This window comes from Phyllobacterium ifriqiyense (genome assembly GCF_030817885.1).
Lineage (GTDB): Bacteria > Pseudomonadota > Alphaproteobacteria > Rhizobiales > Rhizobiaceae > Phyllobacterium > Phyllobacterium ifriqiyense.
This window is the reverse complement of record NZ_JAUSZT010000003.1, coordinates 460,001-566,431: the sequence shown is the minus strand read 5'-3', so window position 1 is coordinate 566,431 and position 106,431 is coordinate 460,001. Positions and strand designations below refer to the sequence as shown.

Annotated in this window: 135 protein-coding genes, 1 tRNA gene and 2 pseudogenes (2 of these 138 only partly in view); 78 read left to right on the top strand and 60 right to left on the bottom strand. The window is 53.1% G+C overall.

The window, feature by feature from the left end:
- The 3 genes from QFZ34_RS10220 to ftsE all read right to left on the bottom strand — a co-directional run.
- Positions 1-625, bottom strand: the 5' portion of a protein-coding gene (locus QFZ34_RS10220) for a YdcF family protein (protein WP_115055581.1). 11 nt of this gene lie to the left of the window's left edge; 625 of the gene's 636 nt are visible here — the first part of the coding sequence; its start codon is at positions 623-625; its stop codon lies beyond the left edge, outside the window.
- Positions 626-778: 153 nt separating this feature from the next.
- A complete protein-coding gene (locus tag QFZ34_RS10215; protein WP_115055503.1) occupies positions 779-1,777 on the bottom strand; it encodes a cell division protein FtsX in 999 nt (332 codons plus the stop codon).
- Positions 1,770-2,429, bottom strand: coding sequence for a cell division ATP-binding protein FtsE (gene ftsE / locus QFZ34_RS10210; RefSeq protein ID WP_115055501.1), 660 nt, complete (start codon positions 2,427-2,429; stop codon positions 1,770-1,772). The genes QFZ34_RS10215 and ftsE overlap by 8 nt, the downstream gene beginning before the upstream one ends.
- A gap of 200 nt (positions 2,430-2,629) precedes the next feature.
- Here ftsE and hpt point away from each other — a divergent pair, with 200 nt between their 5' ends.
- On the top strand, positions 2,630-3,166 hold the full coding sequence (hpt, locus tag QFZ34_RS10205; protein ID WP_115055499.1) for a hypoxanthine phosphoribosyltransferase: 537 nt from the start codon (positions 2,630-2,632) through the stop codon (positions 3,164-3,166).
- An 18-nt stretch (positions 3,167-3,184) separates the two neighbouring features.
- On the opposite strand, the gene QFZ34_RS10200 is transcribed toward hpt, so the two are convergent.
- From QFZ34_RS10200 to argH, 4 genes are all read right to left on the bottom strand, one after another.
- Positions 3,185-5,731 carry a TIGR02302 family protein gene (locus QFZ34_RS10200; protein ID WP_307280354.1) on the bottom strand — a complete coding sequence of 849 codons (2,547 nt, stop codon included), beginning with the start codon at positions 5,729-5,731 and terminating at the stop codon, positions 3,185-3,187.
- Between the two features lie 118 nt (positions 5,732-5,849).
- Complete coding sequence (lysA, locus tag QFZ34_RS10195) at positions 5,850-7,115, bottom strand: diaminopimelate decarboxylase (protein WP_307280352.1); 1,266 nt, start codon at positions 7,113-7,115, stop codon at positions 5,850-5,852.
- Between the two features lie 17 nt (positions 7,116-7,132).
- Positions 7,133-7,318: an LPS translocon maturation chaperone LptM gene (lptM, locus tag QFZ34_RS10190; RefSeq protein WP_115055579.1), complete on the bottom strand. Its 186-nt coding sequence runs from the start codon at positions 7,316-7,318 to the stop codon at positions 7,133-7,135.
- Between the two features lie 356 nt (positions 7,319-7,674).
- Positions 7,675-9,075, bottom strand: coding sequence for an argininosuccinate lyase (gene argH / locus QFZ34_RS10185; RefSeq protein WP_307280348.1), 1,401 nt, complete (start codon positions 9,073-9,075; stop codon positions 7,675-7,677).
- A 36-nt stretch (positions 9,076-9,111) separates the two neighbouring features.
- Between argH and tlpA the strand changes: the two genes are divergently transcribed.
- The gene (gene tlpA, locus QFZ34_RS10180) at positions 9,112-9,783 is read left to right on the top strand and encodes a thiol:disulfide interchange protein TlpA (protein WP_307280345.1); all 672 of its coding nucleotides are present in this window, start codon (positions 9,112-9,114) and stop codon (positions 9,781-9,783) included.
- Positions 9,784-10,025: 242 nt separating this feature from the next.
- Here tlpA and QFZ34_RS10175 read toward each other — a convergent pair whose 3' ends face one another.
- The 11 genes from QFZ34_RS10175 to QFZ34_RS10125 all read right to left on the bottom strand — a co-directional run bounded on the left by QFZ34_RS10175 (position 10,026) and on the right by QFZ34_RS10125 (position 19,448).
- Entirely contained in the window at positions 10,026-11,930 is a 1,905-nt protein-coding gene (locus QFZ34_RS10175) for a DEAD/DEAH box helicase (RefSeq protein ID WP_307280343.1), read from the bottom strand.
- A 150-nt stretch (positions 11,931-12,080) separates the two neighbouring features.
- A complete protein-coding gene (locus tag QFZ34_RS10170) occupies positions 12,081-12,557 on the bottom strand; it encodes a YaiI/YqxD family protein (protein WP_307280341.1) in 477 nt (158 codons plus the stop codon).
- Positions 12,558-12,559: 2 nt separating this feature from the next.
- Complete coding sequence (locus QFZ34_RS10165) at positions 12,560-13,183, bottom strand: exopolysaccharide biosynthesis protein (RefSeq protein WP_307280339.1); 624 nt, start codon at positions 13,181-13,183, stop codon at positions 12,560-12,562.
- A 23-nt stretch (positions 13,184-13,206) separates the two neighbouring features.
- The gene (locus QFZ34_RS10160; protein WP_115055577.1) at positions 13,207-14,088 is read right to left on the bottom strand and encodes a 3-hydroxybutyryl-CoA dehydrogenase; all 882 of its coding nucleotides are present in this window, start codon (positions 14,086-14,088) and stop codon (positions 13,207-13,209) included.
- 115 nt (positions 14,089-14,203) lie between these two features.
- A complete protein-coding gene (locus QFZ34_RS10155) occupies positions 14,204-15,133 on the bottom strand; it encodes an electron transfer flavoprotein subunit alpha/FixB family protein (RefSeq protein WP_307280335.1) in 930 nt (309 codons plus the stop codon).
- Positions 15,134-15,155: 22 nt separating this feature from the next.
- Entirely contained in the window at positions 15,156-15,905 is a 750-nt protein-coding gene (locus tag QFZ34_RS10150) for an electron transfer flavoprotein subunit beta/FixA family protein (RefSeq protein ID WP_307280332.1), read from the bottom strand.
- A 194-nt stretch (positions 15,906-16,099) separates the two neighbouring features.
- Positions 16,100-16,861 carry a rhomboid family intramembrane serine protease gene (locus tag QFZ34_RS10145; protein WP_307280330.1) on the bottom strand — a complete coding sequence of 254 codons (762 nt, stop codon included), beginning with the start codon at positions 16,859-16,861 and terminating at the stop codon, positions 16,100-16,102.
- A 167-nt stretch (positions 16,862-17,028) separates the two neighbouring features.
- Positions 17,029-17,760: a rhomboid family intramembrane serine protease gene (locus QFZ34_RS10140; protein WP_307280327.1), complete on the bottom strand. Its 732-nt coding sequence runs from the start codon at positions 17,758-17,760 to the stop codon at positions 17,029-17,031.
- A 27-nt stretch (positions 17,761-17,787) separates the two neighbouring features.
- Complete coding sequence (locus QFZ34_RS10135) at positions 17,788-18,369, bottom strand: cob(I)yrinic acid a,c-diamide adenosyltransferase (protein WP_307280325.1); 582 nt, start codon at positions 18,367-18,369, stop codon at positions 17,788-17,790.
- Positions 18,370-18,379: 10 nt separating this feature from the next.
- Positions 18,380-18,577 (bottom strand): twin transmembrane helix small protein, encoded by a 198-nt coding sequence (locus QFZ34_RS10130; RefSeq protein WP_307280322.1) that lies wholly within the window; start codon positions 18,575-18,577, stop codon positions 18,380-18,382.
- Between the two features lie 40 nt (positions 18,578-18,617).
- Positions 18,618-19,448: an SDR family oxidoreductase gene (locus QFZ34_RS10125; RefSeq protein WP_307280320.1), complete on the bottom strand. Its 831-nt coding sequence runs from the start codon at positions 19,446-19,448 to the stop codon at positions 18,618-18,620.
- Positions 19,449-19,543: 95 nt separating this feature from the next.
- On the opposite strand from QFZ34_RS10125, the gene QFZ34_RS10120 reads away from it, so the two are divergent.
- Positions 19,544-20,398 (top strand): YihY/virulence factor BrkB family protein, encoded by an 855-nt coding sequence (locus tag QFZ34_RS10120; protein ID WP_115055466.1) that lies wholly within the window; start codon positions 19,544-19,546, stop codon positions 20,396-20,398.
- Here QFZ34_RS10120 and QFZ34_RS10115 read toward each other — a convergent pair.
- The gene (locus QFZ34_RS10115; RefSeq protein ID WP_115055575.1) at positions 20,365-21,252 is read right to left on the bottom strand and encodes a DMT family transporter; all 888 of its coding nucleotides are present in this window, start codon (positions 21,250-21,252) and stop codon (positions 20,365-20,367) included. The genes QFZ34_RS10120 and QFZ34_RS10115 overlap by 34 nt on opposite strands.
- Before the next feature lie 65 nt (positions 21,253-21,317).
- Positions 21,318-22,175 (bottom strand): tRNA glutamyl-Q(34) synthetase GluQRS, encoded by an 858-nt coding sequence (gene gluQRS / locus QFZ34_RS10110; protein WP_307280318.1) that lies wholly within the window; start codon positions 22,173-22,175, stop codon positions 21,318-21,320.
- Between the two features lie 74 nt (positions 22,176-22,249).
- Between gluQRS and QFZ34_RS10105 the strand changes: the two are divergent.
- Positions 22,250-22,895 (top strand): annotated as a pseudogene (locus QFZ34_RS10105) (DNA-3-methyladenine glycosylase family protein).
- Between the two features lie 108 nt (positions 22,896-23,003).
- Complete coding sequence (locus QFZ34_RS10100) at positions 23,004-23,561, top strand: HNH endonuclease (protein WP_008127884.1); 558 nt, start codon at positions 23,004-23,006, stop codon at positions 23,559-23,561.
- Between the two features lie 158 nt (positions 23,562-23,719).
- Here the strand turns inward: QFZ34_RS10100 and QFZ34_RS10095 are convergent, their stop codons facing one another.
- Complete coding sequence (locus QFZ34_RS10095) at positions 23,720-24,217, bottom strand: disulfide bond formation protein B (protein WP_115055461.1); 498 nt, start codon at positions 24,215-24,217, stop codon at positions 23,720-23,722.
- 30 nt (positions 24,218-24,247) lie between these two features.
- On the bottom strand, positions 24,248-24,838 hold the full coding sequence (locus QFZ34_RS10090) for a YqaA family protein (RefSeq protein ID WP_115055459.1): 591 nt from the start codon (positions 24,836-24,838) through the stop codon (positions 24,248-24,250).
- Between the two features lie 254 nt (positions 24,839-25,092).
- Between QFZ34_RS10090 and QFZ34_RS10085 the strand changes: the two genes are divergently transcribed.
- Positions 25,093-25,177, top strand: a tRNA-Leu gene (locus QFZ34_RS10085).
- Between the two features lie 33 nt (positions 25,178-25,210).
- Here QFZ34_RS10085 and QFZ34_RS10080 read toward each other — a convergent pair.
- The 21 genes from QFZ34_RS10080 to QFZ34_RS09980 all read right to left on the bottom strand — a co-directional run bounded on the left by QFZ34_RS10080 (position 25,211) and on the right by QFZ34_RS09980 (position 35,100).
- On the bottom strand, positions 25,211-26,347 hold the full coding sequence (locus tag QFZ34_RS10080) for a tyrosine-type recombinase/integrase (protein ID WP_307280311.1): 1,137 nt from the start codon (positions 26,345-26,347) through the stop codon (positions 25,211-25,213).
- Positions 26,344-26,601 (bottom strand): hypothetical protein, encoded by a 258-nt coding sequence (locus QFZ34_RS10075; protein ID WP_307280308.1) that lies wholly within the window; start codon positions 26,599-26,601, stop codon positions 26,344-26,346. The genes QFZ34_RS10080 and QFZ34_RS10075 overlap by 4 nt, the downstream gene beginning before the upstream one ends.
- On the bottom strand, positions 26,598-27,014 hold the full coding sequence (locus QFZ34_RS10070; RefSeq protein ID WP_307280306.1) for a hypothetical protein: 417 nt from the start codon (positions 27,012-27,014) through the stop codon (positions 26,598-26,600). The genes QFZ34_RS10075 and QFZ34_RS10070 overlap by 4 nt, the downstream gene beginning before the upstream one ends.
- The gene (locus QFZ34_RS23370; RefSeq protein ID WP_370878734.1) at positions 27,004-27,285 is read right to left on the bottom strand and encodes a DUF3850 domain-containing protein; all 282 of its coding nucleotides are present in this window, start codon (positions 27,283-27,285) and stop codon (positions 27,004-27,006) included. Before QFZ34_RS23370 ends, QFZ34_RS10070 begins: the two co-directional genes overlap by 11 nt.
- A complete protein-coding gene (locus tag QFZ34_RS10060) occupies positions 27,286-27,873 on the bottom strand; it encodes a hypothetical protein (RefSeq protein ID WP_307280300.1) in 588 nt (195 codons plus the stop codon).
- Positions 27,870-28,280, bottom strand: coding sequence for a hypothetical protein (locus QFZ34_RS10055; RefSeq protein WP_307280298.1), 411 nt, complete (start codon positions 28,278-28,280; stop codon positions 27,870-27,872). Before QFZ34_RS10055 ends, QFZ34_RS10060 begins: the two co-directional genes overlap by 4 nt.
- Before the next feature lie 396 nt (positions 28,281-28,676).
- Entirely contained in the window at positions 28,677-29,000 is a 324-nt protein-coding gene (locus QFZ34_RS10050) for a hypothetical protein (RefSeq protein ID WP_307280295.1), read from the bottom strand.
- 93 nt (positions 29,001-29,093) lie between these two features.
- The gene (locus tag QFZ34_RS10045; protein ID WP_307280294.1) at positions 29,094-29,753 is read right to left on the bottom strand and encodes a hypothetical protein; all 660 of its coding nucleotides are present in this window, start codon (positions 29,751-29,753) and stop codon (positions 29,094-29,096) included.
- The gene (locus QFZ34_RS10040) at positions 29,750-30,025 is read right to left on the bottom strand and encodes a hypothetical protein (RefSeq protein WP_307280291.1); all 276 of its coding nucleotides are present in this window, start codon (positions 30,023-30,025) and stop codon (positions 29,750-29,752) included. The genes QFZ34_RS10045 and QFZ34_RS10040 overlap by 4 nt, the downstream gene beginning before the upstream one ends.
- On the bottom strand, positions 30,022-30,330 hold the full coding sequence (locus QFZ34_RS10035) for a hypothetical protein (RefSeq protein ID WP_307280289.1): 309 nt from the start codon (positions 30,328-30,330) through the stop codon (positions 30,022-30,024). The genes QFZ34_RS10040 and QFZ34_RS10035 overlap by 4 nt, the downstream gene beginning before the upstream one ends.
- On the bottom strand, positions 30,327-30,722 hold the full coding sequence (locus QFZ34_RS10030; protein WP_307280288.1) for a DUF968 domain-containing protein: 396 nt from the start codon (positions 30,720-30,722) through the stop codon (positions 30,327-30,329). Before QFZ34_RS10030 ends, QFZ34_RS10035 begins: the two co-directional genes overlap by 4 nt.
- Positions 30,722-31,069 (bottom strand): hypothetical protein, encoded by a 348-nt coding sequence (locus QFZ34_RS10025; RefSeq protein ID WP_307280285.1) that lies wholly within the window; start codon positions 31,067-31,069, stop codon positions 30,722-30,724. The genes QFZ34_RS10030 and QFZ34_RS10025 overlap by 1 nt, the downstream gene beginning before the upstream one ends.
- Entirely contained in the window at positions 31,069-31,926 is an 858-nt protein-coding gene (locus tag QFZ34_RS10020) for a hypothetical protein (protein ID WP_307280282.1), read from the bottom strand. Before QFZ34_RS10020 ends, QFZ34_RS10025 begins: the two co-directional genes overlap by 1 nt.
- A gap of 1 nt (position 31,927) precedes the next feature.
- Positions 31,928-32,911 carry a phage recombination protein Bet gene (gene bet / locus QFZ34_RS10015; protein ID WP_307280278.1) on the bottom strand — a complete coding sequence of 328 codons (984 nt, stop codon included), beginning with the start codon at positions 32,909-32,911 and terminating at the stop codon, positions 31,928-31,930.
- A complete protein-coding gene (locus QFZ34_RS10010) occupies positions 32,911-33,939 on the bottom strand; it encodes a hypothetical protein (protein WP_307280274.1) in 1,029 nt (342 codons plus the stop codon). Before QFZ34_RS10010 ends, bet begins: the two co-directional genes overlap by 1 nt.
- Positions 33,936-34,082 (bottom strand): hypothetical protein, encoded by a 147-nt coding sequence (locus tag QFZ34_RS10005; protein WP_307280273.1) that lies wholly within the window; start codon positions 34,080-34,082, stop codon positions 33,936-33,938. The genes QFZ34_RS10010 and QFZ34_RS10005 overlap by 4 nt, the downstream gene beginning before the upstream one ends.
- On the bottom strand, positions 34,082-34,264 hold the full coding sequence (locus QFZ34_RS10000; RefSeq protein WP_307280271.1) for a hypothetical protein: 183 nt from the start codon (positions 34,262-34,264) through the stop codon (positions 34,082-34,084). The genes QFZ34_RS10005 and QFZ34_RS10000 overlap by 1 nt, the downstream gene beginning before the upstream one ends.
- Positions 34,261-34,464, bottom strand: a complete 204-nt coding sequence (locus QFZ34_RS09995; RefSeq protein WP_307280268.1) for a hypothetical protein — start codon at positions 34,462-34,464, stop codon at positions 34,261-34,263. Before QFZ34_RS09995 ends, QFZ34_RS10000 begins: the two co-directional genes overlap by 4 nt.
- The gene (locus QFZ34_RS09990; protein WP_307280265.1) at positions 34,461-34,697 is read right to left on the bottom strand and encodes a hypothetical protein; all 237 of its coding nucleotides are present in this window, start codon (positions 34,695-34,697) and stop codon (positions 34,461-34,463) included. Before QFZ34_RS09990 ends, QFZ34_RS09995 begins: the two co-directional genes overlap by 4 nt.
- The gene (locus tag QFZ34_RS09985) at positions 34,694-34,900 is read right to left on the bottom strand and encodes a hypothetical protein (RefSeq protein ID WP_307280262.1); all 207 of its coding nucleotides are present in this window, start codon (positions 34,898-34,900) and stop codon (positions 34,694-34,696) included. Before QFZ34_RS09985 ends, QFZ34_RS09990 begins: the two co-directional genes overlap by 4 nt.
- Positions 34,897-35,100 carry a hypothetical protein gene (locus QFZ34_RS09980; RefSeq protein WP_307280259.1) on the bottom strand — a complete coding sequence of 68 codons (204 nt, stop codon included), beginning with the start codon at positions 35,098-35,100 and terminating at the stop codon, positions 34,897-34,899. Before QFZ34_RS09980 ends, QFZ34_RS09985 begins: the two co-directional genes overlap by 4 nt.
- A gap of 266 nt (positions 35,101-35,366) precedes the next feature.
- On the opposite strand from QFZ34_RS09980, the gene QFZ34_RS09975 reads away from it, so the two are divergent.
- Positions 35,367-35,624: a helix-turn-helix domain-containing protein gene (locus QFZ34_RS09975; protein ID WP_307280257.1), complete on the top strand. Its 258-nt coding sequence runs from the start codon at positions 35,367-35,369 to the stop codon at positions 35,622-35,624.
- Between the two features lie 129 nt (positions 35,625-35,753).
- On the opposite strand, the gene QFZ34_RS09970 is transcribed toward QFZ34_RS09975, so the two are convergent.
- Positions 35,754-36,428, bottom strand: a complete 675-nt coding sequence (locus tag QFZ34_RS09970; RefSeq protein ID WP_307280254.1) for an XRE family transcriptional regulator — start codon at positions 36,426-36,428, stop codon at positions 35,754-35,756.
- A 341-nt stretch (positions 36,429-36,769) separates the two neighbouring features.
- On the opposite strand from QFZ34_RS09970, the gene QFZ34_RS09965 reads away from it, so the two are divergent.
- Positions 36,770-36,958: a hypothetical protein gene (locus QFZ34_RS09965; RefSeq protein ID WP_307280252.1), complete on the top strand. Its 189-nt coding sequence runs from the start codon at positions 36,770-36,772 to the stop codon at positions 36,956-36,958.
- A complete protein-coding gene (locus tag QFZ34_RS09960; protein WP_307280249.1) occupies positions 36,955-37,254 on the top strand; it encodes a hypothetical protein in 300 nt (99 codons plus the stop codon). The genes QFZ34_RS09965 and QFZ34_RS09960 overlap by 4 nt, the downstream gene beginning before the upstream one ends.
- A 27-nt stretch (positions 37,255-37,281) precedes the next feature.
- Here the strand turns inward: QFZ34_RS09960 and QFZ34_RS09955 are convergent, their stop codons facing one another.
- Complete coding sequence (locus QFZ34_RS09955; RefSeq protein WP_307280246.1) at positions 37,282-37,497, bottom strand: hypothetical protein; 216 nt, start codon at positions 37,495-37,497, stop codon at positions 37,282-37,284.
- 73 nt (positions 37,498-37,570) lie between these two features.
- Here QFZ34_RS09955 and QFZ34_RS09950 point away from each other — a divergent pair, with 73 nt between their 5' ends.
- From QFZ34_RS09950 to QFZ34_RS09795, 32 genes are all read left to right on the top strand, one after another.
- Positions 37,571-37,954, top strand: a complete 384-nt coding sequence (locus QFZ34_RS09950) for a hypothetical protein (protein ID WP_307280240.1) — start codon at positions 37,571-37,573, stop codon at positions 37,952-37,954.
- A 63-nt stretch (positions 37,955-38,017) separates the two neighbouring features.
- The gene (locus QFZ34_RS09945; RefSeq protein WP_307280238.1) at positions 38,018-38,503 is read left to right on the top strand and encodes a ribosome modulation factor; all 486 of its coding nucleotides are present in this window, start codon (positions 38,018-38,020) and stop codon (positions 38,501-38,503) included.
- Positions 38,504-38,508: 5 nt separating this feature from the next.
- Positions 38,509-38,940 (top strand): LexA family protein, encoded by a 432-nt coding sequence (locus tag QFZ34_RS09940; RefSeq protein ID WP_307280235.1) that lies wholly within the window; start codon positions 38,509-38,511, stop codon positions 38,938-38,940.
- On the top strand, positions 38,937-39,059 hold the full coding sequence (locus tag QFZ34_RS09935) for a hypothetical protein (RefSeq protein ID WP_307280231.1): 123 nt from the start codon (positions 38,937-38,939) through the stop codon (positions 39,057-39,059). The genes QFZ34_RS09940 and QFZ34_RS09935 overlap by 4 nt, the downstream gene beginning before the upstream one ends.
- Complete coding sequence (locus tag QFZ34_RS09930; protein ID WP_307280228.1) at positions 39,056-40,171, top strand: DNA-methyltransferase; 1,116 nt, start codon at positions 39,056-39,058, stop codon at positions 40,169-40,171. Before QFZ34_RS09935 ends, QFZ34_RS09930 begins: the two co-directional genes overlap by 4 nt.
- Complete coding sequence (locus tag QFZ34_RS09925; RefSeq protein ID WP_307280227.1) at positions 40,168-40,368, top strand: hypothetical protein; 201 nt, start codon at positions 40,168-40,170, stop codon at positions 40,366-40,368. The genes QFZ34_RS09930 and QFZ34_RS09925 overlap by 4 nt, the downstream gene beginning before the upstream one ends.
- Entirely contained in the window at positions 40,365-40,937 is a 573-nt protein-coding gene (locus QFZ34_RS09920) for a RuvC family protein (RefSeq protein WP_307280223.1), read from the top strand. Before QFZ34_RS09925 ends, QFZ34_RS09920 begins: the two co-directional genes overlap by 4 nt.
- 524 nt (positions 40,938-41,461) lie before the next feature.
- A complete protein-coding gene (locus QFZ34_RS09915; protein WP_307280220.1) occupies positions 41,462-41,674 on the top strand; it encodes a hypothetical protein in 213 nt (70 codons plus the stop codon).
- Positions 41,671-43,101 (top strand): replicative DNA helicase, encoded by a 1,431-nt coding sequence (locus tag QFZ34_RS09910; RefSeq protein WP_307280217.1) that lies wholly within the window; start codon positions 41,671-41,673, stop codon positions 43,099-43,101. Before QFZ34_RS09915 ends, QFZ34_RS09910 begins: the two co-directional genes overlap by 4 nt.
- On the top strand, positions 43,101-43,406 hold the full coding sequence (locus tag QFZ34_RS09905; RefSeq protein ID WP_307280214.1) for a hypothetical protein: 306 nt from the start codon (positions 43,101-43,103) through the stop codon (positions 43,404-43,406). Before QFZ34_RS09910 ends, QFZ34_RS09905 begins: the two co-directional genes overlap by 1 nt.
- A complete protein-coding gene (locus tag QFZ34_RS09900) occupies positions 43,403-44,308 on the top strand; it encodes an adenine nucleotide alpha hydrolase family protein (RefSeq protein ID WP_307280212.1) in 906 nt (301 codons plus the stop codon). Before QFZ34_RS09905 ends, QFZ34_RS09900 begins: the two co-directional genes overlap by 4 nt.
- Positions 44,305-44,475, top strand: coding sequence for a hypothetical protein (locus tag QFZ34_RS09895; RefSeq protein WP_307280210.1), 171 nt, complete (start codon positions 44,305-44,307; stop codon positions 44,473-44,475). The genes QFZ34_RS09900 and QFZ34_RS09895 overlap by 4 nt, the downstream gene beginning before the upstream one ends.
- Positions 44,475-44,933: a hypothetical protein gene (locus tag QFZ34_RS09890; protein ID WP_307280207.1), complete on the top strand. Its 459-nt coding sequence runs from the start codon at positions 44,475-44,477 to the stop codon at positions 44,931-44,933. Before QFZ34_RS09895 ends, QFZ34_RS09890 begins: the two co-directional genes overlap by 1 nt.
- The gene (locus tag QFZ34_RS09885) at positions 44,930-45,661 is read left to right on the top strand and encodes a hypothetical protein (RefSeq protein WP_307280204.1); all 732 of its coding nucleotides are present in this window, start codon (positions 44,930-44,932) and stop codon (positions 45,659-45,661) included. The genes QFZ34_RS09890 and QFZ34_RS09885 overlap by 4 nt, the downstream gene beginning before the upstream one ends.
- A 154-nt stretch (positions 45,662-45,815) precedes the next feature.
- Positions 45,816-45,992: a hypothetical protein gene (locus tag QFZ34_RS09880; protein WP_307280202.1), complete on the top strand. Its 177-nt coding sequence runs from the start codon at positions 45,816-45,818 to the stop codon at positions 45,990-45,992.
- Positions 45,993-46,229: 237 nt separating this feature from the next.
- The gene (locus tag QFZ34_RS09875; protein WP_307280200.1) at positions 46,230-46,574 is read left to right on the top strand and encodes an HNH endonuclease; all 345 of its coding nucleotides are present in this window, start codon (positions 46,230-46,232) and stop codon (positions 46,572-46,574) included.
- A complete protein-coding gene (locus tag QFZ34_RS09870) occupies positions 46,571-47,032 on the top strand; it encodes a hypothetical protein (RefSeq protein WP_307280196.1) in 462 nt (153 codons plus the stop codon). The genes QFZ34_RS09875 and QFZ34_RS09870 overlap by 4 nt, the downstream gene beginning before the upstream one ends.
- Positions 47,033-47,176: 144 nt before the next feature.
- Positions 47,177-47,611 (top strand): hypothetical protein, encoded by a 435-nt coding sequence (locus tag QFZ34_RS09865; protein ID WP_307280193.1) that lies wholly within the window; start codon positions 47,177-47,179, stop codon positions 47,609-47,611.
- Complete coding sequence (locus QFZ34_RS09860; protein ID WP_307280189.1) at positions 47,608-49,293, top strand: terminase large subunit; 1,686 nt, start codon at positions 47,608-47,610, stop codon at positions 49,291-49,293. The genes QFZ34_RS09865 and QFZ34_RS09860 overlap by 4 nt, the downstream gene beginning before the upstream one ends.
- Positions 49,294-49,309: 16 nt before the next feature.
- Entirely contained in the window at positions 49,310-51,226 is a 1,917-nt protein-coding gene (locus QFZ34_RS09855) for a phage major capsid protein (RefSeq protein WP_307280187.1), read from the top strand.
- Positions 51,227-51,326: 100 nt separating this feature from the next.
- Entirely contained in the window at positions 51,327-51,557 is a 231-nt protein-coding gene (locus tag QFZ34_RS09850) for a hypothetical protein (protein ID WP_307280184.1), read from the top strand.
- Positions 51,558-51,590: 33 nt separating this feature from the next.
- On the top strand, positions 51,591-51,809 hold the full coding sequence (locus tag QFZ34_RS09845) for a hypothetical protein (RefSeq protein ID WP_307280181.1): 219 nt from the start codon (positions 51,591-51,593) through the stop codon (positions 51,807-51,809).
- A gap of 2 nt (positions 51,810-51,811) precedes the next feature.
- Positions 51,812-53,185, top strand: a complete 1,374-nt coding sequence (locus QFZ34_RS09840; RefSeq protein WP_307280178.1) for a phage portal protein — start codon at positions 51,812-51,814, stop codon at positions 53,183-53,185.
- A complete protein-coding gene (locus QFZ34_RS09835; protein ID WP_307280175.1) occupies positions 53,157-54,113 on the top strand; it encodes a collagen-like domain-containing protein in 957 nt (318 codons plus the stop codon). The genes QFZ34_RS09840 and QFZ34_RS09835 overlap by 29 nt, the downstream gene beginning before the upstream one ends.
- On the top strand, positions 54,110-54,655 hold the full coding sequence (locus QFZ34_RS09830) for a head-tail connector protein (protein ID WP_307280171.1): 546 nt from the start codon (positions 54,110-54,112) through the stop codon (positions 54,653-54,655). Before QFZ34_RS09835 ends, QFZ34_RS09830 begins: the two co-directional genes overlap by 4 nt.
- Before the next feature lie 37 nt (positions 54,656-54,692).
- Positions 54,693-54,875, top strand: a complete 183-nt coding sequence (locus QFZ34_RS09825; protein ID WP_307280168.1) for a hypothetical protein — start codon at positions 54,693-54,695, stop codon at positions 54,873-54,875.
- Positions 54,859-55,206, top strand: coding sequence for a phage head completion protein (locus tag QFZ34_RS09820; RefSeq protein ID WP_307280166.1), 348 nt, complete (start codon positions 54,859-54,861; stop codon positions 55,204-55,206). Before QFZ34_RS09825 ends, QFZ34_RS09820 begins: the two co-directional genes overlap by 17 nt.
- Positions 55,206-55,613 carry an HK97-gp10 family putative phage morphogenesis protein gene (locus tag QFZ34_RS09815; RefSeq protein ID WP_307280163.1) on the top strand — a complete coding sequence of 136 codons (408 nt, stop codon included), beginning with the start codon at positions 55,206-55,208 and terminating at the stop codon, positions 55,611-55,613. The genes QFZ34_RS09820 and QFZ34_RS09815 overlap by 1 nt, the downstream gene beginning before the upstream one ends.
- Entirely contained in the window at positions 55,610-56,014 is a 405-nt protein-coding gene (locus QFZ34_RS09810) for a DUF3168 domain-containing protein (protein WP_307280158.1), read from the top strand. Before QFZ34_RS09815 ends, QFZ34_RS09810 begins: the two co-directional genes overlap by 4 nt.
- 948 nt (positions 56,015-56,962) lie before the next feature.
- Positions 56,963-57,415 (top strand): phage tail tube protein, encoded by a 453-nt coding sequence (locus QFZ34_RS09805; protein WP_307280155.1) that lies wholly within the window; start codon positions 56,963-56,965, stop codon positions 57,413-57,415.
- Positions 57,415-57,774: a gene transfer agent family protein gene (locus QFZ34_RS09800; protein ID WP_307280152.1), complete on the top strand. Its 360-nt coding sequence runs from the start codon at positions 57,415-57,417 to the stop codon at positions 57,772-57,774. Before QFZ34_RS09805 ends, QFZ34_RS09800 begins: the two co-directional genes overlap by 1 nt.
- A gap of 56 nt (positions 57,775-57,830) precedes the next feature.
- Complete coding sequence (locus tag QFZ34_RS09795) at positions 57,831-57,980, top strand: hypothetical protein (protein WP_307280149.1); 150 nt, start codon at positions 57,831-57,833, stop codon at positions 57,978-57,980.
- On the opposite strand, the gene QFZ34_RS09790 is transcribed toward QFZ34_RS09795, so the two are convergent.
- Positions 57,977-58,126, bottom strand: coding sequence for a hypothetical protein (locus QFZ34_RS09790; protein WP_307280147.1), 150 nt, complete (start codon positions 58,124-58,126; stop codon positions 57,977-57,979). The two genes, QFZ34_RS09795 and QFZ34_RS09790, sit on opposite strands and share 4 nt — an antisense overlap.
- On the opposite strand from QFZ34_RS09790, the gene QFZ34_RS09785 reads away from it, so the two are divergent.
- The 15 genes from QFZ34_RS09785 (at position 58,120) to QFZ34_RS09715 (ending at position 68,958) form a co-directional block, all read left to right on the top strand.
- Complete coding sequence (locus QFZ34_RS09785; RefSeq protein WP_307280144.1) at positions 58,120-58,938, top strand: tape measure protein; 819 nt, start codon at positions 58,120-58,122, stop codon at positions 58,936-58,938. The two genes, QFZ34_RS09790 and QFZ34_RS09785, sit on opposite strands and share 7 nt — an antisense overlap.
- A complete protein-coding gene (locus QFZ34_RS09780) occupies positions 58,898-60,361 on the top strand; it encodes a hypothetical protein (RefSeq protein ID WP_307280141.1) in 1,464 nt (487 codons plus the stop codon). Before QFZ34_RS09785 ends, QFZ34_RS09780 begins: the two co-directional genes overlap by 41 nt.
- A 7-nt stretch (positions 60,362-60,368) precedes the next feature.
- Positions 60,369-61,016 (top strand): hypothetical protein, encoded by a 648-nt coding sequence (locus QFZ34_RS09775; RefSeq protein WP_307280138.1) that lies wholly within the window; start codon positions 60,369-60,371, stop codon positions 61,014-61,016.
- Positions 61,017-61,697, top strand: a complete 681-nt coding sequence (locus tag QFZ34_RS09770) for a hypothetical protein (RefSeq protein ID WP_307280137.1) — start codon at positions 61,017-61,019, stop codon at positions 61,695-61,697.
- Positions 61,698-61,807: 110 nt separating this feature from the next.
- Entirely contained in the window at positions 61,808-62,131 is a 324-nt protein-coding gene (locus QFZ34_RS09765) for a GNAT family N-acetyltransferase (protein ID WP_370878732.1), read from the top strand.
- A 33-nt stretch (positions 62,132-62,164) separates the two neighbouring features.
- Positions 62,165-64,783, top strand: a complete 2,619-nt coding sequence (locus QFZ34_RS09760) for a phage tail protein (RefSeq protein ID WP_307280133.1) — start codon at positions 62,165-62,167, stop codon at positions 64,781-64,783.
- Between the two features lie 27 nt (positions 64,784-64,810).
- Positions 64,811-65,242: a hypothetical protein gene (locus QFZ34_RS09755; RefSeq protein WP_307280131.1), complete on the top strand. Its 432-nt coding sequence runs from the start codon at positions 64,811-64,813 to the stop codon at positions 65,240-65,242.
- Positions 65,235-65,609: a hypothetical protein gene (locus QFZ34_RS09750; RefSeq protein WP_307280129.1), complete on the top strand. Its 375-nt coding sequence runs from the start codon at positions 65,235-65,237 to the stop codon at positions 65,607-65,609. The genes QFZ34_RS09755 and QFZ34_RS09750 overlap by 8 nt, the downstream gene beginning before the upstream one ends.
- On the top strand, positions 65,609-66,049 hold the full coding sequence (locus QFZ34_RS09745; RefSeq protein WP_307280126.1) for a hypothetical protein: 441 nt from the start codon (positions 65,609-65,611) through the stop codon (positions 66,047-66,049). Before QFZ34_RS09750 ends, QFZ34_RS09745 begins: the two co-directional genes overlap by 1 nt.
- A gap of 1 nt (position 66,050) precedes the next feature.
- A complete protein-coding gene (locus QFZ34_RS09740; RefSeq protein ID WP_307280122.1) occupies positions 66,051-66,545 on the top strand; it encodes a hypothetical protein in 495 nt (164 codons plus the stop codon).
- Positions 66,542-66,844, top strand: coding sequence for a hypothetical protein (locus QFZ34_RS09735; RefSeq protein ID WP_307280120.1), 303 nt, complete (start codon positions 66,542-66,544; stop codon positions 66,842-66,844). Before QFZ34_RS09740 ends, QFZ34_RS09735 begins: the two co-directional genes overlap by 4 nt.
- A 52-nt stretch (positions 66,845-66,896) precedes the next feature.
- Positions 66,897-67,124 (top strand): hypothetical protein, encoded by a 228-nt coding sequence (locus QFZ34_RS09730; RefSeq protein ID WP_307280117.1) that lies wholly within the window; start codon positions 66,897-66,899, stop codon positions 67,122-67,124.
- A complete protein-coding gene (locus QFZ34_RS09725) occupies positions 67,124-68,164 on the top strand; it encodes a gp53-like domain-containing protein (RefSeq protein ID WP_307280115.1) in 1,041 nt (346 codons plus the stop codon). The genes QFZ34_RS09730 and QFZ34_RS09725 overlap by 1 nt, the downstream gene beginning before the upstream one ends.
- 2 nt (positions 68,165-68,166) lie before the next feature.
- Entirely contained in the window at positions 68,167-68,688 is a 522-nt protein-coding gene (locus QFZ34_RS09720; RefSeq protein WP_307280113.1) for a hypothetical protein, read from the top strand.
- A 12-nt stretch (positions 68,689-68,700) separates the two neighbouring features.
- On the top strand, positions 68,701-68,958 hold the full coding sequence (locus tag QFZ34_RS09715) for a hypothetical protein (protein ID WP_307280110.1): 258 nt from the start codon (positions 68,701-68,703) through the stop codon (positions 68,956-68,958).
- Positions 68,959-69,044: 86 nt separating this feature from the next.
- Here QFZ34_RS09715 and QFZ34_RS09710 read toward each other — a convergent pair whose 3' ends face one another.
- Positions 69,045-70,145, bottom strand: a complete 1,101-nt coding sequence (locus QFZ34_RS09710; RefSeq protein WP_307280107.1) for a glycosyltransferase family 2 protein — start codon at positions 70,143-70,145, stop codon at positions 69,045-69,047.
- The gene (locus QFZ34_RS09705; RefSeq protein WP_307280104.1) at positions 70,097-71,140 is read right to left on the bottom strand and encodes a class I SAM-dependent methyltransferase; all 1,044 of its coding nucleotides are present in this window, start codon (positions 71,138-71,140) and stop codon (positions 70,097-70,099) included. The genes QFZ34_RS09710 and QFZ34_RS09705 overlap by 49 nt, the downstream gene beginning before the upstream one ends.
- A 132-nt stretch (positions 71,141-71,272) precedes the next feature.
- On the opposite strand from QFZ34_RS09705, the gene QFZ34_RS09700 reads away from it, so the two are divergent.
- The 4 genes from QFZ34_RS09700 to QFZ34_RS09685 all read left to right on the top strand — a co-directional run bounded on the left by QFZ34_RS09700 (position 71,273) and on the right by QFZ34_RS09685 (position 73,618).
- Positions 71,273-72,127 (top strand): glycoside hydrolase family 108 protein, encoded by an 855-nt coding sequence (locus QFZ34_RS09700; RefSeq protein WP_307280100.1) that lies wholly within the window; start codon positions 71,273-71,275, stop codon positions 72,125-72,127.
- Complete coding sequence (locus QFZ34_RS09695) at positions 72,124-72,417, top strand: hypothetical protein (protein ID WP_307280097.1); 294 nt, start codon at positions 72,124-72,126, stop codon at positions 72,415-72,417. Before QFZ34_RS09700 ends, QFZ34_RS09695 begins: the two co-directional genes overlap by 4 nt.
- 146 nt (positions 72,418-72,563) lie before the next feature.
- Positions 72,564-73,259 carry a hypothetical protein gene (locus QFZ34_RS09690; RefSeq protein WP_307280093.1) on the top strand — a complete coding sequence of 232 codons (696 nt, stop codon included), beginning with the start codon at positions 72,564-72,566 and terminating at the stop codon, positions 73,257-73,259.
- Between the two features lie 65 nt (positions 73,260-73,324).
- The gene (locus QFZ34_RS09685) at positions 73,325-73,618 is read left to right on the top strand and encodes a DUF982 domain-containing protein (RefSeq protein WP_307280090.1); all 294 of its coding nucleotides are present in this window, start codon (positions 73,325-73,327) and stop codon (positions 73,616-73,618) included.
- Here the strand turns inward: QFZ34_RS09685 and QFZ34_RS09680 are convergent.
- The 5 genes and pseudogenes from QFZ34_RS09680 to pepT all read right to left on the bottom strand — a co-directional run bounded on the left by QFZ34_RS09680 (position 73,615) and on the right by pepT (position 77,083).
- Positions 73,615-73,962 (bottom strand): hypothetical protein, encoded by a 348-nt coding sequence (locus QFZ34_RS09680; RefSeq protein ID WP_307280088.1) that lies wholly within the window; start codon positions 73,960-73,962, stop codon positions 73,615-73,617. The genes QFZ34_RS09685 and QFZ34_RS09680 overlap by 4 nt on opposite strands.
- A gap of 276 nt (positions 73,963-74,238) precedes the next feature.
- Positions 74,239-75,147: a serine/threonine protein kinase gene (locus tag QFZ34_RS09675; protein WP_307280085.1), complete on the bottom strand. Its 909-nt coding sequence runs from the start codon at positions 75,145-75,147 to the stop codon at positions 74,239-74,241.
- Positions 75,036-75,311: a hypothetical protein gene (locus tag QFZ34_RS09670; protein ID WP_307286632.1), complete on the bottom strand. Its 276-nt coding sequence runs from the start codon at positions 75,309-75,311 to the stop codon at positions 75,036-75,038. The genes QFZ34_RS09675 and QFZ34_RS09670 overlap by 112 nt, the downstream gene beginning before the upstream one ends.
- Entirely contained in the window at positions 75,311-75,733 is a 423-nt protein-coding gene (locus tag QFZ34_RS09665; protein ID WP_115055455.1) for a DUF3010 family protein, read from the bottom strand. The genes QFZ34_RS09670 and QFZ34_RS09665 overlap by 1 nt, the downstream gene beginning before the upstream one ends.
- A gap of 115 nt (positions 75,734-75,848) precedes the next feature.
- Positions 75,849-77,083 (bottom strand): annotated as a pseudogene (pepT, locus tag QFZ34_RS09660) (peptidase T).
- 242 nt (positions 77,084-77,325) lie between these two features.
- On the opposite strand from pepT, the gene QFZ34_RS09655 reads away from it, so the two are divergent.
- Positions 77,326-78,114 carry a sulfotransferase family protein gene (locus QFZ34_RS09655; protein WP_307280081.1) on the top strand — a complete coding sequence of 263 codons (789 nt, stop codon included), beginning with the start codon at positions 77,326-77,328 and terminating at the stop codon, positions 78,112-78,114.
- Here QFZ34_RS09655 and bspF read toward each other — a convergent pair.
- The 3 genes from bspF to secA all read right to left on the bottom strand — a co-directional run bounded on the left by bspF (position 78,111) and on the right by secA (position 83,666).
- Positions 78,111-79,397 (bottom strand): type IV secretion system effector crotonyl transferase BspF, encoded by a 1,287-nt coding sequence (gene bspF, locus QFZ34_RS09650; protein WP_115055448.1) that lies wholly within the window; start codon positions 79,395-79,397, stop codon positions 78,111-78,113. The two genes, QFZ34_RS09655 and bspF, sit on opposite strands and share 4 nt — an antisense overlap.
- The gene (locus QFZ34_RS09645; protein ID WP_115055446.1) at positions 79,397-80,818 is read right to left on the bottom strand and encodes a lipopolysaccharide biosynthesis protein; all 1,422 of its coding nucleotides are present in this window, start codon (positions 80,816-80,818) and stop codon (positions 79,397-79,399) included. The genes bspF and QFZ34_RS09645 overlap by 1 nt, the downstream gene beginning before the upstream one ends.
- A 121-nt stretch (positions 80,819-80,939) precedes the next feature.
- Positions 80,940-83,666, bottom strand: coding sequence for a preprotein translocase subunit SecA (secA, locus tag QFZ34_RS09640; protein WP_307280073.1), 2,727 nt, complete (start codon positions 83,664-83,666; stop codon positions 80,940-80,942).
- 259 nt (positions 83,667-83,925) lie between these two features.
- Between secA and QFZ34_RS09635 the strand changes: the two genes are divergently transcribed.
- The 5 genes from QFZ34_RS09635 to QFZ34_RS09615 all read left to right on the top strand — a co-directional run bounded on the left by QFZ34_RS09635 (position 83,926) and on the right by QFZ34_RS09615 (position 87,754).
- Complete coding sequence (locus tag QFZ34_RS09635) at positions 83,926-84,840, top strand: peptidylprolyl isomerase (RefSeq protein WP_307280070.1); 915 nt, start codon at positions 83,926-83,928, stop codon at positions 84,838-84,840.
- Between the two features lie 73 nt (positions 84,841-84,913).
- Positions 84,914-86,155, top strand: coding sequence for a bifunctional glutamate N-acetyltransferase/amino-acid acetyltransferase ArgJ (gene argJ / locus QFZ34_RS09630; RefSeq protein ID WP_115055440.1), 1,242 nt, complete (start codon positions 84,914-84,916; stop codon positions 86,153-86,155).
- On the top strand, positions 86,155-86,913 hold the full coding sequence (locus QFZ34_RS09625) for a GNAT family N-acetyltransferase (RefSeq protein ID WP_307280068.1): 759 nt from the start codon (positions 86,155-86,157) through the stop codon (positions 86,911-86,913). Before argJ ends, QFZ34_RS09625 begins: the two co-directional genes overlap by 1 nt.
- Positions 86,906-87,319 (top strand): (deoxy)nucleoside triphosphate pyrophosphohydrolase, encoded by a 414-nt coding sequence (locus QFZ34_RS09620; RefSeq protein WP_307280065.1) that lies wholly within the window; start codon positions 86,906-86,908, stop codon positions 87,317-87,319. Before QFZ34_RS09625 ends, QFZ34_RS09620 begins: the two co-directional genes overlap by 8 nt.
- Before the next feature lie 111 nt (positions 87,320-87,430).
- The gene (locus tag QFZ34_RS09615; protein ID WP_307280062.1) at positions 87,431-87,754 is read left to right on the top strand and encodes a hypothetical protein; all 324 of its coding nucleotides are present in this window, start codon (positions 87,431-87,433) and stop codon (positions 87,752-87,754) included.
- Between the two features lie 5 nt (positions 87,755-87,759).
- Here QFZ34_RS09615 and QFZ34_RS09610 read toward each other — a convergent pair whose 3' ends face one another.
- A complete protein-coding gene (locus QFZ34_RS09610) occupies positions 87,760-88,641 on the bottom strand; it encodes a methyltransferase domain-containing protein (RefSeq protein ID WP_307280057.1) in 882 nt (293 codons plus the stop codon).
- Positions 88,642-88,703: 62 nt separating this feature from the next.
- On the opposite strand from QFZ34_RS09610, the gene QFZ34_RS09605 reads away from it, so the two are divergent.
- From QFZ34_RS09605 to QFZ34_RS09585, 5 genes are all read left to right on the top strand, one after another.
- On the top strand, positions 88,704-89,483 hold the full coding sequence (locus QFZ34_RS09605) for a ComF family protein (protein ID WP_307280055.1): 780 nt from the start codon (positions 88,704-88,706) through the stop codon (positions 89,481-89,483).
- 77 nt (positions 89,484-89,560) lie between these two features.
- On the top strand, positions 89,561-89,830 hold the full coding sequence (gene grxC, locus QFZ34_RS09600; protein WP_115055572.1) for a glutaredoxin 3: 270 nt from the start codon (positions 89,561-89,563) through the stop codon (positions 89,828-89,830).
- Positions 89,831-89,840: 10 nt separating this feature from the next.
- Positions 89,841-90,707, top strand: a complete 867-nt coding sequence (locus QFZ34_RS09595; RefSeq protein ID WP_307280052.1) for a carbon-nitrogen hydrolase family protein — start codon at positions 89,841-89,843, stop codon at positions 90,705-90,707.
- Positions 90,704-91,117, top strand: coding sequence for a DUF1178 family protein (locus tag QFZ34_RS09590; protein ID WP_115055428.1), 414 nt, complete (start codon positions 90,704-90,706; stop codon positions 91,115-91,117). The genes QFZ34_RS09595 and QFZ34_RS09590 overlap by 4 nt, the downstream gene beginning before the upstream one ends.
- A 59-nt stretch (positions 91,118-91,176) precedes the next feature.
- Positions 91,177-92,073, top strand: coding sequence for a DMT family transporter (locus QFZ34_RS09585; protein ID WP_115055426.1), 897 nt, complete (start codon positions 91,177-91,179; stop codon positions 92,071-92,073).
- A gap of 24 nt (positions 92,074-92,097) precedes the next feature.
- Here QFZ34_RS09585 and ubiG read toward each other — a convergent pair whose 3' ends face one another.
- Positions 92,098-92,841, bottom strand: coding sequence for a bifunctional 2-polyprenyl-6-hydroxyphenol methylase/3-demethylubiquinol 3-O-methyltransferase UbiG (gene ubiG / locus QFZ34_RS09580; RefSeq protein WP_115055425.1), 744 nt, complete (start codon positions 92,839-92,841; stop codon positions 92,098-92,100).
- A 190-nt stretch (positions 92,842-93,031) separates the two neighbouring features.
- Here ubiG and QFZ34_RS09575 point away from each other — a divergent pair, with 190 nt between their 5' ends.
- The 5 genes from QFZ34_RS09575 (at position 93,032) to QFZ34_RS09555 (ending at position 99,755) form a co-directional block, all read left to right on the top strand.
- A complete protein-coding gene (locus QFZ34_RS09575) occupies positions 93,032-94,285 on the top strand; it encodes an aspartate kinase (RefSeq protein ID WP_115055423.1) in 1,254 nt (417 codons plus the stop codon).
- 100 nt (positions 94,286-94,385) lie between these two features.
- Positions 94,386-96,665: a phosphoenolpyruvate--protein phosphotransferase gene (gene ptsP, locus QFZ34_RS09570; protein WP_115055421.1), complete on the top strand. Its 2,280-nt coding sequence runs from the start codon at positions 94,386-94,388 to the stop codon at positions 96,663-96,665.
- Between the two features lie 7 nt (positions 96,666-96,672).
- Positions 96,673-97,752, top strand: a complete 1,080-nt coding sequence (gene prfA, locus QFZ34_RS09565; RefSeq protein WP_115055570.1) for a peptide chain release factor 1 — start codon at positions 96,673-96,675, stop codon at positions 97,750-97,752.
- Complete coding sequence (gene prmC, locus QFZ34_RS09560) at positions 97,739-98,620, top strand: peptide chain release factor N(5)-glutamine methyltransferase (RefSeq protein ID WP_307280037.1); 882 nt, start codon at positions 97,739-97,741, stop codon at positions 98,618-98,620. The genes prfA and prmC overlap by 14 nt, the downstream gene beginning before the upstream one ends.
- A gap of 289 nt (positions 98,621-98,909) precedes the next feature.
- Positions 98,910-99,755: a DUF4167 domain-containing protein gene (locus QFZ34_RS09555; protein WP_307280034.1), complete on the top strand. Its 846-nt coding sequence runs from the start codon at positions 98,910-98,912 to the stop codon at positions 99,753-99,755.
- Here QFZ34_RS09555 and QFZ34_RS09550 read toward each other — a convergent pair.
- Entirely contained in the window at positions 99,718-100,011 is a 294-nt protein-coding gene (locus tag QFZ34_RS09550; RefSeq protein ID WP_307280031.1) for a hypothetical protein, read from the bottom strand. The genes QFZ34_RS09555 and QFZ34_RS09550 overlap by 38 nt on opposite strands.
- A gap of 559 nt (positions 100,012-100,570) precedes the next feature.
- Here QFZ34_RS09550 and clpB point away from each other — a divergent pair.
- Both clpB and QFZ34_RS09540 read left to right on the top strand, forming a co-directional pair.
- Positions 100,571-103,183 (top strand): ATP-dependent chaperone ClpB, encoded by a 2,613-nt coding sequence (clpB, locus tag QFZ34_RS09545; RefSeq protein ID WP_307280028.1) that lies wholly within the window; start codon positions 100,571-100,573, stop codon positions 103,181-103,183.
- Positions 103,184-103,344: 161 nt separating this feature from the next.
- Complete coding sequence (locus QFZ34_RS09540) at positions 103,345-104,736, top strand: L,D-transpeptidase (RefSeq protein WP_370878731.1); 1,392 nt, start codon at positions 103,345-103,347, stop codon at positions 104,734-104,736.
- Between the two features lie 2 nt (positions 104,737-104,738).
- Here QFZ34_RS09540 and QFZ34_RS09535 read toward each other — a convergent pair whose 3' ends face one another.
- A protein-coding gene (locus QFZ34_RS09535) for a M23 family metallopeptidase (RefSeq protein WP_115055795.1) crosses the window boundary here: on the bottom strand, positions 104,739-106,431 show its 3' portion. 257 nt of this gene lie beyond the right edge of the window; the window shows 1,693 of its 1,950 coding nt (coding positions 258-1,950); its start codon lies off the right edge, out of view — the gene reads right to left on this strand; it ends in the stop codon at positions 104,739-104,741.

Sequence of the window (106,431 nt, the reverse complement as noted above, 5' to 3'; positions counted from 1 at the left end):
TCTGATGCAGCAATTTGTCAGTGACACTCGAAAAACTGTCAGGCAATTGGGCGCGGGCAACGGCCCCCAGATATTTGATATATTCCATCAGCAGAACCCGTACTACCTGTCCTCGCGTTATCCAGTCACCCTCCTTGAGATTGGTGTTCGTGATTGGATAGGCAATGAATTCGATTTCCTGCGAGGCGCGGCTGAGTTCGAGCATGGTGCGGGGAATGTGGTAGTTGTTGGTGACAACAATCACGCGCTTATAATGGTTGGCGCTCGCCCATTTGATGCTTTCAACCGCATTGCCCACCGTATCAAGGGCAGACCGGTCGATATCGACACAGCATTCGAACAATGTTGCATCGCCACCAGTGACGCGTTGCAACTCGCTACGCTTGGTCGAGGGATGCACGCCGCTGATGAACAAACGTTCGCCGCGCTTGTTCTTGAGCAATTCCAAAGCGCCCTCAATGCGTGAATAGCCACCTGTCAGGACGACGATACCGTCAGCGGGCTCGGTAATATCGGGTATATCGAGCGTGGTGACGCGATCGCTGAAGACAATAAACCCACCGATGAACAAACCTATCGCAAGAATGGCAAGCAGAAACAGAAAACGCACGAAATATCTGCCCATGGTCGCAGACAATCCACGGGTCCGTGCTACGTCCGCATCGGGGGACTTGTTGCTGTCGTTAAGGCCGTCCATCTTGTGCCGTAAATGCCTTGCTCGAGTGCTTCTGCCGCTCATAAACTGGAAGCGATACGTCTATAAAATAAAATGAATATTTCAGGTGTCGTGATTTTCGCCCGTGCGTCCATCAACTTGTCTTAAATGCGCTATGACTGTCATTCGTGTTGTAATCATGGTCAGAACGCTGACCGCCAATATGATCAAAACTACACCCGTATATCCACCGGATCCAATGGAGAAATTGCCGAAGAGCGCTGTCGCCTGATCGGCTTCGGGTGTTGCCAGATTACGCGAGGACCACCATCCGATCATCAAAAAAATGAACATGGCAAGCGCACCGCCAAAAGCTGCACCTTTAAGTGCTGTCCAGAAAAAATGGCGCTCGAACTGGCGGGCGACGAATTTTTGTTCCGCGCCGATAAAATGCAGCACTTCAATAATATGGCCGTTGCCAGCCATTGCTCCGCGCGTGGCGAAAATCACGGTGAGAACAGTTGCTGCAACGACAAGGGAAAGCACGCCGGTGCCGATGAGAACAGTCGAGCGAGCCATGGAAACCAACCGGTCGACCCATGTGCGATGATCGTCAAAACTGGCTGCCGGTATCTGCCCGACGAGCATGCTGCGAAGCGCTGCGAAATCTGGCGGCGAGGCTTCGTCCAGCGTAACGACCACCAGCCGGGGAACAGGCAGTTCATCAATATCGAGTCCGGTTCCAAGCCATGGTTCGAGAAGGCGGGCTGTCGCATCCCGGTCGATGATCCGCGTGGATTTCACGCCAGCAAATCCTTGCGCAATTTTACTCGCTTCAGCGAGCATTGCTTCCATGTCCTGACCTTCCACCGGTCTGATCTGAATAGTCGCTTCGGTGGAAATCTGACTTTGCCAGGTGGCGGCTGTCGATTGAACAAGGCTGACTGAGCCGACGGTGAGGCAGGCGAGGAAGGTCATGATGGCGATTACGATCATCAAGGCATGGCCAACCACATTGCCTGCGGGTACGATCGGTGCCTGTCCGCTGTTTTTGCGGATACGGGCCCAAAGCCTGTCTGCCAATTCTACGGCTCGATCCTTGAGGGCAGCGGCATCAATCATAAACGTCGAGCCTTCCCTGATCGAGGATCATACGCCGCGCATTGATCTGGTCCATCAGGGTCAAATCGTGGGTGGCAATGACAACGGCTGTTCCGGAGCGGTTCAACTCGCCGAAAAGGCGCAGGAGACGCCGCGCCAGGGGCGGATCGACATTGCCCGTCGGCTCGTCGGCAAGCAGAATTTCCGGTTGATCTATCAAAGCGCGGGCGATAGCGGCACGCTGTTTTTCACCGCCGGATAGCACAGGTGGCAGCACATGCATGCGCTCGCCAAGTCCCACCCAATGCAAAAGCTCTTCGACCTCTGCGCGATAGGTCGCTTCTTCCTTGCCGCGTACCCGCAAGGGCAAGGCGACGTTTTGATAGGTGGTCATATGATCGAGCAGCCGGAAATCCTGAAAGACCACGCCTATGCGTCGGCGCAGCATTGGCATTTCCCTGGATGAGATTGTCGCTATGTCCTTGCCGAAGACGGTGATGGAACCGCGTGTCGGCTTGAGTGTCATGAAAAGCAGGCGCAGCAATGACGTTTTACCTGCACCGGAAGGTCCGGTGAGGAACTGAAATGATCGCGGCGATATGTGGAGGCTGACATCACGCAAGACCTCCGGGCCCATCCCATACCGCAATCCGACATTCTCAAAACGAATCAAGTGTGCTTTCCGATCTTATCTGCAACGTGTTCTATTTTGCGCGAGCCGATTTGACCACCCCAACAAACATGAACCAGCATGACTGGAAACATGAATTTTATACGGCAGCGCCGGTTTTTGCATTTTGGCTGATGATCAGGCTATAGGTGCGGGAGCTATATGAAGAAATTCGGTCTGAAAACGCGCCACAGGAAACTTGCATGCCAAAAGTCGGGACTAAAAATATTGATGTTCTTTTCAGTGCCGAGACAATTGCCGCGCGCAATCTAGAACTTGCCAAAGCAATCGTGGCGCGAGGTTTTGAAAACCTGCTTGTTATCTCGATCCTCAAGGGCTCGTTTATTTTTGCCGCCGATCTGATCCGCGCCATGCATGATGCCGGTGCAGAACCGGATGTGGAGTTCATCACTGTCTCCAGTTATGGCAAGGGCACGGAAAGCACTGAAGTGCGACTTATGCGCGATATTGACAGCGATGTGCATGGCCGTGACGTACTTTTGATCGATGATATTCTTGAATCAGGACGCACATTGAAGTTTACGCGCCAGCTCATGCTCGAACGCGGTGCGCGCAATGTCTATATTGCCGTGCTGCTGGACAAAAGCGTCAAGCGCAAGACCGAAATAGAGGCTGATTTCAAAGGATTCGAATGCCCGGACTATTTCGTTGTCGGTTACGGCATGGATGTCGGCCATTCATTCCGGCAACTGCCTTATGTCGGTGTGGTTCGCGATTAAAGCCCAACATTTTTCTGATCAATTGAACTTGAGCAGGCGCTCCAAATAATCCTTTTCCATTTGCGGGCTGAGCGAATTACCGAGCCGCTTGCGGATGGCGTCGAGAATTTCACGCGCGCGCTGAATGTCGATCTCGCCGGGGACTTTGGTATTGGTGCCATCATCGGGCCCGCCGTCGCGCTGCGGGCGGCCGAGAGGATCGCGCCCCCCGGTTTGCCGTTGATCGCCTTGCCCGGTTTGTCCCTCTTGCCCCATGGCCTCCTGCATCTGTTTCATCATGTCCTGACCACCACGACGCAGCGCATCCAGCGCATCGCTTTGCTGGCCGAGTGCCTGATCGCCATCGGCTTGACCAAGTGATTTGCCAGCTTCACCCATTGATTTGCCTGCCTGACCAAATCCTTCACCGGGCTTGATACCCATGCCTTCCAGATCTTTCATCAACTGGCCGAGTTCGGATTGGAGCTTGCCTTGGCCTTGCTGAAGATCGCGCAGGGCCTTGGCAATATCCTCTTCGGACATTTGTCCTTGCTCACCCTGTTCGCCTTGCTGCTCCTCGCCAAAGTCCTGCTGCATGCCCTGTTGGCGCTGCTGTTCCAGCCGGTGGGTCTGGTTCATCATGTCCTGTTGACGGCGCATCAGCTCACCGAGCTTGTCCATCTGCTGTTTCATCTGTCCCTGCTGGCCTTGTTGAGCCTGTTGCTGCTGGCCCATCTGCAGGTTGTTCATCATGTTTTCGAGCTCGGACAATAATTGCTGTGCCTGATCCTTCGAGCCCTGCTTGGCAAGCTCTTCAATCTGGTTCAGCATTTTATCGATATCCTCTTGCCGCAGCTGTTTGGCATTTGGATTTTGCGCCATGTTCGGGTTTTTCTGAGCTTTCTGCGCAAATTCACGCAGAAATTCCTTCATGGCATCGCGCAACTCAGCCATGCGCTTTTCGATTTCCTCCTGGCTGGCACCCTGTTCGATGGCATTTTTCAAGGCTTCCTGCGCTTGCCGCAGTCGCCGCTCCGCATCAGACAAGGCACCATCCTCAATGCCGCGGGCGACGTCCCACATATAGCTTACTACCTCGCGCAACTGTTCATCGCTTTTTGCGAGGTCAAGGCGGGAACGAACACTGCGCAACCCAAGATAGTGGGACGAGTTTTTGATTGTCTCTTCCGGCCACATTGTGATTGCGTCCAGCATTTCCAGCACATTGGGCTTGGCATTGGCATTCAGCGCCAGGTTGCGGCGTTGTTCAATCAACGCGCGAGCAAGCGGATTGGCGAATGGTCGCTCGGGCATGACGAAAGTTTTGACTTCGCTGCGGGCTTCCTGCTTTGCGTCGTCGGACGCAATGAGAGTCATGCGGATTTCAGACCCAGACCATGGGTGCTGCGTCAGATCCTTGGTAGTTTTAGTCTCCTTGGCCTGTTCACCGCGACGCGGCAATGCCAACGGCAATTCCGGAGCGGAATAAAGTGGTCGTGCATCCTTTTCGGCAGGCAGTGCCTGTTCGATTTTTGCCTGTGCAGCTATCGCGCCATAATCGTCCTTGATCTCATAAAAGACGTCCATCGTGCCATTGATGGCGCTGGAAGGCTCCTTGGTAAAACGGATTGCGGGCGGCTGGTCTGGAATGATTGTGAAGCCCCAACTGGAGAGGGCAGAGCGGCCATTCACCAGATCAATAGAACTGTTTTGATCAAGTGTGAGTTCAAAATTTCGTGGTGCTGCTTTACCAGTTGCCGAGTCTTCGATCTTAGGCGTTTCCCTGGCTGCAATCTCTACCGATTTTCCATCAGACAGCTTCTGTGTGAGAGCTTCCGATCCACTGCCACCGATAATGCGGACAACAAGCGTGCTGTTTTGGGGTACTGAGAACTGCGTGTCGGCCGAATTGCTTGCGGTGGTCAGAAATAGCGGAGCGCGACCGGTATAACGCGGAGGGGTAACCCAGGCGTCAATACGAGGCGGTATTGCATTGCTCGCGGCATGACTGAGAAATGCATCGCTGATGCGGCCGCCCAGCGGTCCACCGGAAAAGGCAAACGCAATGACGAGCAGCAGCGCCGCAACGCCGCGCAAAGCCCAAGGGTCGCGTTCAGCAATCCGCGTCTGGGGCAATCCGCTTTGCAGATTGGCAATGCGTGTTGCCATGCGCTTGCGATGCTCGCTCCACAATGCCTGCGCAAAGGGATCAGTGCTGTTGGCTGCAAGCTCTTCTGTCTGCACGGTAATGGGCTGGTGCGCCAATTCATTGACGTTTTCAAGCCGCTGCGTGATCTCTGACGGGCGAGGTAAGCGGAACTTCAGCAGCAGATAGACGCAAACAGGGATGCTCAGCAGAAAGAGGGCAAGCAAGGCTTGCCTTGCAAGATCCGGCATAAGGCGAAACAGGCCGAACCATGCCACGCTGAGGAAGACTGAAATAACAAGCAAAAGGGGCAGCAAGAGCGGCCAAAGGCGCTCAAGCGCGATCATCAACCATGCGGACAAACGGAGGCGATCGATATTTTTCAGAATATCGAATTTGATGCTGGTCGCTTCCCGTTCTTCCGGGTTGTGATCGGCCATTCTCGCTCCATCTTTCCGGTATCGGCATTACCAGACAAAGCTAACAATACCACTCATCATGGCAAAGGCGAGGCCTTACCCGGCAAAACGCAATCATACTTCTGTGTAGGCGCGAAAATTACAGCCAGTCCGGAATGGAATCGAGGCCGATCAATTCTTCATAACTTGTGCGTGGACGCACCACATGGAACTGATCGCCATTGACCAGAACCTCAGGCACGAGCAGCCGCGTATTATAAGTGCCGGCCTGAACCGCGCCATAGGCGCCCGCTGTGCCAATTGCGATCAAATCACCCGGGGCAGGACGCGGCAGTTCACGATCCAAGCCCAGATAGTCACCTGTTTCGCAAACGGGACCGACAACGTCGCCGCGAATCCGGGGATGATTGGCCGTAGGTTCCTTGATGGGGCGGATAATGTGGAACGCATCGTAAAGCGTGGGCCGGATGAGGTCGTTCATGGCCGCGTCAACAATGATAAAGTTACGCGCATCGCCTTCCTTGACGAAGATTACCTCGCTGACAAGAATCCCAGCATTGCCAACAATAAGTCGGCCCGGTTCGAAGATCGTCTTCAATCCCAGCGGCTTGATATGCTTTTGAACGATCTGCGCGTAGGCATCGGGCAGTGGTGGCGGATTGTTGTCGAAGTGGTACGGAATACCGAGACCACCGCCAAGATCAACATGCTTGATATCATGGCCATCGGCCTTCAGCTGCCCGACCAACTCCGCCAGCAGGCGGAATGCATCGTCGAAAGGCTCAAGATCAGTGATCTGGCTGCCAATATGCATGTCCACGCCAACAACCTTTAGCCCCGGCAGCCTGGCTGCCTGTGCATAGATTGAACTTGCCTTGGCGAGGGGAATGCCGAACTTGTTCTCGGATTTCCCCGTCGAAATCTTCTTATGGGTCTTTGCATCGACATCGGGATTGATGCGCAGCGAAACTGGCGCGATCTTTCCCGCCGCAACGGCACGACTGGAGAGAATGGCAAGCTCTGGCTCGGATTCGACATTGAAACAATGAATGCCGGCGCTCAATGCGAGATCCATTTCGCTGGGCTTCTTGCCGACGCCGGAAAAAACGATTTTCTCGGCTGGAATGCCAGCGGCGAGCGCGCGGCGCAATTCACCTTCAGAAACCACATCGGCGCCAGAACCAAGTCGCGCAAGCGTTTTCAGGACTGCTTGATTGGAATTTGCCTTGAGCGCGTAGCAGACGAGCGTGTCCATGTCGGCAAAAGCTGCCGAAAACACTTTGAAATGACGCTCGATCGTTGCTGTCGAATAACAGTAGAATGGTGTCCCGACAGCCTTGGCGATTTCAGTAATACTGACGCCTTCGGCATGAAGAACGCCGTCTTTATAATCAAAATGATTCACGGAAAATCCAGCTTGCTCTAGATCAATGGGTCAAGAATAAAACGCTTGTCCTGGACGGGCGGCGCCACAGTTTTCGGCTCGCCGGGCATTGATGTTACGGAAGCGGGCGGTGGCTCCAGTGCGCCTTTGCGGCCACAGGCCGATATGGCGCTTACGATCGCGATCGACATAAGAATTGTCGATAATAGGGAACGGCTTGTCATTGTTGATCCTGTCGTCCGAAATGGGTCTGCCATGTCTAGAGCCTTTCTTGTTCAAATAGAAGCAGTTCTGTTTCTCGGATGGCGAGATAATTCACGCGGAAGGTGGCAAGGTCGATGTTTATCCATCGTCCGATGCCGCCTGACAAAGTGATTGGCCGCCAGCCGGAAACCCAAAGGCCGGGTGAATTTGCACCAAATCCATCGGGTTTCAGCTTCGCCCGATGGATAAACATCGGTCTCGCAAAACCCCTCGACCTTGTCCACAAATTCCCTCCGGCAGAACGATTCTATTTGAGCAAGAAAGGCTCTAGCCTAAGAAGGCGCGCTTTGCACCCCCATGGCCGGTCAATGTTGTTTTACAATTTCGCAATGCGCTTTTGCCAGAATTTGATCTGCTTGCGCACCTGTTCCGGAGCCGTTCCGCCATAGGATTTGCGGCTGCGCACGGATTTGTCCACAGTCAGGAATCCAAAGATGGCAGCGGTAATCCCCGGGTGAATCTGCTGCAAATCTTCCAACGACAATTTACCAAGGTCGATCTTTTTCTGCTCGGCAAGGGCAACTGCCCGGCCGGTGACATGGTGTGCCTCGCGGAAAGGCAGGCCAAGTTCCCGCACCAGCCAATCGGCCAGGTCGGTGGCCGTTGAATAGCCCGAACCCGCGGCCTTCTTCATTGCGGCGGTGTTGACGGTCATATCACCAACCATGCCAGTCATGGCGGCAAGCGCCAGTTCCAGCGTTTCTGCAGCGTCGAATACGGCTTCCTTGTCTTCCTGCATATCCTTGGAATAGGTCAGAGGCAGGCCTTTCATGACTGTCAGCAGAGCGACGAGCGATCCGGTGATGCGGCCAGTTTTGGCGCGAACCAACTCGGCAGCATCGGGGTTCTTTTTCTGCGGCATGATGGAGGAGCCGGTCGAAAAACTGTCGGACAGTCGAACAAAGCCGAACTGGGAAGTAGACCAAATGACAATTTCTTCAGCCAACCGGGAAAGATGGGTCGCAGTGATCGCAGCTGTTGACAGAAATTCCAGCGCATAATCGCGGTCAGACACGCTATCGAGCGAATTGCGGGTCGGTTCGCGGAAACCCAACGCTTTTGCCGTCATATGCCGGTCAATCGGAAAGCCGGTTCCGGCAAGGGCTGCGGCGCCGAGCGGCGATTCGTTCATACGTTCAATTGCATCTTTGACTCGGCTCAGATCGCGGCCAAACATTTCGACATAGGCCATGCAATGATGACCAAAGGTGACGGGCTGCGCTGTCTGGAGATGGGTGAAACCTGGCATCAGGGTTGCTGAATGTTCTTCGGCGCGCTTCAGAAAAGCCTCGATCAATTTCTTGAGCAGCACCGCAGTCTTTTCAAATTCAGCTTTTACCCAGAGGCGAAAGTCGACAGCGACCTGGTCATTGCGTGAGCGTGCAGTGTGCAGCCGGCCCGCCGATGCGCCGATCAGTTCGGCAAGGCGCGACTCAACATTCATGTGAATGTCTTCAAGTTTGCGTGAGAAAGTGAAATTTCCGCTCTCGATCTCTGACAATATCGTGTTCAGGCCGCTTGTGATCTTGTCGTAATCGTCGCTCGCAATTATGCCGGTTTTCGCAAGCATGGCTGCATGAGCAAGGGAACCTTGAATGTCCTGGGCGTAAAGCTTCTGGTCAAAGCCGATGGAAGCATTGATTTCTTCCATGATCGCGGCAGGACCTGAGGCGAAACGACCGCCCCACATTTCATTGCTATTCTTCTTGTCGGACATGGAAAACGCCTTGAGTGTGAAGCGGAAAGAACGGAAATGACAGACGGCCCACGACAAACGCCACGCAATAGCAACAAAAAGATCATCGCCCTTGCCGCGCTCGCCGGCATTGCCGCCGGTGCGGTTGCGGTATACGTGATGGAACGGCCATCTGGCAATATTGCCACCGTGACTAATACGGCTGATCAGTGCCCGATGAAGGCAGAGGGCGCAAAAGCGATTGATGCTGCCGCTGTTGGTGCCATTGCTGCCATGCGCGGTGCCGACAAGCCGCAATCCATGTCGAGCTTGTCCTTCACCGGACCGGATGGCAAGCTGGTGCGCATCAGCGATTTCAAGGGCAAGACATTGCTGGTCAATCTGTGGGCGACCTGGTGCGCGCCATGCCGCGAGGAGATGCCCGCACTTGATGCGCTGGAAACAAAAAAGGGCAGCGACAAATTTGAGGTCGTCACGATCAATATTGACACGGGTGACGATACGAAACCCAAAGCATTCCTGAGCGAGATCGGCGTCAAGTCGCTCGATCTTTATCGTGATCCATCAATGGGCGTGTTCAACGAGCTTAAGCGGAAAAGTCTGGCCTTTGGGCTCCCGGTTACAATGCTGGTCGATAAGGAAGGCTGCCAGATCGCAGCGATGAACGGCCCGGCAGACTGGTCCAGCGATGACGCTCTGCGATTTGTGGATGCCGCTTTGGGTCTTTAGAAAATAGTATCAGGACCGCTGGATTGGCAAATTCATTATGCGTGCTTCGACAAGCTCAGCATGAGGAAGGTGGAGATTGGCAGGGAACGAGTTCTGACATGTTACAAGACGACGTCGCAGGTAGATGTTGCAACCCACTAACTTCCTCATGCTGAGCTTGTCGAAGCACGCACCAAGCTCATGCAAAATCATTGCATATTCCTTATCTCCCTCGCAAAGAGGGAGATAAGGAATGCAATTGCTTACTCGCCAGTTGTGGCGGCTTTGCGAGCTTTTTTTGCTTTGTATTTGTCAAAACCCTGCAATTCACCGGGCTTGCGTTCCTTTGGAAGCTTTTTCGGCTTTTCCGCTGTCCAGCCTTCCGGCTTTGCCTTTGCAGGTTTGGCTGCCCACTCTGTACGTGGATTGGCATCGTTGCCGCGCGGCTTGCGGTTGTCGAATTCGCGCTTCTCACCGAAATTCTTCTTCGGCTTGAAATCGCTGCGCGGAGCAGAGCCGCCGGGGCCTTCACTGCGGGCGATATTTACACCCTTTTCGCCTGTACCGAACTGCTTGATGCGTGCAAGGAAAGCATCAGCCTTGCTGGCGGTAATCTCAAAGCGTGTTTCCGTTTCCAGAATTTTGATTGAGCCGACATCGGTCTTAGTAATATCACCGGCCTTGCAGATAAGCGGCAAAAGCCAACGTGGTTCGGCGCGTTGCTTGCGACCAACACTGACGCTGAACCATGCGCCGCTTTCAAAATCGGTAAAGCGATCCGAGCGCGATGTCCGTTCGCCGCGGCCCGGACGGTCTTCAAAGCTACCCTTGCGGATAGGCTCAAGAACATGGGACGGCGTGTTGGAAAGCTCTTCCGGCGCAGGGCGAGCAGCCATTTGCTGGCGTAAATAAGCAGCAGCAATCTGTTCAGCGGAATGAAGGGCGAGCAATTCGCGTACGAAATCTCCCTCGTCCTCGGTTATGACTTCAGACAGAGAAGGATCATTGAGGATGCGGTCATTGTTGCGCTTGTTGATTGCGTCGGCATCCGGTGGCGGCACCATCGTTGTCGTTAGTTTTGCACCTTGCAAAAGACGCTCGGCAGTGCGGCGACGCGAGGCCGGCACGATCAGAACGCAGATGCCCTTACGACCCGCGCGACCTGTACGGCCACTGCGGTGCAGAAGCGTTTCTGAATTGTTGGGCAGATCGGCATGGATGACGAGATCAAGATTAGGCAGATCAATACCGCGAGCGGCAACGTCGGTGGCAACACAAACACGGGCACGACCATCACGCATGGCCTGCAAGGCATTGGTGCGTTCAGCCTGGCTGAGTTCACCCGACAGGGAAACCACAGAGAAACCACGATTTGACAGGCGGCTGGTCAAATGTTTGACGGCCTCACGGGTCGAACCGAAAATGATCGTGTTCTGTGCATCGTAGAACAGCAACGAATTGATGATCGCGTTTTCACGCTCACGCGGTGCAACAGGCATGATGTGATATTCAATATCCGCATGCTGCTCGCGGTCATTGGTGGCAGAAATACGCAGCGCGTCTTTCTGGAACTGTTTTGCCAGAAGCGCGATAGGTTTCGGCACTGTTGCAGAGAACATCAGTGTGCGGCGATCTTCCGGCGCTTCACCAAGGATGAATTCGAGATCTTCGCGGAAACCGAGATCGAGCATCTCATCGGCCTCATCCAGAACCACTGCGCGCAGTTCTTTCATGTCGAGCGAGCCACGGCTGATATGGTCACGTAGGCGGCCCGGTGTGCCAACAACGATATGCGCGCCTTGCGAAAGGGCGCGGCGCTCCTTGGTCATGTCCATACCGCCAACGCAAGAGGCGATGCGCGCCCCGGTTGGCTCATAAAGCCATTCCAATTCGCGGCGAACCTGCAAAGCCAATTCGCGTGTGGGCGCAATCACCAGTGCATAGGGCGCGCCGATAGAAGTGAAGCGATCTCCATCTTCCAGAAGAGTCGGTGCGATGGCGATGCCGAAGGCAACGGTCTTGCCCGAGCCGGTCTGGGCGGAGACGAGAAGATCTGCTCCTTCGGCTTCAGGAGCGAGAACTGCAGTCTGAACGGGTGTCAGGGTCTCGTAGCCACGGGCTTTCAAAGCACCGGACAGCGCCGGAGCGATAGAATCGAAAATGGTCATAAATGAACTTTCAGTGCTGGTTTTGGGCGTGTTTTTAGCTCGGCGTCAATGGAGCACGAGCGGCACGCATATAGCTTTGTTGCGCTCTCGTAGAGCCTGCGACGCGTTCCGTCAATGCCACGAAACGCATAGCTCCCATCCACTTACCCTTCAGGAGGTGAAGCCCGCACGTTTCAACCGCACAATAGCGAGATCAAGCGCAGAAAGAAAGGAGGAACGATCTTTTGGTGAAAATGGTCGCGGTCCACCCGTGATCTGGCCCGCCGAACGCAGTTCATCCATGAGGTTACGCGTTGCCAGGGTATTGCCGATGGATGCCTCGGTAAATGCCCGGCCCGTTGGGGAAATGGCGTCTGCACCGGCTTTTACGCAGCGGCTTGCAAGTGGAATATCGGCGGTGATGACCACATCGCCCCGGGAGACCCGCTCGGCAATCCAGTCATCGGCGGCGTCAAAACCGTCGCTGACAATGACCCGCTCGATCATCGGATCGCGCGGGATTGCCATCATGGAATTGGACACGACGAAAACCTTGACGCCATATCTTTCCGCAACACGATAAATTTCTGCTTTTACCGGGCAGGCATCTGCATCGACGTAAATGGATATGTTTTTCTGTTCTGTCATTTTCAACCAAAAATATGCAGCGCGGCCAAACCTACAGAGGCGCCGAGCCCGATAGCAATTCCAGCTGCCAGGGCCGCAACAAGAAATCCTGTTCCCAACCATACGCCGTCCTGTTCGCCAAGACCAATTGCCAGCAGGATTATGCTCAATGCCGGTATCTGGTTAATAAGTGGAATCGGCAAAATGACGATCAGGGACATTGAAAGCGCAACGATACTGACGACCCGTTCGACGATAATTTGCGGCAAGAGCCAATAACGCGGGCGGGCAAGCCGCTCAAAACGTGTAAGAACGCTTTCCAGTCTGGCGATTCCGGAACGATAGGTTTCTATCCGCATTGATTTGCGCCGCAGAAAGGCCGGAAACCACGGATTCTCGAAGCCAATCAACATTTGGATGGAAAGCAGAACCAGTGGAATGCCGAATATGGTGGATGAACCCGGCGGTAGTGGAATCAGATTCAATGCGGAAAACAGGATGAGCAAGGCGCCAAAGCTGCGTTCCGACAAGGCGACAAGAATGTCGTCGAAGGAAATTCTGGTCGCGTCTGTGTCCCCAAGCTCAACAAGAATGGTGGATAGCCGCTTTGTTCCGGCAGAATATTCCGCGTCCTGTTGGCTATCCATGGGATAATTTCATGCGGGCATGATCAGCGTGTCGGAACGGGATTTTCCCCGCGATAATCATAAAAGCCACGACCGGTCTTGCGGCCCAGCCAACCGGCCTCGACATATTTGACGAGAAGCGGGCAGGGTCGATACTTCGAATCCGCCAGACCATCATGCAAGACCTGCATGATGGAAAGGCATGTATCCAGGCCGATGAAATCAGCCAGTTGCAGTGGGCCCATCGGGTGATTTGCGCCGAGCTTCATGGCTGTATCAATGGCATCCACAGAGCCGACACCTTCGTAAAGAACGTAAATGGCTTCGTTGATCATCGGCAGCAGGATGCGGTTAACGATGAAGGCCGGGAAATCTTCCGAGACAGTCAAGGTCTTGTCGAGGCTGGTAACGAATTCGCGCGCACTTTCGAAGGTGGTGTTCTCGGTCGCGATACCGCGAATGAGTTCAACCAGCTTCATCACCGGCACCGGATTCATGAAGTGAATGCCAATAAACCGTTCCGGGCGATCGGTTGTTGCGGCGAGCCGTGTGATGGAAATCGATGAAGTATTGGTGGCGAGGATCGCCTCCGGATTGAGGTTTGGACAAAGCTGCGCAAAAATCTTGCGCTTGACTGTTTCATCCTCGGTCGCCGCTTCGATGGCAAGATCGACACTGGAAAGATCCTCCATGCGCAGAGCAGGGCGGATATGCGCCATGGCTTTTTCGCGTGCCGCCTCATCAAGTTTGCCGTGCGAGACCTGCCGCGCCATATTGCCATTAACGGTGGCTATAGCCTTTTCCAGCTGTTCGGCAGACTGGTCATGGATCAAAACGTCATAGCCGGCGACGGCACATACATGAGCAATGCCGCTGCCCATTTGCCCCGCTCCGATAATGCCTACAGTCTTGATCGATCCAGCCATGTTTCCATCCGTTTGTTTGTTCAAGCGCAAACTTCCTAGCACCAAAGTAAATGGCCGGGGTAGCTTTCGTCTACCCCGGCCATGCAAATCATTTCAAACTTGCGGCTATATTTTTTTACAGCGCCTTTTTAAGTTCCGGCAGGATAACGAAGAGATCGCCAACGAGGCCGTAATCGGCAACCTGGAAAATCGGTGCTTCTTCGTCCTTGTTTATGGCAACAATGACCTTGGAGTCCTTCATGCCGGCCAGATGCTGGATCGCGCCGGAAATGCCCACGGCGATGTAAAGGTCAGGCGCGACAACCTTGCCTGTTTGTCCAACCTGCCAGTCATTCGGTGCATAGCCAGCATCGACAGCCGCACGCGAAGCACCAACCGCAGCGCCGAGCTTGTCAGCAACCGGGAGGATCACTTCCTTGAACTTTTCGTTGGAGCCAAGAGCACGTCCGCCGGAAATGATGATCTTCGCCGAGGTCAACTCAGGACGATCGCCACCGGAAAGCTTTGCTTCAACAAAGGTCGAAAGGCCAGGATTGGCAGCCGCCGAAATGGTCTCGACGGAGGCTGATCCGCCTTCGCCAGCAGCGGCAAAGGTTGCCGTGCGAACCGTGATAACCTTCTTGGCATCGGTGGCCTGCACCGTCTGCAAGGCATTGCCCGCATAGATCGGACGCTTGAATGTGTCAGCCGAGATAACTTCGATAATGTCTGACACCTGCATGACATCGAGCAGCGCTGCAACGCGCGGCAAGATGTTTTTGCCGTTGGTGGTGGCAGCGGCGATGATCGTGTCATAGCCGTCGGCAATCGAGACGATCAATGCAGCGGTAGCTTCGGCGAGGCGGTTGGCCAGATCATCGCTATCGGCCAGCAAAACCTTCTTGACGCCCGCAAGCTTGGCAGCCTGATCTGCAACGCCCTTGGCGCCTTTTCCGGCTACCAGCACATGCACATCCGAACCGATGGCGAGCGCTGCGGTCAAAGCCTTGGCTGTCTGGTCGGAAAGGGTTTCGTTATCGTGTTCGGCAAAAAGAAGAATAGCCATGGTGAATTCCTTATCCTTTTCCTTAAAGAACGCCAGCTTCGTTCTTCAGCTTGGAGACAAGCTCCGCAACGTCCTTGACCTTCACACCAGCCTTGCGTCCGCCCGGCTCTTCAGTCTTCAGGACCTTGAGGCGCGGCGCAGTGTCAACGCCGTAATCAGCAGCTGACTTCTCATCGAGAGGCTTCTTCTTAGCCTTCATGATATTGGGCAGCGAAGCATAACGCGGCTGGTTCAAACGCAGATCGGTGGTGACGATTGCCGGCAAAGTGACCTCAATGGTCTGCAGGCCGCCATCGACTTCGCGTGTTACCTTGGCCGACTTGTCACCAAGTTCAACCTTGGAGGCGAAGGTGGCCTGGCTCCAACCGAGCAACGCTGACAGCATCTGGCCGGTCTGGTTGGCATCGTCATCGATTGCCTGCTTGCCAAGAATAACGAGCTGCGGCTGTTCGGCTTCAACGACGCCCTTCAAAATCTTGGCGACGGCCAGCGGCTCGACAATATCGTCGACCTTGACCAGAATGGCACGGTCCGCACCCATGGCGAGTGCTGTGCGCAAAGTTTCCTGTGCCTGCGCCGGGCCAATCGACACGACGACAACTTCCTCGACCTTGCCGGCTTCTTTCAAACGAAGCGCTTCCTCGACCGCGATTTCGTCGAACGGATTCATCGACATTTTCACATTTGCAAGCTCAACGCCTGAACCGTCACCTTTGACGCGGATCTTGACGTTGTAATCGACTACCCGCTTTACCGGTACGAGGACTTTCATGGGGACTCCCTCTTCAACATTCAAATGACAGCTTTAACTGTCCTATCACAGTACCTGCTTGCCGGATGCCGACATTGAGGTGAAAAAAGCGACACGTTTGTGTCTGAACAGCGCGGGACCGTAAATATGAGTGACGTAAAGGTCAATGCGCGGTATGCGACAATCTGTACTTCAACCGATTGAATGATGTGGGTCTATCTGCCCCATTTCGCAGGCTCGGTTTGCGTGACTGCGATAGCTGGCTCTTTTTCGACCACGACGGCACGCGGAGAGACTATGGCACGGTCAAAAAGCGGAACATTGCGGCGCTTCAAAATGAGAATGAGCAATGCACCTGCTATAATCCCGCCCACATGCGCAGGCCACGATATTTGCTCATCGCCACCCCACAAAAGCATACCGAATTGCAGGGCAACCCAAAGGACGAGTGGATAGATCGCCGGGATGCGCAGCGGAATTCGTCCAAAGGCCAGAACCCATACTTTCACGCGAGGATGGAGTATAAGATAGGCAGCAACGATACCTGCTATCGCACCGGAAGCGCCTATCAATGGTGCTTCTGAATCCGGCAGAATGACGCCATGGAGAAGAGCTCCCGCCGCCGCGCATAAAAGATAGAAGATCAAAAATTTTACGTGGCCGAGAGCGTCTTCAATATTGTCTCCAAATACACAGAGAAACAGCATATTGCCGCCGAGGTGGAAAATGTCGGCATGGAGAAATGCGTAGGTGATGTAAGTGGCATTTGGCGGCACAATATCATAGGCTGCAGGCAGAGCTGCAAGGTCATGGACAATGGCGGGTATATAGCCAAGTCCAATAATTGTGGCTTCCGCATGATCTCCGGCAATGCTGGTCAGCGCAAAAATGATGACATTCAGCGCTATCAGCGAAAGTGTCACATATTGCAGCTTGATGTATTTTAAGCTGTTGGCGTCATGCAGTGGAATAAACATTGGTGTCTTTCTACCGGATATCGAGAGACGTGACGTGGACACTGGAAGCGCACCGAAACCAATGTGCGTGGTGAATTTGAGCCAAAGCTTTGGTATTGTCTACAAACAACCTCCAGCAGATTCCCAATTTAGACAGGTAAGTTCTTCGCTACCTTGAAGCCGCGGCTTCAGGCCTCATTGTTTTGCTTGTCTTCGGTCACGACGGCGCGAGGTGTGACAATGGTGCGATCAAACAGCGGAATGCTCCAGCGTTTGAGAATACCAACCAGCAATGCGCCCGAAATAATTCCGCCGACATGGGCCGACCAGGAGATGCGTTCATCGCCATGTACGAAGAGCATCAAGAACTGTTCGGCGATCCAAAGTGCAAGCAGATAGATTGCCGGAAGCGGCAAAGGAATGCGTCCGAAGGCGAAGACCCAAACCCAGACCCGCGGGTGAAGCATGAGATAAGCGGCGACGACCCCGAATATCGCTCCCGATGCGCCAATCAATGGGCCATGAGAGTCGGAAAAAACAAAACCGTGCATTAAGGCACCGGCGGCACCGCAAAGAAAATAAAAGATCAGGAATTTTATATGCCCCATGGCATCTTCGACATTGTCGCCGAAAACCCAGAGAAACAGCATATTTCCGCCGAGATGGTAGATGTCGGCATGCATGAACGTATAGGTGATGTAGGTCCATCCACTAGCTATGAAGTCATATTCCGGCGGGCGAACAACCAGACCCTGCGCTACGGCGGGGATGTAGCCAAATATCATTGAGGCTTTTTGGGTGTCCGGATCGAAAAGGGCCACAAGCCCAAAAATCAGAACATTCAAAACAATGAGTGAAAGCGTAACATATTGTAGTTTGATGTATTTGAGGCGATTGGCGTCATATAGTGGAATGAACATTAATTCCGGGTTCCTGCCTCAGGCCTGTCAGCGATTTTTACCCGGCACCCATAACACGTCCTTCGCGCCATTGTCATTGACAACCCGAGCCGCAACAAACAGGAAATCGGAAACGCGGTTGATGTATTTCAATGCGGCGGGCGTGACGATCTCATCGGGCCTTTGAGAAAGCTCGACCATTTGACGTTCTGCACGGCGCGAAACCGTGCGCGCCAGATGCAAAGCGGCTGATGCAGGGGAGCCTCCCGGCAGCACGAAGGAGCGCAAAGGCTCAAGCTTTTCGTTCAGTTGGTCAATATCAGCTTCAACTCTTGAAACCTGGGTATCGATGATGCGCAAAGGCTCGTAGGCGAGAGTTTCACCCGTATCCGGGGTGGCAAGATCAGCCCCGAGATCGAAAAGATCATTCTGGATGCGAAAAAGCATGGCATCGAGTTCGGGATAATCCCGTTCCGTATGCAATCGGGCGAGGCCAACAAAGGAATTTGCCTCGTCCACAGTGCCGTAAGCCTCTACGCGCAAGTCATGCTTTAAACGGCGCGCTCCAGTGCTGAGGCCGGTGGTGCCATCATCGCCGGTGCGCGTATAAATCTTGTTGAGCTTGACCATTATATCCGCCCTAGCCTGCAGCGCGATGGAAGTAGATGGCGCCAACAATCAGGATGATGGCAACGAGCTGCAGCAGAATACGCAGTTGCATCATCTTGTTGGAGAAGTTGGCATCGCCGCCCTTCATCATGTTGCGCAGACCGACGAGAAGCACGATAGCGACGGCGGCAATGGCGACAATTGCCAGAAACTTGAAGATGATGTCCATGATGTTATTCCTTATCAGGCTGACTTGCAGTCTGCTCCTGTCATGATTGGCTCGCAAGCATGCGATATAGCGCACGTGCCGATAGCATTCTTTTGGCAAAACTTGCCAGCTTAGCTGGAACCGTCACCACATAATGGGGTCTGGGACGCTCATTTTCCAATGCGTGTTTCAGAACCTTGTAAATGGCATCTGGCCCAAGCGCGAATCGTGGCGGCTTTGCCTGTGAGAATTTGGCGATTTCTCTCTCGTATTGCTCGCGATGCAATGATTTTTCAATATCGATATATTTGCTTATTTGGGCCGCCGCATTGGTCCTGAAATGGGACTCGATCGACCCCGGCTCGAGCAGCGATACATGAATGCCGGAGCCAGCCAGTTCCATCCGCTGTGTTGTCATCAACCCTTCGAGTGCAAATTTCGAAGCGACGTAAGCTCCGCGCAGTTTCATGGGTACCAAGCCGAGAATTGATGAACAGTGGACAATTCGCCCATGACCCTGCCGCCGCATCACCGGAACAATAAGTTGCGTCAACTCATGCCAACCAAAAAATGCTGCTTCAAATTGCTCGCGTAACGCCGTTGTCGGCAAATCCTCCACAGCGCCGGGCACCGCGTAAGCGCCATTATTATAGAGTGCGTCGAGCGTGCCGCCGGTCTGTTCAAGAACAGCCCTGACCGTATCCCTGATGGATTGCGCCTCGCTATAGTCAAGGTAATGAGCCGAAAAGCCTTCCGCTTTAAGATCATCTATGTCAGATAATTTGCGGGCAGTAGCAAAAACGGTCCAGCCATCAGCCTTCAGGGCGCGTGCACAATAAGCGCCCATGCCGCTGGAACATCCTGTAATCAAAATCGTTCTGGAACGGGGCATGGTTTCGATTCAATAGGTTGCGCAAAAAAACACTTCACATATTCGCTTGTGCCTTGCAATCTCGCGTACATGACCATGGGGGCAAACCTGCATTGATGCGTAAACTATATGGTTTTCTTCGGCGTATTCTTGGTGACGCTCTGGGGCATTTCAGCACGGATGATGGATGGGCACTGGCGAGCCATGTTGCGCTGTCAGGAATCATGGCGCTTTTTCCGTTTCTGATTTTTGCCACGGCATTGGCGAGTTTTCTCGGAGCAAGTGCTTTTACCGAGACGGCAGTGCATGTCGTATTCGACACCTGGCCGGAGGTGATCGCCAACCCAATCAAGCAGGAAGTGAGCAATGTTCTCAATGTGCAGCGCGGCGGGTTGTTGACAATCAGCGTGATTGCCGCTGCCTACTTTGCATCCAATGGTATTGAAGCTTTGCGGGTCGCGCTCAACCGGGCTTATCGTGTGGTGGATACGCGCTCGATCATTTATTGCCGTCTGCAAAGTCTTGGCTATGTGATCATCGCGACCATCGGCATCATGGCGATCAGCTTTCTGCTGGTGCTTGCCCCGCTGGCGATGCGGATTGCTTCGAAATGGTATCCTGAAATTTATCTTCTATCGGGAACGATCAGTTTCTGGCGCTATTGCATTGCATCGGCCGTGCTCATCATCGGCCTTCTTGTGGTTCATCTCTGGCTGCCAGCAGGGCACAGGCGTTTTGTGGATATTCTGCCCGGCATTCTGCTTACACTGATTGCCTGGACTATTGGGGCCACGATCTTTGCCAGCTATCTGGAGACATTTGCGTCTTATATCTCGACCTATGCGGGACTTGCTTCGATTATGGCCGCTATTGTTTTCCTTTATATAATCGCAGCCATCTTCATTATCGGAGCTGAAATAAACGCTGCGATTATTATCTATCGCGAGGGAAGGGTGGCGCGGCGGCTTTGACCTGCGGTCGAAAGCGCAACGCCCAACGTGGCAATGGCCATGCCAACCAGCTGAAATAACGTCAATGTCTCCCCGAAAAGGACATAGGCCATCAGGGCCGTGACGCCGGGCACGAGATAAAACAGCGACGCGACTTTCGAGACTGCGCCTTGGTTGATCAGGATCATCAGCAGCAGGACCGCGCCGATGGAAAGAACGACGACCAGCCAGAACATGGCGAATACCAGTGAGCCTGACCAGATGATTTCATGAGTCTCGAACAACAATGTCATGATTGCCATGACCACCATCGCACCCAGATATTGCAAGGTTGTTCCTGCCTTTAAATCAATCTGGCCAACAAAGCGTTTCTGCCAGACGGTGCCGACGCTGATGGCAATGACCGAAAAGATCGAAGCGCCGACAGTTGCCGGGGTAATACCATCGGCAGAAATCGAAAGCTTGGGCCAAAGCACCATGGCGACACCGATGAAGCCGACACCCAGTCCCGCCCAGTGGCGCGGCTGTATTTTTTCGCCAAGCGTTACACCCGCAATCAGCGCAGTGATCAGGGGTTGCAGGCCGACGACCAATGCAGACATGCCAGCGGGCAAGCCCTTGTGAATGGCCCAGAACACAGCTCCGAGATAAGCGCCATGGATCAGGCAGCCGGCGATGATTGCGTGCATCGCTCCGCGCCTATCGGGCCAATTATTGCCCGCCAGAATAACCCATACGCCTAATATTGCGCCTGCAATGGCAAAGCGTGCCATGAGAAACAGAAACGGTTCCATATAGGGCATCGCGTAGCGCGCGCCGATAAAGCCGGTAGCCCACAGAAGAACGAACAGGGCTGGAAGGAAGCGTACGGACATTGGGGGTACAGCCGGATCATTGAAGGAGACAACTGACTTATACCCGCAAAGTGAGACGCGATAGATCATAAACCGATCAAATCACATATCTCCTGACGTGTTATCCCTCGCTCACGCAAAGATCGCAGGGACGTATCCCTGCGGCTTTTCGATAATTTGTTGCCGTCATTATCCAGAACGAGCCTATGATGGTGGTAGAGCGGCGGTTCAATGCCGAAGAGGTGTTGAAGCAGGCGGTGAACGCTGGTGGCGTGATAGAGATCCTTGCCACGAACCACATGCGTAATGCCTTGCAAAGCATCATCAATGACGACGGAGAGATGATAACTGGTGGGCATATCGCGTCGGGCGATGATGACGTCGCCCCAGTCCTGAGGCCGGGCATTGACCTTGTGTTCACGCGAACCAAATTCATGCCAGATCAGTTGCGTTCCTGCCACCTCAAGAGCGCGGTCCATGTTCAAGCGCCAAGCATAAGGGTCTCCCCTTGCCATGCGTGTTTGCTGTTCGCGCTTTGAAAGCAGGCGTTCAATCGGAGGGTAGAATGGCGCGCCGTCCGGATCGCGCGGCCAATCATCCATGTTGGAACGCTCGATCTCCCGCTTGATACCACTGCGGCTAAGAAATGCCGGATAGACAAGTTCCATTTTGACGAGGCGATCCAGAGCTTCCTGATAGATTGGAAAATGTTCTGACTGGCGGCGAACAGGCTGTTCCCAATTCAGGCCAATCCATTCCAAATCATCCAGCATTGAATGCTCAAGTTCGGGTGTACAGCGTTCGCGATCTATATCCTCCATGCGGAGCAGCATCCGACCACCCATATTCTGTGCCATCCGTTGATTCAGAAGAGCGGAATAGGCATGGCCGAGATGAAGGCAGCCATTGGGACTGGGTGCGAATCTGAAAACCGGAACTGTCATGCGCGCTGGACATTCTTGGCGTTGTTCACACTCATTGATACGGTGTTTGCCGGATCATGCAAGGATGAAGACATATGCGCAGAATTGATACACTCGACGATATTGCCGAAGGCCTTGCGGACCTGTTGCGCGCTCATCCCGAACTGGCGGTGATTGCAGAGAAGGCTGGACCGTTGCCTTTGCGTCGCTCCGCGCCGGGTTTTGAAAGCCTGGCATCGGTCATCGTTTCCCAGCAGGTGTCCAAGGCGAGCGCCCGATTCTATATGGAAACGCCTCATTGGCGTTATCGACCCGCTGACGCCGGAAAACTATCTGACAGGAGGCGAGGAAGCGTGGCGAATCGCGGGTCTTTCCCGCGCCAAGCAGGCGACGCTCGCCCGGATAAGCCAATCGATCGTCGCCAGCGAACTCGACCTGTTCGACCTTTGTGAGCGGCCCATCGAAGAGGCGATGCAGGTGATGACGAACGTCAAGGGGATTGGCCCATGGACCGCCGAGGTCTATCTGCTTTTTTCAGCCGGTCATGCGGATGTCTTTCCCGCAGGGGATGTCGCGCTTCAACATGCCTATGCGCATGCATATGGCGAATCAGTGCGGCCGGATTCGAAAACATTGAAGATTTTTGCCGAGCGCTGGTCGCCTTGGCGGGGTGTGGCTGCCAGACTTTTCTGGGCTTACTACGCCGCAACCCGTGGCCGTGATGCTACACCCGTCGCATGAAGTTGAAATAACGGTGCTTTTTCTGCTGCCGCGCAGCAATTCGCTTCACATTCCTGTCACGTCAAGCTTACAATATGAAGGCCTGATGGTTGGATTGGAGTTGATTCCTTGACAATAGCCGTCTCGCCGGACGGACTGCCGGCTCTGGTACTTAATGCGGACTATCGTCCGCTCAGTTATTATCCCTTGTCGCTTTGGTCCTGGCAGGACGCGATCAAGGCGGTTTTTCTTGACCGTGTGAATATCGTGGCCGAATACGAGCATGAAGTCTCGTCGCCTTCATTCGCGATGCGTTTGCCAAGTGTCGTTTCGCTGAAAAGCTATATCAAGCCGTCGCGCAACCCGGCCTTTACGCGGTTTAATGTTTTCCTGCGCGATCGCTTCGAATGCCAATATTGCGGTTCGGAAGAAGATCTGACATTCGACCATGTCATTCCCCGTTGCGCCGGTGGCGAAACAGTTTGGGAAAATGTTGTCGCTGCCTGTTCGCCCTGTAATCTACGCAAGGGAGGCCTTATGCCGGATCGCGCCAAGATGTGGCCGAGGCAAAAGCCTTACCCGCCGACAGTTCACGATCTGCATAATAATGGCCGCATGTTCCCGCCAAACCATCTGCATGAAAGCTGGATGGATTATCTTTATTGGGATGTCGAGCTGGAGCCGTAGAAACCTCCTGCCAATCCACCCCGATGGCCATCTGTTGCAATTTTCTGCGCTTCCGTTGCTCACGAACCCGAGAGTTCACTGCGCTACGGTTCTCAAAAATCACATCACCTGACTCATCGGGATGAATTTTCAGAAGGTTTCTGCGTTGTGGATTAGATTTAGGATTTCGCTGCGCCGCGAAATGCTACGATCATCAGAACCAAGCTTGCAATGGCATTCCAGCCAGCAAAGGACAGGCCGAGAACGCGCAGAGCAGCGGTATCGCATGCAGGCGGGCGAACAGAATTCATATCGCTTAGAAGGCTGCCTGCGTCCGTTGTGATCGACATTGCCACCGCCGTGCAATCAGTTGGGCCCGCCCAGAATTTCCACTCCACGCCCGCATGAAATATTGCAAGACCAAGGCCAATGAGCATGAGCAGGCCGCCCAGAGCCAGAAGCAATCGCGTCAGACCTGCGGGCCATTTCAGGGATGATGAAGCAACCGCCAGCACCATCAGGGGGATGCCCGCATAATAGGGATAGCGCTGCTCAAGGCATAGCTTGCAGGGGAGATAGCCGCCAATATGTTGAAAACCCAATGCCGAGCCGACTGTGACAATCATGGCCAGCAGCAGAAAAAGTGCGGTCTTCAAATGGGGTTTGGTATTGATCATGACGGCGCTGGTCCTCTTGAATTGACGCAACTACAGATGAAGATAATGGAACACGGCGTAGAGCAGAATCAGGATGAGTGCCGCTGCACCGGCAATGAGTCCGAGGCGTTTTTCGATAAAATCGCGGATCGGTTCGCCGTAACGGCGCAAAAGCCATGCGAGAAAGAAGAAGCGCGCACCGCGTGCGATAATTGCCGAGACGATGAACAGCCAGATGTTGATACCCGCCGCGCCTGAAAGAATGGTGACTATCTTGATGGGAGGCAGGTGAGCAAGTCCCGATGTTACAAGCAGGAGCAGGATCGCGTCAGCGCTGGTGGAGCCGCGCATGGCCTCAAAGGCATCAAGCTTGCCATACATTTCAAGTATCGGCTTGGCGAGGGTTTCATAAGCATAAAAGCCCAGCATCCAGCCGGCTATTCCGCCAAGCACAGAGGCAATAGTGGCAACCAGCGCATAGCGATAGGCCCGTTCGGGACGGGCAAGGGCCATCGGCAGATAAAGCACGTCTGCGGGAACGAGGAAAACAGAGCTTTCGACAAAGGCAATGACCGCAAGCCATGCTTCAGCCGACTTGCGCGCGGCCAGTGACATTGTCCAATCATACAGTCTGCGCAGCATTATCGGTTCCCGCCTGGAGTAAATATGCAAGGTCTCTTAGAGCAAACATTCGCCAAATGGAATCGGGACGATCAATTTTCGCAACCTCGCTGGCAGGTATTCTTGCACCCGCCTCTAGCTTTGACCGCGGGCAGGGGCAACACACGAGTGTGTTATCCGCGATAAAAGCTTTTATTGCTGTTGACCGAAGGTGCCCTCTGCATGTATTTGGCTGTCACGGAGTTGAGTTCGCTCATCTCCGACGCTTTTTGGCGGCCCCTTTGGCGGAATTGGTAGACGCGCCTGACTCAAAATCAGGTTCCGCAAGGAGTGCTGGTTCGATTCCGGCAAGGGGCACCAAGGCTTTTCTCAGCTATTGATTTCATTGCATTTTTAAGCGGTTTTTGTCCCACTTTCTTCAACCGGCAAATCGGTGGGACTTTTTTCGTCCTGTTTTTGTTCCGGTAGCAGCTTGTGCATTGCCTTGCCTGCAAGCTTCCGACGGTTCGCAGATTTCGTGTAAAGCGTTGTCTGCTGTTTTGTCGTCCATCCGAAAATTGCCATCAACTCTTCATCGGTCGCGCCATTGTTCGCGGCGATGGTTGCTCCTGCTTTTCGCAGGCCGTGGGTTGAACATTGCGGCAATCCGGCTTGGTCGCACCAATCCCGCATCTTGTTCCCCAGACTGTTTACTGTGAATGGCGCATTCCACTCACTGACAAGAAATGTCAGATCGCCGCATGGGCTGGCATCTATCGTCTTTTGCAGGATGGGGAGGATAGGAACCTCTACCACTACCTTGCTCGACTTGCCGGTTTTCTTCGGTCTGATTACAAGCCAACCATTTTGAATGTGCTGCTTACCAGCTATGGCAAGATCACTCAGGCGTAGGCCGGTGAACATCGCGAGGTGCAGCATCAGACGCGCCTTGGTGCCAACGGGATGGCGTTCCTCGTATTGCTTAACTTCTTCTTCGGTCCAAGCGTGGAAGCCGTCACCTGAATCCAGTTTTTTGATTTTCGTAGCAGGATTGACGGTGGCTACCGCTGCCTCGACTGCCCATCCGAACATTGCTGAAATGCTTTTCACTATTTCATTTTGAGCGCCGGGCGTGTCCCGCAGCGTGTCCCTCAACTCAATCACATGCTTGCGCGTCATCATCCGGAAATCCAGATCCCCGCGCCTATGGCCGGCAGCCGTCGTGCTGTTGCTTATCTCATCAAATATGCGTCTACGCCGTCCAAGCAGTGTACCATTCACCTGGCTCTTGACGCGGCTGCAATACTGCTCGACCAGCCATTGGAAGGTGTGTTCTTTGGTAATGCGCTTCTGCTCGGTCTTTACCGCCGTTGTTTCGTTGTACGGTACGCCAAGGCGGGCGCATGCAAGCTCTTTTTCAAATTCCGGTGTGTCTGGCTTTTCAGTCAGTCTGACTTTTGGCTGGCCTTTTACACGAAAATACAACCGCACATTGTTATGGCGGTCGCGGTCAGCCACCACGCCCTTGGGGAGATTGTTTTTCTTGCTCATCCCCAAGGATTGTCTAAGCCCGATTGGAGGTCAAGGTCGCCTTCGCGGTGTGGAAGGGCACGAAATGCCTCTGCAACTTCCATTACATCCCAGATCAACCGGCCTTGAACCATTCGTGGTTGGGGCATTTTCCCAGCCATTACGAGCTTATCGAAGTGAGATTCGCTGATATCAATCAGGGCGGCCGCCTTTACTCGACTGACTCCGAACGGTGGAAGTGATGATGGCAAGACTTCATTGCGTTGGGTTTTCATGGCGAATTATCCCCGCTATTCACAGGCGATGTCTCACCCCCTCCTATAGCGCTGGCGAAGAGAGCGGTCTTGGGATCGAAACTATCCTCATCACCTGGTCGGCATGGATTGTGCTGAACCTTATAGCCAAGCGCTTTCATCCTTGGAATGTCACTGTCAATAACACCTATGAAGCCGGGAAGTCTGCCGTGGCCGCAACAGCATCCAGTCGTGGTAATACTGTGCTTGTTCCATAGTTCTGTAATCTCCAAAGCCAGACAAACGTCTATGCAAATGCCTCGCCCATCTTTGCGGGCCAAGTGTGGAGGCGGCACAAGCTCAACCTGACCAGTGTATTCACCACATTCAGGATACCCGCAAATATGCCCGTCCGCCTTCTCGATCAGCGCCCTGTGTGACTGGTTATTGGTCATGGGTGGTGTCCACTTCTCCAAGGCCAAGAATGCAATACTGGGGTTCAATGCCGAATTGACCGCCTTGCAAAAGGTAAGTGATACGTTTGCGGACTACCTTGTGGCCTGTATCCTCGCACATTCCAAGACTGGTATGCGTCCATCGTATAAGCTCAAGGACATCTCCGGTCTGGAAGGCTCGGTCATTCAATCGAATCTCGAAGGTCTTTGTTCCAGCCTTTACAGCGTCAAAGTAGGTATCTAGGGTTTTCAGCTTGTGTACAGTTACCATCTACTTACCCTCCCTAGCATCGCGGGCACGGCGGAGGTCGTAGTAAACCTGCCCTACCTCAGAACCGGCAGATGGGGTTGCTGTAGTGTCATCCGCGATCCAAGTTCGATAGAGAGAAAGAATAAGTTTCTCGGCTGGCTCCAGCGCACCCTCAAGCACCGCTACCCGCTCTGAGAGGAGCTTGTTTGAGGCTTCGGCGGCCTCTAACTCAAGAACGCGTTCTGGAACACAAACGGCTTTCCATCTATCGCGGCTGGCTTTCCACGTATCTCGATTTGCCTCCAACTCCTTGACGCGCCTCTCCGCCCGATCACGCTCAAGCGTCATTTCCGTATAGGATTTGAGTGTATGGGTTAGGTTTTCATCGCAACTTATCAAGCGGGCTTCAAAGCCATCCCGTTCCGCCGTCAAGCGGCTGATGGCGGCGGCGACTTGGTCCAGTCGAACAAGAGGTATTAGCTTTTCCCGCTTTAAGTTGTCTGCTTCGGGGTTCGTCGTCCAGAATTGATATGGTGTTTCAGGACGATTAAAAGCCCAAGCTACCGGCTCTAGCTCAACCTCCGGCGTAGGGTTGTTGGGGGCGGTCATGGCTTGGCCTCCGTTTTCAGTGCGGCGCGACCGGCATGGGCGAGGGCTGTGGAAAGTATAGCCTGCCACCTATCGATGTCGGCACGATTGTCACATGACCAAGGATCAAAATCGCCTTCGAATTCCTCATACTCGCCAGTTGCTACGGTGATCATTTCTTTAATTACCGTTTGTGCAGTCTGTCCCGGCCAGATATCTGAATGCCAGTTTTTATCGGTGTCCGGATCTTGTAGATTCGTAAAGAGGGCAGGAGAGGCACGAATGGTTTTCACATGCCTCCCAACAGCCATCACTGACAATCCCAAAGCCTCAGCACATTCAACATTCGTCGCGCAAAGATGGGTTTTGAAATAATTCAGAACTGCGGACAAATTATCCTGCCCCACGGCTATTTGCTTATGGTTCATGGCCGTTCCTTTCCATGCCAGATGCCGTACGCAACCCATTCATCATAGCCAGTGCGAAGGCCTATTGATCCAGGACCGTAAGCATACCAACGTTCAATCTGATATTGAGCCCACGCCGAACGAAGCTGGCGTATCACGGGCAGTCGCTTCCATAATGTGGCTCTAGGCATAGTCCAGCCGCACAACTCCCCATCACGAAGCCATTTCTCGAAATCGGTCATTTTCAGCAACTCCCATCGCATGGACGCCAGCCGCAAGTATTGCATTCAACAGGGCTGTAACCGCATCCTTCAAGTGCATTGCCGCCCTCATCAACATGAGCGCCCTGACAATCTTCGCATATCGGAAATTTCTCTAAGGCTTCCCGCGTGCCTTCCCAGATTGCACAACAGCACATTATTTGCGGCCCTCCGATTTCAGGGCGGCGAGGGCGGTCAGAGCATCATCCAGAGATTGAGCATCCAATGCAGCCAAAGTTGACAGACTGAAATCGCCCTTCGTCCAATCGTCTATGAACTCTTTTGCGGCCCAAGCCACTTTCATCAAGGCTTCACGCTCTTTCTCCCAACCCGCAGTAACTGGTTGATGGGCGAGGGTGGTGCCCATTTGCTCACGTATGCCGTCGAGTTGTTCAGGTCGAACAAGCGGATAGGCGCGTTGAAGTAAATATTCGAAAGTTGCTCGCGGGGTTGTCACAGTGTCTTGTTTATCGACCATCATATTTACCCGCTTGTTTGCATTCTCGGATGCAACCGATGATGCCTATGACAATCAGAAACAAAAAAACTATCAAAAAGACTATTGATGCAAGGGTCATATACGTTTCTCCGCCCACTGTTTTGCTTCGATAAGAGATGGCAAGTCATTGTGACCGGCATCATCTTGGATATCGCGTACAGACCACCAATTGCGGAAGGGTCCACGCGTGTAAGCGCGACCTTGAGACTTGGTTATGGTGAAGCGCCCGTCTTTAGAAGTGTAGCCCTGCTCTGTCCGCTTCCATTTGATTTCTGGCGTTGCTGGACTCTCCCCCACCGGCTCACCCTGTAGTGTGATTGCAGACAGGATGTGGGGTTTGTTGTGCGTCCATTCGGCGAACTTGATAAGGGTGCTTTCCAGATCGGCTACGAACAGATCAAAGTCATCCATATCTATTCCAGCACGTTCGCTTAATGCCGCTGCTTGCGCCTTGGCTTCACTCTGCCACCCCTTAACGCCCCCTTGTGTGTTGGTCAGGGCGGCGGGCTTGACAACAGCGCGACCATCAACAAACGGCGCATTACAATGAACGCAATGACCAAGATACGCCTCATGCGGACACTCCTTCACGCCCCCTTGTGTGTTGGCTAGGGCGGCGGCATAGGCGAGGCAGGCTGCTTTCAATCTATCAGGTGAAGTTTCGGACAAGACCGCACTTTCCCAATATGCATTACTCGCTTTATGGAAGGCTGCTTCTATCGCTGTCTGGCTCATTTGCTGCCTCTGTCAATAAGGGAGAGGATACGATTGCGAATGTTATTCGACACCTCCCACCACGTGTATTGGCCGTCTGCCGTCTCGCCGCGCTGCGTTCCCGCTATCTCAGCACACTCTCTTACGGCCTGCTCGCGGGTGGAGGAGAGGGCGGAACGAGCCTGCTCCGAAATGTATGCGAGCTGATAGCCGGTTATGTCGAGGCCGCATTCAGCTGATGCATCCGCAAGTACCTCTCTGATATCCGTTGCTGGTGCTATTACCTCGCTCATTGCTGCGATCCTTTCGATGTGCGTAAATCACTTGGCGAAAGGATTGATCCGCTGATGGCGCGATAGGTTAGTGATCCGTTTTCACAGTTAAGCGTTCCATCTAGGAACAGTTCTGTTCCCTCGGCCATGAAACGATCGATTTGTTCCGGGTTAGCTGCAAGAACAGATACAATCTGTCCGGCAAGCTCCATTGCAGGTTCGTTGGCCTGCCATCCTACTGCTGTGGCGATCTGGGCTATCTTTGTGATGATAGCGATCTGTGCCGTACGAGCATCCGTCGCTGGCTCTATCTGCTTGCTGGTCATGGACGCGTCCTCGCCTGTAGAATGATCTGCTCGCAGGCTTCCTCGTCTCCGGTGTTGAACCAAAGGCGCATAGCCAGGTCGAGAGGATTGATGCCAACGAGCGTCCAGTATTCGCGCTCGTTCATGTCGTGCTGCTTGCGATGCTCTTCCGGAGATAACGGGAGCACCCATTTGTCATGGGGCTTCTCAGCCATGCCGGTTTCATATTTTCCGTAGCTGATATCACCATAGCGGATATGAGCGGCTTCAACGTTGCGAATCCCGGTGACAACGCAGGGCAGGGTTCGAATGAACTTGAGGTGTGATTCCTCTTTCTGCCGAGGCTTCTTGGAAACCTTGGGTGCCGTCATCTGGAACGCGGTATGTTCCCGAGCTACGCGGAAGCCAGCCATCACAAACCCTCCATGACGATCTGTGGAGACTTGGCCAGCCGTGTCTTTGCGGCATTCGCTTTATGGTGCGGAGCATCCCATTTCAGATGGCAACGCTGGCAAAGTGCGCGGCAACGCTCGGGATCAGAATGACTTTCGTCGTGATCCATATGGGCGATGGTCAGAACCACCTTGCTTCCGGTTTCAGGGTGAGCCTGCCCATTTGCCGCACGGCATTCGGGATGCTGCGGTGTGCCTTCACAAGCGTTGCCGGCGCGCTCCAATAGGCTTGCTCGAAAGGATTTCCATTCCTTCGAATGAATCGACCCGCCGGGATAAAGCTTCATGCGTTCTGCTGAGATTGGCATCAAACGAGCTCCTTCACGGATTCCATGCGCGCCTTGCCGGCGATAATCTCTTTCGCATCATCCGGTTCGATTTCACCGCGGCAGGCTTGGCGGGCATAATTGACGATTGTTCGGGCGCGTGAGCTGGTGTCTTCTGACAGCCCGTCGACGAACTGACCCTTGCTGGCATCAACGACCACCGCCTCGTCCGGACCAATGGCCGCGACAATCACCTTGGCAAATGCCTTGAGCCATTCGGCTTCATCAAAAGGATGGTCGCTTTCGTCTTGATTGTCAGAGCCCGGCAATTCTTCGCCGGAGGAGACCAAATCATCGCCGGGCTCATTCACTGCTTCATCAGCAGTTTGGTTGGATTGGGAGAGGGAGCCAAGCTCAACCTCTCCCGATACACCAGCAGCTTGGGGCGAACCTGCCGATGTATTCTGTTCCTCTTCGCCCAGGTCAGCGATTTCCTTGCGCCAGTCTGCAGGGTCCACGCCGGTAATATGCTGAATGATTGCCATCATTTGCTCGACGGCTTCTTCAAGTTCCGGATCCGTCAGTTCCGTCAGGCTCTTCGGATATTGCATGAATGCGCCGCCAACAGTCTTTGACAGGTTCACAATCCCGAGTGAAAGCTTAATGGCTTCACTGGCCTGATCCTTTGTCTGCCAAGGTGTCTGGCATTCCTTGACGGCTTTCCCAAGTATTGCCCACCATTTGCGAACGAATATCCGGTCTTTTTCTTCCGTGAAGCGAACACAAACCTTTGTGCCGCGGCGATATGATTGAAGGCGCTCTTCGTCATAAGCTGTTGCCGGCACTAACCGTGCGTTTTCAATCACCATCTTGAATGCTGGATGCTCATGTTTGGTCACATCAGCCTCCTACACGCTTCAAGGCGCGCTTCTTGATTGCCAAGGCAATGGACTGGCTTGTCTCGTCATTCTGGAATCGCGCCATCGGGTCGGCTTCGGTCCAGACTTCCTCAATGCTGGCTTCGTCGGATGTGACAGCCAAGCTTTCTTCAAGACGTTCAAAGAACTCAGTATCGTCTAACACCTCGCCATCGGCTGTGATGTCGTTGTTGAAATCCTGTTCGATGACTTCGGCGTCAACCACGTTGTCGGGCTGCGTGGCTTGTTCCGTTATCTGTGATGGCGGCTTGGGCGGTGTATGTGTCTTCGGCGCTACATGGTCGATCACATCGCCGGTATCCAGAGAACGGCCTTCCATTTCCTCAGCAGCATATGTGTTGCCAAGCTCTTCCGGGAACGCCTTGCGCAATGCAGCGGCTTCAACGCATTTGTCGAGTTGGCCCCGGGCTCGCTTGGCCCACATATCGTTGGGAATGTCGGACTTGCCGACAGTGGCGTAAGTCTCTTCCCAGAATACCTTTGCGTGATACGAGCATTTGACACCCGCAACCATGCGGTAAACCACAACACTGGCCCATTCTGGGAATCGGACAGTTTTGTTGACATCCTCCCAATTGTCGCCTTGTTTGATCTTTCCAGAGAAACTTCGTTCAATCATTGGACCAAACTCGACAGCATCAATACCGGCGTATTGTTTGGTGCGCGTGGCTGTGGTGCGGATTTCAGCAATACCTGGCCAAACCGTCTCGACCATGGCGCGCTTGGCACTCGACCACATGGGAACGATGTGAACTGGCTTCTTGAAGATATCGAGATTGCGCTTCCGGCAATAAGCCAGCGCCATCATGACAGCTTCAATGGATTTCGCAGTCGGGAATATCTGCTCTACCAGAACACGCCATTCGGCAGGCTGGATTTCAAATTCCTTGGCTACGGCTGCCGGTATCGGCATGCGTGATGGTTGAATGTTCGCTATCGCGTTCATTATGCAGCCCTCTTTTCTTCAATGATTTTCATGCCGGGTAGGGACACGCCTGCTTTGGCAGCACGGTTTGCTAGGCTTTGGACAAGCTCGGTGATTTCCGGCCGATCCTTCAATGCGATGAGTAAAGCCTCAACATCGGTTATCTGGGCTGACACGAACGTCCTGAGAGCGACTTTTGCTCCGGTGCGACCAGCGGCTGCATTACGGGCTTGCGCCTCTCTCTCGGCGTCTGCGGCCTGTTGAGCCAACGCTTCGGCACGATTGGCGACGGCAACATCTCCAGCCTGCGATGCTTCTGCTGCGGCCTGTTCTGCCTCGCGACGAATGCGGTCAGCTTCTTCCCGCGCCTTGCGCTGGCGTTCCTGCTCAATACGATCTTGCTCACGCAGATACTCGTCCATGTGACGCTTGAGCTTTGTGGAGAGTTCTTTCGGCTCATCTTTGAGTTCACGCCACTTGTCATCGATACGACGAGTTTCATCTAGCGCCGGCTGCTTCTCGACCTTGTGCTGATCGGTGGCGCGCTTGGCGATATCTGCCAGACGCTTCGACCATATCGCTGCCTTATCGGCATCAGCCTTCGTCTTGATTGGTGATTTCAGGAATTGCTCGGCAAGCTCTTTCTCACCCAGGTACTCAATACGCAGCGCTTCCATGGGATCAGCATCAACAGAGTTGTGATTCTTTGGCGCCAATGCTTCCTTGGGCTCGTCATCGAAACCTTCGCCATGTAAAGCCTTCTCATAGGCTTCAAAGCTAATCGGGTTGCGGCAGGCCCATGTCCATAGGGAGTGGATGTCATCGACTTCCTTGCCGTTACGATAGGCTACAAGCTCGTCTGAGCCTTCTGGATAGAAGATTGCAACCGGTTCCCATGGCTTTCCCTTGGAGCGAGTCCGGTAATAGCCCTGTTCAGGATGGCTCTCATGGATCGGCCCGAAATTGCCTTTCAATGCGTTCTGCCACCAAGCCCAACGATTAACGATCTTGGATGCCTCAGCACCGATCGATGTGAATGTATCGGTCATGAAACTCTCCCGAGAAATAGAATGATGAAGGAAAAGCCAGCGGTCGCGAGCAGGATGTATGCTGCCCAAAAGGCGCGACGGGCGCGGTTTTCACAGGCGGTACGAACGAAGTCTATTTCGTCCAGATAGATACGATTATCCATTACGCCGCCCTCGCTGACTGTTCGGTGCGGAACACCGTTTCTGTTGAAATTTCGATCACGATGTAGCTGTGGCCATAGCGCTCATGGAGGCCGGACGCGCTGTCGATAGCGGTGCGCTTGCCATAGATGCCGTCGGCAAAGACTTCGCCAGTATCGATGTTCAGGATGCGATAGCGTTTCACGATGTTGCTCCCTTCATCAGTGCCTTGATGCGCTTGATCTCGGCAGACCAACGGGCAGTCTCACGGCGATGCATGTACGGGTCAGAACGGCGCTCAGCGACGTACAGCTGATATTCAGCTTCCTCCAATCGCTCTTGAAGGCTTGGTTCCATCGCTTTGTTGAGAGCATGGAAGGCTGCGTTTGAAAGGGCGGCACTCATTTCGCACCGCCTTTCTCGCGCTCTGCGATCATGGCGTCAGCCAATCCGTAAGAACGGAATGCTACTCTCTCCCAAGCCACTTCATCTGTTGGGTACGTTGCCAACAGCCCTGACAATGCTTGCCCCGCGAACCAGTCGCGAAGTGTCATTCCAGGATGACCGCCGTAAGCTTCTTGATAGTCGCGGTTGATTAAAGGAAAAGCCGGTCCACCGGTGTTGACGGGCGCGCTCATCGTGCCAATCCATTCTTATCGTGATCCATGCTACCAGACCGGCACTGATAGTAGCCAGAAGCGCAGGAGCGCTCTGCAACAGGCTCAGGATTGCGGGGAGTCCACTGGTTGTAACCTGTCGAGCAACCCGTAAGCTGCAGTGAGGCTGTGACGAGAACAACAATCGTCGCCAGACCGAGGAGTTCTTGAAGGCGCGTGGTCATGCCGCACCGCCAGTCGATGCGGTTTCAATGGCAGAGCGAAACGCTGGAAGCGCATCACAAAGCATTTTGTAATCTTCTGGACACTGGTCAGCGTGATCTGAAACCAGATCATTGCCATTCATCCAATCAAGCAACTGCTCAACAGCTGCGATGAACGTCTTTCCGGTTTCCAGCAGGTCATTCTGAGATTGCGTGTTCATCTGTCTCGCCCTGAATGTTGGAGCAGATCGGCAAGGCCGGTGCTCGGTGGTTGTAGGGCTATGTATAGCGGTAGGATTACCGCCAGTCAACAATAAAACGGTAACATTACCGCTTTTTCTTGCAAGCGATATATTTTGATGGCAAAAGGAATGCTCGCGCTAATCGTGGCGATTAACATTTCAAGGAATAAAAATTGCAGGATGAACCAGAACTAACCGAAGCCGGAAAATGGTATAGAGACAGGGACGAATGGTGCCGACATCTAATGGGCCGCACGTACTTAACCGATGCTCAAAAGCTCGTCGGTATTTTTATAGCCATGCACATGAATCGCGTCGATAATCATGCCAAGCACCAGCAGACAACAATTGCAAAGGATCTTGGTATCCATGTCGATACCGTGAAGAGAGCGATAAAGCGGTTGCGTGATGATGATGTTGCGCTGATTGATCGGGAACAATTACAGCGCGGTAGACGCAATCGCGCAGTCAATCGATACCGTCTAATTTTTCCTTGGAGTTAGGCTCTAAGTTGCACCAGTACTACTTCGGCAAAGTTGCACTGGTGCCACCCCTAATAACGGTAGCCTAATAACATAAGATTCTTTTCTTGATATAGAGGCTCTGAGTAAGGAGTATTATAGAACCAAGGGTTAAGCCCGCAATCTAAGCTGGCCTTGAATACCGCCCTGTTTGACGGTTCTTCGTATAGCTCCAGCCGGTATGGCGGCAAATATTTCACCAATCCAATCAAGCTGAACGTTCTCTATCGGTGGCGCATTCCATGAAAAAAGGTTCACCCCGTTCGTTCCGCGCATAATCGTTTTTATGAAGCGCCTCCCGTCTGATGTGCGGACAGCAGCTTCTTCTCCGTAAAAGGATTCGAGAGGCTTCTTCTGTTCCCGATATACAATCATCAAATGCCCATCTTTGAGAGCGGGAAGCATAGAATCGCCTCGCACGATAAATGCAATCATATCGTCCGGTAACTCGAAGGGTAGGTCAACTTGCTCAAGACCCTCTGGAGGCACTTGTTCAAAATCAGGCTCAACTTCAGCGCCAGCGCCAAGATATCCAACAACCTTGACTGACCTTCGGTGATCGGACTGCTGAATGCTTTCGTCGCCTTCCTCATTCAGCAACCAGGCCACCGACGTTTCCAGAACCGGGGCTAATGCCGTTATGGTTTTAGTGGAAACACCAGCGCGCCCTTTTTGTTGGATGGCCCTTTGCATATTGCGGATCGCATCCTTGCTCAGCCCAGCTTGCGTGGACGCTGCTTGGGCAGATAGCCCGACAGCCTTCAAGCGCTCTTCTACTCGTCTCAATACATCATTCAGCATGAGCGGTAGAATGACCGCATAAATAAAATGTTTGTAGCGGTAAGATAACCGTTGACAAAAGCGGTAGGATTACCGCATAACTGTCTAATGATAAACATTCAGCACCTCCTCACAGTAGCCGACGCATACCGCGAGGCACTTTGCATTGAAGATAAAACGGTCAGCAGCCGTGTTTTCGATGACTCCAAAAAGCTGACCGCACTCAGGAGCGGTTCTGATCTCACTGTGTCGCGGTTCAATGATGCTCTTCGCTGGTTCTCATCGAACTGGCCTGATGATGCAGTTTGGCCCGAGGAAGTTTCCAGACCTTTCGTGGAGCAAGCGGCGTGAGCAAGAAATCCCAAAAGAAAATGAAGCGAGCCGCTGCAAAAGCCCCAACATGGCTCCGCACTGGAGCCGCCGCGACGTTTGATCCGCAGGGAACGCGTGAATTTCGCACCAAGCGACTTGGTACGTTTGGAGCGGCTTCTGACGTCCGCACAATTGATCCTTCCGAGTACGAGGTGAAGAAGTGAGCAGTAATTTCGATTTGAGCTACGTCGATTGGTCGGAGTTCGACCGAAATATTGAGACAGCTCAACAGAACAAGATAATCGCAGACGTGATGCATGCTGCTGACAACTGCCTTCATTCAATATTTTGCGCAGGGGATGAGCCTAAGTGGAAACACGAAAGTCAACGAGACGGTCTGATCAAGCTTCGTGAAGCCCTTATACCGTTGGGTGACAGCATTGGCGTTATCAATGCCGAGAAGATCAGGAAGTATGACGAGTTTTTAGCCTCTCAGCGTGAAGCGCGAAAGGCCACTTAAATGACCGTCCTCGCGATTTCTCTCTACTTAATCGGGGTAATCGGCGCTTGCGCTTCCGTACAGAGGGATGCGCCCGCGGGCTTGCGTGAATGGATCTTCATTTTGGCTTGGCCTGTCACGGTGGTTGGCGCCACCGTCCTTGGCTTTGCGAACTTTCTGCGAGGGAGATGATGGCTCCCACGAGAACAAACTTAGTTGCACACCTGTCGAGGTTTTCCAGTTCTTTCGGGTGCGCTTTTTCATTTCAATCTTCTCTCATCAACGGCGGTTCAATCCGCCCCCTCGATGTCGATCAATCTATCGAGGATGGGAAAATATGTCTGACACCAGTCGTGTCGAATCCGACACCAAACATGGCGAGAATGTAATGCGTGCGCTTGCTGATACTCAGGGGATGCCAACACCACAGAAGGCCAATTACTGGCTGGAGAAGTTGGCACAGGCTCATTATCGGGGCCGACACGACACATGGACTGCTGCCAGAGACAGGGCAGCCAAGAAGGCTGGCGTCGAACCAACGATGGCGCAGCGTATCTGGCAGCGCTGGCAGACGATGAATGATGTTGGTGGCGAAACGGTCATCAAACTCATGCTGGCATACGAGGAAATGATCCAGCGTAACGACGCGGCTGCTGAAGGTTACAAGGCTGAGCGGCTCACAATTAGGAACACCCATGAGGCTAATCGCAAGTCTGCTTAGGCGGACGAAGGAAAAGCTGTTGCTCAAATGGGAGCAGTGGCAACAACGAAAGAGGAACTGAGCATGTCTGTAGGCCACAATTCGAATGACGAATACGTCGAGCAGGTATTCCATGACACGCTCGGAACCATCAAGCAGGACAAGAGTGAAATTGCCAGCATTATGGTTGGCATTAAGGACGCCTACGACAAGGCCAAAGGTGTCGGTATTCCCAAGTCTGTTTTCAAATGGGCTCAGGAGCTTGAAGACAAGGATATCAACGAAGTCATCCGCGATCTGGAATGGAAGATCAAAGTTGCTCGCTGGCTTGGGCACCCACTCGGTCGCCAGCTTGATCTGCTGGATGTAGACCGAGCCGACGGTGAAGAGCGCGCTTATGCAGAAGGCTTGGCTGCTGGTAAAGGCCGCAAGGATAATAAGAACCCATACGGTGCTGACAGCGCAATGGGGCAATCTTGGCAGAGAGGTTTTAACGAAGGGACAGCTTTCGCAAATAAGGATTTGTCGGACGCGTTGAATCCCGAACCTGACTTTCCGGACGGGGAGTAACCACGATGCTGGTCCCATACGCAGGCAAGGAAAAGGCTGGGTATGAATATGCCGAGCCAAGGGTAAAGCCCAGCAGTGATGTGAAGTTGCTCAAGAAGGCGCTTAGAACACTTCTGGCGCGTTCCGGCTGCACAACAAAGGAGAGGGCGGAAATCCTCTTCAAGCTCAATCCTAACCTCGCCAGAGCAATTGCAGACCTAGCGCGAGAGAAGACCCTTACGCCGACGATGACCAAGCGTCAAAACCAAGTCAAATGGTTCATTGAGGACTTTTTCAACAAGCACGGGATTGCCCCTACCTACTCCGAAATCGGCGAAGCTATCGGCGTGTCGAGGGTGGCAGCATTCAACCTTGTAAAGCGGATGGAAGAGCGGGGCATTGTCCGCCTCATGGCCCATCGCTCCAGATCAATCATATTGGTGAAGGAAGCAGCATGAACGACAATGTCAAGACGTATCGCCTTAAGATTTGGGAACTGGCCGTTTTGTTCGCGCTATCCGTATCTCTCGTCGGCTTGATAATCGTCGGACTGTTTGCGGGTGGGGCAAAGCTATGATCGATCTGCTCGACGGACGCGTCCACCTCCACATAGGCGACTGCATCAAAGTCCTCGAAACGATGGAGCCCGACTCTGTCGATTGCATTGTGACTTCTCCACCATACTGGGGTCTTCGCGATTATGGCGTCGAAGGTCAGATCGGACTTGAGCCGACATTGGCTGAACACCTTGCCGTCATGGTTCGCGTATTCGAGGCCGTCAAGCGCGTTCTCAAACCGACCGGCACTTGCTGGGTAAACTATGGGGATTGCTACGCTACGACGCCCAATGGCCGTTCTGCCGCCGATACAAAGGCAACTGGCAATGATGACCGCACATTCCGCGACAAACCATTCTCGACCATACAAGGTGTTTTGAAAGCCAAAGACCTTTGCATGGTGCCGAACCGGTTTGCGATTGCCCTTCAAGAATCTGGCTGGTGGGTTCGCAGCGAGATCATCTGGGCCAAGCCCAATCCAATGCCTGAAAGCATTCGTGACCGGCCTGCGACCAGCCATGAAAAGATTTTCATGCTCACGAAGTCGCCCCGGTACTTCTATGACGCCAAAGCAGTGAGGCAAGCTGCAGCAGGATCATCACTGCAACGTTGGTCACAGGACATAGACAGCCAAGAAGGTTCGCACAGAGCCAACGGTGGAGCTAAGACCAATGGCACTATGAAAGCGGTCGGTGGCCCACGCATGAATGAGAACGCCAATGGCTTTCGAGGTGGTTCATATGTCGGCGGAAAGCCCGGCAAGCGAACTGAAACGGGTAACGTTCCCGGTACTGGAGATCGCAATCTCCGCAACTATGAACCAGCGCCGCTTGAAGCATGGAACATCGCCACCCAGCCATTCTCAGAAGCCCATTTCGCTACATTCCCGCCAGAGCTTGCAGAACGCTGCATACTTGCTGGTTGTCCAAAGGGTGGCTTGGTTTTGGATCCGTTCGGCGGTGCCGGAACAACCGCTCTGGTAGCGCTGCGCCATGGCCGCAAGGCATCGCTGATCGAACTCAATCCTGAATACGCTGACATCACACAGCGCCGGATTGAAAAGGAATGGCGCGTCCAACCCAAGCGGAAATCAAATGATCACGGCCCACTATTCGCGGAGAACGCAGCATGACCGTACCTCTCACCAAACCCAATGCTGAAATGGACGCCCAGAGAGCAGTTGAACTGTTCGGATATGGCGCTGACACGGCGACAATCGCTCAATCGATCTACCGGCACGAAGCTTGGGTATCCCGCGTCCTGACGGAAAACCGAGACAACCGGATCGGGAAAACAACTGTGTTTGAACAAAAGAGGGCACGGCTATGACTTTGATCCTTTCGTTCGATCCCGCCCAGACTACCGGATATGCCTACTACGATGACCAAGCGCCATTGGCTGCGATCGAGGCTGGCACAATCAAATGCATTGGCGAAAGCTATGAAGATAAAGCCGCCTCTCTGGGCCGGTCACTCGTCAAGATCATCAAGGCCAAACGCCCTGACTTCATCGCCATTGAAATGCCAATCCGCACCCAGCCCGGACAGCAGAAGCGCAACGTCAAGTTTATGGGCGAGGAACAGCAGATTGAATCAAGCGGTTCGGGCCTGAATGCTGTCATTTCATCCAATCAGCTTGTTGGGGCTATATCGGCTATTGTCGGGGCATACAACATAGAGTTTGTCACGATAGCACCTGTTACTTGGAGAAAATCATTCTTGGGTTTCGGCACACATAAGGGCTGGACCCGTCAGGACTGGAAGAAAGCCGTCCGGGATAGATGCGCATCCCTCCGTATCGTAGTGACCAATTCTGACCAGGCTGACGCCGTGGGAATTGCGTTTGCGGCATCTCATCACGCTGCTGTTCGCGCATTGAAAGCAAAGGTGGCGGCATGAGGCGCAAGTTTGTACCCACCAAGAAATATGGCCGATGGACAATCGTGAGTCCAGCCACTCGATCTGCAAGTAACGCCTTGCGATGGGTCTGTGTCTGCGATTGCGGATCTGAAAAGATCGTTCATCAAAACACCATGCTGAATGGCACTTCAAAGAGTTGTGGTTGTCTCTCCATTGAGATGTTAATTGCCCAGAACAAGGCCAGAAACACTACTCACGGCCAGACAAGGGGCGGTTACACGGCGGAGTATAGAGCTTGGCTTCACTTAAGAAATCGATGTTACAATGAAAATGTACCCGATTTTCACAATTATGGCGGTCGAGGGATAACCGTATGTGACCGCTGGCGGAATAGCTATGAAGCATTCTTTGTCGATATGGGGCATCGACCGTCGTCAAAACATACTATCGATAGGATCGACACCAACGGCAACTATGAGCCCGGCAACTGCCGATGGGCCACTCAGGTAACGCAGCAGAATAATAAGCGAAGCAATTTCATCGTCTCGTTCGCAGGAAGAGAGATGACATTGAAAGAAGCCTGCCGGGAAGTTGGCCTTAATTACCAGTTCATTTGGCTTCGTATCCAGCGGTATGGCTACACCCTTCAGGAAGCAGTCTCTAAGCCAAAGCGAGGCAGTTTTGACGCTCAACCTTTGTCGAGCAAATTCACCAATCGAGAGCTTTACAACATGTTTGCCGGATCCGATGCGATCGGCGTAGCGAGGGCAGCATGACTGACCAGACGCCAATCCGCATCGTTCCCCAGGACGTTGAAGCAGAAGGCGGCTTGATCGCCTCTATACTGGTCGACAACACGATATTCGACAGCGTGTCCCGTATTATCGAGCCAAAGCACTTCAATGAACGTCTCTTTGCGCGCACCTATGAAATCATTTCGGAAATGCTGCAGGCCGGGAAGCATGTCTCTCCCATTACGGTTAAAAGCAAACTGCCAGAGCATGAGATTGTTTCAGAAGGCCGAACAGTCGGGCAGTTTCTACTTGGTATTACCGATCATGCGACCGGACACAGCGGAGCAAGAGGTTATGCCGAGGTCATCCATGAAATGTGGATACGCCGGCAGTCAATCGTCATGGGTGAGGAACTTGCTGCCACTGCTTACAGCCTGGCGCCAGAAAAGAACATCATTGATGAAATCGCCTCGATAGAGGAACGGCTTATCCAGATCAGAGCGGAACGGCTGCGGGAAAGCCTAAGCGTCGGGATCGGACACCGCTTCATTGAAAGCCTGAATGGTGCATATCAGAGCAAGACCATCAAAGGTGTTGGTATATGCCTTCCCGAAATATGCGATGTCATTTCAGAGCCATGCTTTGAGGCCGGTAATCTCTACGGGCTTCTATCGTCATCAGGCGAGGGCAAGACCAGTCTTACAATCCAGTTGATCTACAAAGCGCTCCGTGACGGCCATCCTGTCCAGTTTCAAAGCTATGATCAATCCCCAGACCAATGCATCCGGCAGATGGTGGCGCAGGAATACGGCATAGAAGCCCGTAGGCAGCGTTCCGGAGAGATAGCAGAGAAAGAGTTCGCCAAGGCGATGGAGCTCGCTCAGTGGATCGACAGCAGCCGATTGTTCGAGGTCATCGAGTGCAACGACGAGACAGCGCCTCAACTGGCAGGCTATGCGCGCAACTTCATCAAGCGACGTGGGAATGGAAAAGTCCCATTCATAGTAACCGATCACATCGGATCTGTTGCGCCACGCGCAGAAGACGCCCGGGCCGATGAAGGAACAAAGGCAAAGAACATCAACAAGGTGTTCAAATCCACTGCCAAGCATGAAAACGCGGTCTGGCTTGTGCTTAATCAGCGCAACTCAAAAGGCATGAGCCGCGACAACCCAAGGCCGATAGCTGCCGATCTGTATGGTGGTGAGGGTGCAAAGCAAGCCTATGACGCTGTGATTTACCTGTACCGGCAGGAGAAGTTCAAGGCAGAGCGCGTTGCTACAGCCGCCAGCGATCGGGACTGGAAGACAATCAACAAGGTCTTTGCCGAGAACGCCGAGGGCATAGCCGAACTAGGTGCCATCAAGGTTCGCTTTGGCAATCCTACCATCACAGCAAGGGTGGAATTTGAAGCCAGGTTCACCCGCTATGTTTCACTACGCCAGCCAGACCAGCCGGAGATGCTATAATGAACGAATTTTCCGCGTACACACAACCAGTTCCCGGCGGATGGCGCGTGATGCTCCGGTTCTCAAGAGACGGGCACCCAAAGCCTGTTATGGACGTAGGTAACAAACCTCTTGTCCTGCCATGCAAGCTGGAAGCCACAGAGACAGCCATCAAGCACCTTCTGGCCTATATGAATGGCGACTACCGCAGATCAGGCGTTACGCTCTCCAGGGCCATGTCTGAGGCAGAGGCATTATTTAAGCCAATACTCCGCAAGGCAGGACGTAAGCCGGTGCTGGTTGAGAAGGCGAGGGCGAGAGCGTGAGCAATCCTTATCTCATTCAGGGTCCGGCACTCATATCGTTCTCAGGCGGTCGGACCTCGGCATATATGCTCTATCAGATCATCCAAGCCCATGGTGGCATACTACCGGATGACATCGTGGTTTGCTTCGCAAATACCGGCAAGGAGCGCGAGGAGACGTTGCGTTTCGTCCATGAGTGCGGAATCCGGTGGAATGTGAAAATCCATTGGCTCGAATACCGAATTGGCGAGGTTGGTTTCGAAGAAGTTGGATTTAATAGTGCCTCACGAAATGGAGAGCCTTTCACTGCCCTAATTGATAAGAAGGGCTATCTTCCAAATGCGGTTACTCGGTTTTGCACCTCGGAGCTAAAGGTTCGACCGATGAAGAAGTTCTGCCTTTCGATGAACTGGACCCATTGGAAGAATGTCATTGGCCTGCGGTATGACGAAGGTCACCGCGTTTTAAAGCAACTGGCCAATAACGACGCCAGAAAAGAACGGTGGACGTCCGTTATGCCGATGGCAAAAGCAAAGCACACAAAGCGTGGTCATGTTTTGCCCTATTGGTTGGGTAAGAATGTTGATCCTATCAACCTCACATCTCCCTTGCCACAGGGCTTTGACCTTGGCCTTCGCGATCTGGAGGGAAACTGTGACCTGTGCATGTTGAAATCACGTGGATCTCTTAAGCGCCTTATTCGCGACAACCCAGGCATGGCGGATTGGTGGAAGGATCGCGAAGCTTCAATAACAATGAAGAGCACTCGGGCGACCGCCGCAGGATGCCGATTTGTAACAGAGTATAGCTACTCGGCCTTGGAGAAAGAGGTATCCACTCAGCCATTCATGCCCGGACTGCTGGAGGATGATGAAGATTTTGATGCCGAATGTGGCCTTCATTGCGCGGGAGAGGCAGCATGACCCAGCCCATCACCTCCAAGTCAGACAGAGACCGGATACGCGGCAATGCTGGACGGACAAAGGCTATTGTTCAGTCTGTCCGCAAGATCATGACCGAATACCGGCAAGGCAAAGCAGCATCAGCATGTATGGCTGATATTGAGAAAGCCTTGGGGAAGGTGGGTTGATGAACACTGAGCGCGCAGCTTCTCTATGTGAGGAGTTCAACATCCAGATCGTACCGGCCAACGTAGCGCCGAAGATCGGAGAGACGCGCGCTCCTAGAACCATAGAGCGCATTGCAAAGCGCCATGGAGAGGCAAGGGCACGGTTTGTGCTCGGAACGCTGGCAGACACTGCAAATAACCGCGTATGCCTTGATGAGACTGTATTGTGGGCTGTGAATGACATGGTAACAGCCGCAGAGAAGAACTTCCCAAGCATAGTTACTGATAATGTCGAGGCATGGTTTCAATTCTTCGACAGTCTGCCGCTAGGGGTTCTTCAATATTGGTGTACGGACCTTGAAGGCGTCATATCGAAGCGACATGCCCTTGGTGGGATGTTATATGAGAGAATGCGCCGGCGGTTCGGTGATTTGGCAGTGCAGCCCGACTTATTAGATGATCGACGGAGGACAGCATGAACGCCGGTGAAATCGCAGAACTCTTTATCCAGGCTGCAGAGATTGAGCAGAGGTTACCACCTGCCGGTGAGCGACCAGCCCGTCTGAAAGCTCAAGCTTTCGCGTATGTCCATGACGTGGCAGACATGAACGGCTGGTCTCCTCCTCATAAGAAAGATGCCAAGATCGGTGTCATGATCCAGCGCAAGCGCGAAACAGGCGATCAGCTTGAAATTGGTGATAGCGGACGGCTAGACCAAGAGGCAATCGATTTCTGGGATGGAAAGTCATCGAAGATCAAACCCGAGGATGTCACACAGTGGGAAAGCTGCATGATGCTCATCACTCGGGTGAAGCGGGAACGGGATCGCCGGTGCCTCTGGAATTGGGCAAAATCGAAAGCAAAAGGCTTGTCATTCAGCAAGTGGTGCAGGACAGTGGAGAACATCCATCGCAACTATGGTATTGAGTGTGCAAATCGGGCTTTGGCTCAAATCAGCGCCTCTATCCGGAGCAAGCCATTGCAGCATAACGGTTTGTCCCGTTTTACCACCTTGCAACCTTGCGCCCAAATCGGGCAGTTTATGGATACAATCGCGGATGATGTGAACGACGACAAGCAGCCAACATTCTGGCGCTCGGAAAGTGCAAAACCGCTCGAATTTGATGAGACCCTGCAAGACTTCTCATACTACGAAGCACGCAAGGAACAGCGCCGCCAGCGAGAACATAGAAAGCAGGCGGCATAAGACCGAGCGTTCCTTGCCAAGCAGTTTGTCTGCTAGAGGGCGCGCTGGAGAAAGAGGGTCTTCCGGGCCACCTATCTCATCTGGTCGGTTAAACAAGGCCCGGATAGCCAATCAGCCCCGCCTAGTGCGGGGTTTTCGCATTTTAGGAGACAGTATGTTCGGAAAGCTATTCAGCGCAGCCGTTGATGTTGTCACGCTGCCAGTGTCCGCCGCTGTTGACGTTGTTACCCTTGGTGGTGCGCTTGTGGACAGAGCTGAGCCCTATACGGTCTCCAAGGTCAAACGGCTGGGTAAAGACGCTGGCAAGATCATTGAGAAACTGGCCGAGTGACCAGGCGTGCATTCATTGCTGCACTGGGTTTGCTGATCCCGTCGGCTGCAATTGCCCTGCCAAAACCAGACAGGCCGTTTCCGCGTAAGCCTCGCAAATACCGAAATCCGAAATAAGCAGCGCTCCTTTAACCTACCCAACCCGCGATAGGGACAAGCCTTCCGATCACGCTAGATCGCTTGCAACGGCCGCCGCAATCATCATAGACGGGCTGTTAATCGGGGAAGCGGGAATAACATGGCACTCAGGACCCTAAAGCCCAAGGTAGCAATGCTTGCCCCAAGGCTAAAGCGATATGCACCGGGTGATGAGACAGAGCGCTCACGCTACCGGGATGAAACACAAGCGTGGCGCCGATGGTACAAGACCGCCCGTTGGCAGAAGCTGAGGATGAGCGTACTGGTCCGCGATCTCTTCACCTGCCAGATGTGCAGGAAGATGGAGACCAACACATCGCAGTTGGTATGTGACCACGTCGATCAGCATCACGGTAACGAGGAAGCATTCTGGTCCGGTCCATTCCAGACTCTATGCAAGACCTGCCATGACAGCACGAAACAGAAGATGGAGCGCAGGCTGTGACGCAAGACCTTTGGAATATGTACTGCACTATAGCTGGGATCAGTGGTGTAGCTGTCGGGGTAACATGGCTGCTCTGCATCGCCATGGGTGGAGAGATGCGCAAAGGCGGCATCAATCGAGAACCATCCAAGGTCGTCACTCGCCCCCAAGACCCAGCATCCATGCGTGCAAAGCCATATCCATTCGATCACATCCGTAAATTGGAGTTGAAGGACGGCGACTTGGTAGTGATCAACGTTGACCAGAGGCTGACCCTTGAGCAGTGCGAGCGCATCAAGGCCAACATAACCACAGTGACAGACAAGCTGGGTCATAAGGTGATGGCCATTGTTCTCGATAAGGGGATGGAACTGTCCGTGGTAAGCAAGGCAGACATCGAAAACACTGTGATCCACGTACCAGAGCCTCACCCAGACGCGGCATGTGATTGGTACATAAGACACAAGCATATCGCTTAAATGCCTCTCCACGGGCAGATATGAGCCAAATAGATAGAGGGGGGGGGTAGGTGAAAATCCTGAAAGCCCCTTTCCGCTAGACCCGCGTCCCCGAACTGCGCAGATTTTTTCCTCTGAACCGGAATTTTCGCTGAAAGTTAGCAAATGACCGAAAAACCTACCAAGCCTTTGAAGGGTGGGCGTCCTCAATATCGCCCAACAATCAAGGAGCGGGTCACTGTCGAGCAAATGAAATTTTGCGGTGAATCCGACAATATCATTGCCCGAGCGCTTGGAATTGACGCGGATACGATGCGTAAGCACTTCGCGGAAGAGCTTGAGAACGGTTATGCCAATCGTCGGCGTGAATTGGTGGGCTATCTGTTCGAGGCTGCATCTCAAAAGAATGTTGCAGCTATCAAGAAATTGGAAGAGATGGGACGCGTGGCCTCATCGGTGGAAGCGGCCAAAGATCGGGAAACCCGTTCCACCAAAGAGGAAAAGCTGGGCAAAAAGGATCAGCGGCAGGCAACAGCCAATTCTGTTTCTGGCAAGTTCGCAGTTCCTACGCCTCCAAAGCTGGTAGTTCACAATAAATGACCAACTGGACGACGGCTTGCCCAGGATGGGAGAAGCGGATCGTTGCGGGACAGTCACTCATTCCTTGCTTGCCGCTGTTCCCAGATGAGGCGGAAGCCGCGCTTAATGTGTTCAAGGGCCTCTATGTTGTCGATGTTGCCGGATCTCCAACGTTTGGAGAAGCTGGCGAAGATTGGATATTCGACTTCGTGGCTGCCATCTTCGGCGCACATGATAACGAATCTGGCCGGAGACTGATCAGGGAGTTCTTTCTCTGCATTGCTAAGAAGAACGGGAAGTCAACGCTTGCTGCCGGTGTGATGCTGACAGCATTGATCCGCAATTGGCGACATTCGGCAGAACTGCTGATCCTGGCGCCGACCATCGAAGCGGCTCAGAACAGTTTTAAGCCAGCAGCGGATATGGTTCGTGCTGATCCTGAACTGGACGCGAGTGCTCAAGGGTTCCTTCATATCCAAGATCATTTGCGCACCATTACCCATCTCAAAACCAAAGCAACGCTCAAAGTGGTGGCTGCGGACGGCAAGACGGTTGTTGGCAAGAAGGCAGGGTTCATCCTTCTGGATGAGCTCTGGGAGTTCGGCACAAAGAACAATGCAGATGGGATGTTGCGAGAGGCAACGGGCGGTCTGGTTTCTCGACCGGAAGGATTCATCATCTCGATCACGACGCAGGCTGATGCCCCGCCTGCCGGTGTGTTTGCTGACAAGTTGAATTATGCGCGGGATGTCCGCGACGGGATAATTGAAGACAAGAAGTTTCTGCCGATCATCTATGAGTTTCCCAAGCCCATGCTTGAGGACGGATCCTATCTCGATCCAAAGAATTTCTACGTTACCAATCCTAATCTGGGTCGATCAGTCAGCCAAGAATGGCTGGAAGACGAACTCAGAAAGGAAATGGAGAAGGGCAGCGAGACCCGAAACACATTTCTTGCCAAGCATCTCAATGTGGAAATTGGCCTCAATCTACGGTCGAACCGTTGGGCGGGTGCTGATTTCTGGGAAGCCAAGGCAGACAAAACCATCACTTTGGATCTGATACTCGACCAGTGCGAAGTGATTGTTCCCGGTATTGATGGCGGTGGTCTGGACGATCTGTTCGGTCTGAGCGTCGTTGGTCGGCATAAAGTGACAAAAGATTGGCTCTGTTGGTCCCATGCTTGGTGCCACAAAGGTGTGCTTGAGCGACGCAAGTCCATCTCGACCAGACTGCTTGACTTTCAGGCAAAGAGCGAACTGACGATTGTGGATGATAAACTGGACGATTTGTCCTCAATCATCGAGATAATTCAGGTCGTAAAAGACAGTAATAAGCTCGCTGCAGTTGCAATCGATCCTGCCGGTGTAGGCGAACTGGTTGATGCTCTGGACGCAATCGGTGTCACGCAGGAAGCCGAGAACCTTATTGGTGCTCTCCAAGGCTACCAAATGATGAACGCGATCAAGACGACCGAGCGGAAACTGGCAAACGGCACATTCCGGCACAGCGGTTCCTCGCTCATGTCGTGGTGCGTCAGCAACTTGAAGATTGAACCAACAGCAACGGCGATCCGGGCAACAAAGCAGAATGCCGGTGACGCCAAGATTGATCCGGTGATGGCACTATTCGACGCTGTGACTGTGATGAGCAGAAATCCAGAGGCTGCAATCAGCCTAGACGTTCAAGCCATGGTAGCCTGAACAGGAGAACCCAGACATGACTGATATTCTTTATCGCACGGCGGAGTCCGCTGGCGACGGCTTTGACTTTGTCATTTCGGATGGCAGTCGTGACCGTCATGGTACACGGATCAATCCCGAAGGTTGGGATTTGTCTCACTTCAATCGCAATCCGGTAGCGCTGTTTGGACATAGCTCTGGCTTCCCGATCGGGCGCTGGGAAAACGTCCGGGTAGAAGCCGGCCGATTGCTGGGGCGCTTGGTTATGGCTGCCGCCGGTACAAGCCAGCGGATTGATGAGCTCCGAAATCTCGTAGAGCAGGGCATCCTTCGCGCTGTGTCTGTCGGCTTCTCTGTCCTGAAAGAAGGCGAGCCGGGCAAAAGCATTTACGATTACGACGAACAGGAATTGCAAGAGGTGTCTCTTGTCTCTGTTGGTTCGAACAAGAACGCGCTCGCAATGGCGCGATCACTCAACATTTCTGAATCCACTATCGAGTTGGCCTTTGGCGAGCAAGCCAGAGACGGCAAACGCGATGTGTCTACTGGCGAGCACGCCGCAAAACCTCCCGTCTCTAACTTGAAAGGTACTTCCAAAATGGAAACCACCCTCTCCAAGCGCATTGAAGCTGCGCAAAACGAACTGAATTCTGCTCGGGACGCTCTGACTGAGCACCTTGCCGATGACAACGCAGACACGACCCAGACAGAAGCACTGTCTTCTGAGATCGAAGCCCGCGAAGAGCGCCTTACATCGCTCAAGCGAGCCGAGAAAGCTCTGGCGTCCCGTGCTGCAAGCGATATCGTTGAGCCAGGCCGTCCAGCCGCTCCAAGCGTGCGCAAGCCTCTTGGCGTAAATCTGCGCGAACCAAAGCCGGAAGATCTGATCATTCGTGCGGCTGTTTGTAATGTGCTGGCACATGCAACCGGCAGTGATCCTATCCGGATCATGGAAGAGCGTTACCGCGATCACGAAGCAACTCAGATTGTTGTTCGTGCCGCTGTGGCAGGCGCTACCACAACGCAGGCTGGATGGGCTGCTGAACTCGTAGAAACGGCAATGGGAGCCTTCATGGAATCCCTTCGCCCGATCTCGGTTTATCCTCGCCTTGCTGCGCTTGGGACAAGCCTGTCGTTCGGTCCCGGCCGTGCAGCTATCAAACTGCCATCCCGTGCACCGACTCCTTCGATCAGCGGTTCGTTCGTAGCTGAATCTGCACCGATCCCGGTTCGCCGTCTCGGTCTGACTTCAGTTACCCTCAACCCGCACAAGATGGGCGTTATCTCGGTGTTCAGCCGTGAAATCGCTCGCTTGTCCAATCCGGCGATTGAAGGTCTGCTTCGTCAGGAAATTCAGTCTGACACAGCACTCACCATTGACTCTCTCTTGCTTGATGCTGTCGCCGGTTCCGGCACACGTCCTGCAGGTCTGACGAATGGTGTGGCTGCCCTGACTGCATCTACTGCCGGTGGCTATGCTGCAATTCTGGCCGATATCCAGACTTTGGCAGCCCCGTTTGATGCGGCTAACGCCGGTCGCCGGTTGGTCTTGTTGATGAACCCTGCGGAAGCCCGCATTTTGTCAATGACCGCTGGTCCGAACGCTTCTGGCTTCGGTTGGGCAGAGCAGTTCCTGAGCGAATTCACCCGCATCGTGTCCACCACGATCCCAGCCGGTCATGTGTACATGATCGACGCGGCTGATTTTGCGACGGCTGCTGGCGATGCTCCAGAGTTTGATGTCAGTGAGCAGACAGTTCTGCACATGGAAGACACCACTCCTCTGCAGATCGCTTCCACAGGCACACCAAACACTGTTGCAGCTCCAACTCAGTCGATGTTCCAGACTGCACAGATCGCTCTGCGCATGATCCTGGATATCACATGGGCAATGCGCCGCGCTGGCATGGTGCAGCATATCGCTGCAGTCGATTGGGCCCCACCAACACCATAAGCCCGAATTCAACAATCGGTGAGGCGTCCGCGCCTCATCGCTCTAACCGTCTGTGCGGGTAATCGCAGATCAGTAGAAGTAGAAACAGGAGAAATAGAACATGTTCACGATCAAACAAGTTGTCCGCTCGGGCCAAAAGTCCGGCAAAGATGATGCCGTTCGCCTTTACGAAGGCCGCGATCCGAGCCTTGAGACTGGTCCAAGCGGCAATCAACAGGTCACTTTCCAGAAGGATGACGGCGTTTACTGCTCAATCGACAGTGGCGTTGTCTTCGTCATGAACAGCACCGGCAAGACTGTTGAGACTTTCCGTCTCAAGGGTGCCGAATAGTTCAATCAATCCATCTGAAAACAGGAGGCCATAATGGCTGACATTGCATCTGATAAGACTGATTCCAAGGTCGAAGAGAAGGCCAAGGAAAAGGCAGAAAATGCCTCTGAAACGGTTGAAACCGTCGAGGCACCTTATCCATCCCAAGCTGACCTTGACGCGATCAAGGAAGGCAAGAAAACCGTCGATGACGTGCGCAAATCCCGCGACATGAAGTCCGTTGGCGGTGCCTCTGAGTACAAGACGCGCTGATCATGGCAAACTGGCTGTCAAAGATATTCAGACCTTCGGAAGCGAGGGCTGCCGAGGGTCAATATCGTCCCGGTCCTTATCATCTATCGGATGGCTGGCTTCCTGCCGGTCCCGGTCGATTGTGGAACTGGTGGCAGTCTGGCTACAATCTTCGGGAATATGGCGAGAGCAGCGCTATGGTTGAAGCGTGTATCTCGGCATATTCGCAGACTGTTGCGATGTGCCCCGGCGATCATTGGAAGAAGCTTGCAAACGGTGGCCGTAAGCGCGTCTCAAAGAGCGCTCTGACGCGCATCATGAAGCGCCCGAACGATTACCAGTCAATCTCAGACCTTTTGCTCAATCTTACCCGTAGCCTGTATAAGCAGGGTGAAGGTTTCGGTCTGGCGCTGCGAAACAACCGCGGTGAAATCCAAGAAATCCACCTTATGCGTCATGGAAAGCCGGTTTTGGCGACCACAGGCGATATTTTCTATAGCTTGAGCGGGAATGAGATTGTCGAGGCGCGGTATGATTTGTCGCTTCCGATCCCGGCTCGCGATGTGCTTCATGTTCGCTTGCACACGCCTCGTCATCCCTTGAAGGGTGAAAGTCCGATCCTTGCCACGCTCCTTGATAGGCAGATGGCCGGCGCTGCTCTTGAGCAGCAGATTGCATTCTACATCAATCAGGCACGTCCGTCCTTCATGCTGGAGACTGACGAAAAGCTTACAATCGAGCAAACGCGGGAATTGCGACAAGCTTGGAATGAGCAGACGCAAGGCGAAAAGGCCGGTGGTACGCCAATTCTGACATGGGGTCTGAAAGCCAAGGAAGTCAGCAAGACGGCGAACGACGGACAGCTTGCGGAAATGCTCAAGATGTCTGAACAGAACGTTGCTCTCGCCTTCCGTATGCCGCTGCAAATCCTTGGAATCGGCGGCTCAGCCTTGGGATCCACTGAAATGCTGATGCAGTCGTGGATCGCCAGCGGTCTTGGCTTCGCTCTGAACCATATCGAGGAAGCATTCGGGCAACTGTTCAATCTGTCTGGAATGCCGGATGAATACCTTGAGTTCAACACCAAGGCATTGCTGCGCAGCGCATTTAAGGAACGCATCGAAGGTCTCGTTCGTGGTGTGATCGGCGGCGTCTATAGCTCCGATGAAGCCCGAGCAGAAGAAGACCTTCCCGCCACAGAAGGCGGATTTGGCTCTATGCCACGCGTTCAGCAGCAAGTGGTTCCGCTTAGCTACGGCGCTGCAATGAAACCTCCTGCACTCCCGGCTCCGGCGTCAGCTGCGCCACAAAACGAGGAAGATGAAGAAGATGACGGGCGCAGCTATGAAGACCACTTGCGGGCGATCAATGAACAAGCTGACGCGCTCCTTCACTGATGCTGCAACGGATGCCGTTGCTCGGGCGATTGCAACGGTTCACCGAGAAGGCAAACGTGAGCAAGAACTGCGCGAGTCTGAGCATCGTGCTCGTATGGCTGAACTGGAAACGCGCCTTGCAGCGGTCGCTGCTTTGGAAGCGCAGGTCACACAGCGCCTTGAAACACTAAAGGATGGAGAGCGCGGTCCTATTGGAGAAGACGGTCCAGAAGGCCCTCAAGGGGAAAGAGGCCTACCCGGTGAACCGGGAGTCGCTGGAGAACGCGGTGAACCCGGTCGGGATGGTGTAGATGGCTCTGCCGGCGAACGAGGACCAGAAGGCCCTCAAGGCGAGCGCGGTTTGGATGGAAAAGACGGCGAACGTGGGCTGGATGGACCTCAAGGGGAACCTGGTGAGCGCGGACTGCCGGGCGAACGCGGTCCAGAAGGTCCGGCTGGCAAGCTTCCACAAGTAAGAGACTGGTCTGATGCAATCCATTATGAATCGGATGTGGTGGCATTCGGCGGCTCTACCTATCAGGCGATCCGCGACACAGCCAAGCAGCCACCGCATGAGGATTGGATTTGTCTCGCATCTTCGGGAAGCAATGGTGCTGACGGCCGTTCATTTCAGGTCCGCGGAACATGGGTTGATGGCACGGAATACAATGAACTGGACGTGGTTGCAGTCAATGGCGCTTCATTCGTCGCCCGTCGTGACAATCCCGGCGAATGCCCCGGTGCTGACTGGCAGCTAATTGCCTCCCAAGGCAAACGTGGCAGCCAAGGCGAAAGAGGTCTGACGGGTCAGAAAGGCGAGCGCGGCGAGGCTGGAATGCCAGTTGTTGCGATCGATGTTGATGATGACGGATTGCTCACACTGACGAATGGTGATGGCTCTTTTGTTCGATGTGACCTTTATCCACTGCTTGCGAAGGTGCGGCCATGAATATCAAGGTCATCACACCTCCAGCACCTGTCGTGACGTTGCCAGATGCAAAAGCCTTCCTTCGGGTTGATTTCGATGATGACAATACGCTTATCAACGGATTGATCGCGGCAGCCAGCAAGAATATTGACGGGCCATTCGGTTGGCTGGATCGCGCCATAGGCACCCAGACCCTTGAGCTCGGCTATACTTGGTATAGCTGCCGATACGTTGAACTGCCATTCGGACCCGTTCAATCAGTCGAAAGCGTCAAGTACATCGACAGCGAGGGCGTCGAACAGACTGTTCCTGAAGAGAACTACTTCCTTGATGGAGACTGCCTGCACTTTGTGTCTGGGTATTCCTATCCTTCTGTTTCTGCCGTCTCGGATCCAGTGAAAATCCGCTATGTTGCGGGGTTCGAAACTGTGCCGGCAGACGTGGTGCTTGCGGTAAAACTGCACATCAAAATGAACTTTGATCCACTCGATGAACCCGGTCGCGCCGGAATGCAGCGTGCGATCGATGATCTATTGCGCAGCTACAAGAAGTGGTCGCTGTGATCCTCTTAGTCGCTCCATACAGAAGGATGCATCCCTGATGGCACGTGTAAAATTCACTAAAGATTTCGATTACAAGCCAACCCCAGGCACGACAATCGCCTATCTCGCGGGCATGGAAATGACCGTAAAGCAGGATTGCGCTGATAAGGCCATTGCTGCGGGTAAGGCTATAGCTGCGGACAAGCCGCGCAAGGAAACGGACAATGGCGAAAAAGCCTAGTGCCGGTGATCTGTTCTATTCCGTCGCGTTCGGTAAGCGGGAAGAAGTCACAGACGAATATGGAAACACGCAGGGCGCGTTCGTGGAGCAGTTTTCGCAGCGTGCGGGATACATTCACCTGCGAGGCGGTGAAAGCGTGCTGGCGGGACGCCTTGAGGGAAAGCACACACAGATCATTCGTGTTCGCTCTACCTCACAGACGCGGCAAATCAAAAGTGACTGGTACGCACAAGATAAGCGAGATTTGAAGTATTTCGCAGTTCGCGATGTCACTCCACTCCTTGATCGCCAGTTCATTGATATTCTGGTTGAGGCTGGCGTAGCGCTCTAATGGCGATCTCTGGACTCAAGAGATTAAACAAGAAGTTCGCGCTTCTACCCAAAGTTGCGCGTGATGCCATCCGTGACGCAATGGCTAAAAGTGCAGACGAAATCGTCGCATTAATGAAATCACTTGTTCCCAAGGATAGCGGTGAACTAGCTGAATCCATCGGGTGGACTTGGGGCAAGGCCCCAGACGGCTCGGTTGTGGTGGCTGTTGCAACCGCCTCAGACATGACGATTACAATCTACGCCGGTAGCGATGCTGCTTATTATGCACGTTGGGTCGAATTCGGAACCCAGAAGAAGTCGGCTCAACCATTCTTCTTCGTTGCATATCGGGCCTTACGCAAACGAACAAAAAGCCGGATCAGTCGGGCAACGACGAAAGCCGCGAGGAAAGTTGCTGCATCATGACATCTCCGGTTTTAGAATTGCAGGCTGCCATCGTGGCTCGCTTGAAAGCCAATGCTACGGTCAATGGTCTGATCGGAGGGCGGGTTTATGATGCTGTCCCGGCAAACCCCACATTCCCTTATGTAGGTTTTGGCCCGGCCGATGAGTTGAGCGATGACGTTGATTGTATCACTGGCTTTGAAATCACCATGCAGATCGATTGTTGGTCTCGTGCTGTCGGATTTCCCGAGGTGCGCCGGATCAGTGACGCGGTTCGCGCTGCCCTGGTCGATACCGATCTGACGATTACTGACAATGCCATCGTCTATTTCACTCACCGAATAACCCGAGTTTTCCGTGATCCGGATGGCTCAACAAGCCACGCAGCTTTAACTTTTTCCGCTTTCGCAGAGCAGCCATAGGGAGTATAAAAAACGAACCCGCCAAGTGCGCTAACACTCGACGGGTTCTAACCAAGGCCCGAACATAGGAGGTTCGAGTGGCTAATAGCATTTTCACATGCTGCGTATGCACAAAGCAATATCCCCGAATATCGCCTCGCCAAAAATACTGCACTTCTTGCCGTATCGGTATTGTAAAGGAGCAGGCGCGATCTGGCTATGCGCGCAAGGTAGGTTATGAGGTCCGATCAGCCGGGAAGGAAGGGACTTGCATCGACTGCAACAAGTCTTTTGTCCGAACTGGCGGTAGAAATCAGCGATGTGGCGTCTGCTTAGACAAGTATCAACGGGATTGGAGAAGCAGGTTCAACACCAGATATCTTGCCGAAGTTCCTTTAGGTCAGACAATATCCTGCACAACCTGTGGTATCGCAATAAAAAAGAGTAGCGGCACAAAGCGGTTTTGTATCGAGTGCCGATGCGCTCACGACGCGGAAATGGCTAGAAAACGAGCCAAGAGTTACACAAGTCGCCATAGCGCTAGATTGGCGAAGGCCAAAGCAGAAAAGCGGAAGACTGATCCCGCATACGCAATCAGTAATCGAGTATCTCACCAGATGCGTATGGCGCTGAAGGCGAGAAAATCCGGAAGGCGATGGGAAAGCCTTGTAGGATACTCTCTTAACGATTTGATGCGGCACTTGGAGCGGCAATTTATCAGGGGGATGTCTTGGGAGAACCGAGGCGAATGGCATATCGACCATATTCTCCCTCTAGCTTCGTTCGATTTTAGCACTCCTGAGTGCCATGCCTTCAAAGCTGCATGGGCTCTAACCAATCTCCGGCCTTTGTGGTCTGGGGAAAACGTCAGTAAGGGCGCTAAGCGTCTCTTTCTGATCTGACCGCAAAGATAAACAGAACACTCACAGCCGCCCCTCAGAAGGCGGCTTTTTCTATGGAGATACAATTATGGCACAAGCTACTACTATCAAAGGCGGCAAAGTACGCGTTCTGCTCGGCACACCCGGTGCTCTACCTGCCGATCCGATCACATATGCTGCGCCTTGCGGTTTCACCTCCCGATCGATCACACTCACCAAAAATCTGGAAGAAGTTAATATTCCGGATTGCGAAGATCCCGATAAAGTAGATTGGGTAGGCCGCGATGCCACCAGTCTGTCGATGGGAGTTTCAGGTGAGGGTGTTCTTGCGGCTGAATCCGTTGAGGACTGGCTTGACGCTTGGGAAAGTGTTGAGTCTGTCCCAGTCAAGATTGAATGGGAATTCCCAGCCAAGACCGTCACTTGGACCGGCTACATGCAGGTGGAAAGTGTTGAATCCGAAGCTCCGAACGGCCAGCGTGCAACTCTCACTGTTTCCATGCAGTCAGACGGTGAAATGGTTCGGGTGGTTGCTCCATAATGAGCCGCGATGCTTCGATTGAACTGAACTTTGGGGACGGGACCTATACGTTCCGTCTCGGTTGGGGCGAGCTTGCCAAGGTGCAGGAAGCGTGCGACTCAGGACCCTACGTTGTGTTGCAACGCCTGTACGATAACTCTTGGCGTCTAAATGACATCCGAGAAGTTATTCGCTGGGGTTTGATCGGCGGAGAAACTAAGCCAGGTGAGGCATTAAAGCTCGTCAGGGATTACGTCGAAGAACGACCGCCCTTGGAAAACGTACTATTCGCACAGGCAATACTCTCGGCAGCATTGCAGGGGGCACCTGAAGAGGACGTGGGAAAACCAAAACAGCAAAGCGATCTGGCGAACGCCTAGACGATCTACCAAACGGTAAAATTCGCTTTGCTGCGATCTATGCCAATGGCGCTGTGATGGGCTTTACTCCTCAAGAGGTCAACGCGATGTCCATGTGGCAGTTTCTGGCCGCATTGGAAGGCTACATCAAAGCGAACTCACCTGAAGATACTGGTAAGTTGACAGAATCTGAAAAAGACGAAATGGCAGATTGGATTGGTATCTAACTGCGTTGCGGGCGCTCAACAGCGACGATCAACACTACGAGAGCAGCTGTCAATACGCCGAATCCGAACAGGATAGCGGCAAGAATCTGATGGATCGCCGATACAGCGAACAAAGCGATAAGTGCGGCCATCAGAATTTGTGCCACTGACAATATCCCAAGTAAAAAATTCATTGACTGGACCCCTAATGGCGCAAGACTTAGAGAGACTTGTAGTTCAGCTAAGCGCGGACATCAAGAAATACGAAAACGCCATAAATCGCGCCCAAGGTATTACCAACAAGAATGCTCAACGCATTGAGCGGCGTTTCACAAAGATGAACGCCAATGTGTCTTCATCTTTCGCAGGTTTAGGAGCGAAGATCGGTGGGGTATTCGCCGGCGCCTCTTTGGCTAAAGGCGCAGTAAAGTTTTCCGAAGCTGCTACCCGCATCGATAATGCACTTAAGGTTGCGGGACTCTCTGGTGAGCAACTAGAGCAGGTCTATGGTAAGCTTCGTGACAGCGCCGTCAAAAATGCTGCGCCGTTTGAATCACTTGTAGAACTTTATGGTCGCGCCTCACTGGTTCAGAAAGAACTAGGTGTATCGAGCGAGCAGCTTATTTCATTCACTGACAAAGTGGCTCTGGCGCTTCGAGTATCCGGCAAGTCTGCCCAAGAATCCTCGGGTGCATTGCTTCAGTTAAGCCAAGCTCTGGGATCCGGAGTGGTTCGCGCTGAAGAGTTCAACTCCATCGTTGAAGGCGCACCAACAATCCTTCAGGCTGCTTCACGCGGGATCAAAGAAGCTGGTGGCAGTGTCGCGCAGTTGCGCAAGATCATGCTGGATGGCGGTTTGTCATCCAAGGCTCTGTTTGATGGATTTATTGCAGGTTCCGCTTCTCTTGAGGAGCGCGTCAAGAATGTTCAATTGACCTTTGGTCAGGCAATGGAGAATTTGCAGACTGCGCCTTATTGATACGGCGCGAGAGTTCAATACTGCTACTGGTGCCAGCGCCAAATTTGCAGATGGTATTAATGTTGTTGCTCAAGCTATCAGTGACTTTGATATCGCTGGCTTCATTGCCAAAATCCAAGAAGCTGGTGGAGCTTTTGAAGCTTTCCTGAATACGATTGGCAATGCTAGCGTATTCGAAGACTTGAACAAGGCGCTAGGTTACACAGACGGCGAAGGCCGGATGATCAACCTTGAAACAAAGCAGGCTGAAGATAAGGCAATAGCGCTCGAGCGTGAGGTTAAAGACCTTCAGGCTGTCATTGAAAACAATACCAAGCTTGGAATAGATACCACCGAGGCCTTGGCTAGGTTGGTTGGAGTGCAGGCGGCGATCAATAGCATCAAAGGTGCTATGTCTGGCTTGCCTGATACATACCCAAGCGGACAGCTTGGCGATACACAGCCGGTTGTTATGCGCCCAACTATGGGCACGAAAGACGATAGCCTTGGTATCAATCAGATATCTATCAACGATCCCAAGTACAAAACTGAAGACGACAAAAAGAAGAAGAAAGCCAAGGGAGCGAAATCTGTACCAAGGACGGCTGAAAGTCGATTCAACGACGACATCCAAGCCATCAAAGACAGAACCGCTGCGCTCGCAGAGGAAACCGCACTTGTAGGCCAGTCTTATCTTGCCCAAGAGCAGCGAAAGATGGCCTTGGACCTTGAGCAATCTGCCTTGGCGGACTTGCGCGAGGAAGCCCGTAAAAAAGGCCAGACCGATTTGGATAGCATCAAGCTTGCGCCAGAACAGGTTGCGCAGATCAATGCCGTATCAGCAGCATATGCAATGCAGGCCGATGAACTTCGAAAAGTTCAAGAAACGCAGGATAAGGCCGAGCAAGCCGCGGCCGAATTCTACGACACATTCAAATCTGGGGTGATAGACGCCATTACTGGGGCGGAAAGCCTGAGCGACGCGTTGTCCGGGGTGCTTAAGAAGCTTGGCGATATGTTGCTCAACGCAGCATTCGACAGTTTGTTCAAGCCTGCTTCTGGCTCGTCTAGTGGCGGTGCATTTGGTGGTATTTTTGGTAGCATCGGTAAGGTTCTGGGGTTCGCCAAGGGCACAAACAACGCCCCTGGTGGTCTATCTGTTGTGGGTGAAAAAGGCCCGGAATTGATGAATGTCCCGAAGGGCGCCCAGATCATACCAAACCATAAGTTGCGTGCACCGAGTATGCCAACACTCCGGTCTGGTAGTGGCAGTAGCGGTGGTGTCGGCACATTTACCTACGCTCCAGTCATCGACAATCGAGGCGCTTCCGCTGAGGCCGTATCGCGACTTGAGGTGGCTTTAGCCAAGGACAGGGCCTCATTCGAGGCCAACACCATCAAAGCTATACGCAAGGCCAATAAAACCAATGTGAAGTTGAGGTAGGGATAATATGGCAATCGCATTTCCCTACGACGTTCTCGAAGGATTTCCCGGCTGGTCGACTGACTTTCAACTGTTGTGGCGGCAGGAGCAAAGCCGCACGGCTGGCGGTCAGACACTGGTAAAGGACTTGGGTTCGCCGCTTTGGTCCACAACGTATCTAACACGCACTTTGCGACCCAATGAATTGGATGCTTGGCGTGCCCGTCTCGATGTTCTCGAAAATGGATTAAACCAGTTTGTCGGTAGGCCGCTCAGCCGGTGCTATCCTATCGCTTATCCAAGGCCTGTGTTTGATTCACTGTTTCCGGCATTTGGTGCGGCCGCAATCAACTCAATCAATGCTAACCGCAAGGCGATATCTCTCAAGAACCTACCAGCCAATTACAAGCTGAGCGTTGGTGACATGATCACAATTGGCAGCGGGACAACATTCAATCTTCATCGCGTGATGGAAGCCGCTACAGCCAATGGCTCTGGCGTTACTCCGCAGTTTGAAATCCGTCCGCACCTATGGCCTTTGACGGCGGAAAACAATCTCGCGGCAATTCACAATCCCTTTTGCCTCATGACGATTGTTCCAGGCTCAATATCATCCACAGCGGACCTCTCCACTGGTCGTGGCGTAATATCCTTTCAAGCAGTCGAGAGCCGATAAATGCGCAACATTTCATCTGGTAATCTAGCGCTTTTACAGGCGAGGCGGCTTGTTGCGCGCGACTTCATTTGGTTGAAAGCCCGGACGCTGGCAGGTGCACCGTTCTCATATGGGTTTTGGAATGATTGGGGAGACATCAGCGCTCCAGTGCTTAATCCAGATACTGGCCTTTCCAACACTCGAAACTTTGAGGGTTCGGGAAGTCTCATTGCTATCGATAATATTCCGGCCGTTTCAAACATCTCAGTCCAGAATGTGAATGTAGCTTTGAGCCAGATTGACCCTGCGGTGGAGAACATTGCCCGTGGATACGATCTGAAACAGGCGGGAATAGAAATTTACCGAGGGATGTTTAACCCCGATACTCGTTTAATTGTTGACGCTGCATTCTGCCGCTTTGTCGGGTTTGTGGACAATGTAACTATCACCACACCGAAAGAGAATGAGGCCGGTAGCATCGAACTCACGTGCGCCAGCCATACTCAGGAAATGACCAGAGGTAATCCGGATACCCGATCCACAGACAGCCAGAAACGCCGCCTGTCCACAGATAGGTTTTATGAGGACGTTACGACCGTTGGCGAGAAGGAATTCTTCTGGGGTGCCAAGCAGGGAAAACTGGACACACAGCAAAGTGCGGCATGGAAGCTTAAACAGGCCCTGGCTCTAAAAGGATCGTGATGCTTGTTCGAAAGGCACTGCCTCAGGACAAGTCCCGCGTCCTTATGATGGCTAGGAGTTTTCAAGTCGCATCCGGACTGCCAATACCATTCAACGCGGCGTATGCGTCGATGTTATTCGATACACTGATCAGCAATCCAGCGATGCTGTGCCTTGTTCTCGACGACAGCGGGCCACAGGGAGTGTTGGCCGCACAATCAGGAACACTACCACTTGCTCCCGTAAAAGTCGCCAGTGAGCTTATCTGGTGGATTGAGCCAGCATATCGCGGACGATCTGCCGTAGCCATGCTGGACGCTTACGAAGAGTGGGCAAGAGAGCAGGGCTGTGTATTCGTCAACATGGTTGGGCTCGGCGCTGATCCACTCACAACAAGACTCTATGAGCGCCGTGGCTACAGCGCCACTGAGCGCCACTTTATGAAGTCTATCTAGCCTCAAACGGCATCCCAAAATTAGGATAAACACATGGCTGTATTTACCGCCATAGCCACTGCTATTGGCGGTGCGCTTGGTTTGGGCGCTGCTGGTATCGCGGTTGTCGGCGCTGTTCTGCAAGCGGCTGTTGGCGTTGGGCTGAACCTGATAGCAAAAGCTCTCGCCGGAAAACCAGAAGAAACACCGTTCAGTATCAACGGACAGATGCAATCTGGCGGCGACGTTCCCCGCTCGTTCATCATGGGCCACACTGTTACGGCGGGCTCTCTGGTCTACGCTAATACTTGGGGAAACTCAGGTAAGACGCCAAACGCGTACTTCACCCAGGTTATCGCGCTTTCTGACATTCCGATTTCTGGCGTCTCACAGTTATTCGTCAACGGTGAAGCGGTTACAATCGGCACATTGGATCCGGATGGCAAGGGTAATCGCATCACGGAATATGAAACAGGCGGTGGTAACAACCATCTCTGGATTAAATTTCATGATGGCACTCAGGTAACCGCTGACAGTTTCCTCACCGATACAGTTTCAACGTCGAACAATCCATGGCAGCCAACGCGTATCGGCCAAGGCGTTGCTTATGCAATCCTGACTTCGCAGATTGATCCTGAACTATTCACGGGCTTCCCCGCGTTCAAGTTCGAACTGCAAGGCATCAAGCTTTACGACCCGTCTAAAGACACCACGGCTGGCGGTGTTGGCCCGCAGCGATACGACACCCCGTCAACATGGGGTGGTGATGGCGACGATCTGCCGGCAGTCCAGATTTACAATCTGCTGCGTGGTATCCGCTATGGAACTCAGTGGTTCTACGGCCTTCAGGGTTTAGCCTCAGCGCGTTTGCCAAATGCGCACTGGATCGCACAGATTAACAAGTGCCGCGCGCTCATTGATGGGCCTGATGGTCCTGAGCCCACATATTTGACCGGTGGCGAGATTGCCATCGGTGCGCAGGTCACGGAAGCAATTGAGGCTATCCTTACGGGATGCCAAGGTCGGTTAAGCGAAACTGGCGGAACGTACAAGATATTCGTCGGTGCTCCAGACGCTGCAGTTTACGCGATTACTGATATCGACATTCTATCGACGGAAGAACAGACCTTCACGCCATTTTTCGGACTGGCGGATACCATCAATGGTGTAAACGCTTCCTATCCTGAACCGGCTGAAAGCTGGAACATGAAGGCAGCACCAGCACTGTTGAATTCGGCGTTCGAGGCTGAAGACGGCAACCGGCGTCTGATGGCTGATATCCAACTGGATATGGTCTATCGCTCTTCTCAGGTGCAGCGTCTTATGCGGTCTGCCTTGCAGGAGGCACGTAGGGCGCGGCGCCATACAATAACATTGGGACCATCTGCTTGGGTGCTTGAGCCCGGCGATATCATCCAATGGACTTCTGAGCGTAACGGATACGCAACAAAGCTATTTCGCATCGACGGTGTTGCCGATCACGCGAACCTAGACGTTACGCTGGATATGACGGAAGTCGATCCCGCCGATTATGATTGGAACCAAGGCACAGATTACACGCCACCCGTATTCGTTCCGATCATTCCGGGCAGACCTGCTCCACAGCCTATTGTGGATTGGTTTGCTGAGGCTGAAGCGGTGCCGGACAACAACGGCAATCTACGCCGCCCCGGCATCCGTTTAAGCTGGGATCCAGACCAAGTGGATATCGTCGGCATTGAGTTTGAGGTGCGTCTGGCAACAAGTCTTATCGTGGTCTACGCGAGCCGCACGGAGCGTTTTGCTGAGGGCTCGATCCTCATCAGTCAAGGTCTTCTGCCCAACACGCTGTACGGAGTGCGCGGCCGATATATACCTGGTACGCCCCGTACATGTTTGTGGTCTGGCTGGTTGCCAGTCCTGACAGACAACATCCTGCTGGGTAGTGACGATGTCTATATTGACGACATCGTTGACGAAGTTAACGAGCAGATTGGCGAGCATCTTGAATGGGCTGGCAATACTACACGCTGGCTCACAGAGCAGATTGAGCGGCTTAACAGTCTGGCGGCCGAGACAGGTGCACAGTCTGCAACTGACAAGTTCGAGTTGCTTGCATCGATCGGCAATGTCACGGCGTCTTATACGAGAGACATTCTGGTGGTTGCTACGGCCACACAGGCTGCGGTATCGCGTATTGAGACGCTTGAGGCCACAGTTAACAATCCGGTCACGGGTGTTGCTGCGACCGCGACTGCGGTCGATGCACTCACGGTCACTGTCAGTAATCAGGGTGGGCTTATAACCGCGAATGCCAATGCGATTACGAGCGTCAATGTAGCGGTCGGCAAGATGTCGGCAGGCGGGTTGTTTCGGGTCGAGACAGTCGCCACGGAGGCGGGCGCGCTTTCAACCATCGGTCTTTATGCGGTGGCTTCTGATGGGATCACCACGGGCCAGGCTGCCTTGTTCCTCAGCGCGAAGACTGGCGGGATATCCACGATCAACCTTATCGCTGATCGTCTGTCTATCTCCAATCCGGGTGAGTCTGCGCAGTTCCCGTTTATCTTTCAGAGCGGAGTGTTGACCATGAACGCAGCAAGGGTGAACGATATCGCGGCAGGCATGTTGCGGTCTTCGGATAGTAAGATGCAGATCGATCTAACCAACCGGCGCATTCTCATTGCGGATTAGCCTTCGGGCAAAACTACAGGCTTATTCATGGCAAACAGAACGCTGATTGGCGACTTTGGCGGTGGTAATTATCGTATCCGGCTTTCAAAGCCTGGCTATGATGTTACCGCTGCTCTCGATCCTGAAAGACTGGCCTTCGATAGCACATGGAAAGATGGGGCGGTGGTCTATGCGATCGGCTCTGTTGTTTATCCGGGGGGCCAAACTTCGTATGTGGAAGTTCCGTTTGGCGAAACAATGCCAAACATACCCTTCGTATTTGCGTGGAGGTACAACAGTGGGACTGATCTTACGGTATGTGATGTTGTGACATCCGATACTAATTACCGCTCCTATATCACCCCCGTTGCTTCTCAGACCTCTCTTCGGTTCTACGGGGCGCTTCGCAATACCGGCAATACGGCATTTCAGGCTTACACGGCTGGCTACATTATCTTGCGGAGCATGGCTGATGGTTGATAGAATTCTTATAGGATCTCATCCGACATTTGGCATGGGCGTATACGTATCCATTCCCGGCGTAAGTGTTTTCAGCGCCAATAAGTTTCAGTTTTCATGGAGCACGCTTTACGCGCAATTCCAGATTCTGCAGTCTGGAAGTGTCATAATAACTTACGGCTCTGGCGCTGTTGGTTTTTCGTGGGCAGACCTCGGATATTATCCAATTATCTTTCTATCGAATGACAAGTTCAGATTGAGCTTCCAATATCTTTCAACCAGCAGCGGACAGGTGAGCGCCAGCAATGCTTTCAGCGATGGAGCGCTCGATCAGCCAACTGGATCGGCCACGGTTTATTACATCGTCACTCGGAGCATAAAACCATAATGGTCAATCGTTTTTGGACAGAACCTGGCATTTTGCGCCTGTCTCGACCGGGTATTGAGGTAACAACAGCTAACAACGCAGGCCTTTTGTTCAACGGTGACAACGGGTCACCAGCCAAGTTTATCAAGGGGTCTATTGCAGGCAGTCGTGGCGGCGGGGGAACATCCACTCATACCGCTCTGTTCGGCAAGACATACTCAGTCAAGCCCTTCGTGATGACCAACGTTATTGGTGGTTCTGGGTCGAGTAATCCCGGTTTGGCTTATCCCATCAAGGGATTTGGTGACAGTTACACTACTTGGACAGATTTCACGTTCTCATGGTCGTGGTTCAAGGTTGATGTTCAAAATGACAGAGTGAACTTCTCAATGATCAGTGCGCAATCGGCTTACAGCTACACGATCAATTATTTGATCTTCGACTATCGGATTGGGTTTTGAGATGCTGATAAAGTTTGACGCTGATGGAAAGATCGAACCGAAGGGCAAGATAACCCACATCCGCAGTGATCCGGAAAGCCAAGAGATAATTGACCAATTCTTGGCTAAGGGTGATTGGCTGCACCTTCCTTCTATTCCACTGCCAGCAGTTGCTGTACGCGACAAAGACGGGCGAGTGGTAATTGAGGATGGCAAAGTCAAGAAGGAAGTCCCCGGCTACACTACACCCATCGCAACGCATGATTTTCACATGGTTGTCGATGGAAATGTTGTGGAACGGCCTACGCTTCCCGCTGGCGATGTTGAGATCAAAGCGGACGGCAAAGACACCTATACGCTTGACGGCCTTCCACGGCCTTGTGTGATCAGTGTTGACGGAGAGCCTTACGAAGTTAAAGGCGGCGTTTTGCACTTCGCAACGAAAGATGCAGGCACATATGTTTTTGAGGCAGGCTTTCCGTTTGTCGATTGGCGCGTGAATGTGGTGGCGAAATGAAGATCACCGGCAAGAAGAATATCGAAGCTGAACGTCTGCGGGGCAGGGCAGCGGTTGATGCTGTCATGGTGCCCCGTATCAACGCCGCCATGGGGCCGAAGTTCGCGTTATATCAGGCGAAGGCGGCGGTAGCGCGCGAGGGAAGTAATATGTTCGGCAAGCCCAGCGACATAATTAAAAGGCACAACCTGCTTTTGTCTTCAATTATTCGCGTAGAGGAAGAGCGCCAAGCGCTTCAAGCCCGCATCGACGCGGCCACATCGGCAAGCGAAATCGACGCCATAGTCGCGTCTCTCTGATCCATCCATCATTTCTAATCTTTATCACCTGCCTCGGCGGGGAGGAGAACCAATGTCGACACCCAACGAAGATGGCAAAGTTGCTATCAGCGCCCAAGCTGCTTTGAACGAAACAACTTGGCTCAAGGATCAACTGCTCAACCGGAATTTATTGCTCGCTCAGGCAGTGCACGAATTGAACGCAACCGTTGAGATTCTGCGCAAGCAATTGGATGACGCCAATGCGGCGCTGGAATTTGAGCTTGCCGAGAAGACTGTAGAAAAGAAGGGTAGCAAATAATGGCTATCAAACCGGACTATATGGCTGGAACGATAACGGTTGCCGCTGATGGCACCGTTGTTACCGGCGTGGGGTCTCAGTGGGTATCGGCTGATATTCAACCAGGCGACACGCTTAAGGTCAAAAACCTTGATGCCGTTATTGCGACAGTCACTTCCAATACGCAGATCACACTTGCTGAGCCATGGACGGGTGGAGCCCTAAGCGCTTCTCCATACCGCATTAGGTATCAACCTGATGGATCGCGTTTCACAGCGGCATTGCGAGACTTGGTAACGGCGATCGGTGGCGGCTCATTGGCCGCTCTTCAAGCGATTACCGGGGCAGTTGACAAGCTCCCATATTTTACCGGTGCCAACACTATGGCACTGGCAGATTTCGGCGCCAACGCCCGCGCAACACTCGCTGCTGCCAAAGCATGGACAACGTCGCTCTTCGGCCTGACGATGGCCGCTGACAAGTTTCCCTATGGAACTGGCGCAAACACAATGGCGCTGGCCGATATAACGGCTGCAGGCAGAGCATCGTTAAATATCACCGGAACACCTGCTGCAGATAAGCTGCCATATCTCACCGGTGCATCTGCTGCCGCACTTGCTGATTTGACGACGTACGCAAGAGGTTTGCTCGACGACGCAAATGCCAGTGCAGCACAAACTACGCTGGGCATCTCTACCTTCATCAAAGCTCTGCTCGACGATACCGATGGCGGAGCCGCACTTACATCCTTGGGTATTACTAAAAATCTAATCGGAAACGGTGGATGGTACCGCTTTCCAAGTGGAATCATGGTTCAATGGGGCAGCACGTTTAACGCTTCGTCGGATTTTGCCACGGCCTTTCCGGTTGCCTTTCCGACTGCATGTATCGGCGTCTATCAGAACACGAACTTCAATACAGCCTCTACGAACGCCTATGTCATCAACACCAGTAACGTAAGCGCTTCCACGTTCGATACCAGAGCGCGCGCGATCTCCAACGGTGGTTTAGTGGCGGCACAGGCTAATCTTCCGTTTTTCTGGTTAGCGATAGGATACTGATCATGACCAAATTCGCAGTTTTTACCGATGAAGGATTTCCTGCTGGCTTCTATATTGAGGAGCTTCACGGCACCCGTATGCGACCTATCTATGGCCCGGTCCCGGAACCAACTGAAGATGAGCCGAACCCTGTCGCGCCTATCATTGGTGAGGAGCCAAATCCTGATTGCCTCATTCCTTCCGACGCAATTCCTATTACCGAACAGCAGTGGCGGGCCTTCATCAATAACAACGGTCTGCGCAAATGGCAAGACGGTCACGTTGTTCCCTACGAGCCACCAACTCCTAAACCTGTCGTTCCAGATCGTCTGTCCCGACGTCAATTCCGTCTCGCGCTAATTGATGCGGGACTGCTTGAACAGGTTGAGGGTTGGATAGCTACCCAAGATATCCGCACGCAAGCAGCCTATGCCGACAGCAGTACGTTCCTGCGCACGGATGAAATGCTGCAGCAAGGATTCGCGGGTTTGGGCTTCACGGAAGAGCAGATCAACCAGTTCTTCACCGCCGCAGCATCTTTGTGATAGGGAAGCATCATGACCGAAGCAAAAAAATCACAAGGCATTGAGATCACGCCTGAAATGGAAGACGCTGGGATTGTGGCCTATGACCTTTGGGAAGAGCGAGAAGGTGGTTACGGTTCAGATCTAGCTGCTGCGATGTTCATCGCAATGTCGTTTGCGATGACAGGAAAAAAAACAAAAGACGAGATAATCGATCATGTGCATCATGAATTTCGTCGGCTAGGGCGCTTATCTCCGATGTTTGGAGAGGGTGGCGGCTCGACGCCGTGACGTTCCGAAAGTTAAATTTGCTTGCCGTTGAGACACCGGTGTCGAAGTCTGTACCCCAAGCGCCAGAGCCGTGATTATCTAGAACTCTATCTCAGCCTTATTTTTCGTAGTCCTTGAAGCGTTCTTACGCCGAAATGAGCGGCTTTTATTGCAACCGAGGAGCCGGTTGATAATAATCGCGCCTGCGCTCTCAATTTCCGTTTTGTCGCTTCGGAAACCGCAGGGCTAGCGCATACGATATCCACGTACTCTTTGTACATTCCAATTAGTTCATCCTTGTGTTGGGCGAACTTACTGTCCTTTTGTGTGGCAGCAACGATGGCTTCCGACACAATCTGATTGTGGAAGCGAGGGATAAAAACATCGCGCATGTAGAACCTTCTTTTAATGGGATCGTCAGGAAATGCCGCTGCAAGCTTCTTGAAATATCTTAAACGACTTCGGCTCATTCGAATCCCATACGATGTGCTCTCAGTATGTATGCACCAAACCGTGACAGATTTATCAATAAATGTGTTGGTGAAGTTCTTCCGAAATATCCGCAAGAATAGGTCATCATCCTCATATCCCATAAACTGGGGATCAAACCCACCTACAGCTTCAAATGCAGTGCGGGAGATAAGTGAGGCGGATGGCAAGACATGCATGTCATTGCGTAGCAGATCCAAGATATGGGTCTTTGGGTGCTTACTGTGTTCTCGCACCATACTTGTGCGAATGACATTACCATCACCTTCTGCCTCAATGAGGTCGCCGTAAACCCAGCCAAAATGTGGGTCATTTTCCGGTATGGCTTCGACCAGGGACTGTATATGGGTCTTCAAATAAAAGTCGTCTTGGTCGAGGAAGCATATGAAATCGGACTTGCTATTAGCTACGCCAGCGTTTCTTGCCGATCCTTGACCGCCGTTGATTTGATCAATGACCCGAAATTCATATCGCGTGGAAAGATCATGGAGAAACTGCTTCTCGTTTTCCGTGGAACCATCGTTCACTACAATGAATTCATTTGGAGCAACGGTTTGATTGAGAACGCTTTGCACCGCCCTCTCAATAAACTCGGACCCATTGTAAAATGGTATGACAACGACAACGGTTGGAACCTTTGTATCGATGGGCCTTTTTAAGGACGTTTCTGTCACCTTACTACCGATCTTAGAAATCGAAGGGGAGCTGTAATCTTCCATGAAGAGGATGCTTTCAAAGTCTGCGTTTCCAATTGTGATTGGCGCAAGTGCTGTTGCAGGGTAAGAATTTTGGATTCTTGAGTATCAGTTGCTTTCGCAAACTCATCACGTAATCTGCTAATCTCTTGTTCCTTGGATTTCAAGGCAGATTCTAACGGGTTGGGTGCTCGACTTAACTGTATTTCTCTAAGTTCTTCCTCAGATTTCTTTAATAAGTCGATATCTGCAATATCCAACGTAGGGGCGTTTTTGGATAAGGTAATATAGAACTCATGCAGATGCAGTTGGATATCATCATTCTTGTTAAAAGCGACTTCACCTGATTTGATGTATCCGAGCGCTCGCAATGTCTTGATAAAGTAGCGGAAATATGTGGGCGTGAACTGCCAGCCATGTATGTCGTGATAGTCTGTATCCTTCTGCGATATCTCGAAAAGGTCTTGCGCCTGTTTCGGTTCGTGCACCAAGGCCACATCGTCGAATGTAGGCTCGATCCAGACTATGCCACCGGCCTTAGTACAGATGGAAAGCTGATGGTCGAAAAGCATTCCTGGGGTATGTCTCGTACGCTTTTCTATATAAGCCTGAAGCGCTGCGCCAACCGTTGAAACGGGACGAAGGGTGTCAAAGCAAAACCGCTTGTCTGGCACTGCTAAGACCAAGACACCTGTCGGTTTCAGTAGCGCTTCGCAGTCTTGAATGAAGCGCACAATGTCTGTGACGTGCTCGATCACGTGAGAGGCAAATACAAAGTCGTATCTTTCTTTTTGCCCGATCAATTCAAGAAGGCTGGATCCATCCGAAACGTAGTCAACCTCTTCAATCTGCGAAGCGTTGGCACTGTATTTCCTGCGTAAAGTAGCTGCATCGGCGTAATCAACCGTCTCAACATTATACCCCTTCGATTTGGGGAGGAGTGGATTGTAGCTGGGACCAACCTCCAGACCAAAGCCACTTGAATCAAAGAGCGAAAGTAAAAGTTCTGTTCTGTTCAAGTGACGTTCCTCCCTTTTGTTTCATGTTTATTGAGGCATCGTGCTTGCGCGGTCAAGCAAAGCTTAAGTTTACACATCCACCGCGACCTAGCCTGCGCTTCGTGCGCCGCTAATCCACAAGGAAAATCTGTTATGAAAGCGAAGTTTCCGGCTGCGCTGGCGGCTGTGCTCGTCCATGAGGGCGGCTATTCCAACCATCCACAAGATCCCGGCGGCGCCACGATGTATGGTGTTACGCAGCGCGTCTATGATGGCTATCGCAAAGGTCTCGGCAAGAAAACCCAGACCGTCAAGAACATCAGTGTTCAAGAGCGCAGCGCCATCTACAAGAAACAGTATTGGGATCCGATCAAAGGCGACCAGCTTCCGGCCGGCGTTGACTATGCAGTGTTTGATGGTGCCGTTAATTCCGGTGTGAGCCAGGCGGTCAAGTGGCTGCAGCGTGCTCTTGGCGTGGCCTACAGTGGCGCTGTGGATGGTTCCATAGGTGTCGGCACTCTCGCTGCCCTCAAGTCTATCGGGGACAACGACGCTCTTGTGGCTCGCATCTGCGCTCACCGTCTTGCGTTCATGAAGGCCCTGAAGACATGGAGCACGTTTGGCAAGGGCTGGTCATCCCGCGTTGCTCAGGTCAAGAAGATCGGGCAGGCATGGGCAACGGGTTCGGTTGGGCCTGATCCAGTCTATGAAGATGGTATGGACGGCAAGGCATTTTTTGTCGATGCCAAGAAGGCTCCTAACCGGGCTGCCGGTGATGCTGCTGCTGGTCTTGGTGTAGGCGGCTTCTCCGGTGCATCCGGAATTGACCAAGCCAAGGATTCAATCGCCCCGATTATCGGGAGCAGTTCAATCATCGACAACATTTACACCATCCTCGTCGTGGCTTCTGTCGTCATTACACTCGGCGGTATCGGTTACGGTATCTATGCTCGGCGTAAGAAAGCACAGCTTGCCAGCGCTCTCGATGTTGATCCGGTGGCGTTATGACCGCGCTTCTCGCACTTATCCCCGGACCTATCAAAACGGCTCTGATCTGGGCACTGGCGGCATTTGTGCTGGTGTCCGGTTCCTATGTCTATGGGAAGCGCGAAGGCCGTCAGCAAGCCGCTGTGGAGCAACTTCAATCCGATGTAAAAGCCGAGAGAGACAGGAACAAGAGCGATGCGAAACTTCAGGCCCTTAGCGATTTTGATTTGTGTGTTCAGTCTCTGCGTTCTCGCGGGATGCCCGTCGATGCCTGCGAGCAGCTGCGCGGGCTTCCGAAAAGCGAACCTTAATCCGGCAGCAACTGTCGCGGTGATCCAGTTGGATCGACCGGCATCAGAGCGGATTGAAGGAAACGATGCCAACGGCTCACGCCTTGGCTGCTGGAAATAGCATCGCATGATTGGTGGGGCGGGGAATGACGAAATTGGAGGCAGACATGCCCAACAGTAACAATGGAATATTCGATCCGATGGCCCAATATGCCCGCCTCTCCGAGCGGGTAGAGAACCAAGGCAAGGATATTGTAGACCTTCGGTCCAACATGAACACGGGGTTTCAGTCGGTCAACTCCAGTATCGGCACGATTTCGAACGAGCTGCGGTCAAGTATCGGGACACTCTCGAATGAGCTTCGAAGCAATAGTCGAACCCAATGGCCCGTGATCTGGGCGGCTGCGGGTGTGTGCCTTGCCATCATTGTGGCGGCGGGTAGCCAAGCGCTCAGTCCGATCAAGGATAGCCTCTCGGAAACAAAAACTGATATCCGCGAAACCGCCTCATCCGCCATGTCCGTTGCGGCCTTCACTGACTTCAAAAACACCTATGAGAATAATCGAGTGATTTCCCGGCAAGAAAGCATCGATAAGTTTGGCGATATCAAGAAGGATATCGACAAGATCAAGGATGACCAGGTTCCTCGCAAGGAACATGAGCGGGTTTGGGTGTCGTACGATGCGCAGCTTGCGGCAGACCGTGAGGCCCGCATGGCAGCCATTCAAAACATCCAGCGGCAAGTCGATGAAATCAAACAGACGCAATCTGGGTTCTTCGGCCAGCGTGATTTGAATATGCAATTGCTGGATCGGCTTGAAAGAATTGAGCGCGACAAGCGTCAATCCATTCCTCCACCTTGAGCAGTTCGGAATTTCCTAACAACTGAAACGCGCCGCTCTGTCCTTTGGGATGGGGCGGCGCTTTTTTGCGTTCTGGAACGGATTCCCACTATCCCCGTTTCAAGCCCATGCGCGCACATCCATTTGAAACAGTCACAGTCGAGACCAAGAGAATAGGCCGGTATCGGGTCATAGCGTCCGTTGAGGAGGCTTCCGAGTATCTGGTCTATGATTGGCCGGTTGAGAAGGGAAAGCTACAGCTTGACGCTCGTATCGCATGTCTCGATTGTCTGGAGGGTGCTGTGTCCACAGATGCCGCCAGAGAGGCCTTTGTAGCCGCTGCCAAGGATGCCGGTCTTTATGTCAAGGAAGGGCGTTAATCCTTACCCTCGCGATCTTTCAGAGCTTTCGAATAAGCGATGGATCCCGGCGACCAATACTTGATTGGCAAATCTTTACCGCCACCTTGTTCGTGCGGATATTCGAGCCAGCGGGCAAACTCGGCTTTAACCTTGTCGGCAGCTTCTTGCTTGGTATCCACGATTCCACTCAAGTGGGCTTTGCGGAACTCACCATGGCCGAGTTGGAACGTCCAATAATAACCTTTTTTCGGACCGACGAGATAGGGATAGATGCGCCCGACTACTTCCCCCTCGACAACTGCAACAAAGTCGCCCGTTTCCGTCTCTCCACCGATGACAGTTCTTTCCCATGTGATCTTCATGCGATAAGAATATCGATACTCGCCAAGAAGTTCTAGAGAATGATATGGGGCAGATTTGGTGGGACATTCTCAGAATAAAGCATAATGATTTTACACCACCTATAATTGTCCCACTGATTGATATCTAATTGATTTTCAATAAAAACTGCATTCCGGCAAGGGGCACCAGAGGCTTTTCACGACATCATTTAAGCAGGGCGTTGAGCATCCATACGTGGCTCACGGCGGACACCAAAGTATGATGTAGGCTTGTCTAGGACTCAATAGAGTAGAGAATTAAAGCTGCTCTGCGAATTTGACTGCATCAAACAAAGTCTCTGGTAAGAAAGTCCGGTCCTTTCTCCATTGAGCGCCAATACACTTTTCAATGACATAGCTGCCTTTGTGTGGGACGATACGAAACCGTCTCTTGCCCCGATGTAGTATGGGATTTTCGCCAACGCGCCATTCGGGAACTGTACTTCTCAAATTATTTAATTGTACTACCAGATCTGCGACTGATGAATAACGGTCTTCGCGTTTGGTAGCGCAGCATCTTCTAACCACCGTTTTAAGACCAGCCGGTACCCATGCGGGAAGCGTTGAGCGATTAACGACACGATCTCGAACAATTTTTGATTCGATGATCGACGTGGCATAATTTTGCTGTTCCCAACCGCCGAGGCCGTCATATTTTATGGCCTCTTTTTCAGAAAGCCATGCACGTTCTTCGTAGGGCAGGTGACCACCTAAGAGTTGATAAAAAATCATACCCAGCTGATATATATCTCCTTCACGATACGACCGTTTCTCTTCGAGCTCTTCAGGTGGGCGATAAAGAAGCGAATGTCGGGTTAGTGTTTTTGCGTAGCCCTCGTCGTTCTGGACGACAACAGAACCAAAATCTCCAATTACGAACTTGTCCTTGGACAAACAAAAGATATTTGCAGGCTTCAAGTCACGGTGTAGGTAGCCATTCCCATGCAAAAAGCTTGCCCCGCCTGCAATCTGGCTCAGTACATCAATCGCCTCAACAGTCCCAAATTTTCGACTCTTCAAGGCGTCGTCTAAGTCACCAGACGTGCAATACTGCGTCATAAAAAACGCATCGTCTTTATTGATGCTTTCAGCATGATATACCTTAAGAATGTGATCGGATTCGAGTTGAGCGAGTACGGCGGGTTCTGCATGATCTCCGTTACCCAATAGTAGAACTTTACAACGACATCGCGCTTTAGGAGCGTGTTGTAGCCGATCAGCACATGACCGTTGGCTCCCTTGTCGTTCATCAGTTTGAATTCTATATTTTTGGTCAGCTCCTCGGCTTTTTGCCTGATGGACTCCGGCAAAAGCGAAAAATCCAGAGCCATTATAATCTTCCGGCTTTGGCGAGCTGGAACACTCCGCAACGGTAGGCATCGTATTGGTACTTTAGTACGCCGTCTGGAATCCCTCCCAAGTTTGTCTTTGAAAATTTTGATAGCGCGGTAGCGTTGACAAATACCACGTCACAATCTGAAAGCTGAAAGAGTGTTTCAATTTTAAATGATATAGCTCCTCCACCCATTTGCCCGCCTTTCGCTCTCGCTTTAATTGCAAAAACAGCGACACCGTTTTCGTGGGCAAAGGTTTTTATGGCTTGAAGGAACGACTTGATAGCGCTGCTGTCTTTATCGTCTCCTAAAGTGAGCTTCTTTGTTTTACACGGTATGAGATGTGGGTCGTTGTTCTCCACCGAGACCAAAACTAGCCGCGCTTCACTTGATTTTAAGTCAACTCCACAGACGATCATTCCCCCCCCAATGTGTTTCCTCCGAACTCTATAGAAACTTAATTGAGGAATGTTCAATGAGATTACCGTTAGCCCACTTGTGGGCAACGCGGACGCATGAAGCGATGAGCCATCCTCACGCGCGTTCCTCCCATATTTTTGCCAATTCCACGATTGTCTTTACAGCTCTTTCCATGTCCTGCCTGCTGATCCATTCTAGCGGCGAGTGAAAGGCATGGCCGCCAGCAAAGAGGTTTGCGCAAGGAAGGCCCATATAGGATAGTCTTGAGCCATCCGTGCCACCTCTTATGCTGCCGCGCACGGGTTTCATGCCCGCGCGCCGAATCGCTTCGATTGCGTTTTCCACGATCTCGGGGTTCCGGTCGAGAATCGCTTTCATATTGCGATACTGCTGTTTCACAGTGAATTTGTAAGAAGAGCCGGGGAAATCGGAGATCACTTTCTTGACCAGATCTTCCAGCATGGCTTCCTTTACCGCCAGACCCTCATCGTTAAAGTCACGGATGATAAGGGCGAGCGTGGCCTTTTCCATGGAACCCGTAATATTGACCGGATGAATAAAACCCTCGCGGCCTTCAGTCGTTTCGGGGGCAATATTCTTGGGTAAAGCGGCAATAATCGCGCTGGCGATCTTGATGGCGTTTTCCATCTTGTCCTTGGCAAAACCCGGATGGATTGCGACACCCTGAATGGTGATCTCAACGCCATCTGCCGAGAATGTCTCATCTTCAATATGTCCGGCGGTTTCACCGTCGACAGTATAGGCAAATTGCGCACCGAGCTTTTCAAGGTCAACCTTGTCAGCGCCGCGCCCTACTTCCTCATCCGGCGTAAACAGGATGCGAATGGTGCCATGTTTGATGTCGGGATTATCCATGAGGATTTGCGCAGCCGTCATGATCTCGGCGAGACCCGCTTTGTCGTCGGCTCCAAGCAAAGTGGTGCCGTCGGTTGTGATGATGTCGTTGCCAATCTGATCAAGCAGGACAGGATGATCTTTCACGCGAATGATCTGCTGCGTATCTCCGGTCAGCTGAATGTCCCCGCCTTGATAATTCAGCACATGTTGGGGCTTCACATTTGTCCCTGTGAAATCGGGCGCCGTATCCATGTGCGAACAGAAACAAATGACCGGCACGTCCTTGTCGACATTGGAGGGGATGGTTGCATAGACATAACCATGTTCGTCCAGATGGGCGCGTCAGTCAGGCCAATTTCGAGCAGTTCAGTGACAAGTATGCGGCCAAGATCAAGCTGCTTCTGGGTCGTGGGCTGTGTTGAAGAACTGGCATCCGACTGGGTGTCGATCACGACATAGCGAAGAAAGCGGTCGGTAACTGTATCGGTCATAGGCTTCATTCCAATTGATCAGCGGTAGTCGTCTGTTTAGCGCGTGATGGGCCGTGTGTGAAACGGATTTCAGTTGAGATGTTTTCTCAGGGCGGCGCCACCGCGCTGTCTTTTGCTCGATCAAATTTCTCAAGGGCGAGAAGATACAATATTAAATCAATGTGTTGGGGGCTATTTTGTCGTGATCTGTATTGTGAGTTCTTCCGATCCTGTAGAAAATAAATCTAAATTGGGGAAGATTAATGAATGAACATGCTGAAGGCAGCCCGATAATAGTTTGCGGGTGTCAAAGAAGTGGTACGACCGCCATCGTCCGGATTTTGAACGATAATGGAATGATGATTTCCAATGAATGGGCATTGTTTGCGTGGCCCGCTTGGCAAGAGCAGTTTTCATTGGCTGAGTGGCTTGAGAACAAACGTGCTCAAGTGGAGAAAAACCTTTGGCTGCAGTTCTGGCACTATAAAATCGAGCTGACAGGTTTGGAGGCGGAGCAAGGTTATTCGGCAGCCTTGCACTCGGTCTATGGCAGGCGTGATGCTTGGCGTTGGGGAGACAAGTGGTCGGATTATGTTTTCCACGTTGACGCTGTCAAAGCCCATTTTCCTAATGCCAAAATTATCTACATTTATCGTGATGGGCGCGACGTTGTCGCCAGCATGTTACGCAAGACCATAGAGAAAGATCCCGGCCCAGGTTTCAAACGGTGGGTGAATTCCATTGAAGCCTGGCTTTCATGGAAAGATCGGGTTGATCACCTTGCAATAAGACAGGAGGACTTGCTGCAGTATCCCGAGAAGATCGCCGCAGACATTGCCGACTATTGCGGGTTTACACTGCAGAGCGCCGGGCATGCTGCTTATGTGCTGTTGGGGTCGGATGCCGAAAACAATGGGGACCACGTATCTGAAAACCCCTTCGAGCATACGGGAGCATATCATGACCAGTTTTCAGATGCTGATGTTCCGGCCGATGTCATGCGCCATCTGATAAATCTGGGCTATGCCAAGCATAAGCAAGAAAGGGCCTAGTTTCGTCCGGTCAAATTGCGCAAGCGCTCGCGCATGAGGCGGGCAATATTCTGGGTGCGCCGGTAAAGGTGGATCTGCGAAGCCGCCTGCCGGGTGGCGCGATCTGCTTGCGGGGTAAGGCCGATGACCAGAGTTCCGATTTTCTCCCGCTCCTGGAAAAGACGAGACGCAACGGGGTGATCCGGCACGGCGCAAGAATCGGTCCGGTCAATATTGGGATCTTCCAAATGATTCTTCAGCACTTCAATCATCAAAAGAACACCCGGTGAGAAACTCGCCAAACGCTCATCATAGGCGGTTTTCCAAGTCCACGCGTCGCCCGCTTCGATGAACACGATCAGCACCGCGATTACTTTGCCATCCAATTCCAGCGTATGGATGCGAGCCAGATCACGTGCAGCAAGATTGTTGACGGCCTCACGTGCAAAGGCCGCACGGAACCGGTCTACGGCCATCGCCGAGCCGCGCTGTCCCTTCCAGCCACTGGCTTCCAGTGCCAGGAAATCCTCGAGTTTGCGTCTTATATCCTCTTCGCTACGGCTGACGACGTAAGTGAGGGCGCCTTTTTCTGAGAGACGCCGCCAGAGCCGGCGGTACTCCTTGGTATGTTTTGCGCCAATGGCTTCGCGTAAATATTCGGCCCCCTCTTTGGTACTTTCAATTGCGGGACGTTCCATCTGGTGCGTCGTGACCAGTGGCAGGTTCCGTTCCATGGCTATTGAACGGATAAGCTGCGCCACCGGGCGGTCGAGCAGCATATCCGGGAAAACCAGGATTTCCGGTAGTTTCAGATGTTTGCGACCCAGCATATCGAAGAGATCATTCAGAACGCCAACGGGGTCGTCGCGATCGATCAAAGGCGTTCCCTGTGGTCCAAACGGCGTCGCCCAAGCGCGCAAGATCGAACCTGAAAAAGCAAAGCCCGGGCGCTCTATCGTGTAGGGCATCAGGAAGCGAAGGCGGCTTTTGATGTCGTTCTCGTCGCGCATAACCATGAACCGGACCTGCCTGTCATCGAGGCGTGGCATGGCGGGCGCCAGAAACCGAGGATTGAAAAAGATGTTTGGCTCGATCGTCCGGTAGGTGAGATATTCCAGCTCATCAAGGAGTTCAAAACCGGCGGAAGCCGAATAGATGGAAAGCTTGCGGGGAATGGCGTGCGTGCTAAGAGTTTCCTCGAACTGCTTTGTCGCATCGCGCGAAGAATCCATGCCCGACAACTGCGCAATGATATGCGCAGAAGGACCACCGGCCAGTTCTTCAAGGAGCGGGATCGCGGCCATCAGACTTCTTCCTTGGCAGGTTTCTCGATTACCCTGCCGGCAAAAACGAACATCGTAATGTTCAGACGTTTGTAAACAGTCAGCGTTAAGGTCACGGCTTCAAATACCATTGAAAAAGCGGTGGCGCATGCGGCTCCGGTCAAACCATAGGCCGGGATGAGCACAATGCTGAGACAGATATTAACAATCAGTGTGAGAGCATAAACTGCAGCACAGATTTTTTGTTTTCCGGCCATGTTCAGCAGGCTTTCAGCCGGCCCAACCGACGCCCGGGCAACCACACCGATAACCATGATGAAAAGGAGGGGATAGCCCTCCGTGAATTCGTCACCGAACAGGTAGAGCAGTGGTTTGCCCAGCAAAAGCAGCACCAGCGCCATTGCAAGAGAGGGCCAAAATGTCCAGCGCGCCGTGTCTCTTGCAAATGCGGCCAGTTGGGCGTGATCGGTTGTATGGATCAGTTCGGAATATCGCTGCGCGGCACCGGCTTTTACCGAGAAATAGACAAAGTGCACGAGAGCCAGAAGTTTCACAGTGGCAAAATAGGTGGCGACCTTGTCAGGCTCCATGAACCGCCCGACCATCAGCACGTCCGCATTGGTGAGAAGAAAGAAAAAGCCCTCAACAAGGAAGATAGGTAGCGAGACTGTGAACCATTCGCCGAAACGAATGGACCTGTTTCCAGGAGGGATAACAGACTTGAACCGGTTATTGACCACGAGCAATTGAACCAGCGTTGTAAGGTAGGTTGCGATAATTGAGCAGATCACGGCGATAATAGCTGTGGGTGTAAAGCCGGCCGCATGGGCAATGCTCATGATGATGAGGGTCAGGACCGGCCTGACGATATAGGTTGGGGTGAGGGCAACCAGAACCCATGAGCGTGAGCGTGCTGTGCCGTCAAGCGTATCGCCGAGGGCGATCATCGGAAGACAAACAAATCCAAGCAGGAAGGGCGTGACATAGTAAGCTTCAAGCGCATCGCGGAAGTGATAAATGCCTGCCGCGGCGGCAAGCGCCAGAAAGGTCGTCATGGATATGGCAAATATCTTGCTGGTAAACAGGATACCGCGCAGGCGATTTAGCTGGTTGCTCTCAAGATATTCCGGGACATAGCGGATAATACTGGTCTGGAAGCCGAGACAGGAAAGATTGCCAAGGATGACGACTGTCACCCATACGAGAACAAAAATTCCATATTCAAATTGCCCCATCCAGCGGGCGAATATGACCTGCGATAGGAGAGCTATGGCTGCACTGATAATACGAATGCCGAAAGCAATCAACGAAACGCGCTGCGCTACGGCATGCTGATTGGTCCCGTCGAGCAAAGCATCCAGGCGAAGGAGCCATGGATGGAGCTGGCGGGTCAGTTTCTCCGGCAGAAACCGGTCTGCAGTCTGTACCGCAGAAAATCGCAATGGGCAGCTCCAATTATGGCCAATGAGGGAGCTTTACTCAGTAAACCTTTAGAAACGGTTCGAAAAGTAGACACGAATGCTCGGTAATGAAAAGGCCGCATTGAAGCGGCCTTTTTTGTAATCAGGCAAAAGAGCCGTGGCAGTGTTTGTACTTCTTGCCCGAGCCGCAAGGACAGGCTTCGTTGCGGCCAATCTTGCCCCAGCTTTGTGGATTATTGGGGTCGCGATCCGCCGGATCCACGATGCGCAAATCTTCTTGCACGGCAAGCATGCTGCCTTCGCCGAAATCATCTTCGCCGGTCGTGCCATCAATATGATGGCCTTCCATCGGAGGCAATTCCGGCTCTTGAGTAGCTGCCGCATCCCGAACTAGTTCAACGCGCATCAACTGCGATGTCACGTTTTGGCGCAGGTTGACCAGCATTGTCTGGAACAGCTCGAATCCTTCGGTCTTGTATTCGTTGAGCGGGTCACGCTGGGCATATCCGCGGAAACCGACAACCGACCGCAAGTGGTCAAGATTGACCAGATGCTCGCGCCAAAGCGCATCAAGGCTCTGAAGTATGATCGATTTTTCGACATAGGCCATGATTTCGGGCCCAAAGCGCTCAGCACGATCCGCCGCCGCCTTTTCGACCGCGTCGAACAGGCGTTCACGAACATCATCTGACGTTATACCATCTTCAAGCGCCCAATCTGTTACCGGAAGGTCGAGATTGAGAATATTGCGGACGTCTTCATCCAGCTGCTTGATGTTCCACTGTTCCGCATAAGCGCCTTCCGGCGTATGCCGGTTGGTCAGGTCCTCAACCACGTCCTCGCGCATTTCCTTGGTCGTCTGGCTGAGGTCCGTGCCATCCATGATTTCGAGACGCTGCTCGAAGATCACTTTACGCTGATCATTCATCACATCGTCATATTTCAGAAGGTTCTTGCGGATATCGAAGTTGCGCGCTTCGACCTTCTTCTGCGCTTTTTCAAGTGCCTTGTTGATCCAAGGGTGGACAATGGCTTCGTCCTCCTTGAGACCCAGTCTCTGCAGCATTCCATCCATGCGCTCGGAACCGAAGATACGCATCAGATCGTCCTGCAGGGACAGGAAGAATTTCGAACGGCCCGGATCACCCTGACGGCCTGAACGACCGCGCAGCTGATTGTCGATGCGGCGGCTTTCATGCCGCTCCGTCGCCAAAACATAAAGGCCACCGGCAGCCAGCGCTTTTTCCTTCAGGACAGCGATGTCGGCACGAATAGCGTCTTCCTTGGCCTTGCGCTCTTCGCCAGCAGGCATGTCGTCGAGTTCACGCGCAATGCGCATTTCGAGATTGCCGCCGAGCTGAATGTCGGTGCCGCGACCAGCCATGTTCGTAGCGATTGTAATAGCACCCGGCACGCCCGCCTGCGCCACAATATAGGCTTCCTGCTCATGATACCGGGCGTTCAGAACCTGAAAGTCCTTGAAACCTTCTTTGCGCAGGCGATCGGCCAGTTGTTCGGACTTCTCGATGGAGGTCGTACCGACGAGGACAGGCTGGCCCTTTGCCGCTGCTTCGCGGATATCGCGAACAATGGCTTTATATTTTTCTTCGACAGTCCGGTAAACTTCGTCATCTTCATCCAGACGCTTGACCGGATTGTTCGTCGGAATTTCCGTAACCTCAAGACCGTAAATATTGCCGAACTCTTCCGCTTCGGTGGAGGCCGTACCGGTCATACCGGCCAGCTTCTTGTACATGCGGAAATAATTCTGGAAAGTGATTGAAGCCAGTGTCTGGTTTTCCGGCTGGATTGTCACATGTTCCTTGGCTTCAAGCGCCTGATGCAGACCTTCCGAGAAACGGCGGCCCGGCATCATGCGGCCGGTGAACTCATCAATGATGACGATTTCATCGTTGCGAACGATGTAATCCTTGTCCTTCTGGAAAAGCTTGTGGGCGCGAAGTGCATTATTGACGTGATGGACGACGGCAACGTTCTCAATATCGTAAAGACCATCACCCTTCAGATGTCCGGCATCGCGAAGCAGGTTTTCCAGCTTTTCCGTGCCGTCTTCCGTGAAGATAGCGGTTTTCTGCTTTTCATCGATTTCATAATCTTCCGGCTGCAGGGGCAGGATGAATGTATCGATGAGATTATAGAAATCGGAGCGGTCATCCAGCGGGCCTGAAATGATCAGCGGCGTACGCGCCTCATCGACAAGGATCGAATCCACTTCGTCGACGATGGCATAATTGTGCGGGCGCTGAACCATCTGCACGCGCTCATACTTCATGTTATCGCGCAGATAATCGAAGCCCAGCTCATTATTGGTCGCGTAGGTAATATCGGCATTATAGGCTTTGGCGCGTTCTTCATCATCGAGTCCGTGGACGATGATGCCGTAGCTTAGGCCGAGGAAATTATAGATTTGGCCCATCCAATGCGCATCGCGGCTGGCCAGATAGTCGTTGACGGTAACGACGTGAACACCCTTGCCCTCTAGCGCATTCAGATAAACCGGCAAGGTCGCGACGAGTGTCTTGCCTTCACCGGTCCGCATTTCCGAAATGCCGCCCCCATGCAGGACCATGCCGCCGATAAGCTGGACGTCGAAGGGACGCATGCCGAGAACGCGCTTGGCGGCCTCGCGTGCCACAGCAAATGCGGGCACCAGCAGGTCATCCAGCTTTGTGCCATTTGCCAACTGCGCTCGGAACTCCGCAGTCTTGCCCTTGAGTTGTTCGTCCGTTAAGGCCGAAATTTCCGGTTCAAGCGCATTGATTGCATCAACGCGAGGCTTGAATCCTTTTACGCGACGCTCGTTTGAAGAGCCAAAAAGCTTGCGAGCTAAGCCGCCGAAACTGACCATCCCTGGTCCTCTCTTTAAATACGTTCTGCCGGTGAGTCCCGGCATTTGAAGCGTCTGATGTCCGGAACTACAAAGCTGCCATATATCTGAGCTAACAAGTCAAAGGTATAAAGCAACTTCTGCCAAGCTATCTGGACGCAAAGCCGTTGGACAGATAAGAGGGGCCTTGAATGATGTCAATGTTGAAGCGTTGCTTCACTACGGCCAAATTCTGCCATATTCATAGCCCGTACCGATCCTCCCAAGGAGAAAATTGAAAATGAAACTATTGCGTAAGACGATTTCATTGATGACTGTAGCCACGTTTTTGGCGGGCGTTTCCACAGTGGCCATGGTCCAAAACAGCGCGTTGGCCCAGGATGCGACCCCCGCACCGGCTGCAAAAGCTGCCCCGCTGGACCCGACAACGGTTATTGCCACTGTGAATGGCAACAAGATTACGCAGAAGGATCTGGATCAGGCATCCGCAGATCTCGACCCGCAGATTTCCCAATTGCCTGAAGAGCAGCGTCGCGTTGCCGCCCTTGCAGCAATTATTGATATCAAGGCGTTTGCTGTGAAGGCCGAGGCAGATAAGCTCGACCAGACGGCGGATTTCAAGTCGCGCATGGCCTTCCTCAAAGAACGCGCCCTGCACAATGAATATTTCAAGCAGCAGGTTATCGACAAGATCACGGATGCGGATGTCCGCGCGCGCTACGACAAGGAAATCGCTGCAATGCCAGCGACGAATGAAGTTCGCGCCCGTCATATATTGGTGAAGACCAAGGAAGAAGCGGAAGCAATCATCAAGCAGCTGGATGGTGGAGCCTCGTTCGAGGACATTGCCAAGGAAAAATCGACAGACGGTTCCGCCGCTCAGGGTGGTGACCTTGGATATTTCGGACAGGGGCAAATGGTTCCAGAGTTCGAAAAGGCAGCAAACGAGCTCGAGATTGGAAAATACTCGAAGACTCCGGTGCAGACTCAATTCGGTTTTCATGTGATCAAGCTTGAAGACAAGCGTGCCAAGCAGCCGCCAGCATTTGATCAGGTGAAGGATCAGGTCAAGTCCATGTTGATCCGCGATCGGTATACGGATTTGATCAAGCAGGAGCGGACGTCGCTGAAGATTGTCTATGCCGACCCCGAAGTTGAAAAAGCTTTCAAGGCAGCCACCGAAGGCCAGCAGTAAAAATCAAAGGCCCGCTGGTAAAGAGCGGGCCTTTACTCCTTTCGATCCTTCATTTCCATCTTCGAGGTTGTAGATGTCCACAGCGGTTTCGCCCCTTGCTCCCAAACATTATCCAGCAATGCCCGAGATTCAGGGGGTCAGGATTGCGACGGCTGAGGCAGGCATAAAATATAAAGGCCGAACCGATGTTGTCATGATGGTTTTCGATAAGCCAGCAGCTGTGGCGGGCGTTTTCACCCGTTCGAAATGCCCCTCTGCTGCAGTGGATTTCTGCCGATCCAGCTTGAAAGGTGGTTATGCGCGCGCCGTTATTGTCAATTCCGGCAATGCCAACGCATTCACGGGCAAAAAGGGTAGGGAATCAACCAAGGTCACTGCTGCTGCTGCTGCCAAAGCTGTCGGGTGCAAGCCAGGTGAGATATTCCTTGCCTCCACTGGCGTAATCGGTGAGCCGCTTGATGCCGGAAAGTTCAGCCATCTGCTTGGCGACATGGCAAAGCAGGCAGTCTCCGGACGTTGGCAGGATGCGGCCAGTGCGATCATGACGACCGACACATTCCCAAAAGTTGCCACGGAAACCGTATTGCTAGGCGGGGTTCCCGTTACCATCAACGGAATCGCCAAGGGCGCGGGGATGATCGCGCCGGATATGGCAACGATGCTTTCATTCGTTGCAACAGATGCTCCGATCGCTTCCGATGTTTTGCAGGAACTTCTTTCCAAGTCGGTGGGCAAGAGCTTCAATTCAGTAACTGTCGACAGCGACACGTCCACGTCCGACACTTTGCTGCTTTTTGCGACCGGTTCGGCTGCCGAACGCGGTGCGGCGCCTGTCACCAAGCTGAAAGATAAGCGTCTCAAGCCGTTTGAAAAGGCTTTGGAACGCATTCTCAAGAATCTGGCTTTGCAGGTCGTGCGCGATGGTGAGGGTGCCCGCAAGATGCTGGAGATCACGGTCACCGGCGCAAAATCGGACAAATCAGCCAAAAAGATTGCCTTGTCCATTGCCAATTCTCCCTTGGTCAAGACAGCAGCCGCTGGTGAGGACGCCAATTGGGGCCGGGTTGTCATGGCTGTGGGTAAGGCTGGCGAACCAGCAGACCGCGATCTTCTGGCAATCTGGTTCGGCGACATCCGCGTTGCCCGCGAAGGAGAACGCGATCCGGATTATTCGGAAGCTGCGACCTCGGCCTATATGAAGAACGAAGATATCCAAATTCGCGCCGATATCGGTCTTGGCAAAGGCAAAGCCACAGTCTGGACTTGCGATCTGACCAAGGAATATGTGGCGATCAATGGTGATTACCGCAGCTGATGCCGTTCGCTTTAACGCAAGTCAGGCAGATAGAGGCGCTGGGCTTCCGGGCGTGGCCAGCTTCATCCGTCCATTATGACGGAAGCTGGAGTATCCGAATCACTCCAAATCATCCGGCAAAACGGCTGAACTCGGTTAATCCGCTTGATCCGGGTGATACGGAGAATATTGAAAAGCGGGTGGCCGCGGCCGCGGAGCGGTTTCGGGCCGCAGGTCGTGCGCTTATATTCAGACTTTCTCCATTGGCACCGCAAAAGCTTGAATCATATCTGGAAAAATCCGGATGGACACGATTCGACGAATCGCTGGTGATGATTGCAGATTTGGCGGATGTCGATCTATCCGATGCGAGAGAGCAGGAACCGGAGAGGGATACTGATCGGTTCGCCGCTGCCTCGTTGCGTGTTCAGGCAGAATCACCTGAAAAGAAATCCAGCCTGGTCGACGTGATCAACGCCATAAGACCGGCAAAAGGCCTGTTTGTCCGCGAAGACGCAGATGTACCTGTCTCAGCGGCTATTTGCGTATGTGACGGCGCGATGGCTGGGCTGCTTGGAATCGAAACGGCAGAACTTGAGCGCCGGCGCGGGCATGGGCGCGCCATTGTGAAAACGGCACTGAAGTGGGCAGTCATGCAAGGTGCCCGCAAGGCGTGGCTTCAAGTTGAAGCGGGTAATGCAGGCGCTATCGCCCTTTATCAATCCATGGGATTCAAAGAAGCATACCGATACGCTTACTGGCGGGCAGAACATGACTGACAAAACACTCCCGATTCTGCTGGTCACGGCCTGTGCCTTGGTCGATAGCGACGGAAGGGTGCTGTTGACGCAGCGTCCGGAGGGAAAATCACTTGCCGGGCTGTGGGAGTTTCCCGGAGGTAAGGTTGAACCGAACGAGACTCCGGAAGCCAGCCTTATCAGAGAACTGCAAGAAGAACTTGGCATTACGGTCAAACCCGCCTGTCTTGCACCCCTGACATTTGCCAGCCACACCTATGAGAAATTCCATCTTCTCATGCCGCTGTTCATTTGCCGGCGTTACGAAGGCATGCCCCGTTCGATGGAGGGGCAGGCGCTGAAATGGGTGCATCCTAAAGATATGCGTGACTATCCAATGCCCGCAGCCGATATTCCGCTCATACCGTTTTTGATCGATCTTCTGTAATTTTATACAATGTTAAGTTGTATTCTCGCCCGTTAACTCTAACGGTTAATTCATCCTTCACCTGATTGAGCGACTTTTAAACATTCTTGAGGCGCATTTTTCAGGTGGTTTATGGCGCGCAAAAACGATTACATCGATGATGATCTGATGATGCGAACCGGCGGTTTGTCCGGGGCAGCTGGAGGAATCCTGCGGATTACATTGCTGTTTGGCTCTGCTGCCGTCGCATTGGCGCTGATCATAGCCCCGCTTGCCAATCGGAGCAGTCAAGCTGTCGTGGATTATTCGGCAGGACGTTCGCTGGACGAAATCCAGACAGGATCAATCAAGAAAGCCGATCCATCGACCTATACGGTCCGCCGCAGCGTGCTGCAAAGCACGCCAAATTCGGTTTGCATTCTCAAAAGCGATGGTACGAAAACAGGCGACTGTTAGGGGCTTTAATCTTTTTCAGCTTCTTTAAGGAAATCTGCCAGTGAAGTCTTCGCAGAGCCGGGTTTGAGCGGCTTTTGTTGCGATTCATGCGCCGCCCAGCCAGACATCCAAATGAATGAAAATGTCGCGCGGATGCGGCCATCAGGATCGCTAAAGCGTTCGGCATAGATTTCTGCTGCCCGCATGAAGAATTGCCGGGTCAGCGGCTTACGGGAACGCCCGAAAAGGCTGTTCTGGACGCCCATCGCCCGCAAGTCGCGCATCAGCGCGAAAAGATTATCATATCGCACCGTATAGGTTTCAATATCCGTGACGGGCAATGTGAAACCCGCCCGTTGCAGCAGACCGCCGACATCGCGCACATCGGCAAACGGTGCGACACGCGGTGATACGCCCCCGCTGATTTCACTCTCAGTGGCAATCAGGCATTCGCGCAGTTCGGTCAGAGTGTTCTCACCGGCCATGGCGCCGAGAAACAGCCCATCCGGCTTCAATGCCCGCCTTATCTGGAGCAAGGTCCCCGGTGTGTCATTTGTCAAATGCAGGGACAGCAAGGAAACCGCAAGGTCAATGCTTGCAGCTCCAAGTGGCAATATTTCCTGATCGGCGACAATTGCGGGAAAGCGGGTTGTCAGGAACGGCCCAGCTTCTTCAATGCGAATGATGATCGAAGCCTTGCCCGAGCGCTGCATCGCTTCGGCTGCAAGGTCTGTGTGGCTGGCGAGGTCAATCGCAACTTCGAACTGGCGCTCGACAGCCGATAGTCGCTCTTCAAGATCGTCGGCTGCGCGTGCGAGCAGAAAGTCGGCAGAAGTTCCGTGCTGTTTGAGCGCGCGTAATCTTCTTTGTAGAACTAAAGTTCGATCGAATAGCTGATGCCGATCCATTCCGAATTTCTCTGATGAATGTATAATTGCCCGGTAGATGCGTCGCTTGGACATGAATTGCAATGAAAACTATTGGGAAAACTGTCCGCACAAGCATCGGCATAGGCGCGCGCAGTGCCGTGCGGGAGGTGTTTAATGTGCTTTTCCCGCCTGTTTGTGCCGGATGTGACAAGCATGTGGCTGAACCCGGTTCCTTGTGCGGAACATGCTGGACCAAGGTCAGATTTATCGAAAAGCCCTATTGCCCGGTGCTTGGAACGCCCTTCAGCCATGATCTGGGTTCTGAAATTCTTTCGGCTGAAGCAATCGCGGATATGCCGCCCTTTGCTCGTGCCCGCGCCGTTGCAATTCATGAAGGCGTCATTCGCGATATGATTCACCGGCTCAAATATAATGATCGCACCGATCTAAGCCGCTGGATGGCAGGGTGGATGGCGCGGGCAGGGCGCGAACTGATCGATGATTGTGACGTGATCGTGCCAGTGCCGCTGCATGCGAGGCGTTTCTGGTTGCGCCGTTTCAACCAATCGGCAGAGCTTGCCCGCTATCTGGCGAATGTCAGCAGCAAAGCCTTTGAACCTGACGCCCTCAAACGCATCAAAAAAACGCGGCAACAGGTGGGGCTTGGTCCGAGCCAGCGCCTTACAAATGTTCGCGGTGCCTTTAAAGTGCCTGAGGCGCAGGAGATAAAGGTTCGAGGGCGCAATGTTCTTCTGATCGATGATGTCTATACGACTGGCGCGACGGTCAAGGCAGCAACCCGCGCGCTCATGCGGGCTGGAGCAAAAAGTGTCGATGTATTGACCTTCGCCAGGGTTATGGGAGACGAATTGTCTGTCTAAGCTGGCTCTTGCGCAACGAACGGGCCTTTTCCCGTCAGGTTTTCACGCCTATATAAGGGAAAAATTGGAGTGCCATGATGGTCGATGTGACAATCTATACGCGTAACGGCTGTGGCTTTTGCACGGCAGCTGTAGGCTTGCTTGAGAAAAAAGGCGTAGCCTTTGTTGAGCACAATGCAACTGTGGAACCAAATGCACGGCAGGAAATGCTGGCTCGTGCCAATGGGCGCACAACATTTCCTCAGGTTTTCATAGGCAAGACCCATGTTGGTGGTTGTGATGATCTCTACGCGCTTGAAAGCCAAGGCCGACTTGACGGACTGTTGAAGACTGGCGAACTCGTTTAAGGACAGTGGAATGAGTGTATTTCGTGCTGCTGCTATCCAGATGCGCTCGGGCGTCGACCCGCAGCGCAATGCTGCTGATCTCGTTGACTATGTTGACGATGCTGTTGGCAAAGGGGCGGTCTATGTGCAAACCCCGGAAATGACCGGGGCGCTGCAGCGGGATCGCAAGGCCCTTGCCAGCGTCTTAAGGGGCGAGAGCGAGGACATAATTGTTCGCACAGCTTCCGAATTGGCGGCGCGTCACAAAATTCACCTTCATATCGGCTCGACGGCCATTGCGGTTGAGGATAGCAAAATTGCCAATCGTGCCTTCTTTTTCGGTCCGGACGGAAATATCCTGACACGCTACGATAAGATCCACATGTTCGATGTTGATCTGGATAATGGCGAGAGCTGGCGCGAATCTGCTGTCTATTCGCCTGGCAACGATACGGTGGTTCTTGATTTGCCATTTGCCAAGCTGGGTCTGGCCATTTGTTATGATGTCAGGTTCCCGCAATTGTTCCGGGCGCAGGCACTGGCTGGTGCATCGGTCATCACTGCGCCTGCGGCCTTTACCCGCCAGACGGGCGAAGCCCACTGGAATGTGCTGCAACGTGCACGCGCAATTGAAAATGGTGCATTCATGATTTCTGCTGCGCAAGGTGGCGTCCATGAAGATGGCCGCGAGACATTTGGCCATTCCATCATTGTCGCGCCCTGGGGTGAAGTTCTGGCTGAAGCGGCACATGCCGATCCTGCGATCATCATTGCTGATATTGATCCGGCATTGAGTGCGGCTGCCCGTGCCAAAGTGCCTAATTTGAAAAATGCCCGCCCGTTCGGCGTGCTTGTCGAGAATGATGGCCGGAGCGAAAGACTGGCAGACGCGTCATGATCCGTTTTTCTCTTCATTGCGACAAGGACCATGAATTTGAAGGCTGGTTCCGCAGCAATGACGACTTCGATTCTCAGGCTGAAAAAGGTCTCGTAAGCTGCCCATCATGCGGCTCGAACAAGGTCGGCAAAGCTCTAATGGCACCTTCTGTTTCGACAGGCAGGCAAAAAGAGAAGATTGCCATTGCCATGAGCGAAATGGCCAAGGAAATGAAGGAAATGGTCAAGAAGGTCCGCGAGAATGCGGATTATGTTGGCGCGGAATTTGCGGAACAGGCACGCAAAATTCATTTCGGCGAGGCCGAGGCGCGGGGCATTTATGGCGAAGCCACTCCCGAAGATGTGGAAGCCCTGCTGGAAGATGGCGTGGATGTCATGCCGCTTCCTGTCTTTCCCGAAGATCACAATTGATCTCATAGCACTAAGGTCTATGGTGCGGTGGTCGATTCTGACCGCCCGGGTGATTTTCCATGCAATTTTTGAATTCCGCGCCCCTGCTGCTGCTTTTAACAGGGGCGTTTTTGGGGCTGACTTTGCCATTCGGCAAATTGGCTTTTTCTGCCGGGATTGCGCCTTCGCTTTGGGCTTTCGTTATTTCAACCGGTGCGGGAACCGTTTTGCTGATTGCCTTCCTGCTTATGGGCAAGCGCCCGCGGCTGGACGCGCATATGGTGCGCTATTACCTTATCGCCGCATTTATTTCCTATGCCGTGCCTAATGTCATGACGCTTTCGGCCATCCCGCATCTTGGGTCTGGCTATACGGGCATCATGTATACGCTTTCGCCAGTATTCACCTTGATGCTGTCGATCCTGTTCAAACTCAAACGCCCCAGCCTGCTTGGACTTTTGGGCATATTGGTTGGTTTTATCGGCGCAGTGATCGTTGGATTTACCCGCGGTCAGGTGGGCCAGCCAGCCGAACCGCTCTGGGTTATAATCGGCCTGTTGATTCCGGTTCTTCTTGCCTTGGGCAATGTTTATCGCACCATTGATTGGCCCAAAGGTGCTGACCCGACTGAATTGGCGGCAGGGAGCCATATCGTGACGGCGGTCATGCTGGTGCCAGCTATCTGGCTCATGACCGGTGGCTTTCCAGTTGCGCCGTTGGCTAATGTGCCGTGGCTGGTGCTAGCGCAAATTCTGGCCTCCACCTGCATGTTTGCACTCTACTTCCGGCTGCAAGCGGTTGGTGGCCCGGTTTATCTCAGCCAGATAGGATATGTTGGAGCGGCGGTAGCCTTACTGGCAGGAACCCTGTTTTTGGGAGAAACCTATGGGCTGACGACGTGGCTGGGGGCGGCAATTATTACAGTTGGTGTGGGCATGACCACGAAGGCGCAACTGATGGCGACAAAAGCAGGATAGACGATTGCTTAGGTCTGGCGTGGTTTAGTTTCGAACAGCCAGCACCATATAATTCACATCGGTATCGTTTGAGCGGTTCCAGCTATCGGCAAAGGGATTATAGGTCACGCCGACTTTCTCGGTTACACTCAGACCGGCTGCGACGAGTGCCGTTTCCAGCTCTTCAGGGCGCACGAGTTTTTCATATTGATGCGTGCCGCGTGGTAACCAGCGCAACACATATTCCGCGCCAAAAATTGCAAGGCCAAGGGCTTTCAATGTCCGGTTTATCGTAGCGACGAAGGTCATGCCGCCCGGCTTGACCATTTGCGAACAGGCGGACATGTACAGATCGACATCAGCCACGTGCTCGACGACCTCCATGTTGAGAACAACGTCGAATTTTTCGCCGGCTTCGGCCAGGGCTTCTGCTGTCGTCGCGCGATAGTCTATGTCCAATCCGCTTTGGGCGGCGTGAATTTTGGCAACTTCAATATTGGTTTCGCCAGCATCGGCACCGACTACCGTCGCGCCAAGCCGTGCCATCGGCTCGCACAGCAACCCGCCACCGCAACCAATATCGAGGAATCGCAGACCCTTGAATGGCTGGGGGCTGTTCGGGTCGAGATTATAGTGAGCGCAGACCTTTTCCTTGATATAGGCAAGACGGGTCGGATTGAACTTGTGCAACGGGCGGAACTTGCCTTGTGGGTTCCACCATTCCGCAGCCATGCGTGAAAAACGCTCCACTTCTGCGGCATCAATTGTACTGCGCTCTGCCTGGGCCATTGCCTTATCCTTTGCTCTTCCTATCGAGTGGCCCATTCACGTAAAAAATGTCAAGGCGCAAATCGTCCCGCGTTCTTGCAGTTATGTCATAATTTGGTTATGGGAAGCCGCATTCAACTGGCGCGGAACCTGTTCATTCGACTGGTTCTCTTCCAATATAATTTCAGGCCTTTCCAGAACGGTAATTCCCATGGCTCGCATTGTGATGAAATTCGGTGGCACTTCGGTGGCCGATATCGACCGCATCCGTAATGTGGCCCGGCATGTCAAACGTGAAGTCGATGCCGGTCATGAAGTCGCAGTGGTTGTCTCGGCCATGGCGGGCAAAACCAACGAACTCGTTGCCTGGACGCGTCAGGCCTCGCCCATGCACGATGCGCGCGAGTATGATGCTATCGTTGCTTCCGGTGAGCAGGTAACGGCCGGTCTTCTCGCGGTCACTTTGCAGGCGATGGGCGTCCATGCACGCTCCTGGCAAGGCTGGCAGATACCCATCAAGACAGACAATGCGCATGGTGCTGCGCGTATTACCGATATTGACGGCTCCTTCCTGATTGAGCGCTTCGAGGAAGGTCAGGTGGCTGTTATTGCCGGATTTCAGGGTATCGGCCCGGACAATCGTATTTCTACGCTCGGACGCGGCGGCTCGGACACAAGTGCTGTCGCCATTGCAGCAGCGGTCAAGGCGGATCGGTGCGATATCTATACGGACGTCGACGGTGTTTACACTACCGATCCCCGGGTTGAGCCCAAGGCGCGCCGTCTTTCGCGCATTTCATTTGAAGAAATGCTGGAAATGGCTTCGCTTGGCGCGAAAGTCTTGCAGGTCAGGTCCGTCGAGCTTGCCATGGTGCATAAAGTGCGCACATTTGTCAGGTCCAGTTTCGAAGACCCCGATGCACCGGGCATGGGTGATCTGATCAATCCGCCCGGTACTCTTATTTGCGACGAGGAAGAAATCGTGGAACAGCAGGTTGTCACAGGAATTGCCTATGCCAAGGACGAAGCACAGATATCGCTTCGCCGCGTTGCGGATCGTCCGGGTATTTCGGCAGGTATTTTTGGCCCGCTTGCTGAGGCCCATATCAATGTCGACATGATCGTACAGAATGTGTCTGAAGACGGCACCAAGACCGATATGACATTCACCGTTCCATCCGGTGATCTTGATAAGGCGCTTGCGGTGCTGGAAAAGGTCAAAGCCGAAATCGGCTGCGATATTATCCAGTCGGAAGCTGGCATGGTCAAAGTATCGGTAATCGGCATCGGCATGCGCAGCCATGCGGGTGTTGCAGCAACGGCCTTCCGGGCGCTTGCTGACAAGGGCATTAATATCCGAGCTATCACCACATCGGAAATCAAGATTTCCATTCTAATTGACGGCCCATACGCAGAACTTGCAGTACGCACTTTGCATTCTGTCTACGGTCTGGATAAGCATTGACAGAAGAGATTCTGTTTGCCGGTATTTCTGCCGACTAAGATGATCTAAAGTTCACATTGGCAAGGTCATTCCGGCTCTGCCAATAAATGCTATGGAGCAAATGGTGCCCACGCGCGAGCAGACAACCGGCCCTCGTGTCATGCTGAAGCGGCTCCGCGAGTTGATGGCGGAGGCTCTTGAGCCACAGGAGAGGCTTGACCGCATTGTTCGCGACATTGCTCAGAACATGGTCGCGGAAGTGTGCTCATTTTATGTGCTGCGTTCCGATGGCGTGCTTGAGCTTTATGCCACCGAAGGTTTGAACCCGTCGGCCGTTCATCTGGCGCAACTGCGCCTTGGTCAAGGTCTTGTTGGTACGATTGCTGCTAGTGCGCGTCCACTCAATCTTACAGATGCGCAAACCCATCCGGCATTCGCCTACCTGCCGGAAACAGGCGAAGAAATTTACAATTCATTCCTTGGTGTACCTATCCTGCGGGCAGGGCGAACCCTCGGCGTTCTCGTTGTCCAGAACAGGACTAAGCGGGTCTACCGCGAAGATGAGATTGAGGCGTTGGAAACCACGGCCATGGTGTTGGCCGAGATGGTTGCAGCGGGCAGTCTTACGCGGCTGGCGCGTCCGGGCGTAGAACTCGATATGGGCAAGCCGATGAGCTTTGCCGGCAGTGCTTTCAATGATGGTGTTGGTCTTGGGCATGTTGTGCTGCACGAGCCGCGCATTGTTGTGACCAACCTGTTCAATGAAGATATTGATGCCGAGATCGACCGGCTCGAAAGCTCGCTTGGATCATTGCGTGTTTCTATTGATGACATGCTGTCGCGCCGTGACGTGGCCTTTGAGGGCGAGCACCGCGAGGTGCTGGAAGCCTATCGCATGTTTGCCCATGATAATGGCTGGGTTCGCCGTCTTGAAGAAGCGATCCGCAACGGCTTGACCGCGGAAGCGGCAGTGGAAAAAGTGCAGAGCGACACACGTGCGCGCATGATGCATCTGACCGATCCTTATATGCGTGAGCGGTTGAGCGATTTCGATGATCTCGCCAATCGGTTGTTGCGTCAGTTGATGGGCCGTGACGTGAAGACCATGGCCGGGTCGCTGGCCAAGGATGCGATCATTGTGGCGCGTTCCATGGGCGCTGCCGAGCTGCTGGATTATCCGCGCGAACGCCTGCGAGGCCTGGTGCTGGAAGATGGCGCTGCGACGAGTCACGTGGTGATCGTTGCCCGCGCTATGGGTATTCCCGTTGCAGGTCAGGTCAAGGGCGTCGTGTCCATGGCTGAAAACAATGATGCGATCATTGTCGACGGCGATGATGGCAAGGTGCATTTACGTCCGCAATCGGACGTTGAAGCGGCCTATTCCGAGAAGGTCAAGTTCCGAGCCAAGCGTCAGGCACTTTATCGCGAATTGCGCGACCGTCCTTCGGTGACCAGGGACGGTGTGCCGATCACCTTGCTGATGAATGCGGGTTTGCTGGTCGATCTGCCGCAACTCGTTGAGGCAGGCGCGGCCGGTATCGGACTTTTCCGGACGGAATTGCAATTCATGGTTGCATCAACGTTCCCGCGGGCGGAGCAGCAGGAGCGGCTTTATCGTTCCGTGCTTGAAGCTGCAGGCGACAAGCCGGTGACTTTCCGGACGCTCGATATTGGCGGCGACAAGGTACTGCCCTATTTCCGCAGCGAGACCCATGAAGAAAATCCGGCATTGGGCTGGCGGGCGATCCGCCTGACGCTTGATCGCCCGGGGCTATTGCGCACACAGGTTCGCGCCTTGTTGAAGGCTGCTGGCGGGCGCGAGCTGCGCCTAATGCTGCCAATGGTCACTGAAATCGCGGAAGTACGCAAAGCGAGCGAATTGATCAACCGCGAGGTACAGCACCTTTCGCGCTTTGCTCATAATCTGCCAACCCGGGTCAAGATCGGCGCCATGGTGGAAGTGCCTTCCTTGCTGTGGCAACTTGACGAACTGATGTCGGTGGTTGATTTCGTCTCGGTTGGTTCCAACGATCTGTTCCAATTCGTCATGGCGGTTGATCGAGGCAATTCGATCATTAGCAACCGCTTCGATAATCTTTCCGTGCCATTCCTGCGCGTGCTTCGCCAGATCGTCGAAGCAGGCATCCGCAATAATACGGATGTAACGCTTTGCGGCGAAATGGCCGGAAAGCCAATTTCGGCGCTCGCACTGCTTGGCCTTGGGTTTCGCTCGATCTCAATGTCGCCTGCTTCCATCGGGCCGATCAAGGCAATGCTTGGTTCGCTTGATGTGAACGAGCTTGGGGCGCAACTCGCTGATGCCATGGATAATCATGGCGATACCGGCTCGCTGCGCCACATCCTGACCAAATTTGCAGAGCGGGCAGGCATATCACTGTGAGGCTAATCTGATGTCTATTCCGCAGGATCGCATGGATCAGCTGCTGAAGCGTTTTTCGATGATGGAAACGCAGATGGCGAGCAATCCCGATTCCGAAACATATGTGAAGCTTGCTTCGGAATATTCCGAACTGGAGCCGGTCGTATTCAAGATCCGCGATTTTCTTGCCGCCCGCAGCGAAGCGGCTGATTTGCAGGCAATGCTGGATGATGGCTCAACCGATCGCGACATGCGCGAGCTTGCCGAAGCTGAATTGCCGGAAATCGAAGAGCGCATTGAAGAGCTTGAAAAGGATATTCAGGTTCTGCTTTTGCCCAAGGATGTTGCCGATGAGCGCAACGCCATTCTCGAGATACGCGCAGGTACTGGCGGTTCGGAAGCGGCACTTTTTGGCGGCGATCTTTTCCGCATGTATGAACGCTACGCGTCGGCCAATGGCTGGCGGGTTGAGCTGATCTCGGCCAGTGACGGCGAAGCGGGCGGATACAAAGAAGTTATCGCCATGGTTTCCGGCAAGGGCGTATTCGCCAAACTGAAGTTTGAATCGGGTGTCCATCGCGTCCAGCGGGTCCCCGATACCGAAGCCAGCGGACGCATCCACACATCGGCTGCAACTGTCGCGGTGCTGCCGGAGGCTGAAGAGATCGACATTGACATTCGCCCCGATGACATCCGTATCGATACGATGCGTGCATCGGGTTCGGGCGGACAGCACGTCAATACAACCGACTCGGCGGTTCGCATTACCCATATTCCATCTGGAATTGTCGTTGTGCAGGCCGAAAAGTCGCAGCATCAAAACCGCGCCCGCGCCATGCAGGTGCTGCGCTCGCGCCTGTTCGATATGCAGCGCCAAAAAGCAGATAGCGAACGTTCCGAAGCCCGCCGCAGCCAGGTCGGTTCAGGGGATCGTTCCGAACGCATCCGCACCTATAATTTTCCGCAGGGACGGGTCACGGACCATCGGATCAATCTGACCCTTTATAAGCTAGACCGCATCATGGAAGGCGATCTGGATGAGTTGATTGGCGCGCTCATTTCCGATTACCAAACCGCTTTGCTGGCACAGATGAATGACGGCTTCTGACCACAGACACCAATTGATGAATGTTCTGCGGAGCGCGCGTGCTTCTCTCGCCGAAGCGGGAATAGAATCTGCGGAGCTTGATGCCCGTCTTTTGCTTGAATGGATTGCAGGCTGCGACAGGCTGGAAATAATCCGTAACCCGAATCGCGAGCTTGGCCAGCATGAATATGAGGCGCTTGAGGCCAAGCTTGCTCGCCGAATCAAGGGTGAATCGGTGCATCGCATTATCGGCAAGCGGGCATTTTTCGGCATTGAATTGAGCCTTTCCACAGAAACGCTCGAGCCGCGTCCCGACACGGAAGCGCTTGTGGAACTGGCTTTGCCCTTTCTCCAAAACCGCATTTCCAACCATGGTGTCGCCGACATTGTTGACCTTGGAACAGGAACAGGAGCGATCGCCCTTTCGCTGCTCGATCAGTTGCCGCAATTGCGCGCCGTGGGCGTGGATATATCGGCCGATGCCCTTGCTACCGCGCGTGAAAATGCGGTGCTTTCGAATGTTTCTTCGCGTTTTGCGGCATTGTCGTCCAACTGGTTTTCCGAGCTAACTGGTTCATATGACATGATTATTTCCAATCCGCCCTATATCCGCACTGGCGATATTGCGCAGTTGCAAAGAGAAGTTGTTCTTCATGATCCGGTTCGGGCGCTGGATGGAGGTCCAGACGGGCTGGAGCCCTATCGGATCATTGCTGATCATGCCGCTGGTTACTTGCGTCCTGGTGGCGTGGTCGCACTGGAGATCGGGGCAGGGCAGCGGCAGGATATTGAGGCGATTTTTAACGCCAGGAATTTCGTGATGAGCGGTGTGAGGCAGGATTTCGGAGGGCACGACCGCGCCCTTCTGTTCACAACAATCGAAAAATAATGAAAAAAGGCTTGGAATTTGCGGAGAAGCCCGCTAGTTTCCAGTTACCGCTCGAAACCGAACAACTCTGGTTCTGCCTATCAAGATAATTGATACGCAAATTTCCGGGGTTTGATTTCTCCCTACATTTGTTTTGGAGAAATGGTTCTTGGGGTAGCACAAAAGTTTTATGAACTTTGGATGCGATTGAAGCGCGGGGCGCGCTTCAGATCGGCACTTGAGAAGCGAAGCTTTTTGACTCGAAATGTTGAGCAAATGAGCGCCCCTGATTTTCTGAAAAGAGATAAGTATGAGGCCAGTACAGCAGAATAGGCGCATGCGCGGACGCGGTAACAACAATAACCGCAGCAAAGGTCCTAACCCACTTTCCCGTAACTATGAGAGCAACGGTCCTGACGTTAAAATTCGGGGAAATGCTCAGCACGTAGCAGAGAAATATACGACCCTTGCACGTGATGCACAAAGTGCGGGCGATCGCGTTATGGCTGAAAACTATCTTCAGCATGCAGAACACTACAATCGAATCATCATGGCTGCACAGGCCGCAGCACCCGTTCAATATCAGCGCGACGATCGCGATGATCAGGAACAGGATGACGACAATAATTACGAAGACGACGGCAACAATGTCGGCAATAACGAGCAGGAGTTCCAGGAACGTCCTGAACGTCAGGATCGTGCCGAGCGTCAGGAACGCCCTGAACGTCAAGACCGGCAGGAGCGCCAGCCGCGCCACGAGCGCCAGGATCGTCCAGAACGTTCAGAACGCCGTGACCGACCCGAGCGCGTTGTGCACCAGCCGATCAATGGCAGCGGTCCTCAGCCCGTCATCGAAGGCACGCCCGCCGAGGTTGCTTATGATGATGACACTGTCAGCCAGCGTCAGCCGCAGGCCCAACCTGCTCAAAATCAGGAAGTTGAGGCTGTCGCTGCTGGTTCGGAAGAAGCTGCGGAGGCAAAGCCCGCTGTTCGCCGTTCACCGCGTGGTCGCAGACCTGCCCGTCCGCGTGAGCCACGGGTAACTGAAGGCAATGCGGAAGCGACAAACGCTCCAGAAGCTGCGTCGGATCTTTCTCCGGCCAGTATTGTGGCTGAAGTCAAAAAGCGCCGCGCTGCGGCTGAATCTGACGTTTGATCTGATCGAGTTGAATAATGCGCCACCCGCGGGGAAACCTGCGGGTGGCGTTTTTTATTTGACTGCATTTGAAGTTGGTGCGTGGTTCGACAAGCTCACCATGAGGAAGATTGGCGAACTGCACAGGTAATCTTCGGCGTTCCAGAATATAGCTCCCTGCAATCAACCGACCTCCCTCATCCTGAGCTTGTCCGAAGGGCGCATTTGGCTTGTGCAAATCAGGCCTTCCTAAAATAATCTCGACAAACTTATCCAACAGTTCCCGCTCTGAATTATTCTGCTCGCGTCCTTCCCGCGGGGAACAGCTTCCGGAGCCGTTCGAAGTTTGGGGAAGGATGGGCGCCTCCGATGGCGGGTTACGGACCCGCCATCCGGGGACGTTCTGTCCAAGGGTTCCCCTGCCGTTACTAGGAACGGCGCGTGCTGGACGAGCACTTTAAGGGGCGCAAGGCTAACGCATGGCGTGCCGCAAATGGCACTCCTTGGGTAGCCGAGGCCTCCCAAGCGGAACGGGCAGAATGCAAAATCGCCGGACGGGCGGTCTTCGGATCGCTTAACCTACTACAAAGACGCGCTTCGATGACCGCCCGTCTTTCCCACCACAAGCAATAGCCAGACGCAAAAGCGGGCGTGGCAAGGAGGGGGCATACATGCTAGATTTAAAGCGTCATAAAAGCAGAATATCCGGTCTTGTACCCCGGGGATAATATTCCCATATCAGCATCGAGCGAATGGATCTGCCTCGTTGCAGGGGATCCGTCACCAACACGCCAGGCAATGCCGAAAATCGGGTTGCCGGGTAAAAGGAGACAAGAATGAACATTGAAAAATATACCGAACGGGTTCGCGGTTTCATACAGTCCGCGCAGACTTTTGCCCTCTCATCCAATAATCAGCAATTTACCCCAGAGCATCTTCTGAAAGTCTTGGTTGACGATGAAGAAGGTCTTGCTGCGTCCTTGATCGAAAGGGCCGGCGGGCGAATTGCCGATGTGCGGCTTGGACTGCAGGCGGCACTGGACGCTTTGCCTAAAGTAACAGGCGGCAATGGTCAGCTTTATCTTGCCCAGCCGCTGGCAAAAGTTTTTGCTACAGCCGAGGAAGTGGCGCAGAAAGCTGGTGACAGCTTTGTCACGGTAGAACGGCTGCTTACGGCCATGGCTATCGAAAAATCGTCCAAGACATCCGAAATATTAAGCCGCGCCGGCGTTACGGCTGCGGGTCTCAATGCAGTTATCAACGATATCCGCAAAGGCCGGACGGCTGATTCTGCTTCGGCGGAAAACAGCTATGATGCCTTGAAGAAATATGCACGAGATCTGACTGCCGATGCGCGGGCGGGGAAACTTGACCCTGTCATTGGCCGCGATGATGAAATTCGCCGGACAATTCAGGTCTTGTCGCGCCGCACCAAGAATAATCCGGTGCTTATCGGTGAACCTGGCGTTGGTAAAACAGCTATCGCCGAGGGACTGGCGCTGCGTATTATCAATGGTGATGTGCCTGAATCACTCAAGGACAAGCAATTGATGGCCCTCGATATGGGTTCATTGATTGCAGGTGCAAAATATCGCGGTGAATTCGAGGAGCGCCTGAAAGGTGTGCTTTCCGAAGTCACGTCTGCAAATGGCGATATCATTCTGTTTATCGATGAGATGCACACGCTTGTTGGCGCGGGCAAAAGCGAAGGTGCGATGGATGCATCGAACCTGCTGAAGCCAGCGCTTGCCCGGGGCGAACTTCATTGCGTTGGCGCCACCACGCTTGATGAATATCGCAAACATGTCGAGAAAGATGCTGCCCTTGCGCGGCGTTTCCAGCCCGTGTTTGTCGATGAGCCAACTGTTGAAGATACAATTTCGATTCTTCGCGGTTTGAAGGAAAAATACGAGCAGCATCATAAGGTGCGCATTTCCGATTCGGCGCTTGTCGCTGCTGCCACTCTTTCGAACCGTTACATCACGGACAGGTTTTTGCCGGACAAGGCCATTGACCTGATCGATGAGAGTGCTGCGCGACTCCGCATGCAGGTGGATTCCAAGCCCGAAGAGCTGGATGAAATCGATAGGCGTATCATGCAGCTGAAGATCGAACGCGAGGCTTTGAAGGTTGAGACAGACAATGCTTCCCGCGAACGTCTCGAGAGACTGGAAAAAGAACTTGTCGATCTGGAAGAGCAGTCGACCATAATTACCAATACGTGGCAGGCGGAAAAGCAGAAGCTTGGTCTGGCAGCTGATCTCAAACGTCAGCTTGATGACGCACGCAATGCATTGGCATCGGCACAGCGTAATGGTGAATTTCAAAAGGCGGGCGAGTTGGCCTATGGCACGATCCCGCAATTGGAAAAACAACTGGCTGAGTCGGAGAAGAATGACGGTTCGACCTCAATGGTTGAGGAGAACGTAACGCCGGATCATATTGCACAGGTCGTTTCCCGCTGGACCGGCATTCCGGTTGACCGGATGCTGGAAGGTGAACGCGACAAGTTGCTCCGCATGGAAGATGAACTTGCCAAACGGGTGGTTGGACAGGGCGAGGCCGTGCAAGCTGTATCCAGAGCAGTGCGCCGTGCCCGTGCCGGTTTGCAGGATCCGAACAGGCCTATCGGTTCGTTCATCTTCCTCGGACCGACAGGTGTGGGTAAAACCGAGCTGACAAAATCGCTGGCTTCGTTCCTGTTTTCCGATGAAACGGCAATGGTTCGCCTCGACATGTCGGAATATATGGAAAAGCACTCGGTAGCCCGTTTGATCGGTGCGCCTCCCGGCTATGTTGGCTATGAAGAAGGTGGAGCTCTGACTGAAGCGGTTCGTCGTCGTCCCTATCAGGTTGTTCTCTTCGATGAGATCGAAAAGGCGCATCCTGATGTGTTCAATGTGCTGCTTCAGGTTCTTGATGATGGTCGCCTGACCGATGGACAGGGTCGCACTGTCGATTTTCGCAACACGCTGATCATCATGACATCCAATCTTGGCGCGGAATATCTTGTTTCGCTGGGTGAGGACCAGGATGTTGAGGATGTGCGCGAGAATGTGATGAACGTGGTCAAAGCCTCGTTCAGGCCGGAGTTCCTCAACCGGGTGGATGAGGTGATTCTGTTCCACCGTTTGAAGCGCAAGGAAATGGGCACCATTGTTGCGATCCAGCTCCAGCGTTTGCAGTCTCTTCTCGCCGATCGAAAGATCGTTCTGAAAATCGACGACGATGCTACAAATTGGCTTGCTGATAAGGGCTATGATCCCGCTTATGGCGCGCGCCCTCTCAAGCGGGTTATCCAAAAGCAGGTGCAGGATCCGCTAGCGGAGAAGATTCTTCTCGGTGAAATACTGGACGGCTCGACTGTCAAGATTACGTCTGGATCGGACCGGCTCAATTTCAAGGCTTCGAAAGCGAGTCCGGTCATTGAGGACAATGAAGCTGCGTAGGCGGCTTTCTCAAGATACAAAATGGCCGCCACATAGCGGCCATTTTCATGTCTCGTTCATCCGATAAATGCGACGATCATTCTGTTCATTAACCATAAAAACATGAAAACGCGTCATTTTATGATTAATGACAAGTTATTAGAGAAATCGGAAGCTTAGGCATGACGTTCTACCGCGGTTCGTTGATGAAGATTCTGCTCGCTGCTTCAGCGGGCACCATAGGCATGGGAATGGCGGCTGCCGAACCTGGCGTGAATGCGAACAACCAGAAATCCTTTGAGGTTGCACAATTATTCGAGCCGCAAGAACGTCGTCCGCGCCGTGAAGCATTCCGATCCTACTTTGATGAATATGGCCGCCGGGTTACGGTAGATCGCCGCGGCAGGATTGTATCTGTAGAAGAGCCGCAAAACGATCAATATGGCGAAAGCCCGGATTACTTTCCCGAAGCGCCGCAAGATCCTTACGGTACAGGCGCAATTCCCAACGATCCCTATGGCGGGCAACCATCTGGCCCCTCCGAGCAGGACTATGGAAGTGTGTCCCGTGAGCCTTTGCCGCCTGCAAATGGCGAACCCGGTTTGCAGCCATCTGATCCCAATCTCATTGATCCTGATTTTCCAGCTGACGGGTTGAGCGATGCGCCTCAAGAGCAAATTCCAGCTCATCCAAATCCAGCTCCAACTGTCGAACTGCCGAAAGGGCAGGGCGCCAAGGCGAAGATTACGGCTATTCAGGTCTTGCTCGACAGAATTGGCGTCTCACCTGGCGTTATCGACGGCCATAAGGGCGGTAACGTTGATAAAGCCGTCGCCGCATTTGAAGAAATGACAGGACAGCAGTTTGATCCGCTGAATGAAGAGGGGATCAATGCTTCGCTGGAGCAAACCGGCGGTCCCGCTTTCACGTCTTATACGATCTCATCGGAGGATGCCGCATACCCCTATGTCGCTTCCATTCCCGAGGACTATGCTCACAAGGCTCAGCTTGAGCGCATGGCATTTACTTCAGTGACGGAATTGCTGGCGGAACGGTTCCATATGGATGAGAATTATCTGAAAGAGATTAATCCGGGCGTTGATTTTAATACGCCCGGGGTAACGATTCAGGTTGTTAATACGGGACAGAATGCCGGTGGCGCGGTGACCAAGATCATTGCGGACAAGGGGCGCAAACAGGTGCGTGGATATAATGCCGAGGGCAAGCTGATTGTGGCTTATCCGGCGACAATCGGATCAACAGACACGCCTTCGCCTTCCGGAACAGTTCAGGTCGAGCGCATCGCACTCAATCCCAATTATACCTATAATCCAAAGCTGAACTTCAAGCAGGGCGAAAATGACAAGGTGCTGACAATTCCGCCCGGCCCCAATGGTCCGGTCGGGACGGTTTGGATCGCACTGTCGAAACCAACTTATGGCATTCATGGAACGCCGGAACCTTCCAAGATCGGCAAGACCAACAGCCATGGCTGCGTGCGTCTTACCAATTGGGACGCGACGGAACTGTCAAAGCTCGTGCAAAAAGGCGTGACTGTAGAGTTCCACGAATAGGATCAGCCGCTGGCTGCCACTTTGGTCGGCGGTGTTCCATCATCCTGAATGAGCTGGTCGATTCGTTCGCGTTCACGCTTGAACGCTACGAGCTCATCTCCGCGAAGTTCGCCGCCGCTTGGAAGGCGTATGCGCATCGGATCGACTTTCGACCCATTCACCATCACTTCATAATGCAGGTGTGGACCGGTCGAAAGACCCGTTGAACCGACATAGCCGATGACTTGCCCCTGCCGGACCTTTGAACCGGGGGTTACACCGCTCGCAATAGCGTTTTGGTGGGAATAGCTGCTTTCATAACCATTGGAATGGCGAATCAAAGTCTGATTGCCGTAACCGTTGGTCCATCCGGCCCGCTCCACCACGCCATTGCCCGACGCGATGATTGCAGTGCCGCGAGGCGCTGACCAGTCAACGCCGGTATGCATGCGCGAATAACCGAGAATTGGATGCCGACGCATTCCAAAGGGTGACCGGAAGACGCCATTTGGAACAGGCTTGCGCAGCAGGAACTGTTTAGAGCTCTTGCCATTCTCGTCGTAATAATCCGTGGTGCCATCATCACTATGGAACCGGTAGAATTTTTTCAGATCACCGCCGAAATTGGCAGCTACATAAAGAATTTCAGACTGTTCATCGGCTTTCTCGGAGCCTGTCGGCAAAGAGAACAATGCTTCCAGCTGGTCGGTTGGCGATAGTTGAGCCTGGAAATCGACATCGGAAGCCAGCATCTTTATCAGCTGCTGGATCATCGTGTCGGTCATGCCATATGCCAGTCCTGCTCTATAGATACCATCATAGACGGTCGGCAGGTCTTCAGCGCGGCGCATGACGGGCGGGCTATCGTCGAATGCGACCTGAAGTCCCGGTGTCATCTCCGGCTCATCAGCGGGAACATATTGCTCATTATCATTGAGAGCGATTGTGAGAATATGGGTCGAACGATTATAAACGCTGGCACGAATGATCCGGTCGGTATTGTTTTCCGACTCAACACCAAGCCGCAACACACTGCCAGCTTTCAGTCGCGTGGAATTTAGCAGCTTTGAGATTGCCCCTGCCATGCCTTCGGCGTCGCTTCCTTCATAGCCGGCATCGCTAAGCGCAGCGAGTACGTCATTGTCGCGCCGGAATGGAATCAGCTCCTCCGAATAGCCGGCGCTCACAGCGTCCTCAGCCATTCTGGGCGATACGCTTACATTTTCTTGAATAATCTTGACCGCAAGGGGGCTGCGCAAATTGTAAGGGTCCTCATCGGAACCAAAGCGCAATGGATCCACATAATGAAGTGAGGCGACTTGAATGGCACCATCGGAAAGCAATGCGCCGGTATTTCGGACGACTTCTTCAACCTCATCAACGCTCAGATCGTCAGAAGGATCGTATTGGGCTGTTGCCAAGGGAAAGTCCAATGTTCGCAGACTGACCTCACTCTCAACCTTGGCACCATAGATCAAGCCGGTTCGGGGGGCAGGATCGGTGTTGGCATTTGCTTCGGCAAACACATTCAGCGGATTAAATGAAGGATATCTGCGATTGGTGTTGTGAACATCTGCGAGCGCTATATGAACGAGTTCAAAAGGCATTGTACGAATAACATCGCGTTCACCCTCTTTAAACATCGTTGATACATCAAGGCGTCGGCGGTCGCGGTTTTTCTGAATAGGGGTGGTCGCCGCAACACGGGCGCCTTTA

Excerpts from the sequence above, each read along its gene's own strand:
- secA (WP_307280073.1), bottom strand. The coding sequence starts at position 83,666 with ATGGTCAGTTTCGGCGGCTTAGCTCGCAAGCTTTTTGGCTCTTCAAAC.
- QFZ34_RS09700 (WP_307280100.1), top strand. The coding sequence starts at position 71,273 with ATGAAAGCGAAGTTTCCGGCTGCGCTGGCGGCTGTGCTCGTCCATGAG.
- QFZ34_RS09985 (WP_307280262.1), bottom strand. The coding sequence starts at position 34,900 with ATGACCACGCGCCTTCAAGAACTCCTCGGTCTGGCGACGATTGTTGTT.
- QFZ34_RS09770 (WP_307280137.1), top strand. The coding sequence starts at position 61,017 with ATGCGCAACATTTCATCTGGTAATCTAGCGCTTTTACAGGCGAGGCGG.
- QFZ34_RS09745 (WP_307280126.1), top strand. The coding sequence starts at position 65,609 with ATGGTCAATCGTTTTTGGACAGAACCTGGCATTTTGCGCCTGTCTCGA.
- QFZ34_RS09940 (WP_307280235.1), top strand. The coding sequence starts at position 38,509 with ATGCTGGTCCCATACGCAGGCAAGGAAAAGGCTGGGTATGAATATGCC.
- QFZ34_RS09590 (WP_115055428.1), top strand. The coding sequence starts at position 90,704 with ATGATCCGTTTTTCTCTTCATTGCGACAAGGACCATGAATTTGAAGGC.
- QFZ34_RS10010 (WP_307280274.1), bottom strand. The coding sequence starts at position 33,939 with ATGACCGATACATTCACATCGATCGGTGCTGAGGCATCCAAGATCGTT.
- QFZ34_RS09735 (WP_307280120.1), top strand. The coding sequence starts at position 66,542 with ATGAAGATCACCGGCAAGAAGAATATCGAAGCTGAACGTCTGCGGGGC.
- QFZ34_RS09540 (WP_370878731.1), top strand. The coding sequence starts at position 103,345 with ATGACGTTCTACCGCGGTTCGTTGATGAAGATTCTGCTCGCTGCTTCA.
- QFZ34_RS10150 (WP_307280332.1), bottom strand. The coding sequence starts at position 15,905 with ATGAAAGTCCTCGTACCGGTAAAGCGGGTAGTCGATTACAACGTCAAG.
- QFZ34_RS10050 (WP_307280295.1), bottom strand. The coding sequence starts at position 29,000 with ATGATGGTCGATAAACAAGACACTGTGACAACCCCGCGAGCAACTTTC.
- QFZ34_RS10115 (WP_115055575.1), bottom strand. The coding sequence starts at position 21,252 with ATGTCCGTACGCTTCCTTCCAGCCCTGTTCGTTCTTCTGTGGGCTACC.
- QFZ34_RS09920 (WP_307280223.1), top strand. The coding sequence starts at position 40,365 with ATGACTTTGATCCTTTCGTTCGATCCCGCCCAGACTACCGGATATGCC.
- QFZ34_RS10070 (WP_307280306.1), bottom strand. The coding sequence starts at position 27,014 with ATGACCAATAACCAGTCACACAGGGCGCTGATCGAGAAGGCGGACGGG.
- QFZ34_RS10140 (WP_307280327.1), bottom strand. The coding sequence starts at position 17,760 with ATGTTCATTCCACTATATGACGCCAATCGCCTCAAATACATCAAACTA.
- QFZ34_RS09710 (WP_307280107.1), bottom strand. The coding sequence starts at position 70,145 with ATGGAAGATTACAGCTCCCCTTCGATTTCTAAGATCGGTAGTAAGGTG.
- QFZ34_RS09615 (WP_307280062.1), top strand. The coding sequence starts at position 87,431 with ATGGCGCGCAAAAACGATTACATCGATGATGATCTGATGATGCGAACC.
- QFZ34_RS09975 (WP_307280257.1), top strand. The coding sequence starts at position 35,367 with ATGGGCCGCACGTACTTAACCGATGCTCAAAAGCTCGTCGGTATTTTT.
- QFZ34_RS10175 (WP_307280343.1), bottom strand. The coding sequence starts at position 11,930 with ATGACCATTTTCGATTCTATCGCTCCGGCGCTGTCCGGTGCTTTGAAA.
- QFZ34_RS09605 (WP_307280055.1), top strand. The coding sequence starts at position 88,704 with ATGAAAACTATTGGGAAAACTGTCCGCACAAGCATCGGCATAGGCGCG.
- argJ (WP_115055440.1), top strand. The coding sequence starts at position 84,914 with ATGTCCACAGCGGTTTCGCCCCTTGCTCCCAAACATTATCCAGCAATG.
- QFZ34_RS09885 (WP_307280204.1), top strand. The coding sequence starts at position 44,930 with ATGAACGCCGGTGAAATCGCAGAACTCTTTATCCAGGCTGCAGAGATT.
- QFZ34_RS10055 (WP_307280298.1), bottom strand. The coding sequence starts at position 28,280 with ATGAACCATAAGCAAATAGCCGTGGGGCAGGATAATTTGTCCGCAGTT.
- QFZ34_RS10080 (WP_307280311.1), bottom strand. The coding sequence starts at position 26,347 with ATGAGCAAGAAAAACAATCTCCCCAAGGGCGTGGTGGCTGACCGCGAC.
- QFZ34_RS09720 (WP_307280113.1), top strand. The coding sequence starts at position 68,167 with ATGACCAAATTCGCAGTTTTTACCGATGAAGGATTTCCTGCTGGCTTC.
- QFZ34_RS09815 (WP_307280163.1), top strand. The coding sequence starts at position 55,206 with ATGGCGATCTCTGGACTCAAGAGATTAAACAAGAAGTTCGCGCTTCTA.
- QFZ34_RS09555 (WP_307280034.1), top strand. The coding sequence starts at position 98,910 with ATGAGGCCAGTACAGCAGAATAGGCGCATGCGCGGACGCGGTAACAAC.
- QFZ34_RS09890 (WP_307280207.1), top strand. The coding sequence starts at position 44,475 with ATGAACACTGAGCGCGCAGCTTCTCTATGTGAGGAGTTCAACATCCAG.
- QFZ34_RS09840 (WP_307280178.1), top strand. The coding sequence starts at position 51,812 with ATGGCAAACTGGCTGTCAAAGATATTCAGACCTTCGGAAGCGAGGGCT.
- QFZ34_RS23370 (WP_370878734.1), bottom strand. The coding sequence starts at position 27,285 with ATGGTAACTGTACACAAGCTGAAAACCCTAGATACCTACTTTGACGCT.
- QFZ34_RS09730 (WP_307280117.1), top strand. The coding sequence starts at position 66,897 with ATGTCGACACCCAACGAAGATGGCAAAGTTGCTATCAGCGCCCAAGCT.
- QFZ34_RS09575 (WP_115055423.1), top strand. The coding sequence starts at position 93,032 with ATGGCTCGCATTGTGATGAAATTCGGTGGCACTTCGGTGGCCGATATC.
- QFZ34_RS10130 (WP_307280322.1), bottom strand. The coding sequence starts at position 18,577 with ATGGACATCATCTTCAAGTTTCTGGCAATTGTCGCCATTGCCGCCGTC.
- QFZ34_RS10030 (WP_307280288.1), bottom strand. The coding sequence starts at position 30,722 with ATGGCTGGCTTCCGCGTAGCTCGGGAACATACCGCGTTCCAGATGACG.
- QFZ34_RS09595 (WP_307280052.1), top strand. The coding sequence starts at position 89,841 with ATGAGTGTATTTCGTGCTGCTGCTATCCAGATGCGCTCGGGCGTCGAC.
- QFZ34_RS09925 (WP_307280227.1), top strand. The coding sequence starts at position 40,168 with ATGACCGTACCTCTCACCAAACCCAATGCTGAAATGGACGCCCAGAGA.
- QFZ34_RS10215 (WP_115055503.1), bottom strand. The coding sequence starts at position 1,777 with ATGATTGATGCCGCTGCCCTCAAGGATCGAGCCGTAGAATTGGCAGAC.
- QFZ34_RS10200 (WP_307280354.1), bottom strand. The coding sequence starts at position 5,731 with ATGGCCGATCACAACCCGGAAGAACGGGAAGCGACCAGCATCAAATTC.
- QFZ34_RS10160 (WP_115055577.1), bottom strand. The coding sequence starts at position 14,088 with ATGGCTGGATCGATCAAGACTGTAGGCATTATCGGAGCGGGGCAAATG.
- QFZ34_RS09655 (WP_307280081.1), top strand. The coding sequence starts at position 77,326 with ATGAATGAACATGCTGAAGGCAGCCCGATAATAGTTTGCGGGTGTCAA.
- bspF (WP_115055448.1), bottom strand. The coding sequence starts at position 79,397 with ATGGCCGCGATCCCGCTCCTTGAAGAACTGGCCGGTGGTCCTTCTGCG.
- QFZ34_RS09625 (WP_307280068.1), top strand. The coding sequence starts at position 86,155 with ATGCCGTTCGCTTTAACGCAAGTCAGGCAGATAGAGGCGCTGGGCTTC.
- QFZ34_RS09690 (WP_307280093.1), top strand. The coding sequence starts at position 72,564 with ATGCCCAACAGTAACAATGGAATATTCGATCCGATGGCCCAATATGCC.
- QFZ34_RS10005 (WP_307280273.1), bottom strand. The coding sequence starts at position 34,082 with ATGGATAATCGTATCTATCTGGACGAAATAGACTTCGTTCGTACCGCC.
- QFZ34_RS09775 (WP_307280138.1), top strand. The coding sequence starts at position 60,369 with ATGGCAATCGCATTTCCCTACGACGTTCTCGAAGGATTTCCCGGCTGG.
- ubiG (WP_115055425.1), bottom strand. The coding sequence starts at position 92,841 with ATGGCCCAGGCAGAGCGCAGTACAATTGATGCCGCAGAAGTGGAGCGT.
- hpt (WP_115055499.1), top strand. The coding sequence starts at position 2,630 with ATGCCAAAAGTCGGGACTAAAAATATTGATGTTCTTTTCAGTGCCGAG.
- grxC (WP_115055572.1), top strand. The coding sequence starts at position 89,561 with ATGGTCGATGTGACAATCTATACGCGTAACGGCTGTGGCTTTTGCACG.
- QFZ34_RS09995 (WP_307280268.1), bottom strand. The coding sequence starts at position 34,464 with ATGAGTGCCGCCCTTTCAAACGCAGCCTTCCATGCTCTCAACAAAGCG.
- QFZ34_RS10170 (WP_307280341.1), bottom strand. The coding sequence starts at position 12,557 with ATGACAGAACAGAAAAACATATCCATTTACGTCGATGCAGATGCCTGC.
- QFZ34_RS09850 (WP_307280184.1), top strand. The coding sequence starts at position 51,327 with ATGTTCACGATCAAACAAGTTGTCCGCTCGGGCCAAAAGTCCGGCAAA.
- QFZ34_RS09620 (WP_307280065.1), top strand. The coding sequence starts at position 86,906 with ATGACTGACAAAACACTCCCGATTCTGCTGGTCACGGCCTGTGCCTTG.
- QFZ34_RS09830 (WP_307280171.1), top strand. The coding sequence starts at position 54,110 with ATGAATATCAAGGTCATCACACCTCCAGCACCTGTCGTGACGTTGCCA.
- QFZ34_RS09845 (WP_307280181.1), top strand. The coding sequence starts at position 51,591 with ATGGCTGACATTGCATCTGATAAGACTGATTCCAAGGTCGAAGAGAAG.
- QFZ34_RS09945 (WP_307280238.1), top strand. The coding sequence starts at position 38,018 with ATGTCTGTAGGCCACAATTCGAATGACGAATACGTCGAGCAGGTATTC.
- QFZ34_RS10135 (WP_307280325.1), bottom strand. The coding sequence starts at position 18,369 with ATGGTCAAGCTCAACAAGATTTATACGCGCACCGGCGATGATGGCACC.
- QFZ34_RS09905 (WP_307280214.1), top strand. The coding sequence starts at position 43,101 with ATGAACGAATTTTCCGCGTACACACAACCAGTTCCCGGCGGATGGCGC.
- QFZ34_RS10035 (WP_307280289.1), bottom strand. The coding sequence starts at position 30,330 with ATGACCAGCAAGCAGATAGAGCCAGCGACGGATGCTCGTACGGCACAG.
- QFZ34_RS09895 (WP_307280210.1), top strand. The coding sequence starts at position 44,305 with ATGACCCAGCCCATCACCTCCAAGTCAGACAGAGACCGGATACGCGGC.
- QFZ34_RS09755 (WP_307280131.1), top strand. The coding sequence starts at position 64,811 with ATGGCAAACAGAACGCTGATTGGCGACTTTGGCGGTGGTAATTATCGT.
- QFZ34_RS10145 (WP_307280330.1), bottom strand. The coding sequence starts at position 16,861 with ATGTTTATTCCACTGCATGACGCCAACAGCTTAAAATACATCAAGCTG.
- QFZ34_RS09725 (WP_307280115.1), top strand. The coding sequence starts at position 67,124 with ATGGCTATCAAACCGGACTATATGGCTGGAACGATAACGGTTGCCGCT.
- QFZ34_RS09825 (WP_307280168.1), top strand. The coding sequence starts at position 54,693 with ATGGCACGTGTAAAATTCACTAAAGATTTCGATTACAAGCCAACCCCA.
- QFZ34_RS09855 (WP_307280187.1), top strand. The coding sequence starts at position 49,310 with ATGACTGATATTCTTTATCGCACGGCGGAGTCCGCTGGCGACGGCTTT.
- QFZ34_RS09935 (WP_307280231.1), top strand. The coding sequence starts at position 38,937 with ATGAACGACAATGTCAAGACGTATCGCCTTAAGATTTGGGAACTGGCC.
- QFZ34_RS10120 (WP_115055466.1), top strand. The coding sequence starts at position 19,544 with ATGCGTAAACTATATGGTTTTCTTCGGCGTATTCTTGGTGACGCTCTG.
- QFZ34_RS09915 (WP_307280220.1), top strand. The coding sequence starts at position 41,462 with ATGACATTGAAAGAAGCCTGCCGGGAAGTTGGCCTTAATTACCAGTTC.
- QFZ34_RS10125 (WP_307280320.1), bottom strand. The coding sequence starts at position 19,448 with ATGCCCCGTTCCAGAACGATTTTGATTACAGGATGTTCCAGCGGCATG.
- QFZ34_RS09910 (WP_307280217.1), top strand. The coding sequence starts at position 41,671 with ATGACTGACCAGACGCCAATCCGCATCGTTCCCCAGGACGTTGAAGCA.
- QFZ34_RS10090 (WP_115055459.1), bottom strand. The coding sequence starts at position 24,838 with ATGCTGCGCAGACTGTATGATTGGACAATGTCACTGGCCGCGCGCAAG.
- QFZ34_RS09610 (WP_307280057.1), bottom strand. The coding sequence starts at position 88,641 with ATGGATCGGCATCAGCTATTCGATCGAACTTTAGTTCTACAAAGAAGA.
- QFZ34_RS09635 (WP_307280070.1), top strand. The coding sequence starts at position 83,926 with ATGAAACTATTGCGTAAGACGATTTCATTGATGACTGTAGCCACGTTT.
- QFZ34_RS09695 (WP_307280097.1), top strand. The coding sequence starts at position 72,124 with ATGACCGCGCTTCTCGCACTTATCCCCGGACCTATCAAAACGGCTCTG.
- argH (WP_307280348.1), bottom strand. The coding sequence starts at position 9,075 with ATGTCCGACAAGAAGAATAGCAATGAAATGTGGGGCGGTCGTTTCGCC.
- QFZ34_RS09865 (WP_307280193.1), top strand. The coding sequence starts at position 47,177 with ATGACCGAAAAACCTACCAAGCCTTTGAAGGGTGGGCGTCCTCAATAT.
- QFZ34_RS09740 (WP_307280122.1), top strand. The coding sequence starts at position 66,051 with ATGCTGATAAAGTTTGACGCTGATGGAAAGATCGAACCGAAGGGCAAG.
- QFZ34_RS09670 (WP_307286632.1), bottom strand. The coding sequence starts at position 75,311 with ATGGCTCTGGATTTTTCGCTTTTGCCGGAGTCCATCAGGCAAAAAGCC.
- QFZ34_RS09930 (WP_307280228.1), top strand. The coding sequence starts at position 39,056 with ATGATCGATCTGCTCGACGGACGCGTCCACCTCCACATAGGCGACTGC.
- QFZ34_RS10025 (WP_307280285.1), bottom strand. The coding sequence starts at position 31,069 with ATGCCAATCTCAGCAGAACGCATGAAGCTTTATCCCGGCGGGTCGATT.
- QFZ34_RS09880 (WP_307280202.1), top strand. The coding sequence starts at position 45,816 with ATGTTCGGAAAGCTATTCAGCGCAGCCGTTGATGTTGTCACGCTGCCA.
- QFZ34_RS09860 (WP_307280189.1), top strand. The coding sequence starts at position 47,608 with ATGACCAACTGGACGACGGCTTGCCCAGGATGGGAGAAGCGGATCGTT.
- QFZ34_RS09835 (WP_307280175.1), top strand. The coding sequence starts at position 53,157 with ATGAACAAGCTGACGCGCTCCTTCACTGATGCTGCAACGGATGCCGTT.
- QFZ34_RS09665 (WP_115055455.1), bottom strand. The coding sequence starts at position 75,733 with ATGATCGTCTGTGGAGTTGACTTAAAATCAAGTGAAGCGCGGCTAGTT.
- QFZ34_RS09955 (WP_307280246.1), bottom strand. The coding sequence starts at position 37,497 with ATGAAAAAGCGCACCCGAAAGAACTGGAAAACCTCGACAGGTGTGCAA.
- QFZ34_RS10045 (WP_307280294.1), bottom strand. The coding sequence starts at position 29,753 with ATGAGCCAGACAGCGATAGAAGCAGCCTTCCATAAAGCGAGTAATGCA.
- QFZ34_RS09990 (WP_307280265.1), bottom strand. The coding sequence starts at position 34,697 with ATGAGCGCGCCCGTCAACACCGGTGGACCGGCTTTTCCTTTAATCAAC.
- gluQRS (WP_307280318.1), bottom strand. The coding sequence starts at position 22,175 with ATGACAGTTCCGGTTTTCAGATTCGCACCCAGTCCCAATGGCTGCCTT.
- QFZ34_RS09810 (WP_307280158.1), top strand. The coding sequence starts at position 55,610 with ATGACATCTCCGGTTTTAGAATTGCAGGCTGCCATCGTGGCTCGCTTG.
- QFZ34_RS10040 (WP_307280291.1), bottom strand. The coding sequence starts at position 30,025 with ATGAGCGAGGTAATAGCACCAGCAACGGATATCAGAGAGGTACTTGCG.
- QFZ34_RS10060 (WP_307280300.1), bottom strand. The coding sequence starts at position 27,873 with ATGACCGCCCCCAACAACCCTACGCCGGAGGTTGAGCTAGAGCCGGTA.
- clpB (WP_307280028.1), top strand. The coding sequence starts at position 100,571 with ATGAACATTGAAAAATATACCGAACGGGTTCGCGGTTTCATACAGTCC.
- QFZ34_RS10075 (WP_307280308.1), bottom strand. The coding sequence starts at position 26,601 with ATGAAAACCCAACGCAATGAAGTCTTGCCATCATCACTTCCACCGTTC.
- QFZ34_RS09680 (WP_307280088.1), bottom strand. The coding sequence starts at position 73,962 with ATGAAGATCACATGGGAAAGAACTGTCATCGGTGGAGAGACGGAAACG.
- QFZ34_RS09875 (WP_307280200.1), top strand. The coding sequence starts at position 46,230 with ATGGCACTCAGGACCCTAAAGCCCAAGGTAGCAATGCTTGCCCCAAGG.
- ptsP (WP_115055421.1), top strand. The coding sequence starts at position 94,386 with ATGGTGCCCACGCGCGAGCAGACAACCGGCCCTCGTGTCATGCTGAAG.
- prmC (WP_307280037.1), top strand. The coding sequence starts at position 97,739 with ATGACGGCTTCTGACCACAGACACCAATTGATGAATGTTCTGCGGAGC.
- QFZ34_RS09795 (WP_307280149.1), top strand. The coding sequence starts at position 57,831 with ATGGGCTTTACTCCTCAAGAGGTCAACGCGATGTCCATGTGGCAGTTT.
- tlpA (WP_307280345.1), top strand. The coding sequence starts at position 9,112 with ATGACAGACGGCCCACGACAAACGCCACGCAATAGCAACAAAAAGATC.
- QFZ34_RS09820 (WP_307280166.1), top strand. The coding sequence starts at position 54,859 with ATGGCGAAAAAGCCTAGTGCCGGTGATCTGTTCTATTCCGTCGCGTTC.
- QFZ34_RS09800 (WP_307280152.1), top strand. The coding sequence starts at position 57,415 with ATGAGCCGCGATGCTTCGATTGAACTGAACTTTGGGGACGGGACCTAT.
- QFZ34_RS09715 (WP_307280110.1), top strand. The coding sequence starts at position 68,701 with ATGACCGAAGCAAAAAAATCACAAGGCATTGAGATCACGCCTGAAATG.
- QFZ34_RS09760 (WP_307280133.1), top strand. The coding sequence starts at position 62,165 with ATGGCTGTATTTACCGCCATAGCCACTGCTATTGGCGGTGCGCTTGGT.
- bet (WP_307280278.1), bottom strand. The coding sequence starts at position 32,911 with ATGAACGCGATAGCGAACATTCAACCATCACGCATGCCGATACCGGCA.
- QFZ34_RS09805 (WP_307280155.1), top strand. The coding sequence starts at position 56,963 with ATGGCACAAGCTACTACTATCAAAGGCGGCAAAGTACGCGTTCTGCTC.
- QFZ34_RS09980 (WP_307280259.1), bottom strand. The coding sequence starts at position 35,100 with ATGAACACGCAATCTCAGAATGACCTGCTGGAAACCGGAAAGACGTTC.
- QFZ34_RS09950 (WP_307280240.1), top strand. The coding sequence starts at position 37,571 with ATGTCTGACACCAGTCGTGTCGAATCCGACACCAAACATGGCGAGAAT.
- QFZ34_RS09585 (WP_115055426.1), top strand. The coding sequence starts at position 91,177 with ATGCAATTTTTGAATTCCGCGCCCCTGCTGCTGCTTTTAACAGGGGCG.
- QFZ34_RS09765 (WP_370878732.1), top strand. The coding sequence starts at position 61,808 with ATGTTATTCGATACACTGATCAGCAATCCAGCGATGCTGTGCCTTGTT.
- QFZ34_RS10155 (WP_307280335.1), bottom strand. The coding sequence starts at position 15,133 with ATGGCTATTCTTCTTTTTGCCGAACACGATAACGAAACCCTTTCCGAC.
- lptM (WP_115055579.1), bottom strand. The coding sequence starts at position 7,318 with ATGACAAGCCGTTCCCTATTATCGACAATTCTTATGTCGATCGCGATC.
- QFZ34_RS09750 (WP_307280129.1), top strand. The coding sequence starts at position 65,235 with ATGGTTGATAGAATTCTTATAGGATCTCATCCGACATTTGGCATGGGC.
- QFZ34_RS10165 (WP_307280339.1), bottom strand. The coding sequence starts at position 13,183 with ATGGATAGCCAACAGGACGCGGAATATTCTGCCGGAACAAAGCGGCTA.
- QFZ34_RS10095 (WP_115055461.1), bottom strand. The coding sequence starts at position 24,217 with ATGATCAATACCAAACCCCATTTGAAGACCGCACTTTTTCTGCTGCTG.